The organism is Brevibacillus laterosporus (assembly GCA_007833815.1).
GTDB classification, from domain to species: Bacteria; Bacillota; Bacilli; order Brevibacillales; family Brevibacillaceae; genus Brevibacillus_B; species Brevibacillus_B laterosporus_D.
In genome coordinates this window covers 1030172-1142500 of sequence record CP033464.1, presented here as the reverse complement: position 1 = coordinate 1142500, position 112329 = coordinate 1030172, and the positions used below count along the sequence as shown (strand labels likewise).

At 40.6% G+C, this 112329-nt stretch carries 142 protein-coding genes and 3 pseudogenes (1 of these 145 running past the window's edge); 13 read left to right on the top strand and 132 right to left on the bottom strand.

Annotated elements, in window-relative coordinates; genetic code table 11:
- The 22 genes from lysS to EEL30_06710 all read right to left on the bottom strand — a co-directional run.
- Nucleotides 1–76: the beginning of a lysine--tRNA ligase gene (gene lysS / locus EEL30_06815; protein ID QDX92107.1), read on the bottom strand. Its footprint begins 1457 nt before the window's first position; only the first 76 of its 1533 coding nucleotides appear in the window; the start codon lies at nucleotides 74–76; the stop codon falls past the left edge of the window.
- 92 nt (nucleotides 77–168) lie between these two features.
- A complete protein-coding gene (gene greA, locus EEL30_06810) occupies nucleotides 169–645 on the bottom strand; it encodes a transcription elongation factor GreA (GenBank protein QDX92106.1) in 477 nt (158 codons plus the stop codon).
- 217 nt (nucleotides 646–862) lie between these two features.
- Nucleotides 863–1891, bottom strand: a complete 1029-nt coding sequence (gene dusB, locus EEL30_06805) for a tRNA dihydrouridine synthase DusB (protein QDX92105.1) — start codon at nucleotides 1889–1891, stop codon at nucleotides 863–865.
- A gap of 33 nt (nucleotides 1892–1924) precedes the next feature.
- A complete protein-coding gene (locus EEL30_06800; GenBank protein QDX92104.1) occupies nucleotides 1925–2146 on the bottom strand; it encodes an XRE family transcriptional regulator in 222 nt (73 codons plus the stop codon).
- On the bottom strand, nucleotides 2098–2628 hold the full coding sequence (gene folK, locus EEL30_06795) for a 2-amino-4-hydroxy-6-hydroxymethyldihydropteridine diphosphokinase (GenBank protein QDX92103.1): 531 nt from the start codon (nucleotides 2626–2628) through the stop codon (nucleotides 2098–2100). The genes EEL30_06800 and folK overlap by 49 nt, the downstream gene beginning before the upstream one ends.
- 1 nt (nucleotide 2629) lies before the next feature.
- Nucleotides 2630–2995, bottom strand: coding sequence for a dihydroneopterin aldolase (folB, locus tag EEL30_06790; GenBank protein QDX92102.1), 366 nt, complete (start codon nucleotides 2993–2995; stop codon nucleotides 2630–2632).
- On the bottom strand, nucleotides 2988–3851 hold the full coding sequence (folP, locus tag EEL30_06785) for a dihydropteroate synthase (protein ID QDX92101.1): 864 nt from the start codon (nucleotides 3849–3851) through the stop codon (nucleotides 2988–2990). The genes folB and folP overlap by 8 nt, the downstream gene beginning before the upstream one ends.
- A 42-nt stretch (nucleotides 3852–3893) precedes the next feature.
- Nucleotides 3894–4739 (bottom strand): 4-amino-4-deoxychorismate lyase, encoded by an 846-nt coding sequence (gene pabC, locus EEL30_06780; protein ID QDX92100.1) that lies wholly within the window; start codon nucleotides 4737–4739, stop codon nucleotides 3894–3896.
- 169 nt (nucleotides 4740–4908) lie between these two features.
- On the bottom strand, nucleotides 4909–5499 hold the full coding sequence (gene pabA / locus EEL30_06775) for an aminodeoxychorismate/anthranilate synthase component II (protein ID QDX92099.1): 591 nt from the start codon (nucleotides 5497–5499) through the stop codon (nucleotides 4909–4911).
- Nucleotides 5496–6974 (bottom strand): aminodeoxychorismate synthase component I, encoded by a 1479-nt coding sequence (gene pabB, locus EEL30_06770; GenBank protein ID QDX95692.1) that lies wholly within the window; start codon nucleotides 6972–6974, stop codon nucleotides 5496–5498. The genes pabA and pabB overlap by 4 nt, the downstream gene beginning before the upstream one ends.
- Before the next feature lie 271 nt (nucleotides 6975–7245).
- A complete protein-coding gene (cysK, locus tag EEL30_06765) occupies nucleotides 7246–8178 on the bottom strand; it encodes a cysteine synthase A (GenBank protein ID QDX92098.1) in 933 nt (310 codons plus the stop codon).
- 77 nt (nucleotides 8179–8255) lie between these two features.
- The gene (locus EEL30_06760) at nucleotides 8256–9149 is read right to left on the bottom strand and encodes a peptidylprolyl isomerase (protein ID QDX92097.1); all 894 of its coding nucleotides are present in this window, start codon (nucleotides 9147–9149) and stop codon (nucleotides 8256–8258) included.
- Between the two features lie 120 nt (nucleotides 9150–9269).
- Nucleotides 9270–10148 (bottom strand): Hsp33 family molecular chaperone HslO, encoded by an 879-nt coding sequence (gene hslO, locus EEL30_06755; protein QDX92096.1) that lies wholly within the window; start codon nucleotides 10146–10148, stop codon nucleotides 9270–9272.
- Nucleotides 10149–10307: 159 nt separating this feature from the next.
- On the bottom strand, nucleotides 10308–10625 hold the full coding sequence (locus EEL30_06750; GenBank protein ID QDX92095.1) for a transcriptional regulator: 318 nt from the start codon (nucleotides 10623–10625) through the stop codon (nucleotides 10308–10310).
- A 336-nt stretch (nucleotides 10626–10961) separates the two neighbouring features.
- The gene (locus tag EEL30_06745; protein ID QDX92094.1) at nucleotides 10962–11900 is read right to left on the bottom strand and encodes an RNA polymerase sigma factor RpoD/SigA; all 939 of its coding nucleotides are present in this window, start codon (nucleotides 11898–11900) and stop codon (nucleotides 10962–10964) included.
- A 761-nt stretch (nucleotides 11901–12661) separates the two neighbouring features.
- On the bottom strand, nucleotides 12662–12946 hold the full coding sequence (locus EEL30_06740) for a transposase (GenBank protein QDX92093.1): 285 nt from the start codon (nucleotides 12944–12946) through the stop codon (nucleotides 12662–12664).
- Nucleotides 12912–13271, bottom strand: a complete 360-nt coding sequence (locus EEL30_06735; protein ID QDX92092.1) for a hypothetical protein — start codon at nucleotides 13269–13271, stop codon at nucleotides 12912–12914. The genes EEL30_06740 and EEL30_06735 overlap by 35 nt, the downstream gene beginning before the upstream one ends.
- Before the next feature lie 75 nt (nucleotides 13272–13346).
- The gene (locus EEL30_06730; GenBank protein QDX92091.1) at nucleotides 13347–13922 is read right to left on the bottom strand and encodes a hypothetical protein; all 576 of its coding nucleotides are present in this window, start codon (nucleotides 13920–13922) and stop codon (nucleotides 13347–13349) included.
- A gap of 32 nt (nucleotides 13923–13954) precedes the next feature.
- Nucleotides 13955–14371 (bottom strand): hypothetical protein, encoded by a 417-nt coding sequence (locus EEL30_06725; protein QDX92090.1) that lies wholly within the window; start codon nucleotides 14369–14371, stop codon nucleotides 13955–13957.
- 155 nt (nucleotides 14372–14526) lie between these two features.
- Entirely contained in the window at nucleotides 14527–14937 is a 411-nt protein-coding gene (locus EEL30_06720) for a hypothetical protein (GenBank protein ID QDX92089.1), read from the bottom strand.
- Nucleotides 14938–15099: 162 nt separating this feature from the next.
- The gene (locus EEL30_06715; GenBank protein ID QDX92088.1) at nucleotides 15100–15300 is read right to left on the bottom strand and encodes a hypothetical protein; all 201 of its coding nucleotides are present in this window, start codon (nucleotides 15298–15300) and stop codon (nucleotides 15100–15102) included.
- A 195-nt stretch (nucleotides 15301–15495) separates the two neighbouring features.
- Nucleotides 15496–15834 carry a YolD-like family protein gene (locus tag EEL30_06710; GenBank protein QDX92087.1) on the bottom strand — a complete coding sequence of 113 codons (339 nt, stop codon included), beginning with the start codon at nucleotides 15832–15834 and terminating at the stop codon, nucleotides 15496–15498.
- Between the two features lie 187 nt (nucleotides 15835–16021).
- Between EEL30_06710 and EEL30_06705 the strand changes: the two genes are divergently transcribed.
- Together EEL30_06705 and EEL30_06700 are read left to right on the top strand one after the other, a co-directional pair.
- Nucleotides 16022–16846, top strand: coding sequence for a hypothetical protein (locus tag EEL30_06705; GenBank protein ID QDX92086.1), 825 nt, complete (start codon nucleotides 16022–16024; stop codon nucleotides 16844–16846).
- A gap of 622 nt (nucleotides 16847–17468) precedes the next feature.
- Nucleotides 17469–19082, top strand: coding sequence for a hypothetical protein (locus EEL30_06700; GenBank protein ID QDX92085.1), 1614 nt, complete (start codon nucleotides 17469–17471; stop codon nucleotides 19080–19082).
- Between the two features lie 145 nt (nucleotides 19083–19227).
- Here EEL30_06700 and EEL30_06695 read toward each other — a convergent pair whose 3' ends face one another.
- The 34 genes and pseudogenes from EEL30_06695 to EEL30_06530 all read right to left on the bottom strand — a co-directional run bounded on the left by EEL30_06695 (nucleotide 19228) and on the right by EEL30_06530 (nucleotide 45246).
- Complete coding sequence (locus EEL30_06695; GenBank protein ID QDX92084.1) at nucleotides 19228–19851, bottom strand: mannosyl-glycoprotein endo-beta-N-acetylglucosamidase; 624 nt, start codon at nucleotides 19849–19851, stop codon at nucleotides 19228–19230.
- Nucleotides 19848–20093 (bottom strand): hypothetical protein, encoded by a 246-nt coding sequence (locus tag EEL30_06690; protein ID QDX92083.1) that lies wholly within the window; start codon nucleotides 20091–20093, stop codon nucleotides 19848–19850. The genes EEL30_06695 and EEL30_06690 overlap by 4 nt, the downstream gene beginning before the upstream one ends.
- Nucleotides 20090–20560, bottom strand: coding sequence for a holin (locus tag EEL30_06685; protein QDX92082.1), 471 nt, complete (start codon nucleotides 20558–20560; stop codon nucleotides 20090–20092). The genes EEL30_06690 and EEL30_06685 overlap by 4 nt, the downstream gene beginning before the upstream one ends.
- A gap of 279 nt (nucleotides 20561–20839) precedes the next feature.
- On the bottom strand, nucleotides 20840–21589 hold the full coding sequence (locus EEL30_06680) for a hypothetical protein (protein QDX92081.1): 750 nt from the start codon (nucleotides 21587–21589) through the stop codon (nucleotides 20840–20842).
- Nucleotides 21590–21603: 14 nt separating this feature from the next.
- Nucleotides 21604–22122, bottom strand: coding sequence for a hypothetical protein (locus EEL30_06675; protein QDX92080.1), 519 nt, complete (start codon nucleotides 22120–22122; stop codon nucleotides 21604–21606).
- Between the two features lie 125 nt (nucleotides 22123–22247).
- Nucleotides 22248–22346: pseudogene (locus tag EEL30_06670) on the bottom strand (phage tail protein).
- Nucleotides 22347–22980: 634 nt separating this feature from the next.
- Nucleotides 22981–23643 (bottom strand): DUF2612 domain-containing protein, encoded by a 663-nt coding sequence (locus tag EEL30_06665; GenBank protein QDX92079.1) that lies wholly within the window; start codon nucleotides 23641–23643, stop codon nucleotides 22981–22983.
- Between the two features lie 15 nt (nucleotides 23644–23658).
- Nucleotides 23659–24834, bottom strand: a complete 1176-nt coding sequence (locus EEL30_06660; protein QDX92078.1) for a hypothetical protein — start codon at nucleotides 24832–24834, stop codon at nucleotides 23659–23661.
- Nucleotides 24835–24852: 18 nt separating this feature from the next.
- On the bottom strand, nucleotides 24853–25200 hold the full coding sequence (locus EEL30_06655; GenBank protein ID QDX92077.1) for a hypothetical protein: 348 nt from the start codon (nucleotides 25198–25200) through the stop codon (nucleotides 24853–24855).
- On the bottom strand, nucleotides 25197–25796 hold the full coding sequence (locus EEL30_06650) for a hypothetical protein (protein QDX92076.1): 600 nt from the start codon (nucleotides 25794–25796) through the stop codon (nucleotides 25197–25199). Before EEL30_06650 ends, EEL30_06655 begins: the two co-directional genes overlap by 4 nt.
- A 4-nt stretch (nucleotides 25797–25800) precedes the next feature.
- A complete protein-coding gene (locus EEL30_06645) occupies nucleotides 25801–27288 on the bottom strand; it encodes a hypothetical protein (GenBank protein ID QDX92075.1) in 1488 nt (495 codons plus the stop codon).
- Nucleotides 27289–27362: 74 nt separating this feature from the next.
- A complete protein-coding gene (locus EEL30_06640; GenBank protein QDX92074.1) occupies nucleotides 27363–28010 on the bottom strand; it encodes a hypothetical protein in 648 nt (215 codons plus the stop codon).
- A gap of 322 nt (nucleotides 28011–28332) precedes the next feature.
- Nucleotides 28333–28545, bottom strand: a complete 213-nt coding sequence (locus EEL30_06635; protein QDX92073.1) for a hypothetical protein — start codon at nucleotides 28543–28545, stop codon at nucleotides 28333–28335.
- 133 nt (nucleotides 28546–28678) lie between these two features.
- Nucleotides 28679–29251, bottom strand: coding sequence for a hypothetical protein (locus EEL30_06630; GenBank protein ID QDX92072.1), 573 nt, complete (start codon nucleotides 29249–29251; stop codon nucleotides 28679–28681).
- Nucleotides 29252–29262: 11 nt separating this feature from the next.
- A complete protein-coding gene (locus EEL30_06625; protein QDX92071.1) occupies nucleotides 29263–31122 on the bottom strand; it encodes a hypothetical protein in 1860 nt (619 codons plus the stop codon).
- On the bottom strand, nucleotides 31119–31298 hold the full coding sequence (locus tag EEL30_06620) for a 4-alpha-glucanotransferase (protein QDX92070.1): 180 nt from the start codon (nucleotides 31296–31298) through the stop codon (nucleotides 31119–31121). The genes EEL30_06625 and EEL30_06620 overlap by 4 nt, the downstream gene beginning before the upstream one ends.
- 5 nt (nucleotides 31299–31303) lie before the next feature.
- Nucleotides 31304–31774 carry a hypothetical protein gene (locus EEL30_06615; protein QDX92069.1) on the bottom strand — a complete coding sequence of 157 codons (471 nt, stop codon included), beginning with the start codon at nucleotides 31772–31774 and terminating at the stop codon, nucleotides 31304–31306.
- Nucleotides 31775–31838: 64 nt separating this feature from the next.
- The gene (locus EEL30_06610) at nucleotides 31839–32276 is read right to left on the bottom strand and encodes a DUF3277 family protein (GenBank protein QDX92068.1); all 438 of its coding nucleotides are present in this window, start codon (nucleotides 32274–32276) and stop codon (nucleotides 31839–31841) included.
- A 17-nt stretch (nucleotides 32277–32293) separates the two neighbouring features.
- Complete coding sequence (locus EEL30_06605) at nucleotides 32294–33394, bottom strand: DUF3383 family protein (protein ID QDX92067.1); 1101 nt, start codon at nucleotides 33392–33394, stop codon at nucleotides 32294–32296.
- A gap of 18 nt (nucleotides 33395–33412) precedes the next feature.
- Nucleotides 33413–33952, bottom strand: a complete 540-nt coding sequence (locus EEL30_06600; GenBank protein QDX92066.1) for a hypothetical protein — start codon at nucleotides 33950–33952, stop codon at nucleotides 33413–33415.
- On the bottom strand, nucleotides 33953–34303 hold the full coding sequence (locus EEL30_06595; GenBank protein ID QDX92065.1) for a hypothetical protein: 351 nt from the start codon (nucleotides 34301–34303) through the stop codon (nucleotides 33953–33955).
- A gap of 6 nt (nucleotides 34304–34309) precedes the next feature.
- Nucleotides 34310–34888 (bottom strand): hypothetical protein, encoded by a 579-nt coding sequence (locus tag EEL30_06590; GenBank protein ID QDX92064.1) that lies wholly within the window; start codon nucleotides 34886–34888, stop codon nucleotides 34310–34312.
- 14 nt (nucleotides 34889–34902) lie between these two features.
- On the bottom strand, nucleotides 34903–35394 hold the full coding sequence (locus tag EEL30_06585) for a DUF4054 domain-containing protein (protein QDX95691.1): 492 nt from the start codon (nucleotides 35392–35394) through the stop codon (nucleotides 34903–34905).
- A gap of 21 nt (nucleotides 35395–35415) precedes the next feature.
- Entirely contained in the window at nucleotides 35416–35682 is a 267-nt protein-coding gene (locus EEL30_06580) for a hypothetical protein (GenBank protein ID QDX92063.1), read from the bottom strand.
- Between the two features lie 13 nt (nucleotides 35683–35695).
- On the bottom strand, nucleotides 35696–36712 hold the full coding sequence (locus tag EEL30_06575; protein ID QDX92062.1) for a DUF2184 domain-containing protein: 1017 nt from the start codon (nucleotides 36710–36712) through the stop codon (nucleotides 35696–35698).
- 20 nt (nucleotides 36713–36732) lie between these two features.
- Nucleotides 36733–37248, bottom strand: coding sequence for a hypothetical protein (locus EEL30_06570; GenBank protein ID QDX92061.1), 516 nt, complete (start codon nucleotides 37246–37248; stop codon nucleotides 36733–36735).
- A gap of 27 nt (nucleotides 37249–37275) precedes the next feature.
- Nucleotides 37276–38520 carry a DUF2213 domain-containing protein gene (locus EEL30_06565; protein ID QDX92060.1) on the bottom strand — a complete coding sequence of 415 codons (1245 nt, stop codon included), beginning with the start codon at nucleotides 38518–38520 and terminating at the stop codon, nucleotides 37276–37278.
- A gap of 91 nt (nucleotides 38521–38611) precedes the next feature.
- Nucleotides 38612–39448 (bottom strand): phage head morphogenesis protein, encoded by an 837-nt coding sequence (locus EEL30_06560; protein ID QDX92059.1) that lies wholly within the window; start codon nucleotides 39446–39448, stop codon nucleotides 38612–38614.
- Complete coding sequence (locus EEL30_06555) at nucleotides 39318–40880, bottom strand: DUF1073 domain-containing protein (protein QDX92058.1); 1563 nt, start codon at nucleotides 40878–40880, stop codon at nucleotides 39318–39320. The genes EEL30_06560 and EEL30_06555 overlap by 131 nt, the downstream gene beginning before the upstream one ends.
- Nucleotides 40881–41096: 216 nt before the next feature.
- Nucleotides 41097–42326, bottom strand: a complete 1230-nt coding sequence (locus tag EEL30_06550) for a PBSX family phage terminase large subunit (GenBank protein ID QDX92057.1) — start codon at nucleotides 42324–42326, stop codon at nucleotides 41097–41099.
- Nucleotides 42326–43147 (bottom strand): terminase, encoded by an 822-nt coding sequence (locus EEL30_06545; protein QDX92056.1) that lies wholly within the window; start codon nucleotides 43145–43147, stop codon nucleotides 42326–42328. Before EEL30_06545 ends, EEL30_06550 begins: the two co-directional genes overlap by 1 nt.
- 36 nt (nucleotides 43148–43183) lie before the next feature.
- Nucleotides 43184–43417, bottom strand: a complete 234-nt coding sequence (locus EEL30_06540) for a hypothetical protein (GenBank protein ID QDX92055.1) — start codon at nucleotides 43415–43417, stop codon at nucleotides 43184–43186.
- Nucleotides 43418–43591: 174 nt separating this feature from the next.
- Nucleotides 43592–43789 (bottom strand): hypothetical protein, encoded by a 198-nt coding sequence (locus tag EEL30_06535; protein QDX92054.1) that lies wholly within the window; start codon nucleotides 43787–43789, stop codon nucleotides 43592–43594.
- Nucleotides 43790–43872: 83 nt separating this feature from the next.
- The gene (locus EEL30_06530) at nucleotides 43873–45246 is read right to left on the bottom strand and encodes a chromosome partitioning protein ParB (protein QDX92053.1); all 1374 of its coding nucleotides are present in this window, start codon (nucleotides 45244–45246) and stop codon (nucleotides 43873–43875) included.
- A 202-nt stretch (nucleotides 45247–45448) separates the two neighbouring features.
- On the opposite strand from EEL30_06530, the gene EEL30_06525 reads away from it, so the two are divergent.
- Nucleotides 45449–46048 (top strand): hypothetical protein, encoded by a 600-nt coding sequence (locus EEL30_06525; protein ID QDX92052.1) that lies wholly within the window; start codon nucleotides 45449–45451, stop codon nucleotides 46046–46048.
- Between the two features lie 35 nt (nucleotides 46049–46083).
- On the opposite strand, the gene EEL30_06520 is transcribed toward EEL30_06525, so the two are convergent.
- The 29 genes and pseudogenes from EEL30_06520 to EEL30_06380 form a co-directional block, all read right to left on the bottom strand.
- Nucleotides 46084–46881 (bottom strand): hypothetical protein, encoded by a 798-nt coding sequence (locus EEL30_06520; GenBank protein ID QDX92051.1) that lies wholly within the window; start codon nucleotides 46879–46881, stop codon nucleotides 46084–46086.
- A 139-nt stretch (nucleotides 46882–47020) separates the two neighbouring features.
- Nucleotides 47021–47323 (bottom strand): hypothetical protein, encoded by a 303-nt coding sequence (locus EEL30_06515; protein ID QDX92050.1) that lies wholly within the window; start codon nucleotides 47321–47323, stop codon nucleotides 47021–47023.
- 619 nt (nucleotides 47324–47942) lie between these two features.
- On the bottom strand, nucleotides 47943–48332 hold the full coding sequence (locus tag EEL30_06510; GenBank protein QDX92049.1) for an ArpU family transcriptional regulator: 390 nt from the start codon (nucleotides 48330–48332) through the stop codon (nucleotides 47943–47945).
- Between the two features lie 119 nt (nucleotides 48333–48451).
- On the bottom strand, nucleotides 48452–48676 hold the full coding sequence (locus EEL30_06505) for a hypothetical protein (protein ID QDX92048.1): 225 nt from the start codon (nucleotides 48674–48676) through the stop codon (nucleotides 48452–48454).
- On the bottom strand, nucleotides 48660–48914 hold the full coding sequence (locus EEL30_06500; protein ID QDX92047.1) for a hypothetical protein: 255 nt from the start codon (nucleotides 48912–48914) through the stop codon (nucleotides 48660–48662). The genes EEL30_06505 and EEL30_06500 overlap by 17 nt, the downstream gene beginning before the upstream one ends.
- Nucleotides 48911–49150 carry a hypothetical protein gene (locus tag EEL30_06495; protein ID QDX92046.1) on the bottom strand — a complete coding sequence of 80 codons (240 nt, stop codon included), beginning with the start codon at nucleotides 49148–49150 and terminating at the stop codon, nucleotides 48911–48913. The genes EEL30_06500 and EEL30_06495 overlap by 4 nt, the downstream gene beginning before the upstream one ends.
- Nucleotides 49151–49192: 42 nt before the next feature.
- Entirely contained in the window at nucleotides 49193–49453 is a 261-nt protein-coding gene (locus EEL30_06490; GenBank protein QDX92045.1) for a hypothetical protein, read from the bottom strand.
- A gap of 22 nt (nucleotides 49454–49475) precedes the next feature.
- A complete protein-coding gene (locus EEL30_06485; protein QDX92044.1) occupies nucleotides 49476–49889 on the bottom strand; it encodes a hypothetical protein in 414 nt (137 codons plus the stop codon).
- Between the two features lie 250 nt (nucleotides 49890–50139).
- Nucleotides 50140–50948: pseudogene (locus EEL30_06480) on the bottom strand (DNA adenine methylase).
- 13 nt (nucleotides 50949–50961) lie between these two features.
- On the bottom strand, nucleotides 50962–52497 hold the full coding sequence (locus EEL30_06475; GenBank protein ID QDX92043.1) for a DNA cytosine methyltransferase: 1536 nt from the start codon (nucleotides 52495–52497) through the stop codon (nucleotides 50962–50964).
- 375 nt (nucleotides 52498–52872) lie between these two features.
- The gene (locus EEL30_06470; GenBank protein ID QDX92042.1) at nucleotides 52873–53238 is read right to left on the bottom strand and encodes a hypothetical protein; all 366 of its coding nucleotides are present in this window, start codon (nucleotides 53236–53238) and stop codon (nucleotides 52873–52875) included.
- The gene (locus EEL30_06465; GenBank protein ID QDX92041.1) at nucleotides 53207–53416 is read right to left on the bottom strand and encodes a hypothetical protein; all 210 of its coding nucleotides are present in this window, start codon (nucleotides 53414–53416) and stop codon (nucleotides 53207–53209) included. The genes EEL30_06470 and EEL30_06465 overlap by 32 nt, the downstream gene beginning before the upstream one ends.
- Nucleotides 53417–53827: 411 nt before the next feature.
- Nucleotides 53828–54154 (bottom strand): annotated as a pseudogene (locus EEL30_06460) (ORF6N domain-containing protein).
- A gap of 12 nt (nucleotides 54155–54166) precedes the next feature.
- On the bottom strand, nucleotides 54167–54436 hold the full coding sequence (locus EEL30_06455) for a hypothetical protein (GenBank protein QDX92040.1): 270 nt from the start codon (nucleotides 54434–54436) through the stop codon (nucleotides 54167–54169).
- Nucleotides 54429–55232, bottom strand: coding sequence for an ATP-binding protein (locus EEL30_06450; GenBank protein ID QDX92039.1), 804 nt, complete (start codon nucleotides 55230–55232; stop codon nucleotides 54429–54431). Before EEL30_06450 ends, EEL30_06455 begins: the two co-directional genes overlap by 8 nt.
- Nucleotides 55117–56178 (bottom strand): hypothetical protein, encoded by a 1062-nt coding sequence (locus tag EEL30_06445; protein QDX92038.1) that lies wholly within the window; start codon nucleotides 56176–56178, stop codon nucleotides 55117–55119. Before EEL30_06445 ends, EEL30_06450 begins: the two co-directional genes overlap by 116 nt.
- A 19-nt stretch (nucleotides 56179–56197) precedes the next feature.
- Nucleotides 56198–56545 (bottom strand): HNH endonuclease, encoded by a 348-nt coding sequence (locus EEL30_06440; GenBank protein QDX92037.1) that lies wholly within the window; start codon nucleotides 56543–56545, stop codon nucleotides 56198–56200.
- 13 nt (nucleotides 56546–56558) lie between these two features.
- Complete coding sequence (locus EEL30_06435) at nucleotides 56559–56963, bottom strand: single-stranded DNA-binding protein (protein QDX92036.1); 405 nt, start codon at nucleotides 56961–56963, stop codon at nucleotides 56559–56561.
- Between the two features lies 1 nt (nucleotide 56964).
- The gene (locus EEL30_06430; GenBank protein ID QDX92035.1) at nucleotides 56965–57570 is read right to left on the bottom strand and encodes a hypothetical protein; all 606 of its coding nucleotides are present in this window, start codon (nucleotides 57568–57570) and stop codon (nucleotides 56965–56967) included.
- A 10-nt stretch (nucleotides 57571–57580) separates the two neighbouring features.
- A complete protein-coding gene (locus EEL30_06425; GenBank protein ID QDX92034.1) occupies nucleotides 57581–58066 on the bottom strand; it encodes a siphovirus Gp157 family protein in 486 nt (161 codons plus the stop codon).
- Complete coding sequence (locus tag EEL30_06420) at nucleotides 58063–58320, bottom strand: hypothetical protein (GenBank protein QDX92033.1); 258 nt, start codon at nucleotides 58318–58320, stop codon at nucleotides 58063–58065. The genes EEL30_06425 and EEL30_06420 overlap by 4 nt, the downstream gene beginning before the upstream one ends.
- A complete protein-coding gene (locus EEL30_06415) occupies nucleotides 58304–58555 on the bottom strand; it encodes a hypothetical protein (GenBank protein ID QDX92032.1) in 252 nt (83 codons plus the stop codon). The genes EEL30_06420 and EEL30_06415 overlap by 17 nt, the downstream gene beginning before the upstream one ends.
- A 91-nt stretch (nucleotides 58556–58646) precedes the next feature.
- Nucleotides 58647–59354, bottom strand: coding sequence for a hypothetical protein (locus EEL30_06410; protein QDX92031.1), 708 nt, complete (start codon nucleotides 59352–59354; stop codon nucleotides 58647–58649).
- A gap of 25 nt (nucleotides 59355–59379) precedes the next feature.
- Nucleotides 59380–59748, bottom strand: coding sequence for a replication terminator protein (locus EEL30_06405; protein QDX92030.1), 369 nt, complete (start codon nucleotides 59746–59748; stop codon nucleotides 59380–59382).
- Between the two features lie 223 nt (nucleotides 59749–59971).
- The gene (locus EEL30_06400; GenBank protein ID QDX92029.1) at nucleotides 59972–60241 is read right to left on the bottom strand and encodes a hypothetical protein; all 270 of its coding nucleotides are present in this window, start codon (nucleotides 60239–60241) and stop codon (nucleotides 59972–59974) included.
- Complete coding sequence (locus tag EEL30_06395) at nucleotides 60238–60435, bottom strand: hypothetical protein (GenBank protein ID QDX95690.1); 198 nt, start codon at nucleotides 60433–60435, stop codon at nucleotides 60238–60240. The genes EEL30_06400 and EEL30_06395 overlap by 4 nt, the downstream gene beginning before the upstream one ends.
- A gap of 22 nt (nucleotides 60436–60457) precedes the next feature.
- Nucleotides 60458–60706, bottom strand: coding sequence for an XRE family transcriptional regulator (locus EEL30_06390; protein QDX92028.1), 249 nt, complete (start codon nucleotides 60704–60706; stop codon nucleotides 60458–60460).
- Between the two features lie 133 nt (nucleotides 60707–60839).
- On the bottom strand, nucleotides 60840–61070 hold the full coding sequence (locus EEL30_06385) for a DNA-binding protein (GenBank protein QDX92027.1): 231 nt from the start codon (nucleotides 61068–61070) through the stop codon (nucleotides 60840–60842).
- Nucleotides 61071–61081: 11 nt separating this feature from the next.
- Entirely contained in the window at nucleotides 61082–61291 is a 210-nt protein-coding gene (locus EEL30_06380; GenBank protein ID QDX92026.1) for an XRE family transcriptional regulator, read from the bottom strand.
- 143 nt (nucleotides 61292–61434) lie between these two features.
- Here EEL30_06380 and EEL30_06375 point away from each other — a divergent pair, with 143 nt between their 5' ends.
- Together EEL30_06375 and EEL30_06370 are read left to right on the top strand one after the other, a co-directional pair.
- A complete protein-coding gene (locus EEL30_06375) occupies nucleotides 61435–61671 on the top strand; it encodes an XRE family transcriptional regulator (protein ID QDX92025.1) in 237 nt (78 codons plus the stop codon).
- Nucleotides 61672–61699: 28 nt separating this feature from the next.
- Nucleotides 61700–61924, top strand: a complete 225-nt coding sequence (locus tag EEL30_06370) for a hypothetical protein (protein QDX92024.1) — start codon at nucleotides 61700–61702, stop codon at nucleotides 61922–61924.
- A 53-nt stretch (nucleotides 61925–61977) separates the two neighbouring features.
- Here EEL30_06370 and EEL30_06365 read toward each other — a convergent pair whose 3' ends face one another.
- Nucleotides 61978–62217 (bottom strand): helix-turn-helix domain-containing protein, encoded by a 240-nt coding sequence (locus tag EEL30_06365; protein QDX92023.1) that lies wholly within the window; start codon nucleotides 62215–62217, stop codon nucleotides 61978–61980.
- 135 nt (nucleotides 62218–62352) lie between these two features.
- Between EEL30_06365 and EEL30_06360 the strand changes: the two genes are divergently transcribed.
- Nucleotides 62353–62736, top strand: a complete 384-nt coding sequence (locus EEL30_06360) for an XRE family transcriptional regulator (GenBank protein QDX92022.1) — start codon at nucleotides 62353–62355, stop codon at nucleotides 62734–62736.
- Between the two features lie 418 nt (nucleotides 62737–63154).
- On the opposite strand, the gene EEL30_06355 is transcribed toward EEL30_06360, so the two are convergent.
- The 3 genes from EEL30_06355 to EEL30_06345 all read right to left on the bottom strand — a co-directional run bounded on the left by EEL30_06355 (nucleotide 63155) and on the right by EEL30_06345 (nucleotide 64832).
- Complete coding sequence (locus tag EEL30_06355) at nucleotides 63155–63523, bottom strand: hypothetical protein (protein QDX92021.1); 369 nt, start codon at nucleotides 63521–63523, stop codon at nucleotides 63155–63157.
- A 135-nt stretch (nucleotides 63524–63658) separates the two neighbouring features.
- Nucleotides 63659–64171, bottom strand: a complete 513-nt coding sequence (locus EEL30_06350) for an accessory regulator AgrB (GenBank protein ID QDX92020.1) — start codon at nucleotides 64169–64171, stop codon at nucleotides 63659–63661.
- Nucleotides 64164–64832: a hypothetical protein gene (locus EEL30_06345; protein QDX92019.1), complete on the bottom strand. Its 669-nt coding sequence runs from the start codon at nucleotides 64830–64832 to the stop codon at nucleotides 64164–64166. Before EEL30_06345 ends, EEL30_06350 begins: the two co-directional genes overlap by 8 nt.
- A gap of 271 nt (nucleotides 64833–65103) precedes the next feature.
- On the opposite strand from EEL30_06345, the gene EEL30_06340 reads away from it, so the two are divergent.
- Nucleotides 65104–66261, top strand: coding sequence for a site-specific integrase (locus EEL30_06340; protein ID QDX92018.1), 1158 nt, complete (start codon nucleotides 65104–65106; stop codon nucleotides 66259–66261).
- A 320-nt stretch (nucleotides 66262–66581) separates the two neighbouring features.
- Here the strand turns inward: EEL30_06340 and EEL30_06335 are convergent, their stop codons facing one another.
- The 18 genes from EEL30_06335 to EEL30_06250 form a co-directional block, all read right to left on the bottom strand.
- Nucleotides 66582–67424 (bottom strand): hypothetical protein, encoded by an 843-nt coding sequence (locus tag EEL30_06335; GenBank protein ID QDX92017.1) that lies wholly within the window; start codon nucleotides 67422–67424, stop codon nucleotides 66582–66584.
- Nucleotides 67421–68326 (bottom strand): hypothetical protein, encoded by a 906-nt coding sequence (locus EEL30_06330; GenBank protein ID QDX92016.1) that lies wholly within the window; start codon nucleotides 68324–68326, stop codon nucleotides 67421–67423. Before EEL30_06330 ends, EEL30_06335 begins: the two co-directional genes overlap by 4 nt.
- Entirely contained in the window at nucleotides 68323–69657 is a 1335-nt protein-coding gene (locus EEL30_06325) for a pilus assembly protein CpaF (protein QDX95689.1), read from the bottom strand. The genes EEL30_06330 and EEL30_06325 overlap by 4 nt, the downstream gene beginning before the upstream one ends.
- Nucleotides 69658–69680: 23 nt before the next feature.
- Nucleotides 69681–70817 (bottom strand): hypothetical protein, encoded by a 1137-nt coding sequence (locus EEL30_06320; GenBank protein ID QDX92015.1) that lies wholly within the window; start codon nucleotides 70815–70817, stop codon nucleotides 69681–69683.
- Nucleotides 70814–71605 carry a flagellar biosynthesis protein FlgA gene (locus EEL30_06315; GenBank protein QDX92014.1) on the bottom strand — a complete coding sequence of 264 codons (792 nt, stop codon included), beginning with the start codon at nucleotides 71603–71605 and terminating at the stop codon, nucleotides 70814–70816. The genes EEL30_06320 and EEL30_06315 overlap by 4 nt, the downstream gene beginning before the upstream one ends.
- Before the next feature lie 11 nt (nucleotides 71606–71616).
- Entirely contained in the window at nucleotides 71617–72483 is an 867-nt protein-coding gene (locus EEL30_06310; GenBank protein ID QDX92013.1) for a hypothetical protein, read from the bottom strand.
- Nucleotides 72480–73274 carry a hypothetical protein gene (locus EEL30_06305; GenBank protein QDX92012.1) on the bottom strand — a complete coding sequence of 265 codons (795 nt, stop codon included), beginning with the start codon at nucleotides 73272–73274 and terminating at the stop codon, nucleotides 72480–72482. The genes EEL30_06310 and EEL30_06305 overlap by 4 nt, the downstream gene beginning before the upstream one ends.
- 130 nt (nucleotides 73275–73404) lie before the next feature.
- Entirely contained in the window at nucleotides 73405–73683 is a 279-nt protein-coding gene (locus EEL30_06300; protein ID QDX92011.1) for a hypothetical protein, read from the bottom strand.
- A gap of 106 nt (nucleotides 73684–73789) precedes the next feature.
- Nucleotides 73790–74434 (bottom strand): hypothetical protein, encoded by a 645-nt coding sequence (locus EEL30_06295; protein QDX92010.1) that lies wholly within the window; start codon nucleotides 74432–74434, stop codon nucleotides 73790–73792.
- Between the two features lie 98 nt (nucleotides 74435–74532).
- The gene (locus EEL30_06290) at nucleotides 74533–75039 is read right to left on the bottom strand and encodes a hypothetical protein (GenBank protein QDX92009.1); all 507 of its coding nucleotides are present in this window, start codon (nucleotides 75037–75039) and stop codon (nucleotides 74533–74535) included.
- A 12-nt stretch (nucleotides 75040–75051) separates the two neighbouring features.
- Nucleotides 75052–75468, bottom strand: coding sequence for a pilus assembly protein (locus EEL30_06285; GenBank protein QDX92008.1), 417 nt, complete (start codon nucleotides 75466–75468; stop codon nucleotides 75052–75054).
- A complete protein-coding gene (locus tag EEL30_06280) occupies nucleotides 75461–75943 on the bottom strand; it encodes a prepilin peptidase (GenBank protein QDX92007.1) in 483 nt (160 codons plus the stop codon). Before EEL30_06280 ends, EEL30_06285 begins: the two co-directional genes overlap by 8 nt.
- Nucleotides 75940–76116, bottom strand: a complete 177-nt coding sequence (locus EEL30_06275) for a pilus assembly protein (GenBank protein ID QDX92006.1) — start codon at nucleotides 76114–76116, stop codon at nucleotides 75940–75942. The genes EEL30_06280 and EEL30_06275 overlap by 4 nt, the downstream gene beginning before the upstream one ends.
- 81 nt (nucleotides 76117–76197) lie before the next feature.
- Nucleotides 76198–77103, bottom strand: coding sequence for a type II secretion system F family protein (locus EEL30_06270; protein ID QDX92005.1), 906 nt, complete (start codon nucleotides 77101–77103; stop codon nucleotides 76198–76200).
- A 17-nt stretch (nucleotides 77104–77120) separates the two neighbouring features.
- Entirely contained in the window at nucleotides 77121–78032 is a 912-nt protein-coding gene (locus EEL30_06265) for a hypothetical protein (protein QDX92004.1), read from the bottom strand.
- A gap of 17 nt (nucleotides 78033–78049) precedes the next feature.
- Nucleotides 78050–79546, bottom strand: a complete 1497-nt coding sequence (locus EEL30_06260; protein ID QDX92003.1) for a CpaF family protein — start codon at nucleotides 79544–79546, stop codon at nucleotides 78050–78052.
- Nucleotides 79546–80955 (bottom strand): response regulator, encoded by a 1410-nt coding sequence (locus tag EEL30_06255; protein QDX92002.1) that lies wholly within the window; start codon nucleotides 80953–80955, stop codon nucleotides 79546–79548. The genes EEL30_06260 and EEL30_06255 overlap by 1 nt, the downstream gene beginning before the upstream one ends.
- The gene (locus EEL30_06250) at nucleotides 80956–81699 is read right to left on the bottom strand and encodes a hypothetical protein (protein ID QDX92001.1); all 744 of its coding nucleotides are present in this window, start codon (nucleotides 81697–81699) and stop codon (nucleotides 80956–80958) included.
- Between the two features lie 405 nt (nucleotides 81700–82104).
- On the opposite strand from EEL30_06250, the gene EEL30_06245 reads away from it, so the two are divergent.
- The 4 genes from EEL30_06245 to EEL30_06230 all read left to right on the top strand — a co-directional run bounded on the left by EEL30_06245 (nucleotide 82105) and on the right by EEL30_06230 (nucleotide 84500).
- Entirely contained in the window at nucleotides 82105–82821 is a 717-nt protein-coding gene (locus EEL30_06245) for a glucuronyl hydrolase (protein QDX92000.1), read from the top strand.
- Entirely contained in the window at nucleotides 82811–83455 is a 645-nt protein-coding gene (locus tag EEL30_06240) for a hypothetical protein (protein ID QDX91999.1), read from the top strand. Before EEL30_06245 ends, EEL30_06240 begins: the two co-directional genes overlap by 11 nt.
- 180 nt (nucleotides 83456–83635) lie before the next feature.
- A complete protein-coding gene (locus EEL30_06235) occupies nucleotides 83636–83875 on the top strand; it encodes a hypothetical protein (protein QDX95688.1) in 240 nt (79 codons plus the stop codon).
- On the top strand, nucleotides 83865–84500 hold the full coding sequence (locus tag EEL30_06230) for a hypothetical protein (protein QDX95687.1): 636 nt from the start codon (nucleotides 83865–83867) through the stop codon (nucleotides 84498–84500). The genes EEL30_06235 and EEL30_06230 overlap by 11 nt, the downstream gene beginning before the upstream one ends.
- A 132-nt stretch (nucleotides 84501–84632) precedes the next feature.
- On the opposite strand, the gene EEL30_06225 is transcribed toward EEL30_06230, so the two are convergent.
- The 7 genes from EEL30_06225 to EEL30_06195 form a co-directional block, all read right to left on the bottom strand.
- Nucleotides 84633–85397 carry a type III pantothenate kinase gene (locus EEL30_06225; protein ID QDX91998.1) on the bottom strand — a complete coding sequence of 255 codons (765 nt, stop codon included), beginning with the start codon at nucleotides 85395–85397 and terminating at the stop codon, nucleotides 84633–84635.
- An 18-nt stretch (nucleotides 85398–85415) separates the two neighbouring features.
- Nucleotides 85416–86264: a carboxylating nicotinate-nucleotide diphosphorylase gene (gene nadC / locus EEL30_06220; GenBank protein QDX91997.1), complete on the bottom strand. Its 849-nt coding sequence runs from the start codon at nucleotides 86262–86264 to the stop codon at nucleotides 85416–85418.
- Complete coding sequence (gene nadB, locus EEL30_06215; protein QDX95686.1) at nucleotides 86251–87873, bottom strand: L-aspartate oxidase; 1623 nt, start codon at nucleotides 87871–87873, stop codon at nucleotides 86251–86253. The genes nadC and nadB overlap by 14 nt, the downstream gene beginning before the upstream one ends.
- Nucleotides 87874–88113: 240 nt before the next feature.
- On the bottom strand, nucleotides 88114–89742 hold the full coding sequence (locus tag EEL30_06210) for a hypothetical protein (GenBank protein ID QDX91996.1): 1629 nt from the start codon (nucleotides 89740–89742) through the stop codon (nucleotides 88114–88116).
- 324 nt (nucleotides 89743–90066) lie between these two features.
- Nucleotides 90067–90477, bottom strand: coding sequence for a transcriptional repressor (locus EEL30_06205; protein ID QDX91995.1), 411 nt, complete (start codon nucleotides 90475–90477; stop codon nucleotides 90067–90069).
- Nucleotides 90478–90496: 19 nt separating this feature from the next.
- A complete protein-coding gene (locus EEL30_06200; GenBank protein QDX91994.1) occupies nucleotides 90497–91336 on the bottom strand; it encodes a metal ABC transporter permease in 840 nt (279 codons plus the stop codon).
- Between the two features lie 36 nt (nucleotides 91337–91372).
- Nucleotides 91373–92146, bottom strand: coding sequence for a metal ABC transporter ATP-binding protein (locus EEL30_06195; GenBank protein QDX91993.1), 774 nt, complete (start codon nucleotides 92144–92146; stop codon nucleotides 91373–91375).
- A 174-nt stretch (nucleotides 92147–92320) separates the two neighbouring features.
- On the opposite strand from EEL30_06195, the gene EEL30_06190 reads away from it, so the two are divergent.
- The gene (locus tag EEL30_06190) at nucleotides 92321–92689 is read left to right on the top strand and encodes an ArsR family transcriptional regulator (GenBank protein QDX91992.1); all 369 of its coding nucleotides are present in this window, start codon (nucleotides 92321–92323) and stop codon (nucleotides 92687–92689) included.
- 57 nt (nucleotides 92690–92746) lie between these two features.
- On the opposite strand, the gene EEL30_06185 is transcribed toward EEL30_06190, so the two are convergent.
- A complete protein-coding gene (locus EEL30_06185; protein QDX91991.1) occupies nucleotides 92747–93733 on the bottom strand; it encodes a zinc ABC transporter substrate-binding protein in 987 nt (328 codons plus the stop codon).
- Between the two features lie 208 nt (nucleotides 93734–93941).
- Between EEL30_06185 and EEL30_06180 the strand changes: the two genes are divergently transcribed.
- Entirely contained in the window at nucleotides 93942–94478 is a 537-nt protein-coding gene (locus EEL30_06180) for a hypothetical protein (protein ID QDX91990.1), read from the top strand.
- Nucleotides 94479–94611: 133 nt separating this feature from the next.
- On the opposite strand, the gene nadA is transcribed toward EEL30_06180, so the two are convergent.
- From nadA to spoVT, 17 genes are all read right to left on the bottom strand, one after another.
- A complete protein-coding gene (gene nadA / locus EEL30_06175) occupies nucleotides 94612–95556 on the bottom strand; it encodes a quinolinate synthase NadA (protein ID QDX91989.1) in 945 nt (314 codons plus the stop codon).
- A 102-nt stretch (nucleotides 95557–95658) separates the two neighbouring features.
- Nucleotides 95659–96555 carry an HAD family hydrolase gene (locus EEL30_06170; protein QDX91988.1) on the bottom strand — a complete coding sequence of 299 codons (897 nt, stop codon included), beginning with the start codon at nucleotides 96553–96555 and terminating at the stop codon, nucleotides 95659–95661.
- A 69-nt stretch (nucleotides 96556–96624) separates the two neighbouring features.
- The gene (locus EEL30_06165) at nucleotides 96625–98616 is read right to left on the bottom strand and encodes an ATP-dependent metallopeptidase FtsH/Yme1/Tma family protein (GenBank protein ID QDX91987.1); all 1992 of its coding nucleotides are present in this window, start codon (nucleotides 98614–98616) and stop codon (nucleotides 96625–96627) included.
- An 82-nt stretch (nucleotides 98617–98698) separates the two neighbouring features.
- Nucleotides 98699–99238: a hypoxanthine phosphoribosyltransferase gene (gene hpt, locus EEL30_06160; protein QDX91986.1), complete on the bottom strand. Its 540-nt coding sequence runs from the start codon at nucleotides 99236–99238 to the stop codon at nucleotides 98699–98701.
- A gap of 13 nt (nucleotides 99239–99251) precedes the next feature.
- Complete coding sequence (tilS, locus tag EEL30_06155) at nucleotides 99252–100682, bottom strand: tRNA lysidine(34) synthetase TilS (protein ID QDX91985.1); 1431 nt, start codon at nucleotides 100680–100682, stop codon at nucleotides 99252–99254.
- Nucleotides 100645–101109, bottom strand: coding sequence for a threonine/serine exporter (locus EEL30_06150; protein QDX91984.1), 465 nt, complete (start codon nucleotides 101107–101109; stop codon nucleotides 100645–100647). The genes tilS and EEL30_06150 overlap by 38 nt, the downstream gene beginning before the upstream one ends.
- A gap of 15 nt (nucleotides 101110–101124) precedes the next feature.
- The gene (locus tag EEL30_06145) at nucleotides 101125–101877 is read right to left on the bottom strand and encodes a threonine/serine exporter (protein QDX91983.1); all 753 of its coding nucleotides are present in this window, start codon (nucleotides 101875–101877) and stop codon (nucleotides 101125–101127) included.
- A gap of 13 nt (nucleotides 101878–101890) precedes the next feature.
- Entirely contained in the window at nucleotides 101891–102844 is a 954-nt protein-coding gene (locus tag EEL30_06140; GenBank protein QDX91982.1) for a serine/threonine protein kinase, read from the bottom strand.
- Nucleotides 102804–103586: a VWA domain-containing protein gene (locus tag EEL30_06135; protein ID QDX95685.1), complete on the bottom strand. Its 783-nt coding sequence runs from the start codon at nucleotides 103584–103586 to the stop codon at nucleotides 102804–102806. The genes EEL30_06140 and EEL30_06135 overlap by 41 nt, the downstream gene beginning before the upstream one ends.
- A gap of 53 nt (nucleotides 103587–103639) precedes the next feature.
- Nucleotides 103640–106123 carry a stage II sporulation protein E gene (spoIIE, locus tag EEL30_06130; protein ID QDX91981.1) on the bottom strand — a complete coding sequence of 828 codons (2484 nt, stop codon included), beginning with the start codon at nucleotides 106121–106123 and terminating at the stop codon, nucleotides 103640–103642.
- Between the two features lie 472 nt (nucleotides 106124–106595).
- A complete protein-coding gene (locus EEL30_06125) occupies nucleotides 106596–106907 on the bottom strand; it encodes a septum formation initiator family protein (GenBank protein QDX91980.1) in 312 nt (103 codons plus the stop codon).
- Nucleotides 106908–106933: 26 nt separating this feature from the next.
- Nucleotides 106934–107503, bottom strand: a complete 570-nt coding sequence (yabQ, locus tag EEL30_06120) for a spore cortex biosynthesis protein YabQ (protein ID QDX91979.1) — start codon at nucleotides 107501–107503, stop codon at nucleotides 106934–106936.
- On the bottom strand, nucleotides 107500–107784 hold the full coding sequence (yabP, locus tag EEL30_06115; GenBank protein ID QDX91978.1) for a sporulation protein YabP: 285 nt from the start codon (nucleotides 107782–107784) through the stop codon (nucleotides 107500–107502). The genes yabQ and yabP overlap by 4 nt, the downstream gene beginning before the upstream one ends.
- A gap of 110 nt (nucleotides 107785–107894) precedes the next feature.
- Nucleotides 107895–108188, bottom strand: coding sequence for an RNA-binding S4 domain-containing protein (locus EEL30_06110; GenBank protein ID QDX91977.1), 294 nt, complete (start codon nucleotides 108186–108188; stop codon nucleotides 107895–107897).
- 27 nt (nucleotides 108189–108215) lie between these two features.
- The gene (locus EEL30_06105; protein QDX91976.1) at nucleotides 108216–109682 is read right to left on the bottom strand and encodes a nucleoside triphosphate pyrophosphohydrolase; all 1467 of its coding nucleotides are present in this window, start codon (nucleotides 109680–109682) and stop codon (nucleotides 108216–108218) included.
- A 30-nt stretch (nucleotides 109683–109712) separates the two neighbouring features.
- Nucleotides 109713–111362, bottom strand: a complete 1650-nt coding sequence (locus tag EEL30_06100; GenBank protein ID QDX91975.1) for a polysaccharide biosynthesis protein — start codon at nucleotides 111360–111362, stop codon at nucleotides 109713–109715.
- A gap of 195 nt (nucleotides 111363–111557) precedes the next feature.
- Nucleotides 111558–112097 (bottom strand): stage V sporulation protein T, encoded by a 540-nt coding sequence (gene spoVT, locus EEL30_06095; GenBank protein ID QDX91974.1) that lies wholly within the window; start codon nucleotides 112095–112097, stop codon nucleotides 111558–111560.
- Nucleotides 112098–112329 lie beyond the last annotated feature (232 nt).

Genomic DNA, 112329 nt, shown 5'->3' with positions numbered 1-112329 from the left:
GAACTTGTAGCAATTCGTGTAGCTCTTCTTGTTGCTCAGTTCCTTGCTCTTGTTGTAGGTCTTCTTCTCTTGCCATTCCCTCTTCACTCCTAACAGAACGCTCTGTTAAAGCCCGTTGAATAGGACTAGGGCGTACCATCTAAAGATTGGTACGCCATTAACGCGAGCTTATCGATTAATTTCAAGAACTTCGTATTGAATAACGCCCGCTGGAACGTTTACATCTACTGTAGATCCTTTTGCTTTTCCAAGCAAGGCTTGACCAACAGGAGATTCATTCGAGATTTTATTGTTTAATGGATCGGATTCAGCAGAACCAACGATAGTGTAGTCTACTATGTCACCAAATTCAAGATCTTTTAGACGAACAGTCGAACCAACACTTACCACATTGGTATCAACATCCTCGTTTGTAATAATACGTGCGTTACGCAACATTTTTTCTAGCGTTAGAATGCGCCCTTCAATGAACGCCTGCTCATTTTTAGCTTCTTCATACTCAGAGTTTTCACTAATATCTCCAAAGCTAATTGCTTCTTTAATACGAGCAGCTACTTCTTTACGTTTTACAGTTTTCAAATCTTCTAATTCTTGCTCAAGTTTCGCAAGGCCTTCAGGTGTAAGGATGACTTCTTTTTCAGACATCTTCGTATTCCCCCGTTTATCAATTTTTAATCCCGCTATCAAAAAAGTACACAGGATTATATGTAGATCACCCACTTATTATACTAGGGGTAATCGTTTTCTTTTTGCAATACAGTGGGTCATAGGGAAAGCTGCCAGATCATGATCTGGCAGCTTCAAGTACATAATACGATGAATTATAGGATATGAGAAATACGTTGTCAATGTTTGATTTCCATTATAAGGCAGAGATTTTTACAGCCCCTTCTTTTTCCATCTCCACATCGTCAAATACTCCGCTTTCCACCCAATCAACGTACTCATGTAACAGGCGATGTAATTCTTCTTCTGTTTCAACAGAGTTTATCAGGTTTTTAGTCTGAGTTGCTCCTTTTAACCCTTTCAAGTACCATGCAGCGTGTTTGCGCATCTCCAGTATTCCAACTCTTGGTCCTTTTAATGCAACTAAACGTTGAGCATGTAACAAGCAGATATTTACCTTATCACGAGCAGTTGGTTCACCCAGTAGTTCACCTGTAGTTAAATATTGAATCGTACGATATAACATCCAAGGATTTCCTAGAGCCGCACGGCCAATCATGACCCCATCGCAGCCTGTCATATCCAACATTCTTTTTGCATCTTCTGGTGATGATACGTCACCATTTCCGATTACAGGAATGTTAACTACCTCTTTTACTCGGCGAATCCATTCCCAATCTGCCTGACCCTTGTACATCTGAACACGAGTACGAGCATGAACAGAAACAGCTTTACCACCAGCACGCTCTACCGCTTGCGCATTATCTAACACGTATAAATGTTCCTCGTCCCAACCTAACCGCATTTTAACTGTTACCGGTTTGTCCACAGCATCTACTACTGCTGACACCACTTCATAAATTTTTTCCGGGTCTAGTAACAAACGAGCCCCTGCATCGCAAGTAACAATCTTCGGCACAGGACATCCCATGTTAATATCGATAATATCAGCATTGGTGTTTTGGTCAACATATCGAGCTGCTCCCACCAACGTCTCCTTATCTCCGCCAAAAATTTGAAGACTCAACGGTTTTTCACGATCATCTACGTATAACATATCTAACGTTTTTTTGTTACCATGCATAATCGCCTTATCGCTAACCATCTCAGCACAAACTAGACCAGTACCAAATTCCTTAGCAATCAAACGAAAAGCAGGATTACACACCCCTGCCATTGGTGCTAGGACGACATTATTTTTTAATTCTATGTTTCCGATTTTCATATATAAAACCTCCTTAAGCGAAGGAACTCTGCTTTACTTTTCATTTCCTTTATTTATAGCACATAATTCCTCATATTCAACTTGTAAAGTGTTGGCTATCTTTCGTAACACCAGTTCGGTCGGTGATTTTGTCCCTCTCTCCAGAGTACCCACAAATGACAATGATACACCCATTTCACTGGCTAAATCCTGTTGTGTAAAGCCTTTTAATTTGCGGAACGCTCTGATTCGGCTCCCCAATCTAATGTCCCCCATACCTGTACCCCCTGCGTTTCTATACAATGATGGATTGCTTCTTCTATGGTCAAATCTGTTCCCGGTATAACTCCTTGCCACACCTCTTGAAGAGGAATGAGCACAAAAGCACGATGAACCATCTCTGGATGAGGAATGATCAAGTTCGGTAATTTCATTTGTTCTTCTCCAAAAAGCAATAGATCAATATCAATAATTCGTGGTCCCCACCGTTCATGGCGGACTCTCCCTAGTTTTTGCTCAATCGATAAGGCCGTCTCCAACAACTCTAGGGATGACAAGCTTGTCTTAATATGAATCACCATGTTTAAAAAGGCGGGCTGATCGGTATAACCCACTGGATCTGTCTCATATACAGAAGAAAGACGAGATACCTGAATCGAAGGATGTGCATGCAACTCAGCAATGGCATCTTTGAGCATAGCTTCTCGCTCTCCCTGATTAGATCCAAGGGCAATATATGCTTCTGTAAGATTGCTCATGCTAGTTACTTCCTTTCTTTCTGATCATCTCGATTGCAACTGATTGATAATGTCCAGCAATAGGAGGATCTGGTTTTGTTACTTTTGCTTTGACTTCATCTAAAGGAAACTCACTCAACAAACCATCACAAATCCGCGCTGTCAATTTTTCAACTAACTGATAACGCTCCCCTTCCACGATAGCCTTTACTCTTTCGTAGATATCGGCATAATTAACGGTATACTCTAGCTGATCCGTTTCAGCGGCCTTTTGTAAATCAAGCGATAGCTCCAAATCAACATAGAACCTTTGTCCAAGCTTGGCCTCCTCTTGAAAAACCCCATGATAACCATAAAAAGCCATACCATTAAAATAGATTTTATCCATCGTAACGTGCCCCTTTTTTCATAGCATCCATCATCATTGCTGTTCGTTTTATGGCTTTAACATCGTGCACACGCATGATATGACAGCCTTTTTCAATGCCTAGCGCTACCGTAGCAATTGTACCCTCTAAACGTTCTTCCACAGGTAGGTCGAGCACCTTACCGATCATGGATTTTCGTGAGGTTCCTAGTAAAACAGGGTAGCCAAGAGCCACCAAATCGTCCAATCGACGCATGGTCTCCAAATTTTGTTGTAATGTTTTAGCAAAACCAATACCTGGGTCCAGCACGATCTTCTCTTCTGAAACGCCTGCCGTTAACGCTAGCCGAATAGACTCTTCTATATCCCTTATATAATCAGGGAAGAAATCCTCGTACCCCATCTGCTCACGATTGTGCATCAAGATAATAGGCACGTTCCATTTGGCAGCTACAGCGGCCATCTCTGGGTCTTTTTTAGCTCCCCAGACATCATTAATGATATGAGCCCCTGCCCGTAACGCCTCATCAGCAACGCGAGCTTTATATGTGTCAACAGAGATAGGTACATCTATATCGCGGGAGAGGCGCTCGATAATGGGAATAACTCGTTCTAATTCTTGTTCCGCACTAACAAGCTGGAAACCTGGCCGTGTCGACTCTCCCCCTACATCGATGATATCCGCTCCATCCTTCACAAGCTTCTCAGCATGGCGCATAGCTTCATCCAGTTGATTGTAGCGTCCTCCATCCGAAAAAGAGTCAGGAGTGACGTTAAGAATTCCCATAATTAATGTTCTTTCGTGTAACGGAAGACTATATGTACCACATAACAATGATGTGAATGTAGTCAGAGAATGCTCTTGATCATGCTTCATCTTTTTCGAACTCCTTATTATAATGTGGAAAGCATAACATAATCAGTTGGACAATTCTACCAGTCGCCTGTAGGCCTCATGCAACTCCCGTGTCACCTTTCCATAAACGTACGGAATTTCCGTATTTTCTACAGTCGACACCGGAACAATCTCTTGAATGGAGTTAGTTACGAATATTTCATCTGCTAAAAGTAAATCCTCAAGTGGATAAAAACCTTCCTCCACGGTAAAACCACATTCATGGGATATAGTAATGACAGCATCACGGGTAATTCCTGCTAGCAGACCGGTATCAACGGAAGGCGTGATCACTGTTTTATCCTTCACCCAAAAAATATTACTTACGACCCCTTCACAGATATGGCCTTCCTTTGTCAGAAATAGACCTTCTATATCAGTTGTCTTCCCTACTTCTTGTTTGCCCAAGGAGCTGTTCAGGTAATTGTGAGATTTAAACCGCTGGTGTCCTTCCTGAGTCTGCCTCGGAAAGGAGATCACTTTCAGCCTTTTTGTAACAGGTGGCTGCTCGATGGGGTTTACTGACTTCACAAAAATATAAAGCGATGGTTGCTCATATACCCCACTATGCAAGCCAATCCCTTCAGCTCCCCCGGTAATACTAATCCGTACATAAGCATCCAATAATCTATTCTTCTCTAGAGTAGCCAGCACAGCACGGTGTATCTCGCTCCGATCCCACTTTTGGCGAATACGTAGAGCAGTCATTCCTTGTTCCAGACGCAACATATGCTCGTCCCAAAAAAATGGCTTTCCTTGATAAATCCGAATAGTCTCGAATAAACCAATACCATATAAAAAACCATGATCCATGGCTGAAACTACTGCTTGTTCAGCAGGTACGATCTGATCATTTACAAACACCCACATCTGCTTTATCTCCTAGGTACAACATGTTTATCTCACTTCTACAACACATAAAATCATAGTATCATAACTAAAACTTTCCTCGAAACTTTCTTGCTGTGATTTTGGTTTATTTTGCTTCATAAAAAGCCACCTGCAACAATTTTGCAAGTGGCTCTGAGGTCATGTTTCATTATTTGATAGGTTGAATCTCTTTGGCATAAGCCGTCAAAAAGTTCTTCAACATTTGTTTTCCATATTGGGTAATAATCGATTCAGGATGGAATTGAACACCTTCGATAGGAAGCTCTCTATGACGAATCGCCATGATCTCCCCTTCAGGTGTTCTTGCTGTAATCTCCAGTTCTTCTGGAATCGATTCTTCTTGGATCAGTAACGAATGATAACGAGCAGCTTGGAATGGGGAGGGTATACCTGCAAAAATGGTTTTACCATCATGCAATACCTCCGATGTTTTTCCGTGCATAAGTCTCTCTGCTCGAACAATTTTTCCACCAAACACCTGACCAATTGATTGATGTCCTAGGCATACGCCCAAAATAGGAACCTTACCAGCAAAATAACGGATAACATCCATGCTAATTCCAGCTTCATTCGGTGTGCAAGGTCCTGGAGAAATCATCAAGTAGTCTGGTTTCATGTTCTCGATTTCCTTCAGCGTGATTTTATCGTTACGAAATACTCGTAACTCCTCACCCAGCTCTCCGACATATTGCACTAAATTGTACGTAAAGGAATCATAGTTATCAATCATAATGATCATACTCGGCTCTCCTCTCGGCTCTTCAGCCTCTCATTCTCGAATTCTTCACTCAGCTCAACTGCTTTCCACAAGGCCTCTGCCTTTTTCAACGACTCGTAGTATTCCGCTTCTGGCTTAGAATCAATAACGATACCTGCACCAGCCTGAATATGGCCTACTTGATCTTTAACCACCATCGTGCGGATAGCGATGTTCATTTCCACGTCTCCATTAAAGCCAAACCAACCAACTGATCCCGTATAAACTCCTCGTCTTACCTTTTCCAGTTCTTCAATGATTTCCATGGTGCGTACTTTAGGAGCTCCCGTAATGGTTCCACCTGGAAATGCTGCTTCTACCGCATCGTAGGCATCTTTATCTTCTGCTAGTTTACCTGTGACGTGGGAGACGATGTGCATGACATGGGAGTATTTCTCCACTACCATGAATTCACTAACCTCCACGCTACCATACTGACAGACACGCCCCATGTCATTGCGTTCCAAATCAACCAGCATCACATGTTCTGCTCGTTCCTTCTCATTTGCTAAAAGCTCATTTGCTAACGCTTCATCCTCTGCTGCATCTTTACCACGTGGACGTGTACCAGCAATAGGGCGTGTGCTTACTTGTCCATCTTGAACTTTAATAAGAAGCTCAGGCGAACCCGATACGATCTGGAATTCTGGAAACGGTAGGTACCCCATATATGGGGATGGATTCAATTTGCGTAACGTCGCATACACCTGCTCCGCTGTTACATTAAGCGGGGCACTCTGACGCACAGACAAGTTCACCTGAAACACGTCTCCTGCCGAGATATACTGTTGAATGCGACGAACCGCTTCTTCAAATTCCTGTTGTTCAAAGGACACGGCAATAGGTGTAGTCTGTTTCAGAGGATTTTTTCGCAACTCTTCCCAATCTAGCTGGGCATGCGGTATGCGCTTCTGTTCTAGATGTAGATCATCCATCTGTAGAGCATCAACCCGTTCCTTCAAGGTACGTTCCCACATAAACAGATGCTGACAGGCCACATCATATTCCTCCTGACTAGCGGCTGAGGAAACATGCGTCAGCAACACACACTCACGAGTCATTTGGTCAAAAGCAATCATGTCTTCGTATATCATAACATACAGATCTGGTAGCTGTAAGTCATCATTTGGAAGCTTCTGTAAGGTTGGTTCAAAATATTGATTCATCTCATAGCTTAGATAACCGACTGCTCCCCCAGCAAAGTCCGGTAACTGTTCCAGACGAGGTGCTGAATAATCACTCATTATCTGACGCAAAAAGGCAAGCGGATTATGCGTTTTCGCCTTTTCCACATGAGTAACGGTATGATCTCGCATATATTCAAGCAAAATTTGTCCGCGCTTACTACTGAGGCGTAAAAAGGGATTGAAAGCCAAGTAGCTGTATCTTCCTGTCCGTCCACTTTCCAATAAAGCTACATCTGGACAAATAGGTCGTAGCGCTAATAAGCAGTCCATAGGGTCTAGTTTGTCTTCCCATTCGATTTTATAAGCAACAGGAATACGTTTGTATCCTTTACCGATTTGTATTAGTTCATTATATGAAGGAAATATCACATTTTTCACACTCCCACCGATCTCTAACGCTTATCCTTTGTAATATAACATAGGAAATATGCTTGCACTTCTCGTTTTTATAAGTTATTTTTTCCACACAAAAAGAAGTGGCTCCAGCATCGAGCTGAGCCACTTCCATTCGATTATTTACCTGTAAAAGGCCAAGTTAATCCTAATCTTCAAAATGGTAAAGTGGCGTAGACAAATAACGCTCTCCATTACTTGGAATAATAACAATCACGTTTTTACCTTTACCTAAACGACTTGCTACATCCAGAGCCGCCGCAATTGCTGCACCAGAAGAAATCCCACCTAAGATCCCTTCTTCTTTAGCAACACGACGCGCTGTTTCAAAAGCCGCTTCATTTTCAATAAGAAGAATCTCATCATAGATAGACGTATCTAAGATTTCGGGCACGAATCCAGCACCAATTCCTTGAATCTTGTGAGGTCCTGGCTTCCCACCAGACAAGACAGGGGAGGATTGAGGTTCTACCGCATAAATTTGTACCTCTGGGTATTCCTCTTTTAACACTTGGCCCACACCTGTAATGGTGCCACCTGTACCAATACCAGCAACAAAGGCATCAATGCCGCCGATCTCTTTTCCTTGCTCAAGCAACTCTTTTGCTGTAGTTTCGCGATGTATCTGAGGATTAGCTACATTATTAAATTGTTGTGGGATGAAATAGTCTGGATTCTCGCGAGCAAGTTCTTCTGCTTTACGAATCGCTCCACCCATTCCTTCCGATCCTGGGGTCAAGATTAGTTCCGCTCCATATGCACGTAGCAAATTACGTCTTTCTATACTCATTGTATCTGGCATGACCAGAATAGCACGATATCCCTTTGCCGCAGCAACCATTGCTAATCCGATCCCTGTATTCCCGCTGGTTGGTTCAATAATGGTATCGCCAAGCTTCAATTTACCTTCAGCTTCGGCTGTTTCTATCATAGAAAGTGCAATACGATCTTTTACACTACTTCCCGGGTTAAAGAACTCCAACTTCAAATAGATATCAGCCATGTCTTCCGTTACGACACGATTGAGTTTGACTAATGGCGTATTTCCAATCAGTTCTGTAATAGATTGTGCAACCCGCATGTTTTTGTCCCCCTCAAATAATTACCGAGTAATTTGCTAGGTTTTGTAGGTATTATAACAAATCATATTCATTAGCGTCAACGATATGTTAGGTCTTTCACTTCAACATTTGTGGTTTTGCGTAGACGATTTAAAATTTCATCAAATGATTCTGCTTTAGCAATAGCCATATCCTCAAACACTTTTTCCTTTGACTGCTCAAAGGTTGGAATCATCTCTTCCTTGCGTTCAGTTATACGCAATAGAACGTAGCCATCTTCAACCGGAATAGGAGCGGATACTTCATTTATCTTCATATCTTGAATAGCGAATTGCTCATTTTCTGTTAACGAATCATCCTTTAATATGATTATTCCCATGTCCCCGCCATTTGTAGCCGTTTGAGCATCTACAGAGCGTTCTTTAGCTAACGAGATAAAATCACCGCCCTTAGATAATTCCTGAAATAAGCTTTGGGCTTCTGCTTCTGTTTTCACTAACAATCGATAGAGATGTACCGTCGTTGGTTGAATATAATCCGTTTGATGTTGCTGAAAATATGCACGTAGCTCTTCATCACTGATTTTCACATTCTGCGTAGCCAGCTTTTTCAACAGTAACTGATATCGGACTTCCTGTTCCATTTGAACTGGGGTTTGTCCTAGTCGATCCTGCACCTCACTCGGCATATCACCCTCATGTGGGAAGTGACCTTTTATCCTTTGAATCTCTTCCTGTACTCGCTGATCAGAAACAGTGATATGTAGACGATTTGCCTCTTGGAACACTAGTTGATGATCGATCATACGATCCAACATTTGCTTTCCATAGCGCTCTTTTAATTGTGTGATTAGTGCTTGCTCTGTAACGGTTTCGTCCCCCACCTTGGCGACTGCTGCTAGACCTGCCCCTTTGTACCAAGCACCTGATACGACAGCTAGCAACAAGATGAGCGCACCAATCAAGCTCCACAAAAACCGAACATTACGCATCCATTTCTCTCCATTCATTAAATTCTATATAAATAGGGCAAGAAAAAAACGGTAGATGACGTGTCGTTAGCAATCGCACATATCTCATGCTCCAGTCTCCACCGTTTTGTCTCTTATTCTTTATTTATCCAAATCATTAATGATTTCCTGCAAATCGTTCTGATCAAACTGGTAAAGTTCATTACAGAAATGGCAGTGGACCTCTGCCCCGCCTTCTTCCTTTTGCATGCTCCTTAATTCAGCTTTACCTAAGCTCGCTAATGTACTGCTCACTTTTTCAGCCGAACATCCGCAATTAAAGGTAAGATCGAGCTTGCTATGAATAGTAGGGTTATCCAAGACCCTAGCAATCAATTCCTCTGGTGTAATTCCTTCTGCAATTAATCGTGATACCTGCGGCAATTGACTAATTTTCTCTTCAATTTTCGCAATATCTTCTTCAGGCGTACCTGGGAGTAATTGCAGAATAAATCCACCTGAGCCAAAAATGGAATGATCCTCAGGATTGACCAATACGCCTACAGCAACAGCTGAAGGAGTTTGTTCTGATACTACAAAATAATAACTAAAATCTTCACCAATTTCACCAGATACAATCGGTACACTACCTTGGTACGGTTCACGAAGACCTAAGTCTTTCGTTACATGTAAAAATCCATCTGTACCTACCGCACGGCGAACATCAAGTTTACCAAGTTCATTTAACTCGAAATGAACTTGCGGATTTGTTACATACGCACGTACTTCACCATGAGCATTAGCCTCCGCTAAAATACTACCAATCGGACCTCCGCCATTAATCTTGACTGAAATGCGTTCTTCCCCTTTAAGCATGGCTCCCATCATAGCAGTTACTGTAAGCGTGCGCCCTAAAGCTGCGCTAGCAGTATTCAACATCTCATGACGGTTTCTAATGTCCTCTACAATTCCCGTTGTGCGCGCAGCAAATGCCCGAACGTTACCATTAAAACCTGTTGCTCTTACCAAATAGTCGCTCATACGCGTCCTCCTTGTATGTCTTTCTTTTTCTTTCTGTTTCATTTTTGCCTAGTGTGCTCAGTGCCCATTCCCTTTGTCTTACGGAATCTCTAGTCATTAAATTAACCATTCATACACAACAAAACTCCCGCGTATGAGGCAGGAGTCCTCCAGTCAGTCCTATTTAGAATGTACCCATGATTCGGCCCAAGTTTGCACAGCATCCATAACGGTTTTTAAACCTCTGCCTTTGTCTGTTAACTCGTATTCAATACGTACAGGGGTTTCTGGATAAACATTCCGTGTCAAAACGCCAGCTAGTTCTAACTCCTTAAATCTTTCCGCCAACATCCGATCACTCATACCAGGTATGACTTCAGATATATCTTTAAAGCGCTTAGGCCCGGTCATCAACACACAAATAATTAATCCCGTCCAGCGTTTCCCCAACAATTCAAAAGCGGTCTCCAGCTTTGGACACAATTGGTGATCACTCATCTTTATCACTCCCTTATAGTTATTTTACCATAGCTACTTGACAAAAATAAGTTTTCAGAAGTGGAGGTTCATTTTAAAGTGTAGTTTCCCCGCTTTCCACTAAAAAAATGGGGCACTACTTACATGAATAGTATAAGGCCTTCCTTTCAACAGACAAACCGTTAAAGGTGACAAAGTAAAATAATTTGAATTTTCTTTTAATTTAAGATATAAGCAAATTATATAAGCTTAAGACAAATAGACAATAAAAAGGAGCATGATCATGCTTCTTAGCATGTAGCTCCTTTGACCTCCAATTATGGGGACAATGAATGACTTATCTTCTTTTTACATACTTTAGGAGAGGTATTCCATCAAGTTGCGCGAGCACTTCTGTTTACGCAATCGTTCAATCGTGGTCGCTTCAATTTGACGTATACGCTCGCGAGTAAGACCAAACATCTTTCCTACTTCCTCCAATGTATAAACCTGATCATCGTACAGCCCGAAACGCATCGCTATGATTTCTTGCGAACGTGGACTTAATACAGATAAAGCATCAAAGACCTGGTCCCTTAGATCGACTCGTTCAATCCAGTCCTCTAAAGAGTTCTCTTTGTCATCAACAATTTCGGCGTAGCTTAGCAATTCTTCGTCATCTTCCATGTGGAGTACGACTGGTTGCTCATCGATTGATTCCATTTTTATGCGGAGAGCATACTCGATGGTATCCATTTTCTCTAAAGGAATTTTTAAATAGCTTGCAATCTCATGGCGTTCTGGATTGCGATTTAGCAAATGGGCTAATTGCATCACTTTTTTTTGATAGAGACGAATTTGCTCATGCATGTGTACCGGTATACGAATGAGACGACCTTTGTCACTGATAGCACGTGTGATGGCTTGTGAAATCCACCAATGCGAATAATGATATAAACGGACGCCTCTAGTAATATCAAATTTTTCTATTGCAGTAAATAACCCAATTGTTCCTTCCTGAATGAGATCAAGGAACGGCATTCCCTTTTTTAAATGACGAAGTGCAGTGTTTACGACATAACGAAGATAAGCACGTACTAAAACCTCGCGAGCTTCTAAATCACCATCACGCTGATACCGAATCAAATATTGCATTTCTTCATCTTTATCCAACATAGATGTTGCTGCTACGCCCTCCAAAAACAATAACGCGGAAGTATCTGACCGTAAAGATTTAGGAACAACAATCGACAATTCGTTCTCGACTTCACGCCAACGCCGTGCACAATCTTGGAAAGAGGTGTGACTCATGGTCATGTGCAACCCTCACTTCATCGGAAATAGAAATATTCAGTTATCTCCTGTTGACACATTAATACATATTCTATAACCCTTATGTTAACAGAATATCAGGCAAAAGGTGAACATAATTTTTAAAAGAACTAGAACTTTTTACATATAGTTATTATTCCCTTAATTATGCTATACCATTGCTTGATACATATTACGTACTAATTCTAATATTACTGTACGTAACAGATAACAGTCACAATACTATTTACCGAAAATGTTTTTAGCGAATCATTAGCACGGGCGCAAAGTACCAGTGCATTTTTACCTACGAACTGATCCTCTTCTTATCAGTATACACCAGTTTTACCTTGTATTAGCCCTGTAGTTAAAAACATTTTGAAATAACCCGCTACTAGTATTGACTCTATATACACCTAAAAAGTTGCATTTCTTCTTATATGTAAAATATGGATAAAAAATAAGTGTAAAAATAGTGGAAAATAATTTTTGTAAAGGAACAAAAAAGTGTAAGAAAGTTATAGTTGCCTCGTCTATATCCTTATCCAGCATTTTTGAGAGGCTAGTTAAGTTTTTTGGGGATGAGGATTGGCTTTTGAGCCTTTTCTGGGTTTATTTAAATATAGATTTATTCTTTACGAGGGTAAATCTGTAAAAAGAGGTGTCACTTGAACCTCTCACGGCTGAAGCCATGAGATTCCTAAGTACGGAAACCTAACGGTTTCTAATTGATTAGGCGATCCCCACAGTTCCTGTGGTTAATGCGATTATGCAGTCAATAGTCTTTTGCCTTCGGCAAGAATGTTCAAACTTGCGTTTACGTCTCTGTCCCATTCGCTGTGGCAACTTGGGCACGTCCATTTACGCAAATTCAGGTTTTTAACCTCTTTGTTTTGGTATCCACAGCACGAACAAATCTGAGAGGAAGCAAATGTTTTTCCTACTGCAACGACAGTGCGACCATACCAGGATGCTTTGTATTCAAGCATGGTTCTGAACTGATACCAAGACACTTCGCTAATGGCTTTGGCTAACTTGTGATTCTTCATCAATGTTTGATACCTGCAAATCTTCAATCGCAATGATGTCGTGGTTTTTGACAATATGCGTTGAAATCTTTTGCAAATAGTCTGTTCGTGCATTTGCAATCCGTTCATGGATTCGAGAAACCTTAATCCGTTGCTTATTCCAATTTGAGGAACCTTTCACACGTCTGGAAAGGATGCGTTGTTCACGAATTAGTTTTTGTTCCATATTCCGCAGGAATTTTGGATTTTTAAATACTTCTCCATTGGATAGAATTGCGAAATCTTTAAGTCCAACGTCAATCCCGACTTCTTTGTTCGTTTTCGGCAATTGTTGTACATCTGTTTCCACTAGATTAACTAGCTATCAATCTATCCTACATTTTTTGTTAATCTTTAATCCCTTGATGTTTAAACCACCTTACACTCACCATTTTAATTCTTCCACACTGATGACAGGGAACTCATGCGGTGGTTGAAAAGGAAGAATGGAAGGTTCAGAAGCATAAACGACAACAATTCTTGATGGTCCGACCATTTTCTTTGGAGCTAGAGTATTCGGCTTACCTGCTTGATCAAAAACGGTTACTAGTAATTTTCCACCGGTTACTTCTCTCTCCCGTGATGCTACTATGCTTTTAACAAACAGCTTTTTATCGCGATATTGCAACTCTAGTTTATGATTTCTATGCCACTGTTCAAAGTCAATATAGAGTGTATACATAGCCAAAGATTGTGAAGTAACAGAAGATTTCCCTGGTTGTAACTCTACTGGTCTTACAACATAATCTCCATTCTCTTTCATACTTTCTCCAAACCGAATAAAGGCTTCTGTTTCAATTAAATCAATAATTCCTTCTGTTTTTAGTTCCTTATGAACAGCAAAGGAAGCATTATGATTACCTAATTCAAGCAATGACTTCATCTCTTGCTTTTTTTGCATGATGATATCTGTATCGACTACAACTAGACCAAAAAACAGAAAGAGGAGTAGCGTTGACATCATTAGTAATTTAATTCCCGTATGCTTCCCCCCTATAGATCATAATCCATTACGTTAATTGTTCCTTGTCGTTGTGAATAAATGCTATGCTGATAAAAAGGAAATAGCTTTGATAGAACAGGAGCAGGCAATTCCATTTGTAAAGTAAATTCATCAGCATGACTCCATAAAACCCGATCCTGAGCATGACTTCTCTTAATTAAAAACCTAATATCTGTATCTTTCAACTTATAGGGTTTGTGATTTACTTCTTCCTTTATAAACCGCTTTACAGCCTGAGTAACATCCGTGTCACTTCTACCTCCACGGTTGCTTACAAATTTTGTTGTGGCAAAGCTTAAATCAAGTAATTCATTTTTTAGCTGCATTACAGTATGCACCTGTACAACACCAATTTGAACAAATGCTAAGAGAATGACCGATAATATGGTAGTTATTAGTTGCCCCATTTATCTCACCCCAAAATGAGTGACAATCTCTATAAGACGTGAAAAAAATCTAATGCTAGTTCCCAATACATTGTCCGTTCCCGTAAATAATACGTTTACCGTCATCGGTAATGTGATAACTAGTAAGATCAAAATAGAAATAAGTTTACTCATCATTACCACCTAACATCAAAATATTCGGAGGGTTGTCTACTATAAAAAGCAAAAGAATAATCATCTCTTGTATACTTATTCAGCAATCTAGCTACGCGGGACGGCCTTATTTGCAAATGTAGTTCTATAAATTGCTGCTTCTCTTTTAATACACGCTGATTCATCTGTCTTGGAAAACTTCCTTGAAAATAATCACCGTCCACCGCTTCCCATCCAAGTTGATTCATCTTTTCACTGTAATATCTTTCTACATCTCTATCCAAATATCCAATATCCCGCATATCATCCATGACATCGCTAAAAATACTTCTAGCCAAGGCGTGTTCAATACTAAACAGCTCCAAGGAAGCTGTCATTGAAAATAAAAGGAAAATTGCCAACAGGCAAAAAAGAAATAATTTTAGTTTTATCACCTTATTTACCCACCCATTTAATAAAACGTAAGAACTGTAGCTTGCTTAATTCTTTGGTGATGTCCTTCTGATATTTTTTCAAAAGGATGCATGACCCAAATTGCAGTAGAAATCATACCTGCCGCTGAAACAATAAGTAAAGCCGAAATAAAGTGATTCATTTTAATTACGTGGTGCAGAAGAGTATGAGGTTCCATTTTGCATTTGAAACCTAATTACTTGATTACCAGTATCGTAATTCAGTGAAGAAACAGAATCGTCAATTCGTTTAGAAGCATTCGTGGCAGATGGACTTAATTCGTTACCATAAGACGATACTCCGATACCAAGTACCATTACACAAGCTAGAAAAATAAAAAACATCTTTTTGTTTCATCCCGTTATGTACTTTACGTACCTTGGTGTCAGATCAAAAGCCACTTTTTACATATTTTAGATACCGTTATGTACTTTACGTACCTTTACGTAACTTGAAGTTGGTTTGCAAAATGGTTTGCAATGTTTGCAAAAGAAAAAGTCGTTTCCTAAATTTAAGGAGACGACTTTCCTGATTATAAATTACATATCTACCTTCACTACATCCTCAACAGGTATCCACCAAAAATCCTCATCATTCCTTAACTTGATCTGTTTAAACGTTGAATCAAACTTCTCTACCCATCCCCACGCTGATTCAATTACTCCTCTACCCTCTTTTGTCTCTTTCCACCAGCTAATAGTCAAGGCGTAATCGTACTGACGTGAGTCAGATATCCTGTAGCAAAACTCGGCTAGCTCATCCTCTTCAATGATGGGTTTCTCGATCAGTTTCTTATCCTCGTGATGCTGACGTATCATCTCGGCGTGTTCTGGCAAGATGAATTTTGTTACAAGCGGATCAAGAATTTTGCTAGCCATAAAAACATCTCCTTATATACGAATGTGCGTTCCCATTTTATTAGATAAAGAGGAGATTATGCAATGGTTAGAAATGGTATTCAAAGATCGACCAGCAAAAATAGATGCAATAAACTATTATTTCAATATTTGACATAATTTTCAATTATAAGTATTCTATTCTTAATATAAGAAAAGGAGAAATAATATGAAAAGAATCCTGATTTCTGCTCTTACTGTGTTTCTATCTTTGAGTTTATGTTTTAGCGCTTACGCTGAAACAACTCACCCTGAAAAAGAATTGAAAGAAAGTGAACGAGAAACCCTTATTTCAGACATTGGCTTAGATGAAGAAGAACTGGAAGATATGCCTCCTCACATCTTGCAAGCATTGATTGATCAAGGGGCTAAAAAAATTGGTTCGAAAACGGTTATTCATAAATTTGATGAAGGTCAATCTGAGATGAATAAATCATTGGCCAAAAAGAAGGATGAAGAAGATGATTTTAGCGAAATAGAGTTAAAGGCAAAAGCTTTTGAAGTCAAAAGTGATAGAAGTGGTTATCGAAAATACTATTTATACGGTTATTTCGAGTGGTCAGAACCCCCGATGTGGACGTTAACTGATAAAATGTCAATCGGATACCCTGTAACATCCAAATTCTTTTTGCCTATGACTTCAAAAGGTAAACCAGATGATCATGAAAATCGCTACTGTACTAAACCAGCTTTTAAAAAGAAATGGGAATGCGAAGATTCTTCAAAAGCATCTGATTGGGACCCAGGTATTGGTGTGGCAGCAGAATATGACCTACAAATGGGAAATAGACAACTACACTCTGGATACATTTCTCAATATGTTTACGCTGATAAAAATGAAAGAGGAACGATTAATATTAAATTCCAATATGGGCATAAAATTATAGGTGGTTCCGTATCCGTTTCTTATAGACCCGTGGGGCTTTCCCTTCAACCTGCAACAACTACTCAAGTAGCGGATTTTGGTATAGAGTTTAAGTATCCAGAGCTTTAATTTTTCTGACCTTATTACGAGCTTTTCCGCTAATGTTAGACACTATAAACTATTGATCTAAGGAGAGAGGCTTCTATGATATTACGCGCTTTTCTATACTGGCTACTCACGATGGCAATAATGTTTTTAGTGTTTATAGTTATCGGAAGTATCAAAGGTACTTTTATTGAGCTTATGGTTATATTACTTGCAATCGCGCAAGCGTTCACTATAGCTTTACTAGTAACTCTTTTACGAAAAAATAGATGAGAATCTACATAAATAACCCACGTAGGAACGCAAGCCTTCGGATCGACAGAGCTGATATATGTAAAGTGATTAATAAGCTGTTTAAATAAAATTATCCCTCTAGGGCTTCCTAGAGGGATTTTGCGTATATAAATAATTAAAGGCTCCATCTCGCCTACAAAGTAGCCCACGTAGGAACACAATCCTTTGGATAATCAGGATTGTACTTGGTCCTTCTTAAAATGTAGCAGGAGGACTTTTTGTAAATTTGGTTGCAAAAATACACGAAAATAGGTGAAATGGTTGCGAAGATGATTGTCAAGTCTCTACGAAAATTATGTTTAAACATTTATGGAATAATGTGGTATCTTATTATTAAATGGAGGTGTATAAAATGCAAAATACACTAGATAAGTTAAAAATTGATAATGAATTTCCGATAATTTTTATTGGTTCTGGTATATCAAAACGTTTTTTATTAAATTACCCAGACTGGACAAGTTTACTAGAGAGTTTTTGGTTAGAAATGGGACTTCAGAATTTTTATGGGGAATTAAATAATTTAAGGGATAGCATTGAAAAAGAAAATCCATCTTATAATGTAAAAGAAATTGATTTTTATACAAATATCAAAATGGGTACTCTTATTGAAGAGAAATATAATAAAGCTTTTAATGAAGGTAAAATATCTATAGCAGATTTCACACCTAAAGATGCTTATAAAACTAAAATTCAACCATTAAAAAAAGCAATCGCTTCAAAATTTAGTGAATATCAATTAAAAGATACTATGCTAGAAGAATATAGATTTTTTCAAAAAATGCTATTAAAAGCACAAATCATTTTGACAACAAATTATGATAGTTTTGTAGAGCAGTCTTATAACGAGATTAGTCAATACAAAATAGATAAATATATTGGTCAAAAGGGTTTTTTTAAACAAACCTTAGGTTATGCTGAATTATATAAGTTGCATGGCTCAGTAGATTGCCCTAGTGATATAATTATTTCTGAAAATGATTATAATAATTTCGAAAAAAATTCAGTTTTGATTAGTGCAAAAATCATTTCAATGATGATTCATTCTCCAATCATTTTTATAGGCTATTCCCTTACTGATTTAAACATTAGAAAGATAATAAAGGACTTCACCCGTTCGTTAACTGAAGAAGAAATCATATTACTTGAAGATCGACTTATTTTAATCGAATGGTTAAAAGATGAGAAAAACATAATAGAAGAAGCAATTAACGATAAAGATTTAGGATGTAAAATAAAATTAATTAAAACCGATAATTTCGAAAAAATCTTTAAAACAATAGGAGCCATTGATCAAGGCGTAGCTCCATCTGGTATAAGAAAATATCAACATATTTTAAAAAAACTTATAGTTGATAGAGGAAGAGAAGGAGAACTAAACACCGTTTTAACTTCTACTAGTGATTTGGATTCTTTAGAAGATACTTTAAAAGACAAAAAAATCGCTGTAGCATTAGGTGACTCTACATATATCTATCAAAGTCCTGATATAATCAGTTATTCATTAGATTATATTTCTGAATCAGATATGATGAGTCTTGACATAAAAATGAAATTTGCAGCAACTCAAAATCCTAGATCGAGAATACCAATTTGTAAGTTATTAGATAGTAAATTAATGGAAAAAAGCAATCTTCATCCTTCGGATAAGGAGAAATTGAAACAAAAAATTGGTATAGTAGATAATTTTGATATTCAATTCAACAAGATAAATAAATCAAATGTTATTAATCGGAACGCTAAAACTGTAAAAAAAATAATACAATCAGATAAAAAAAAGGAAAAAATATATGCGACTCTTTCCTACAATATTAAACAATTAGATCTGGAGGAGATTAAAGACTTTATAATTTCTGAACTTAAAGAATTAAAAAGTGATGGAGCTAATACAATTTTAACCGAGCTTCGTCGGCTTATGCTATTATACGATATTTTAAAAAACACAAAGGGAGCAACGCCTAACCACTAGGTGTGATTGCCATATGCTCCCCTGCTGTTACCTTATATATTATGACCATATTATAATAATGTTCTTCTTTCTAGTCAATCAAATAATAGCCATTTTTTGTATAAAAGTCCATCCAAAAAATGGCTATTATTGTTTTTATAAATATTCACCTATTCTCTGCTTTCTGTCCACTCGCCAATCGCAACTCATCAGCCAATCGCCCGATCCTCACAGCCTTATCCTTCATCCCCATCTGATTGTAAAAAGCCCATTGCCCTTGTAAATGGCTGATAATTTCGTTTGCTACTTCTGGTTTCACTGTTGTTTCCTCCTTGTCATATGTAGCTAGTCCGTACTTTTCGATCAATCCAATAAGTTTACCCGGATAACCAGGATCAGTGGCGTAGCCACCTTTGTGGATTGCGTAGCAAGCCGTCTTATAATCAGCGCCTAACACGCCATGATAGCGTGTAGGCTTGTCTCTCGTACCGTTTAGAATTAGCTTGGAGTGATCTGCAATAGACTCTCCCCAGTTATTATAGGCTCGGAAATTAGCTGTTACGGTCGTCCATTGACCGTTGTAATTCTCCTTTGTAGGCATGGCGCAAACACCTGCTGGACCTGTTCCTTTGATACCAAACAGGTTATTCCCTTGCTTGGTTAATCCACTTTCGCCCCAAGCTGATTCAAGGATTGCCTGAGCAATTGTAAGGGATGCAGGTATCCTCGTTTTCTTCATGTCTGCTACAGCACCAGGTGCAATCTTATCTATAAAATCCTGTGGTTTCATTGCTTGTTCCCTCCGTTGTCCGGTTTTACATAGCTATAAGCTCCCGCAGCCGTTAATCCGACAACCACCGTTGTTAGTAGATTGTTTTTTAATTCCCCAGTTGGCAGAAATACAAAAAGGGCCGAAAACACCATAGCGACCACTGGAGCGTATTTATTCGGAAACCCAAAGCCTTTAGCCACACCAGTAAGCGCCGCAACAATTGCCGCTAATGTAGCAATATCATAGGTCATATCCATCATTTCCCCTCCTTATGCTTTTGGGAACGTTCTGATTTTGCCTTCAGTTCCGAACCTATAAGTCTCATAACAGATACAGGTACTATCCGCCCCCATCCCGCGCGCACCGTATTTGCTGTTACGCTTACCCATGTGTGGTAGGACAAGCCAAATATGACTCCATAAAAAAGGAATCCAGGAGTCTGTAAGGCAGCGTCAAAAAAATTAGCAATGACGGGTAACAAGAAAACGAATAGAGTACGTGGTATCCCTTTCCTGATTCCATAATCAGATGAATAGGTTTTCTCTCTTTTCGATGCACAAACACCTGTAAGCCAATCTGCTCCAATTATTAGACAGAAGAAAAACAATACTTCCCGACGTTCTGCACCGTATAGAATGTCTACCCACGGGAGGACCACGGCTCCTATAAGAGCAGCAATACCGTTTCCTGGTTTGAATAAGGTTTGAATCTCCATTGTTAGCCGCATGTATCATGCCTCCTCACCCCTTGGGGCAAAAATAAAAGAGAGCCGCATAAATGACTCCCCATGAAAAAACGCCTCTCCGATTGGAAAAGGCGTTATTGTGCTAATTCTGGCACTCCGAGCACTTCGAGTTGACGTTTTACATCAGACTTAATTCGAGTTGGTACTTGGGAAAATTCTTTATCTCCTTCAATAATTAGAGTTGCATAGATTACCACAATTGCCATAGAATCACCTCCCTTCAAAAGAGAAAGTAACCAAAATAAAAACGCCTCAATGAGTTTACTTCCCATCGGCGCTTTGGAGTTCTTGTGTTTGTTCGTATAGATCGGTTATGGCAATCATGTTGGTCTTGGTTTTCTCTTCGGTAGTAACTCCTTGTTCAAATGCTTCAGTTACAGCACGCATCGTAGTCAGATTTTCTTTCTTCAACTTTTCAGTCTGATCTTCTAGCATCAGAACTCGTTCTTCTACCGTTTTCGGTTGATACGTAAGGAGACTAACAGAAATCTTTTCTTCCACTCCATCAGTTGAGGCAAGGAGATGAAACGTAACTTTTTCCTCTAAAGTTACAGGCTGAATGGTCAGAACGTTCTCATTAAAACTCACATGATCTGGCGCATTGGCTAGTCTCCATTTAAGGGCGTTAGCAGCAATCTCTTTCCCGTATTGGTCATAAAGGATAGCCGAATACGTTATCGTTTGTACTGTTTCACTTTGCTCTATAAACCATGGGCCGACTAAATCTAATCTAGCAGGCTTGCTTTTCGGTTCTATTAATTTTTGACCGATTAGATCGCACTGAACTGGATCGGTCTCCATCTCCCTCTCTACTCTTTCAGCATGAATCTCAACGGTGTCTTTAACAGCAATCCATGCTAATTCTATGATTTCTTTTTGTGATTTGTTTTTTGCTTGTTCCGAACTAATCATATGTTCTGTTATAAACTCTTTTCCGCTACTAGTAATTGTTCGAAAGGAAACTACATAATCGCTTCCATCCATACGATAATCATGAATATATACTTGCATCCGTTAGTACCTCCTTAGCTTTCCTTCCAGACACCGTTTTCTTTAATCAAGATTCTATCAATACTTTTCCATACCCCGTTGATGTTCACCCAACCTTCTGTACATTCTTTCCATGAGCCGCCTATGTTTACTTTCATATTTGGAAACGCAGGACCTATTTTCACATACCAATAGTTTCCTTGCGGGCCATTTTCGGGGTACGACCCATCTTCTTCAACTACATCCCCAATATATGAACCTTTTTCATAATAAGATATGTAGGATGTCGTCCGGTCTTGATGGATAATTTTTTCTGTATACCAATATTGGAAAAAAAGAGTTGTATTAGTATTGATCACATATACTTGACCATACTGTCCTGGTTTTAAGGTTATAAAATCTCCGGTTCCTCTGAATTGTCCGGTCGAAGGGTCAAACGCAAAACTTTTGTATCCCGCCAAATCACCGACGGATTCGTATCTATATCCAAATTGAAGAGGATCATATTTGTAGACAGGGGAAGCGTAGTATTTTTTGTATAAAAATTTCGCCATACCTAAACCTCCTATACCTTGTACTTAATCCAAATATCACCGTTGTCCCCACCTGTGGGATCGTTCGTGGAGAGAATAATGTTACGCACCTGTTTTGTTGTATAGCTGGTGTTGTTTTGGGCTGTAAGAGGACCTGTCATTGTTCCACCAGTTCGCGGTACTGAGGCATTTTTGGCATTTGTTTCAGCCTTATCTGCTTTAGCTTGTGCTCCTGCAGGTGTTTCAGCTCCGATTTGCGCTGCCGTTACTTTGTGTGGGTTGGAAAAGTTTTTTAAGTGTGTTTCAAAATTACTGCTAGTTTCTGCAACTTTTTCGTCCACATATTGCTTAGGGGAGGCTTGCAAAGCTTGTGTAGGATTGCCGGACAAAATCAGCGGACCTGTCATAGTCCCTCCAGCTAGCGGGAGAAACAACGTATCAGGAATATTTGCAACGACCTGACTAGCAGTTCCTACCGCTACATTCAACTGGAACTCTCGCGAAAACGGACCAGTCGAAAAAGGTGGGATGTAATCACCTTTCGTACCTGCATTTGAGTAGGCATACATGATCTCGCCCAAGTCTGGGTCTTTTGCAAATATGCCAATCTCGCAAGAATACGTTGTTTGCGTGATCTTGTTATTTTGGAACACAGCCTTTATATGAGCAGTGCTTCCCGTTCTTGCAAAAGAACTGATTGATACATAATCAATTGGCTGTACCAGGTCAGTTAAAATAGATGGATCGCCTGTGTAGGACCCTGAACCAATCCTCATACGTGTGTAGGTGATTGCTGTTCCCGTCTGTGACTTGGCATATAGCTCTTTACCACGTTGCGTAATTGTCATCACTGGGTAGATTGCCATTCGATTTCCTCCTTTACAGTGCCTCAGAACTAATTGTTGTCTTATCTTTATTTGTTACAAGTAACCCTTGATAGTCCATTCGATTTGCTTGCGATAGCCACCAATCTTCTGGCATTTCTGAATCAATGGTTACTACGTCCGTACCTGTCACACACATACCAATGTAATCCATCCGGTCAAGTTCGGACTCAAAAGCGATGTTAAGTCGGACGCCAGACGGCTTTGGGATAATATATCCTACAGTAACCAGTAAGACGCTTTGCAGTCCCAGTTCTCCTCGAATACTCGCCTTCATGGTCATGTCTTGGTTGTCGTATAGTCTCAGTCGCGCGTCAGGGAAAAGGTCGTCCCATAACTCGTAAATTTGCGGTATGGTACCGTCCCATTGGTTTTGTGCTATCTTAGCCTTTAGTGCCACTCGATAGATCGAGTCATCCATTGTCGGTGATGTACCATCAGCCAATTGAAAAGGCAGGTACCGTGACCTGCCCACCAAATCCCCCACGGTATTCAACTGCACCCCTACTGCTTTTTCGATCGTGAAAGCTTCAGGTATCTGATTTGCCACGGTAACAACTGCGTCCCCTTTTTCAAGCACCGCGGTTAGCCAGCGAACGTACTTGTCTTTGCCCCAATGTTGTGAAGTGATCAAATCTAAGTATTGCTTAATTGCCATTCTCTGCCCACCCTCTTACGCTGTGACTTTGACAGTGACATTCGCCTTTGATCCGCGCACTGCCTCATAAAACAGCAACGAAATATCCGAGGACGCTTGCGGATCACCCAGCCTCGCAGCTGTCAAACTTGTAATAGAAAAGGACGGACTCGTTAAAACTCTATTCGCCTGTAAAGCTGCTCCCCATAAGCTGGATAAAACAAGACTACTGTTGCCCAGTGCCACACTATTAATGAAGTCTGCAATATAGCTAGCGATATCATCTGCAGTTTGAGTAGTAAAGCCATTCAGTCTCTTAACCTGTACGACAACAGCTATATCCACATAAGTTGGACGATAAAAACGAATAGGGGTCGTCTCTCCAAAACGATCTTCAATATTCATAGTCGTTGTCCCATTCGTATAGCATCCCGGTGTCTTTCTGTTAAAAATGGTCTGTGCAATGTCCGCGTCATCTCCACCCTCCACAACTGCAGTAATCGAATGCGGAGGATGCCCCAGTTCGTTTGTCATGCCTGTGTCATTTTCATATACGTCATACCTCGTGACGCCGCTTACTGCTGCAATGCCCCCTTTTATTCCTTCCAATACTGTCCGACTAGGATTGGCCGTACTGATCGCTTGACGAGACCGTAGTTGTGGATCTAATTCGGTATATTTTCCTGGGACGGCTGCCTCCGGATTAGTTACACCCGTCCAACCTAGCGTCGGAGTAACAATACCTGTAATCGTGTTAGCCTCTGCTTGGATCGGGCCTATTGTCTGGCAAGTTGCAATCGTGGAATACGTACCGCCTGTTCCTATCGTTACCGAAGGCAGAGACCAGTTGTGCCCTGCATCTGAAACGATTCCGTTCGAGATAATTGCTCCAGGTGTGCCAGTTAGAGTGACGGGAGCTTTTGAATAGGTGTTCCGTAAACGTTTGATTCCGTTGAGTCCGACTACTACATCCAAGCCTGCTCCGATTGCTGTAGCTGGCCCCCTACTGTTATAGACAGCTTGGCAGGTTAGATAGGAGTCATAGAGCATGCTGGAAAAAACAGAGATGAACTGGTAGTCTTGACTATCGTTTCCCAGATACATGTCCTGTCCAAAAATCCCTTTTGCCTGATTCACCAGTTCATCTCGGATATCTGCGTAGAAAGGCATGTGATAGCCTGTTTCATCAATGTACGGTGCAAAGTAGGCCATATTTCTCTTTCGCCTCCTTTAGAAAGTAATGGATATGGGAATGGTTTCTCCGAATGTTGTCTCTACATTGCATTGAAAAAAGTAAGTCCGATTATCATAGGTGCTTTGGAAGTTGGTGATCTGCGATACATGGGGTGTTTCAATGATCCGCGCTTGCACCAAAAGGTCGACCGCCTGCAAGTTATCTGGATGCCCACTTGCGCCGAGGATATTTTGGAAAAGCGGAAGCCCATCGTCAAGTTGCTCCCACCATTCCTCCATGAGGAGTTTTAATCGCGTATAGATCGCTTGTCCTACAGCAGCCGCTTTAGATAGAAACGGTCTGCCCATGCTGTAGTCACCGCCGACCATTTCTCTGTATTTCATGTGTCCACTCTCCCTCCTCCGTCGATCCACTCGTCATATCTTTCCTGTGTAGTGATATTCACACCGTTTACCCGTACGGTAGGGGAAACAAGATCAATAACACCGGGCTTCATCCGGATGAACTGGCTCCTGTCCTCATCACGCAACTCGACATGGTTCTGAGAAAAGTCTTTCAGTTTTCTTGGCTGTGACCATAGACCAGGAATACATATTGCATCAGACAAGTCGTGCCGTCGCTTTTCTATCTGGTTTTGTAGCTTTCCAAGCGTAAACCAAGCATCGATACACATATCAGAAAAGACAACTAGGCACTCGTCATCTTCTTTGATCGGAAAGGTAAGAACATACCCGCCGCCCCGTGGAAAAACAACGGGAACATCCAACAGAGGGTCGATCTTTGTCCAGATATATTGCAAGTCTTCTTGCTGCACATGCTCACGTAACGCAATTTGAACCTCTGCTGTCTGTGTCTCATGATCAAACTTTTTAATAATGCCAGGAACGCTAACCCGCATGGTACTGAAAATCTTATCAACCAAAGTATTGTAGAATTCGATTTCATTTTCCTTTACACGTTCGTTAACAGAAACCCCCACATAATCACCTCCAAGGATTTGAACTAGTAGATGCCATTAACCCTGGCATAACCCCACCAGCTTGAGATACACAGTCGCATTCTGTATACCATGCATCACCCTGTGTATCTCCATAAAAGCGCATACCAATGATGCGATAGATGCCAGCAGCATCCAGTCCTCGTGGCATCTGACCAAATTGGTATGTCTGCTCTTGGATCAAGCTGTTGTTAATTCGGACAAGCGAATTTATTTTCAATCGTGGGTTAAGTAAACATTTAAAATTCACCCCAAAATCATTCTGCATTGGGGTTCCGATTAACCCTGAATCCGGAGACAAGTCGACGATTTCGTTTGGCGGATAATCCTGAGCTGTAATAACATTCACTTTTCCATCTTCAAGATAAAACGTCGCCGAGTTCGATTGGGCAAGCTGTCTGAGATAGTCTTTCGCCAGCCCAAAAAATACTTTTCCACGTGTGAGCTGGGCTGACTGCAAATTGCCTGAGATTGTCCCAAGTTTCGCAGGAATTTTGGCTCTATCTGTAACTGCACTGATTTGAGTACGGGCAGTTTGGCCCTTGGCAACAGAAAAAGTAACATACCCTGAATTTAAAAACCTATCACCATCTATGGAATTTAGTGTTAGCTTGTATGATACCCCGTCTTCTTTACCTCGAACGGCTTGTACGACATCACCGCGAAAAATTAAGCCGTACTGTTCCCCCTCATAGCCAGCTTCTACAATTACGGTATCCCCTTCGTTAATAATTTGGTTTTCCGTTTCGGCATTTAAGTTGTATATGGTCACGGTTGAAAAGTTCGGCTGTGGTGTCAGTGTTTTACGAATATCAAACATACATCGCAACTGTGAGACATCCAGAGCGGCTCCCTTCGCACTTGATACCAGTACGCGGTATCGCCGTCCATATAAGACATTTCCGTTTTTTTGACTGTTTGCAACTATGCCGTAGTTTGTGGAAGGAAGGGATATGTCGTTAATTTGATTTGCTGATGATGGACTTCCTCCAAATCCACTTGGTGAGTTGCTACCTGACGCAACAGAGGACGTTCCTGGCCATGTATTTGGTACGCCTCCGCCCACGTACTTCTGGTAAATCTTCAACCGTCGCTCATAGTCCGATTGTGGTATTTTTTCTCCTACATACCATTTGGAGAATTGCAGAAAGTTACCTTTTGCTGCATCCCATTTTTGTTTGATCACTGCAACGGCAACAGCAACAGCAAATTGGTCGTGACTAAGCACCAAATTTGTCTGTTCTTGCAGTGTACGTGGCCACTCAAGACGAAATCGGTTTGCCTGTGCAATAAAAGTGGCGCTATGCCATCGCGGTTGCACTTGCCCAGGACCGAGAGAGTTTCCTTGATCTCCCGTTTTATTTGTAAAATTTGTTTCAGCTTCGAGAGTAGCCAGTACAATGTTAACGTCTACTCCCTGCATTTGCGCTTCCTTGACTCCTAAATTGTAGATACGTTGGGCGGCTGCATTCAAAGTACTCACATCCTCCTGAGAGCAAATAAAAAGCACCCCAATGAGGAGTGCTTTAGCAAAACTGATATAGATTGTCATTTTTTCGTGATTTTAACGTCTGTATGATCTTTTCCGTCATACAATCTGATTTTTACATTTTCCATAAAGGTTGGAGTATAAATGTGGAATACTACATTGATATACTGTTCTGTTTCAGGAGCTACCTTTACATTTCCAACAATCGCACCATTGGAACGATCTTTGATGTATTCAGCATTTAATGCTAGAACATGTAATTCATTACCTTCAGCCAGCACATGTGGTACTAAGTTAAAACTTTCTTTACTTATTTCTTGTGTTTGCTTACTCGAATTATAAACGACCACTGGAACAATCCATTCAATGTATGTGTTTTGGTTAAATGCGCTTGGCTGAACTCCATTATTTACCGACGGTTGATTAATTTCGGCGTAAAAATTTGTCGTAAAACCGTAATCTACCAATTTTGGATCTAGTTTCAGAATTTTAACCTTGTTGCTTTCCATATAATTTCTCGCATCATTGAAATTTTTAATAAGGCCTTTATTGAAAAGATATTCAATGAAGTCAACTGGCTTTTTAATATTAGTTGGGATTTGAATATTGTAATTTGTGCTCGGAATGGTTGCCGCATAAGAGACATTTGCACTATTGGATACAAAAAAGACTAATACTGCCAAGAAAAATATTAGTTTCGTTTTCATTTAAGCACCACCAAATTGCTTATTTAACTCCTTTTTATTGCTATAATCTCGCATTGCAAATCGGGCATCGCGGTTTACTACCAAATATCCATAACAGAAGATAGATAGTAGAAATGATACCGAACGAAATAAGGCCAGAGAATATAAACCAAATTAAACTAAATTTATTTCTCCTATATATTGGCGCTACTTTCCTTGCGCAATACTTGCAGTTCTTCATCGTTTATCCCCAGCTTGATTATTGTTTATCAGTATATTAACACATGTACTCCTCGTTCTATTGTCGAACAATGTCGATTGTAGCAAATATTTTGAATAAGTTTTAAAAAACATCATCACTCCAAACTACCAAGTGGTCTTTCCCCAGCGAGTCAAATGTGGGGGCTGAGTTATCTCCATTAGCAGAAACAACTACAGCACTTCCTATCTTTAGATATCCATGCGACTCTAATAGATTTGCGGTCGGATATTCACCAGGTAATAGTGGAAGGGCATCAACTAGAAGTTTCCCAGTTTCATGATCAGTGATCGACATGAACCAGTATCCCCCTGGAGAGTTGTAAGTTAATGCGAAATCCAGCGTAATGTTTGCTGACCCGATAGGTAGGGTACAGGAAAAATCCTGATTTCGCTCAGGTACGATTGGTAATATTACGGTTGCCAAATAATCACCGCCCAAACAATTTATCCCTACTTTGAACAATGACGCTTTTATTCTTATCGACAGGCTCTTTTTTACCTTGTTTAGCTCGATCAGTTACAGCCGGCTTACTACTAATCTTTACCGTGCGTACTTGCGCTACGATGATTTCACGCATAGTTACCGTGCAACGAAGTCCTGACAGTGTAGTAAAATCGTCAGGTGCTGTAAGTTCTTCGATCAACATATTTTGGTAAAGACCTAGACGTGTGTGAATCTGCAAAGGTACACGCAATGCTTGAAGTTCCTGCAACACCTTGAATGCGTGAACAGATCGACTCCAACTCCCCGTAAATTGCCCAGGTATTAGACCTTCCGCTACGTCAGACATACCTACTTCCATTGTCAGTTCCTTTGGCTGGAGATAAGCATGGTCGGTCAGCGCAGCTCCTGTCTGCACGGGATGCTGGGTGATGTTCAGTCGGCTAGTATGTGTTGAGCGCAAAAAAGCATCGAAGAACCAGCCGCCGATATTCGTCTTGAGGTAAACAAGCGATGCAATAGGCCGGGAACTAAGATCCAGTATCGGACTTACAGGCACAGTTTCACCTCCTAAAATGGGTTGCGCATGCTACGAAAATTATTATTCCATTGATTGTTGACTTCTTGTGCCGCTACTTTCGGCTCCGTGCTATTGATATAAAAAACTGGCTTATTCTCGTTTTTGATAGTAGTCTGCGATGTAGCATTCGCTGTATACATGTAACTGTTTGCATAGGCTCCAGCAGACATCCCCTGGTAATACTGCATTATGTCAGGATTCATCGTTGCGGTTAGGAGATTAAATCCTGTTTTCAAATCTTGACTGAATCCACGCATCCCTTTTACCATTTCGGATTCATTCAGCGCTTTCTTAAACGACGGTTCAAGGTTCCTGGGCAAATTGTTTACACTCGACTCTAGTTTAGCGTCTTGAGTCGAAGGCATTTGACTCTTCAAATCTCGAAGTGCATCTGCAGGTTTCATTCTCCCTAACCCGATAGGCCTTTTTTCGTGCGGGTCATCGCCAAGGAACTCTTTATTTGCTTCCTCTTGTAGCTCGTCATCCCCGGTTAAAAACGCTCTGGCTGATTTTAGAGAATAAGTTACTGCTTGTAACGTGTCATTTATTTTGTCGAGAATGTACTTCAGCGTGTTCTCTAAAAAATCGCCAAGCCATTGGAACACTTCCTTGGTTTCCTCTAACCCATAGAGTTTTTCAACAAACTTCGAGACCGCTACGTAACCTTCTGAAATTTCTTTCCCCAGTTTTATGAAAGACTCTTCAAGACCGGATAGCTTTCCTTCCTTATTCAAGTCCTCGAAAACCTTTGTAACCCACGAGCTGTAATCTTTTATGATTGTTTTGGCAGTTGAAAAGTTTGTTTCTATGCCTTGTTTGAAGTTTCTTAACGATCCATTTTCTTCAAACTTGTTGTACAGTCGAACAAGCCACTCCCATGTCTTCTTTACGCCTGCCCCCGCTTTACGCATGCCAGAATCGAACTCATCCCAAAATTGTTTGATAACACCGTTATCTTTCAGCAGTTTATAGATGCTTTGAAGCTTTTTCCAAAACGGTTCAAAGGCACTTTCTCCGCCTTCGAGATAGGTGTAAAAATCGTCGAGAAGCAACAGAATCCCTGTCAGAATGCTGAATATGATGCCAAATGGACCCATCCGTAAAATAACAGACAGTCCTAACAACGCGGCACCTATTATTTTGAGCGAACGAGGTATATGCTCACCCAACTTAGAGAACATCTTGAAGACATCTCGTCCGCCTTTGTAGAAAGCAATACCTAGCCTTGCGATCCAACTTAGAAACTGCGCGATATTCTTCGTCCATTTCGGCATGCTTTTCGTAATCGAGTTATTAAACGATCGCATCCCGTTTTTGATATTTAAAATAGGGCCTTCTAAATACTTGAACAGATAAAATCCGATCCATTGGAGCGCATAAGTTGACTCCAACCGCAGTCTCTGAAACTCAAACTGAACGGAACGGATCGTCTTCATCTGATTTTGAAATTCGGGAGGGGGCTTCATTTCGCTGATTGTTGAACGCAATTGTTTGAAATCACTCAGCAGTTCTGGACTGAGGTAAAGGTCTTCAATCGTAGCGCCCATAACTTTCAGGGTGCTGTTAAGCTCCTCTGCTGTATCTTTTGAAATCCACATTTTGCGGGCGAACTTCTCGTTTTCCAAGTCAGCTTTAGCCAGACTGCCCAGAAAGGTGGCGATACCGGCGTTTGCGGCAGCTAAAGTACCAACTACAGCAGTTCCCGCCAGCCCAAAGCGTTTGATAGTTGATCCAGCAAAGCTTTTAACACCCTGTTCAGCCGTTTGAATTATTTTCGTCGCTTCATTGAAAGAGTTTTTATCAACCGACATCCCTAGTGAAACTAAATACTCTTTGATAACATCGATCAACCTAGCACCCCCCCTTCCTGTAATTTGGCAGCCTCTTGCGCCCTTCGCGTGTTTTCTGCCTTAACTTCCATAATTTCATGGGCGTCTAGCAAATCATCGATGTCGAACACGTCCTCTACGACATCTCGATGTGTCCAAAGACCACCAAGGACAGGGGCAAAAAGAAACTCATCCACATTGATTAATCTTGCTGGGATGAAACCAATCCCTTCACTAGACCCCCGAGACCGCTCCCTTGAAAAAAACTTGTCATGTTAAATGTAAGGGCATGTATTGTAAGTGCCATAACTGTTACTGTGTCATCTTCAAGGTTTTCTACCCCGAATGTTCCATTTGCATGTAATACAGGGGCAAGTCCTCCCGGTAGCGACTCATAGCAAACGCTCAAAGCTTTCTCTTGTATATAGTCAAAGTCTTTTTCTGAGAGGTTAGTCAGTTGTTCCAACACACCTGAGATATCGATGTCATCTGCCAACTTGGCTTCATCTACTGACTTGGCTTTTACATTCGACTTAATTGCTGCCGTGAACATCGGAGCAATCAACGCTGTCAGCCTGATAATCATGAACGATCCAACTTTTGCTGGAAACTTCCGTATTTGAAACTTGCGATCCCCGACCTCTACGTATTTATGCTTCACGATTGGTTGCATGTAGGTTCCTCCTCTTATTAAAAAAGAGCCCTTCTAGGCTCCTTACTTGATTATTGGTGAATGCTTATGTCACGTTCTGGTCAATATCTGCCGCCATTAGTACCCATGAAACTTGTTGACCCTGTGCCTGAAATTGCTTGTCTGGCAGTTTCTGAAATGATACCCCAATAGATCTAATTAACTCCTGCATCGTAGACGCACGGACCGTTATTTTTATGCCTGCCCACTCTGAAGCGGGAGCTTGTGATAGGTAGTTGTATAGTTTCAAGAGCCACTTATTTAAATCGGAGGTTTGTTGCACAGAAATCGTATGACTGCCGTTTCGCCCCTCGATTTTTGAAATCATAATCGTGCCGTCAGCAGCAACATCATGGGTCGTCCGTTCTTGCGCCATCGCAGTAGAGATGCTTCCTAGTCCCGCGCCCGTTGCTACATATTGACCGACAGATGCGTGCGAAATAACCATCGCTACGTCAGCAAAACTATACGTCGTGTATGACATTTACTCTTTCTCCTCTCCTAGCGATTGACCGTTACATTGACGACAACATGCTCAATTGCTCCTGCCATCTTAACCGGTACATAGATCGGCGGAGCTTTTCGTGCATCTCGTTCGTCCTGTGTTTGATCTGCAATCCTTTCAGCCAGTACCATGTATCCTTTCGACAGCGTATCCCCTCGTTCCAAAGTGAGGACGGGAGCCGCTTTCCACACTCCTGGTGCAATCGCTCCTCGCATCACAGACTTGTCGCACTGCTCAGAAATGGCACTAATCAGCAGTGCCATACCATCTTCTGTTTGTGGAATTTTTCCTGTACCTACTAGGGCATTGGTTGCTCCGATTTGAATTTCTGCTTGGAGCATATCCAAATTTAAAACCTCGTCAAAATGCACACCACTTGCCATTTTTCCTTGCACAAGCAACTTATACTTGGCTCCGTAGGCTGTATATACATTTCCGTTCAAAGCGAGTATTTTCTGTACTTCTGTTGTGGAAAGAGGCTCTGGTGAGACTCCGACTTCGGTTTTATAAGCCAACGTGTAAGCTGAATTTGCTCCACCGGTATTAGCCCCCATTGAATATCCCATCGCGGCGGCCGCTGCATGTGGCGTGGTGCTGTATTGTCCCCATGTACGTTTATAAGCCTTGTTTTTCAGCGTTTCCATGATGTTTCCGGTTGTACCTGCTTTTACTGCTTCATCATTGGTTGTGTAGAAGTACACAGACTCCGGTTTCATGGCTTCCACTTCTGATGCTACCGCCTCGATTTCTTCGGAAGTAGCATCTACTACGTAGCAGGCATACCAATCATTGTTTGCTGCACGGCATGCTTTTATTGCATCGGCTACTGTTTCTGTATCGTCCCAGCGTCCAACGACCAATTTTGATGGAGTAGGAGATTGACTGTAGTAAAGTTTGGCCGCTGCATATTCTGGGTCTGACTCTTTCCAACCATCGTCACTCATATCAGGCAAACTTGAATAAATTTTTACACGGTCTGAAGCAGTAATCGCCTTTGATTTTCCCACAATCAGACCAATATTAAACGTTCCGGCACTTTGCGCCATGGGCGACACTATGACATTCACTTTTACGATATCATCAAGAGACTGAGCCAAGAAAAACACCTACCTTTCTTATCTATTTGGGATAACCTGCACATCTGCAGATTGAATGTATTTGACTGTAGAACTGCGTACCACTTTTTCATTAAACCTCGCTGTTAACGTAGAGCGTTCCCACCATTGTCCGCTGAATAGTTCCGGCAAACGAAAAGGAGAAGGAGTATTCGTGACTAAATGCAACGGGGAAAAAAGCAATGGGCTTCTGTACAGACCTGCGCGTACCTTATCCGCATCTTCATAGCTACTCGGACCGTAAAATGTCCATGAAACTTGAATGACGCGGGTATAGCTGGAAATGTGATCTGCTGTGGTCTCACTGGTCTTGTTGTAAGACAACTCCACTTGTTCTGTCATAGGGTCGCTGGCAAACGAGACAAGAATAAACCCAACATTCTCGTCACGCTTCCAAGCTGGAGCGCCGTCTGCTGGGTATCCAATACGAACACGCTTTTGACTTTCTTTCTTGTCAGGGTCGAGTCCGAGGTTCTTAATTGTGCACTGCCAAAAGATATCTTCTATCTCAGCCAGTGTGAGAGCTGTATCTGCTGCCATCTAATCACCTGCCATCCTTTGCCCAATCGCTTTGAAGTACCCATAATCCCCATAAGGAAATACTTGCTTTACTCTGTACAACTCTTTGCGCCATTCTAACTGATCCGACGTGCCCTGCTCACGGGTTGTAAACAGTTCATGGGTAGAGTAGAAACACATCAGTCCTGTTACACGGTCGCCTTCTGGCAGTTGTTCCAGCGTCTTTGCATCCGCAACGGTTACGATGCCGGTCATTGTTATTGATGCGTCGGAGGATACCGACCGTCCTGCTATCCATTCTCCTGATTTGCGATGAACGGTAAACGACTGGGCAAAATCAGGATCTGTAATCACTTCACTGACATCGATCATCTACGATCATCCTTTCACAACATAGGTGATAGCTTTGCGGATCTCGCCCGTATCAATGAGCGGCTTGTCGCTGCCTTTTCTCTCTTCTGTGATCGGAGAGTTAGGCGGCCATCCGTTTTCAGGGTTAGTAAACCATTCTCGGGCAAAGTTTTGTCCCATTAAGCCTGCTTTGTGTAACTCTGGTTCAGGGTCTCCACCGTCCAGAGCTACTTCAGAAACCTTTCTCAATTGGTTTGATAAGGCTTCCTTGTTATGCTCAATAGCCGGTTCGAGGACAGGACGTGGAGGCGAACGCCAAAGGGGTGACCCATGTGTTTGTATCCACATCTGATAAGCTTTGCTGTATGTCATTTCACCGCTTTCCACCTTAGGGTTCATTTCATCACGCATCGCCTTTTGACGGATGCCGTGGGTGTGAGCATACAGCAGTTGCGCATTTGTGATAGGTTGACCTTGTTCCTCCGGGCGCTCGCCACCTTCAGGGATACCCACATACACCTGCTTTTTTGCTAAACCGTCCAAGATTTTTTTAAGCTCGTCAGTTTTGTCTACCCCTGTCGTAACTTTGGCAAAGGCGCTAAACACATGACATCACCTCTTTAATAGACATACATGCCGCCTTTTCCAACTAAACGCCCAATCGTTGCAAGCTGTTGTCCATAAATCGTAAGCTTCCATGCAGCCCATCCGTCTAGGTCCTGAGCAATCACGGAGTAGTCCGTACTTACGGACACATCGCCAGCCGACTTTGAGGTAGCTAGCCCCCGTGTTTGTCCTGCTTTTAAGACACCCGCTGCTCCGCTGTTTGGATCTGCTATACCCTGCATGTACAACGTGCAGAAGTGAGCAACAAACCACCCCGTTGCAACAGTCCAGTAGGAATGCCATCTTGCTTGTTTGATACACTCGTTTGCGAGGTCAATATACATTTGTATGATCATTTGTGGTATTACATAGTTCCCCTCCGCATTTGCTCCAAACTGCGGATAAACTGCGATGAAGTCCTCGAAACTAAAAGGGGGATTGCTCCCCGTCCTGATGTTAGAAGCAACCCCTATGACTCCTGGTGCACTCATGCTGCCACCTGTCATTGACATATGCGCTCACCTTCTTTATTGTTGTTGGCCATCTTCTGCGGCCGCCTCAGCTTCCGCTTTTTTCTCCGAAGCCTTCTTTGCTTTGCTTCCTGTTTCTGCTACTTTTTCATCCTGCTTATTTTCCACCAATGTGACGTCTTCGTTTTGACTGGCAAGTTTAAACATCAAGGATCTGGATACCCAATCCGGAACATCAGCAAAGCTTTGCGACTGAACCACCACAGCAGGTTCTTGCCCTGCTGGGTGATCAAATTGAAACGACTTTTTCGAGAAAATACGCATATCAAACGCCTCCTTAAATGCCGTCGCCGTAACGAGCGCATTGGGTGTATAAGAATTTGACCTGACCGATTTGAGCAGCATAGGCAGTCAAGTATGCCATCTCAGTTACTTGCGATTGAGTCATAACTCGGCTGAGCGGTACTGTTAGATCGAAGTTTACACGGTCCTCGTCATTTACATAGGCAACCATTCTATCTGTGCCACCGGTACCCGCACCAGAACACCAACGCGATGGGGCAATCGTAAGATCAATCCCTTGGTTTTTGCCGATGTTGTTATCAAGCAAAAATTGCAGGATAGAAATGTTTCCAGCCTCGCTTACTTTCGTGCCGACAAGGTACGCGTATTGCTGTGGTGGAATAAGAATATGGTTTGCCATACCCGTTAAATCGTACTCAGACGCCGCCCACGTATCTGTAATGATTGCGTTAATGTCTGCAAGGATTTCATCCGGTGTTTTTTTGTTCCATTTGGTTTGCCCAGATACACCAGCGGCGACAGCAGATGCCGTAATGTCAGGGCTATTGATAAGACCGTATACGCCTGCACGTGGAAAGCCAGTGTATACGATGTTGTCGATAGACTTGTTATAGTTCAAACGAATACCTTTATCCAGAATGTCATCTAGGCTTCGACCGATGTTCTGTAGTTTTTGCTGATCGACAAACGGAACCTTCAAGATATTCGCAAAGTTAAACACCTTGTAAACGTCTTTGGTTGTATTTGCTTGCATGACTGGGATATCGTTGGTTTCGCCTCCGATAATACCGTCTTCATTTCCGCCAGTGGTAGCGTAGTCAACGAATTGGTTTGAAGTGAAATCAACCCATCCACCGCCAGTCTTGGATACGATATCGCGCATCCAAGTTACACTGCTTAACGGTTCTAAAAGTCGTGGGTCACGCTTTTCAAGTTCCCCGACTAGAAACGCCATACCGGAGCCGATTGCTGCGTCGTTCATCGTCATTGATGGTCCAAGCCCATCGATAGTGTGCACTTTTCTTGCTAAAGGTGCTTTAGGTGCTGTCATGGTATATTTGTCCCCCTTACTTACGGATTGATCCGTGAAAGAATTGTGATTTCAGCGACCTTATTCGTGTCGATCTTACCTGTTTTCCATTTGACTCCTGTGATCTTTACTGTGTTCGTTCCGTCCTCGGCTGCTTCAAATCCTCCAATCACACCATTTGGGACTGACGGGTTTGCTTTAATACGAACAAACACATCTCCGCCGGCAGACGGCTTTCCTACATTGCAGATAACTGTCACAGAACCACGTTCGAGAATATCGCATGGCTGTCCTGGTCTATAAAAGCCTTGATCCCCAAAGTAGTCCGTGCTTTGCTTGACTTCGCGCACTGCCACACCTGCAAATGCTTCTGCTGTACCATATGATCCGAATTTGGAGTAGGTATTGTCACTATTCAGTACAACAGCCGCTCCAAACGTAATATCTTCCTTATCAGTTGATCTAACTAAACGATTTGTGATAATAGCATCCGCACTTCGAGAGACACTTCCGGCATACCCTAGATTAAGAGATTTTCCAACTACGCCACCTGGCATTGATCATCCATCCTTTCATTCGCTCTATTACGAGCGATCCTTGTAATGGGGATTGTATTTTCTTGCGATATCACGACCAAGCTGAGAGTAATCACTCTTAGGCTTGTTGTCAGTAGCTGTCTTTCTACGACCTTTATTAATGTTTGCGTAAGCATTCTTGGCTGGTTTTCTCTTGATACTAGCGATTGCAGCATCGGTAGCTCGCTTTCTCTCAGCAGGGTCGGGAATAGCAGCAATAATAGGTTTGATTACTTTCAGGGCTTGAATCTTATAAGCGTTGTCTCCCGTCAAAGCGCTTTGTGGTCGGTCTTCTGGGTCAGAAACAGGACCTTCCTCGTCCATGTGCTCAACAGGGATGGTGTGGCTTTCCTCTTCATCATCTGCCACCTCTTGTTCATCGGAATCTTCAAGTTCAGCAATAGCATTGTCAATTAGGCTCTCTGGCTTAGGCTCTTCATCTTTTGCTTGTGTGAGCTGCATAACCATATCTGTAAGTTTGGCTACTTGTTCAGTTAGGGCTTGAAAGGCAGGATCTTGATTGTCAGTAGCTGTCTCTTTTTTTGTTTCATCAGGATCGTTGTCCTCTGATTCCCTTTCCTCGACAAGTGCATCCACCGCTTCCTTAATCTCTTCTGGCTCGGCATCGGTAGCAAATTGTTTCAAGCCGATTGCAGCCAGCAAGTCAGTGACGCGTGATTTTGTTTTTCTCGGTAATGTAATTTTGTTTGCCATACTTGTATCTCCTTTCGATTTCGGTTTGATATTCACAAGCGTTTGGGAATTTGAATCTTGTATTGCAACGCGATCACCAGCTCGGCCGCTTTTCACAACAGCGACATGGTTTCCGCAAATTTCCCTTTGTTGATAGGTTCCGTCTTCCATTTCCTCATACGTACAATCGTAGCCACATGAAACCTCTCGTTTACCATCCTGAATCTCGTTTATGAGTGTTTGATCATAGACGACCAAGTCTGCAAGTAAAAGATCACTGTTTTCGCCAGAGCCTTGTCGGACGTTCTGTATAACTCCTTTTGTGTACCGGGTCGCGTTATCTGGCGTTACAGCTTCATGAGGATGCTCGCCTGTCAGGACTTTGCCTTCGAAACTAGCGATAGCCCCCGGACTGAATACGTCATCCGGGCTTCGATACACTTTCACAATCTTGCCTTTTTGATCGATAGCGCCGATTTCTTCTGCTAGGTATTCGTACCAACCTGTCCTTGCTATTGGAACGTTATGACAGATCAGGAATCCCTCTGGTGTAGCCGTCATATTCGGGCTAAAGCGCGAACCGTAATACGCTCTTCTAATTGTTCTCACCCCCTCTCAGGCAATAAAAAAGAAGCCTACTGTTTGGCTTCGTTTAAGCAATCTTTTCAAATTGTTTGCGTGTCATACGCTGAATACGTCCACCGTAGTACACCTTTACCGGCCAACTAATTAGATTCAGGTCAATCACAGGTTCGGCATAACAACGGCAATTAAAAATCTCGCCAGCATGATAATGTCCAAATGTCCGAGTCTCGCCGTCCAGCTTTTCAGGGCTAGGTGGATCATTCCACTTGACAATCACGCCATCCATAAGCCTATGAGAACCACGAACACGGGAATCCTCGCTCGTGCGCCAGATGTACCAGTCAGCTCCTACAAACTCGCAGCGCGCTTGAGTCAACGCTGTTGAGGTTTTACTTACTTCTGTACGAGCTATAAGGTTTGCCTTTGCTTTAGATTCCTCAGGAAAGAACTCCTTGATTTGCAGAGCAATTTCGCTAGACCTTGTACCTTTTATAGCCTCTCGCAAAACGTGCTCATTCACCTGTTTTGCAATGTCGATAGGTAGTGACTTGATTACTTCAGCATTACGTTCGGCTTGAAGACGCACAGCAGCTCCTATCGGCCCACGCATTTCTTTCTGGAGAGCTTGAAAGATCAGACGTCCCTTGCTATTCGTTTTTGCGGCCTGCCGCCACGTTCGCCCTGCATCGCTAAAGAGATGCGTAACCATTTTCATAGCTGAAGCTTCAGCATATTCCAGAAACAGAGGATTATATGTGAAGTCTTTAATTCTATTAGCTATTTCTGAGGCGTCTTCTAAATCGGTCAAGGACTCTCCTAAACTTTTCAGAACCGCTTGTATCGCCTTGCGGTAAGTCTGCTCTATACGGCGTTTGGGTGCCCAAAGCGTACTCGTCTTCGCCACAGTCTAAATCACCGCCAAATCCGAACTCGCCTTGATGAGTGGTGTCGTCAGCATTTTCAATATCATCATCAGTGATGTTGGTGAACATGCCCGTTGTCTCGCTCATCTGCTTTAGTTCCTTCAGTGCTGTTTTCTGGTCGATAATACCCGCCTGAAATACATTGATGATCGATGTTGTTTTCTTGTCTACCAGTTCGGCTACGTCTTTATCGTTTGGTGTTCTGATCGGATCGAATGTGTAGTCGATATCATCAGGTATAGCTCCAAACTCTGACATGCACATAATCGGCAGTAGCTTGTCGAGGATCGGACCAAGAGTTGATTCTTGTTGCTGTTGCACTACCTCATAGTAGTTTTGCATGTCGCTTTCCCCGGTAGCATTCATTCCAGCGGGAGCACGACCAAACAGCTTTGTGACAGGTATCTGGCACGCACCTGCGACATCTAGCATAAAGCTTTCATAGATGTCATTCAGCCCTGTGAAAGTGTATTGGTGCGTTTGGAAATCATCATTTTTCCCGATCACATTCAACCCCATATTACTCATCAGCCAGTTTTGAATCTGAATAGTGTTATAGACATCGTTTTGCAGTCTTTCGTCTCCAATTGCGAGCATTGCTCCTAAATCTTCGCTTTTCATTACGCGGAGATTCGCAAGAAAAACAAGCTGCGCAATATTCCAACTAGTGTTATCCCTTTTTTTCAGCTCGTCAAACACGACCTCCACTTCGGAAGCGCCCCAGTAGACTTCCGCCAGCTTCTCCCAGTACGGCAGCTCTCGCCCAATGAAACGGACAATGCGACTGTGATGAACATTCATAGTCTGTCCACCGTCAATAGTCACTTGATAGGACTCCGGTAGTCCGAACTCAGGATCATCGATATCATCTACCAATTCTGGACTTGGATATACCCCAGACCATCGATCTAGGATCATGAGGCCCTTGAACGAACCAGGCATGATCATATCAAAATCCAGCGGTTGATGCAGGATGTCATCGTGTCCCTCAATCATGATCAAGCCAACAGCGCCACCGTATAACCGCCCCCATTTCAACCCCGTCAGTATCTTTTGTCTGACTCGGCGAACACGCCACAGCTTATCAATCTTTCTGATCTCGTCAGGAGGAAGTTGGGTCGTGATCGTGATCCAGTTTCGCGTCATGTCTTCGGGGATAGTGTCGATGATCTTCCGTATGATCCAGTGTTCTCTGTAAAGGGTGTTCATGAGCTGGTAATTCTGAGTAAGCCTGGTCAGCGTATAGTCAGTACCTTCCATGAGGTTAGGCGTTCCGCTACCTAGACGGGCAAGTACATTGGAAAAAGCATCCGTTGTCAGACCCTTTGGCAACTTAGCTTCAGGTTTCTTCTGTTTCTGTATTGCAGGTGGTTGTCTTGCATCCCTTGTAGATTTTCTTTTACGTCTGCTCATATGCGCTCCTCCTTCCTTCCAAATCTCTCTATCAAAGTCTAGATATTATCAATTACTAGGAGCAGTTCTGTAGTTGCTTTAACGATTTCTGACATAGCCTCAAGATCTCGGGGGCATTCTGCAAGGTCTGCCTGTTTTTCAATCTGTGTGCAAATCTTTATAGCCGCATCGTGTGCAGCTTTACGTAATTCCTCTGTCATAACTTCATATCCTTTTCTACCCTAGTAGGCGTCTAGGCTTGATGATTGTTTTTATAAAGTATCGTCCAGCATCCATACAGTGATCCGCATGCTTTAACGGCTGCTCAACTCCGCGCATGACCGCCTTTTCATCCCATACATAGCTTGATACTTCTTTTAAGAAGTTCGGACAACGCTCTCGATGAACCTTGAACTTTCGCTTGTTTATCATAGTCGATGTCATCCGAATACCTTCCAAAACCTCGTTATCTGCATCTTTGATCCGAAACCCTCGATTTCGTAGTGTTGTCTTAAAAGCTGAAGCAGATGGATCGATAATTACGTATATCGGATAATCCGATCCAATAAACTTTTGCAGATCATCCGCATATTCAGAGTTTTCCTTTTGCTTCCCTTCTTTTCTCCCATCGTAATAGTATTCATCCAATACCCACACCGTATCGCCGTCATCCCAACAATCTAGGAAGACAGTAGGATTCTGGCTACCGTAGTCAATTGAGATATAGCGCTGGGCCAGACTCTTGAATCCTGGTATTATGTCGTCATCAGTGAATGTGTTCAGACTCTTGTCCCACATATCATAAATCGCACCCTGAGCGACAACCCACTTGCCCTCGATCATGCGTAAATACCAAAAACCTGTGAAAGCACCACGGATAAACGTTTTGTATTCTTCATCCAGATTCGGATTATCGTCAAGCTCAAAGTGATACACCTTGACCATGCCACTCTTGAGTTTTTTCTCATCAGTGATGTACTCGGTGTAAAGATAATGATATGGATGATCCGGGTTAGTTGTGGCATATAGCTTCGCGCCTTTAACCGACAACCTGTTGAGCAGTTGCTTGAAAAACTTCTCCGGCATCAATGTCAGCTCATCACAATAAGCTCCTGCTAATGTCTTACCACGAAGGTACTTCTCTGATCCCTCGTCCTTTGCCCCAATAACTTTAATCTTTCGGTCAAACATCTGGATAAGACCTGTTTGATGATTGTACCTATAATTAGCAGACCCAACAGTATCAAACAAATCCTGTAGAACGTTATCGTAGATAGTTTCTTTCGATACGCCCGTAATGACCAATAATCCTTTTGGTCCGTTTTTGATATAATTGATCCATTTTGGAATCATACCAACCGTTTTACCGCTACGGACAGAGCCTTCCAAGATGTTTATTCTGGCATCTTTCTCAATTGGGTTTAATATAAACCGTGTTATCTTTTCACCAAATAATTGAAATTCCATCAAGCATCACCTTGAAGAGCTGCAGCACTTTTTGCAATGACTTCAGCAAGCTGATCAAGACCGCTTTTACCGCCTTCGTCATCATTGGGACCCTTAGCAATGGTCAACTTGTGTTTCATTTCAACAGCTCGGAGTTTCTTATCAGTGACTCGTGTGAGAGCTTCCTGCAGGTGGAGGATATCTTCTATCGCTCGATACTCAGTCTCTTCGATTTTGGTCGTGACCAACTCGTCACGTGAAAGAACAATTGTCTTGGTCCCACCCGACTTATCATCGTGTACTTGCACAGGTTCCTTGATAGTGACTCTCTCCTGAAGGACACGACGCTGTTTATCAGTAAGGCCTTTTTCCAGCTTAGCAATCTTGAACATGATTTCACGTTCCCTCCAGGAGTAGAGGGTAATAGATTGGTTCACCTGCTCCAATGGTTCAAGATTGACTCTTGCCACAACGTCCTGTTGCTCGGGTGTAAGAGCATCCATCCAAAGAGTTTGATACTCTCCCGTCTTTACTGCATTGGTGTTTTGAGATGGAGCGCCACCGCCAACATTACCCTTAGCGTTCTTATTACCCTTTGGTGCACCATGCCCCACACCATTCTTATTACCTTTGGGCGCTCCCTTTCTTTTGGTAACGTTACTATTGCCATTGGTAACGTTACTATTGAGTTTTTCATCCCATTTGTCTTGATTTTTCCACTTACGTATCTGCGAATCACTTACACCAAGCTGCTCGGCAATCTGCTTTAACAGTATGGTTCCGTTACTTTCCAAGTATATTTTTTCTGCTAGTTTACGATTGGGACTACGAGCTCGTGCCATTACATATCACCCACCCCCATTTACTTGTGTTTGTTTCTATATTTCATTTTTCTGCAATTCGATATCTAGTTCTATGAGCTTCTTCAAGTCATCAACTGTCTTTATCTCAATGTGACCTGATTGGAAGTCTTTCACCCATTTGCCAATGGCGGCTTTCACAACTTTTCTGTATTGAGCTTTTGACTCCAAGATGTTCTCTATAATCTCTATTTCGTGTTGTAAAAGTAGTTCTTCTTTATTGGATTCAAAGCGTTCGCATGTTGTTTGCATTGTGACACCCTCGGCTTTCTTGTATTATGAAGACGAGATAGTGGCTATTGCATTCCGTGGCCACGGGTTTCCACTATCTCAGCCGGGGATGACTCGGTTGCATCGGGGGACGTTCGCGCGTCTCCCTTTTGCTTTTTTATCCAATAAAAATACCGAGGTTTTGGCCTCGGCTCTCTATCGCAGATATCCAGTTACAGTAACAAGTTTGGGTTTCATATTGTACTTTTTAGCTATACTCTTTGACTTCTCATTTACTGCAACAATGTATGGCCGTATCTTCTCCAACGCTTCCTCCCTGCTTACCTGATTCGTTTTATATAAAACTCTGTAGCCCTCAGCTTGTTCCTTTAGAACCAATACCTCTTCATTCATAACTATCACCTTTCTCTTTCGTTTTTTTGCTGAGACGATGATATAACATGAACGTAGTCGAATCGAGAGCAATTCGGAAATCTTTACGCTAATTTTTCGAGCAAACTATCCTCTATATCTACACTACCTAATTCTGATGTAATATCTCGCGGATTCCCTTTGTAAAATACTAGAACGTTCTGGTGACACTTGCCTAACTTCCTACTAGCAGCAAACTGCCTTCCAGCCCGTAATGCCACTGTACCAACAACGTTTATCAATATTCCTTCGTTGTAGTATTGCATTCCAGCATCTATAAACGCCTGGATCGTGTGAGATACAAAGTTCCGATAGATTCCCTTTCTATCCCTGATATCTCCTACAACAAAACAAGCAAATCGGTTATCCTTTAACATCGACACAGCGTTTAAAATGATCTCTCTGTATGATCTCAGGAAATCATCATAGTTCATGTTCGAGATATCTGCGGGATTATCCGAATATACTTCCAAGTCAGCATATGGAGGGCAACTGAATATCAGATCTGCTTTAGCTTGTTCCACTAGCTGATTTATGTTCCTAGAATCTCCAACAATCCACTCTGGAACTTCTTGCAATATGCCTCTAGTAATCATCTCGTTAGCCTGCTTTATATTTGATTCTATTTGCTCCGGTCGCAGGTCTATGCCAGTATACTGATAACCCAGGTATGATGCTACAACCCCTCTGACTGATCCGCCTGCAAATGGGTCTAAAATTTGACCTGAGTTTGGGCAAAACCAGCGATAGATTAACTCACAAAGCACTGGATCGAAAATACTTGTACCGCCACCACACTGTTCCATAGCTTTACGCATATATTCCGATTGATTTCCCAAATTGTAAATAAGGTTGCTGTCTCTTCCCTCTTTACTTTCCATCCCTAAACTTAACCATTGCCTTTTCCTGTCCTGCCAGTATCCTTGCCTTGTATCTAATACAGAAAAGGGAGGGATTAAGAACTTATCGAATAATGTTTTTCTCTCTCCTTCTGAAGAATCCAAGTCATTACTTAAATCCGTGTAATCATTGCTATAGTCTTTTAATAACTCGTCTATTTCCTCAGAATCAAATCCTGTTAATTCCATATTGAAATCACTAGCCGCTAATTCTTCTATCAAAAGTGATAGCTTTTCTTCGTCCCAATCTCCGCTAATTTTATTCATTGCTATATTGAGAGCCTTTTCTTTTTGCTCATCAAGATCAACAACGGAAACCTCTACTTCTCTTCGTCCCTGCTCGTTGACTAAGATTTTATAGCGTTGGTGGCCTCCTACTAGATTCCCTGTTCGCTGATTCCACACTAAAGGCTCCACATAGCCGAAATCCTCAATGGAGCGCTTTAACTTCTCGTATTCCGCATCCCCTGGTTGTAGATCGACACGCGGATTATATGGAGCTGGGTTAATTTTATCGATGGGTAACAATCGAATATCCAATGTATGTCCTCCTTGATGTAAAAAGCATCGATTAATGAATAATTGCTCGTTTTCCCGCTTATATACGGTTTTTCACATGACAAAAAGCCTATCCGAAAACGAATAGGTTTGACTTCAATTTATATTACACATACATAGAGAAATTTACCATTTACCATGTTATACTTGAAAAAATTGGTTATATATGGAGGATGGGTCCTATATGAAAGTAAGATCAGTTGGTTTTTTTTCTCTTATTCTTTTAGGTCTTCTTCAATTCTTTGTAGCTTCTTCACCTATAGAAGAGCCTACCGTTGGAACAGGTGCACCTCCTGAATATTTATCTATACAAGACTTAGATAATATTACGTTTAAGGACGACAACAGCAAAACAAAGACCATAAAAATACCAATCAAATCTATACCAGAGTTTAATGAGATTTACTCAGAATTAGAAGACGATAACCTAAAAAGAATGGAACTATTTGCTACCCGTGGAATCATCCTCTCAGAAGATAAGGATACAACCTATCTACTCCTAAGATATCAATGTGGAACTAAACTATGTAACGCAGCTCTAATAAAAAAGGAACACGAAAAAATTACAACAACCCCTGTTATCCCAGAATCCCAAATTTATGTAGAACACAAATTTTCACCAAATAAAAAGATATTAGCATTATCTTTTATTGCCGATCTTCGAAATGACTATCAGGAATATGCTGTGTATCTTATAGATACTTCTACGCTAAAAAAACGTAAGACAATCTCCTTGATACAACAAACTCCTGATTTAAATAAAATCATACGTGAAAACTCATAAAATTTTAGAGGGGCATGGATGGCCCCTCTTTTTAATTAGAAATATGAATAATAGGACAATGAACCATAGCCAAAGTCAGAAATATCATATCTCTTTCCTACATAATTGCCATAACCATCTTTAATTAAGCTGCGGCGTAATTTTTGATTAGCGCTCTCTGAAATATAGTCTAAAATGACACTTAAACGATCTTGGTCTGGTAATCGTTCCCCATTATGAGTCTTGCGATATTCGTCTTCTAGTTCTCTTATTTTTAGTAACATAGGTCGCTCATCTAAAAACCTGTAGGTTTGTACCATATGATCAAACATAAAAGCTAGACCTTGAGTTGTAATGAGACCGAACCTTTCGCAATGATCTTCTGCACGTCCAACATAACGCATACCAGCATCTTCTTGGTACTTTTGATTGTTTCTACTTCTACCCATGTCCTGAAAAGGAATTTTCCAATCTTGTACTACTCCACCGCCTCGCAAGGAAATACTCGTTCCCCAACTGACTTGATCCTCTTTTCTATAGTCAAAAACTACTTTCTTTAGTATGGCCGCCTTTTCTTTACCAAAAATAGATGTAAACTCTGATTCATGATATTTAATATAATTTTGAAGGACAGGTTGTAGAGTTTCTTGGCCAAAGTTAAACTGAAGAATCCCGAAAGAAAGTCCTTGCCGATCAAAATTACCAGTCACAGTAGAAAAACCATCGTGTCCCTCAAAAAAACCAGTGTGTACTAAAAGGTCCCTGACTAATGAACTTGCAATTGCCATTACTTCACGCCCTTTATCATATTTTGGTAGCAAAAAAGCCCACCATACAGGGAGTGAGTTAGTCATGACCTCACCAAGGCAGTTCCCTGTGTGCTGAGCATAAAAAGGTTATCCGTTATTTCGAGTAACCTATTTATTAGTAGTTTGATTTCCAAGTATGTATCCCACCATGATGTAAAAGAAAAAAGCACCTTTTCGGGTGCTTTTAAATGTGCTTATTTAGGTATTCAATACCGTAAGAATTAATTTCAACATGGTCCCACCATATCATAGCTACTCGATTACCATAAACAGGGTGAGTCTTTCCCCCCGTTGTGATAACTTCACCACGGAAGTCAACCAAACGCTTTTCTTTCAAATTAGACAACGCATGAGCAGCTTCGTATTTCCGCTCTAATGGGTTTGGTTCTTCAATGTTCTTTAGTGTGTGCTCTGTTGGAAAAGATGCTCCATTGTACTGAGCCTCTTTTATTGCCTCCAAGATTTCTATTTCCAATTTAGAAAGCATATTATTCCCCCTCTCTGTTTCCATTTTGAGGGAGATCATCTATCTTGTCTACTATAAAACCCCACTTACTTCGGCAGGGGCAACCGCCGCGATCCACTCCTTTAGCCGCTACGGTCACGGTTGCCCAGGAGGAGGGTGTGAGTTGCGAGACTCTATTCTACTGCCTCACAACCAGGAGTGGAGTATTCGTGATGAGTGTCACGGGACAGAGGGCAAGTGGCTATTAACCTTGCTTGCAAGATACTCCTCTGTCCGATGTATCCCATTTATATATTGCGGTCTACAAACTCCGAGAGGGGCCAAGCTTGTTCAACCGCTATCAGGTTAAACAAAAAGAAAGAAGAAAGGTCTATCATTTCCCCGCTACAACCGTCGCAGACTAGCGCGTTCAGACTCAGAATGCCCCCTCTCGTTTGGCAAACATTCCTCAACATCCATAAATTGCTCGAGTACGTCGTTGATAAGGGATAGGCGCTTCTCCCAAGGACACATGTTCGTGTTCTTAATACAAGAGTACCGATTTCGCCCTATAAAAACGTATAGCATTTTATCCCCATTTTTATCCATGTTTTTGTCCTGCTTTTTGTCGGGTTTTTGTCGAGGGAATAAAAAACGACACTCAAATGATTCCGAGTGCCGTAGCAATTTGAGAGATTGCCTCTCGCTTTTTGATGTAGTATTGATCCTTTGTTAGACCTAAATCTAAGTATACATTTATGTCATTTACTTGCGTCGGACTGAGGTATTTTTCCTCAATGATTTTCCGTTCTATTTCGTCCAGCGAATACTTCAAGGCTCTCTCAATTTGTTGCGCCTTCAAAGTGTTTTTCGTCTCTGTTTGATGCAGACGTGGAAACAGTTGCTCAATCCCGCTTTCGGCCTGCTCTTTCTTATTCTGTACAGCCACACGTAACGCTTTGAAGTTTTTTAACTCCTTAGCTACTGTTCTCCTAACTGCTTTTTCGTCTATAGGTGGAAACATGGCTAGTTGCTCATGCATTGTGTTCATCAATCATTCCCCCTCATCAGCGCTCATGGTATAATAGTTTTGCGAACACATATTCCACGGCTCCCGTTGAGGGGGCTTTTTTATTTAGATATAAGGCGTAATATCCACGCCTTTGGCTTTCATTCTACTTCCTCCATCTTCTCAGCTGCCAAACCAACCTCGTACATTATCGTCCCTTCCGTGCCTTCTATTACCCAATCGTCGCAATAGTGATCATGCTCTGTCATTACTACTCCTAGTTGGCTATATGCGCCATCTATGAACGCATCTTTCCAGCATCCACCGCCAATTAACCAATGACTGCAAGTCCAACAGTTTTTCTCTTGATCAATCTCTCTGCTCATTGGCTTCCTCCTCTATCTTTTCAACCGACTCATTTGCAAACTCCGGTTCCAAATAGACGCCTCCACTTGGAAATTCAAATTCCAATTGCTCACTATCATCATAATCAGACCAGATGAATTTCCTTTGGAATATTCCTATATCTCCTTTTTTAATAGTGTGGTTGAACTGATCGTCTTCGATGTCTGTTACTCTCATTTTTCGAATAGCCCGAACCTTGTCTCCCTCTTTTAGATTCATTTCGCATCCCTCTTTATTCGCTTCAGTTTCTCCTGAAGTATCTTTTTCTTAACTTGTTCAGCGTGATCGGGGCAAACATCACATTTGACCCAAAGTCTAACAGCACATTCCCTGCACATTTTTTTATCACACGTTTCCGTCAATTCTTGAAAATCTACACTCGTTACGACCCCTGTACTTGTTGCATAATCGCATAGACTTGTATGCTCACGTTTATTGCAAACTTCGCAAAGCAATGTTCTTCCCTCCCATTTACAAAGCGTGTGCCGTGTTAATAATTAGAAACCGCCATGTACTATGACCTCTCCTGTGAGTTTGTTTATTTCTACATACACATAGTTTTCAGACAAAGTTTGCACTGTTTCATGCGTAATTTCTTCATTACAATGAGGGCATTTTTCCAAACGGAAATCTGTAACTTCCCATCCAACCCATTTCTTTTTCTCGATCTGTTCATCAAACTCATAAAAAACACCATTGCACACCTTGCATTGCATCTCTTTAGCTGATAAAGAAAGAGTTCCTCCTATGTCTTTCATTGTTTATTCCCCCGTTGTTCGGTCATTGTGCTTCCTCCTTCAAATGGTTGCTTGTCAGAAAAGCTCCAAGAGACATAGCTGGATTCTGATAGATGTTACCGATGACTTCCACTTTCGGCAATTTCCCGTCTTCCATCCAGATTCTGCATTGATCAAACGGTTTATAGTTAGCTTTACTCGGAATGTACATGACTGATGTCACTACTTCTTGATCGATAAAATGTTGACTGAAACCACCTTGTATAAGTACTCGTACAAAATCTCCCTCATAAATCTCCTTGCCGTTCTTGTCGTGGAGTCCGGTGTATTGCATAATTTCAAACCGATCCATTTCTAAAAACTGCATTAATGAATACTCAACATCAATCTTGATCAATTCCCAACCATTCATATATTCATCTTCTTTGTCCCAAGCACGAAACTTTATCTCTCGCATTCTAGCGCCTCCTATTTTTGTCCCAAATGATAGAGATATGCTCTATCAAAAGGAGTGATATATTATGCAAAAATCGTTTTATCATCTCATGCCGTGTAGCCGATCTGCTAGGCTAATTCGAAAGTTTCGACGACACGGCATAGTGTTTGATGTAGAAGCTATCCGGAACAGCGATCATGTACGGTTTGTGTTTCCTGATCTACCTGTACGGCAGTATCATGTCGTGCATTTGGTGTTTGGTAAGGTTGGATCACCCTATATCGAAGATGTTCATTTGCCCGTCATAAAAATTCATTAACAATAACTCTTCAGCAAAACAATTATCTCCGTTGACCACTTGTTTGTAGCTTTCGAATTTTTCAACTCTCCAATCAGGATAGATCTCAAGTAGTAAAGGATCATCGTAATAACTAACAATTGCTTTCCCTTTTATATTTTTCAACAAATTTGCTAGATCACGATGGTCCTGCTCAGTAAACTCTCCTGCATAAAACTTTTCCCTGCCTATATAGGGAGGGTCAATGTAAAACAAAGTTTCAGGAGTATCATATTTTTCAATAATTGAACGAAAGTCATCATGCTCAATCATTACGCCTTGTATTCTAGTAGAGAACTCTCTTATTCTTTCTGAAGCACTCAGATAACCTACTGCTGGATTTTGAGTAGACTTCGTACTATGTCTCCAGCCTGTTTTTTCTGTACCAGGTCCATTTCCTTTTGCTATTCCTGCTCTGTTTAGGTAAAAAAAGCGTACAGCTTGCTCGAATGGATCCATTGGCATTTCTTCATGTTTCCATCGTTCATATAATTGCCGACTGTATGGCAATGATTTACACGCATCGATTAATCGTTCTGTTTGTTCTCTGGCCACAAGTAGAAAGTTAACTAACAAACCATCAATGTCGTTATAAACTTCATGTGCTACTTGTGGCTTTTGAGCAATTACATGTGCAGCTCCCCCGAATGGCTCTACATATCTTTTGTGGTGAGGCATTCTACTGATAATCTGGTGAGCAACTTTTCCTTTTCCCCGAACCATATCAAAGGTGATTTAGCCATCAATCCCCACTCCTTACATTGAAAAACTCATCTGACCAACAGCTTGTTGCTTGTATCGCTCGAACTTTAACTCTTTACCCGACCCAGCGCACAGCTCTGGCAAATTGGCTTTTACCAAATGTTTTGCAAACGGCGGTGGCACTGAATTACCGCAACGTGCCACCTGTGGTTTCTTCTTCTGTTTCTCACCGTTTATGTCTCTATCTATGATGTATTCTGCTGGAAAACCTTGTGCGGCAAATAATTCATGCGGTTCTAGCATTCTCATACCGATGTCTACTATCTGGTAGTCTTGTCCGTGTACTGTTACTAATCCGAATCGATCCTTTGTTGTAACTGTATGAAGTGGCTCAATGCAGGCTTGCCCTGTATTAGAACCATAAAACTTAGTAAGAAACGCCGTGACAATACTCGCTTTATTTACTGTTGTTACCGTACCTAACGGCTGGTTCAACGGATGTCCGATAGAGCTTTTAAACTGTTGTGCGACAAAGGCAGTCACAAGAGCATAACGATTTGAAGTATCCAGCGTTAATATTGGTCTATCTAACGTTTGCCCTCTGGCTTCATGTGATGCTGTCTCTGTATGATATTGAGCTAGGAACGCAGTTACCAAGGCGAAATGACCGCCCTTCACCTCAGCACATATAGTGCGCATGGGTTGTTCAACTGACATGTTTCTCTGGTTACTCCCATTCGCGTGTTCTGTGATAAAGCCAGCCTGCTCACCGACGATGAAAGGTTGCTCGGACTCTATCACATAACGTTGAACCCCTTTTGCTATCCTCCGTAGGGTTTTATCCGCAAGTGGGCGAACTGCTCTTAAACCATATTTTTCTTTAATCTCTTCACAAGTGTCGAAAATACTTGGGCAAGGAATTGACCAATCAATGACTTCAGCAGCCATTCTCCAAGGCTTCAATCTGCCTGCTTGTACTTCTAAACTTTGTGGATCACCATGAGTTGGCTTAGGCCATACAATCGGACGCTCATCACAACGGGCTATCATAAAAAATCTTTTTCGAATCGTAGGCGCCCCGTAATCGCAAGCTCTAAGCTCTCGCCACTCAACCTGGTATCCTTGTCGTTTCAACGCATTAACGAATGAGTTAAACGTGTGCCCTTTCTTTTTCGGGTCTGGTTTGCCGCCTTTGACCAGTGGCCCCCATGTTTTGAACTCTTCTACGTTCTCAAGCATGATTACCCGTGGTTTGACTGTGGCTGCCCAACGTAGTGCAACCCACGCCAGCCCTCTAATGCTTTTTTCTTTTGGCTTTCCACCCTTGGCCTTACTAAAGTGTTTGCAATCTGGACTTAACCAGCAGAGCGCTACAGGTCGTCCTTTTACTGCTTCTACAGGGTTAACGTCCCAAACTGATTCGCAATAATGTTCTGTATCTGGATGATTTACCTGGTGCATGGCTATAGCATCCTCATCATGATTGATAGCAATATCAACGCTCTGTCCAGTTGCCAGCTCTATTCCGGTCGAAGCACCACCGCCACCCGCAAAGTTATCGACTATGATTTCCCTAAGAGCAGCCCCCATCAATCCCCACTCGCTTTCTCCGCCCACTCTCTCAACGCCTGAGCATCGTCTATCTCAACCCATGTAAAGCCGTAGCTATTTTTCATAGGTATCCATCTCCTCACGAATCACTTTTTTCTGCCAATCCAACTGTTCTTTGTTCAATGATTGTTGAACCTTTTGATTGTCCTGTGTATTCATCTGAGATCGCTCCCCTATTTTTTTATTTATTGGATGCTCTACCGCCGCCTATTTTGTAGTTGTTTACTGTGGCGTTTGTACTGCTGTTCTTTGCCCATTCGCTTATATGTTTTGGTACATGAATAAATGGTTTGCCTTTCTTATGGGCTTTGCTCTGGTCAAGCTTGTGTTCGCTCATGCTCTCCCTCCGTTTGCTCACTCTTGATTTAACAGATGTGGATTTTCGTAGAAATTGCCGATGATTTCGAAAGTAGTATTTAGCTCTTCCACCATAGTTGTGTACCTCCCAATGCCGTACACAATAAATTCGTTATATCTGTATTGGACTTTTCCAATAAGCCGTCTAGGCCTAGTTTGCGTATAGCTTTTCCCTTTAACGATATCTCCTTCATAAATCTCCTTGCCGTTGCGGTCTCTGAGTCCGGTGTATTGCATGTAAACAGGTTTCTCTGTTTCAAAGTGAGAAAATCGGAACCCCATCATGTCATCGAACTGTTCGAAATTACTAAATGACATTACTCTGCTTACGTCATCCCAAGCCCTGAACTTTATCTCTCGCATCTAGTGCCTCCCATCTAGCTTGAACCTCTGCCAAGCCCTTCTGATAATCTGTAAGACTGCCCTCTAGGATTCTTTTGGAGTAGTCATACTGCACGTTTTTGATATCCTCTTCTAACTCATGTACGTATTTTTTAAAGTAGTTAATTTGTATAGCTAATACTGCTTTATCGTCGTTCATCTTTTATGCTCCTTTGATGTCATACAAGAAACTCATTTGACTGTTTGCATCCTCAATTTCTCGTAAAAGTTCTCCCTGTGGGGACCAGCGTTGTAGATATTCTTTCGCTTTATCAAACTCTTTTGCTGGTGTATTACGATAGGAGTTGATATTGAAATAGCCGTGGTAACTTTTCCATGCTGCGCTAAATAACTTGTTGTTTAGTTGCTTATAAGCAGGACTGCTTTTGCCTCCTAGAATTTCTACTACACGGCGTTTGCACAAAGTATTCAGAACTTGCTGTTGGCTGTAATCTACTGTTTTGGTTTGTTCTAAATGGAGTACACGGTTTTCGATCTCCTGAGTTTTCTTGTCGAGGAAGAAAATTGCTTGAACCTCAGGGCTTAATCCAAGGTTTGAAACTTGTGCTACCACTCGGTAGTAATCATCTACTAGCATTTCGTAAGCTTCCCATGCTTCGTCTGTGTTAAGAGATTTCGCATGTAGCCATGCACCTTTCTCAGTCCATAGGTATAGGATTGGTGCAAATTTGAGGTTCCCCGAAATTTCCGTAGAAGCTTTAAACTGCTTTAATTCCTCCCCTTGAAGTACAAAGTAATGTTTGCCAACTTTGTATCGACCCTCATTCTTTTGAAAGTTGTCATGGATATGTTTTACATCTGCTCCATAAACTTCTGCTAATTGGTTCGTAGTAAGTACACGTTTACCTTGGCGTTCGATTACTTGTAATTGATTCATGCTTGATTCCTCCTAAACAGCCTGATTTAGTGAAGGCTCATATTTTTCTAATCGTTGTTTAAGCTCTTTAATCTGTTCTTCCAATTGACTTTGAATCTCTAGGACTGTCAGGAACTCATTGATTCGTTGTTGCCCAGCTTCTTGCTGTTTGACCATAAATTCAAATGCATCTCGTTCGTTTATGAGGCGTTGGAGATCAAAAAGTGAGATTATATCTAGCTGACCCTGAAAAATTCTTGCTCTTAAATCATTGATATCTTCTTTAGAAAATCGTTTAAACATTTGTTAAAACCTCCGCATCTCGTGTTCTATAGTTCAATCCTTCACCTTCTAAGGTAGCCCGGTAGTCTGCTGTCATTTGGTACAACCTAGAACCTGTAGCTTCGTCAATGACGCACATATCCTTAAAAGTACGTTCTGATGAAACCAATATGGGCAATTTGTTTAAATAACGATAGTTAACGATTGCGAATAACTGCTCAATCTGGAAATCCGTAGGTTTTTCTCTCCCTTTGAATAAGTCATCTAAAAATAGCACCCTAACCGTTTGTAACCGTCTAATCTTCGTATCCAGAAGATCAAAGTCATTCTTCAACTCATTAAATCCTTCAACCCATGGGAAGTAGATAACAGGTATACCTTTCTTAATCAGGTTGTTTGAAATTGCCATGAGAAGGTGAGTCTTTCCTGAACCTGGCCTACCTAATAGGGCTATGCTATTTTTCCGTTCCTTTTCGATTTCTTCAAAATTCCTAAAATATGTGGCTGAGATATCGAATGCTTCCCGTACTACGTTTGGCATTCCATCCACGCTAAAGTTTTTAAAACCAAGCTTTCGGAACTCTTCAGTAATTTGACTGGATTTGAACATACGCTCTATTCTCTTGTTTTTCTGACATTCGCACTCTTTCCAAACCTCGTATTTTAGAGAACGATCCTTCTCTATCCCAAAGGCATATTCCTCATATGACATCGTCCCCCCAAGATCCTTGCACTTTGGGCACTGGTGTTGAATTTGTGTTGAGGTGGGCGAAACGTTCCGTGTTGCTTGTGCCTTTTTTTGCAATTCCTGAAACATCTGATTGAAATTTCGTCCTACCCTTTCCATTTTTCCCCTCCTGTTTGGAGTTCTGTAGTCTAATCATTCCTTGTCTTGCTTCAGGCTCGCTTGTGTTGCTGATAATACCGAATGCGTACTCGGCAGGCTTATGACCGTAGTTCATGATGTATGTAGATAGTGCATAGGTTACGATCGCCTGATTTGCTTCTGCTGATTGTTTTGCATTAGTAGCCTGTTTAACTAGCCTTTCCCATAGTCTTTTCAGGACACCGTTTGCTATCTTTCCAGATTTTCTTTGAAGTCTCACCAGATCGAAGTATTCAACAAACAAACGATTAGGTAATTCAATCCGGTTGATGAGCTGTTGCGAGTCAACAAAAGAGGTAATGTCTTCTCGACTCCGACAAGATTCTTTTATATGTTTTACTTGTTGTTTATCTTGTTGTTTAACTGATGTTCTATTAGCGTTGTTCGGTGCGCTGTTCGGTGCGTTTTTACCTGCGTTGTTCGGTGCGTTGTTCGTATCTTCTTCATCGCCCGAAACGCTTGGTACAACGCCGTTTTCAGGTTCGTTAGGTGCGTTATCAGGTGCGTTAGCACTTGCGTTGTTCGGTGCGTTGTTCGGTGCGTTAATTTTTGAGTAGTTTTCTAGCTGCTGAAACCCGTCATAATTTACAATTGTGATTAGTGAAGCTTTGTTGCCTTTGTATTTTATCTGCTCCATTTTGATTAGATGGTCGCTTGATAATCTGTCTAGTGAAGTCCTAATCTGCTGGTAGCTCCATCCCGTTACATCAGGTAATTTTCTAACTGAAACAATGAACTGCCCTCTCTGACAATCGGTGGACGCTTTGTAATTCGCTCCTTTTACCAAGTAGCTATAAAGCGCCTCATCTATAAAGTGTTCGAAGGTTATACGGGGGATGACCACGAAGCCCGCCCCGTATTTATCTGTTGTGTCCATCCTTCGTGCTCCCCTCTTGTTACGATGCCCCCTGATACAACGGAAGCAATACTTTCTCTCGATAATCCCGAAACGCTTGACGCCCTTCTTTCGTTTGGTGCGCCTTCCAATGGCATGTCCCTTTTTGGGCAACAGGTCCGCAAGCTAAAGCAATGTTATGCGCCTCTCCAGTGCCTCCCTCGCTTTTAAAAAGAATGTGGTGTGCTTGTAACCATGTTGTCTTACCACAAAGCACGCAACGCCCTTGGTCTCGTTTCATTACTTCGTCATAGACCTCCGGGGAAATTCTTCCCCGGTCTCCACGCTTTTTCGTTCTTCGCTTGAAATTCGGCTTTTGTACAGCTCTTACTTCATCAAACAATCCCATGCTTATCACCATCCTAGAAAGGTAAGTCATCATCTGTAATATTGATTGGTTTGTTACTAGCGAAAGGGTCATCGAATGATCGCCCATTGCTTTGTTGAGCTTGTCCATCTTTACTGCTTAGGAACTGTACATTTTCTGCTACAACCTCAGTGACAAATCGTTTTTTACCATCCTGATCATCATAGCTACGAACCTGCAAACGCCCCTCTAACGCGCATTTTTTCCCTTTTGATAGATAATTAGCGCATAGGTCCGCAAGCTGTCTCCAAACCACGATATTGATGAAATCTGCTTCGTTCTGCCCGTTCTGAACACGACGATTAACCGCCAATGTGAATGTAGCAACTGGGACTCCATTTGTGGTATATTTCAGCTCAACATCACGAGCAAGATTCCCAATGAGAATGACTCTATTCAAATCATGCAACCCCCTTTTCTTTCATCTTTTCTGTTAGGAACCTCTCAATTTGTTCATCCGTGTTTCCTTTTGAAAGTTCCGATCTATACCAATCATCAAATCCATCTAACGATCCAGCAAGCAACTGCCATTTTGCTTTTAAAGTAGCTTCTTTACTGTTGCTAACATTTGGTTGAGCTTTTGGTTGAGACTTCGGTTTTTCCTTTTCATCCAATTCAGCAGAACTTACTTTGTCTGGGTCTTCTCCTGTAGGAATTGCAAAGGTTCTTAGTAGCAGATACTTGTAGGCATATGTCATAGCCTTACCTACGCCTTTATCTTGTGTATCTACCCCTGTTCCACTTGAAACAGCTTCTATGCTGTCCCCTGTATCGACATCAATAATCTGATACCGTACATTTACTGTGGTAAGTTGATCCACTTTGAAATGTTCTTGATGGACGGGAATTATCACAAGCCCATGTTTCCGCATTGCTTGTCCTACAGCAGACGTTACCTTCTCTTCTGAGATAGCCTTATATTTCGTCGTTTTAAACTCCACTTTGTCGTCTTTCTGGAGATAAGACACATCATTCATGACAGCGAGAATCTTTTTATATACGCTCATGTTCCCACTCCTATCTGATCTGTAAGGAAGTACCCTGCACAAGTGTTACGCCTGGTATTTCCTCACCTGATTTCAAACGTTCTGACATCGACTTCTTATCAAGGATCGGCGGTGGCGTTACCCAAAACATTTGCGGAATATCACTTTCGTTTACAATCTGCACCGAACCTGGATTTTTTCTAAGCGAGATAGTGAATATCGGCGTTTTGACCTTTTGTAATCCAGCAAATTCTAATTGCTCTTTAAGATAACGTTTCAAGCCTTCTTGCTTCGTTTCTAGGCGCTTTCTACGTTCAGTAAGGCGAGCCTCTTCGAGCTTAATCATGTCAGCCTCAGCCGAAATATTACGCACCATTTTAGCGATGTTATCAGCCTTTGTTTCGATAGCATCCTCTAAGGATTGGAGAGTGTCGCCTAATAGTTCTGTTTGCGTCTCATCATCCATTATGATTTGTGCAACTTCAGCATAAGCACCAGCTAGATCATACAACCTCACAGCCCAGCACCTCCGTAGAGCTTAATCACTTGGTCAAAGCGTTTTTTCAGATCCACTAGGTATTCAAAATTTTGTTCTCCCGAAAACTCTTCCCAAGATAAAAGTAGGTATTTTAAATCCTCGTTTATGCTTTCTACCTTCTCCCGTAGCTCATCCCCAGGTTCATTAAAGGTTTTAATGCCATGAAGGAGATACCCTTGCCGATCTGGTTCAACACGTTCTACAAACTCTGGAAAATCAAGCAATGTTGGCATGGCGTTTGCCCTCCTCGTTGATAGTTGCATTTACAGGAGCTAATCCATTTAAGAAATCCCTAAGCTTTACGATCTCTTCCCAATCACGAAGAGTAACGGTTTGTTTTGGTGTCCAGCCAGTTTTTGCATTACATTCAGAGACTTCTTCTATTTCTAAAGTGCCATTAGTTTTATAAGAAACCATTCGATCAAACATTCCTCCGAGCAGTTCATTTGAAACGATTTCTTTGCTCATTTGCTTGTCCAACCTCCAATTATTTGTTATGGTAGAGGTACAATTTTTTGTTTCGGGGTCCCCTGTTGGTAGCAGGGGATTTTTTATTTTTTTAAGCAATAATTACTACTTTTTGGGTTTCTATTTGTTCTTGTAAGTGTTCTGCTAAAAAGTCTTTGATATTTCTCATGGCTTCTAACTTCCATGCCCCTCCATCAGCTTCAAACAAAGCGCAACTTGGTCCGGATTTCATACGGAAGATAAAATCGCTCTCCGGTTGCTCAACTTCAACAAAAGTACGGTATGGTTTAAGTGACACTGGATTCGGCACTTTTACATTCGCTACAGTAGCGACACCTGTTTTAGCTACCACAGCTTGAGAAACTCCATCATCACCAACGGTGTTTACACTTTCCTCTTTGATATTGCCGACAACCTTTAACATAATGTCTCGATCCTCATTAGCCACAAAGCAAGATTGTAATTTGATGTTAAAATTTTCTGGATCATACCAATTGTCGAATCTAAATTGAGGAGTCATTGCATCTGCACAAATCAGAAAGTTTCTTTGATAATCTCGATTAAATGTAGTGAAGCACTGTACCTCTGTTGGTGAAACAACATGAACCATCATTTCTTTATCCCCATCAAAATTTGATTTGATGTATTCAATTAAGCCTGACAAACTGTTTACCTGGATTTTAGTCGGAACCGACGCCATCACATGGTGTAGCTTCTGGGTGGAATAGACTTGTCCACCAACATCTTCAATTTTTACGTTCCCTAAACCAATTAAATATTCCAGTGCATTTTTCAACATTCAAAACACTCCTCTATATCAATTTTTATTTAAAACTAACCACGTTATCTGAAATCACATTCCCTTTATCATCAGCAATTTCTCCATCAGGCGTTATGTAGGTTTGCCCTTTCATACCTGATTTCAATTCGGCTCCAATGACGTGTCCGTTGTTGTCATAGTCCATGATTAACTTAGTTTCTATAGGTTTTGCAGGAATCAGGGTTGATTTGGTTTGCACCTGTACAGCAGCAATGTCTCGTTTTTCATCAGCTTTTATAGCCACTGTGATAGAAAGCTTTCTGACCTTATTAGCATCAGTATTGGGATCAGCGATATTAGCAAGAACTTTTGATAACTCAATACGAAAAGCTTCTGCTACAGCCCCTTCTGCAAAATCATCTAAACTGATCATGAATATTCCTCCTTGTTTATAAATAGCTATTTTGATATCCTTATGAGTAGTTAAATGTATTAAGATGCCGTCTGTTGAGAGCAGGCGGTTTTTTCTTTTATCTGGCTTTCCAACTCCCTCACGTATGCTCTCATAGCTTCATGAGCTATTGCATCGCTTTTGCTTTTCATCATTTCAAGTTGCGCCTTTCTTAATTTCCTTTCTAAGGTCGCCAACGTCATAGTCACTCACCCTTTCCTTCATAGTGATTCAGAAAATCCTTTGCATGTTGTATGCTGATCCACATGCGTTCAAGCTCTGTGTACTTTTTAAAATCCAAGTCGTAACCTTGACGAAAGATATCCATGATAGATGATGTTGCAATACAAACTTCTCGATATGGTATGTTTGTACTCAGATGCGTTTTATCTGATAAAATCTTGGAACTACATTTTTTGTTGTCTTCAAGGAATTTGCTAACTGCTTCATCCAGTTCAGGAAATTGAATGTTCACGCCATTACCTCCTTATTTAAGATTTGTTTAGCTTGTTCTACCTGACGTGCAACTTTGATATCCGATACCTTTCTCGCAATAATCTCTTGCTTTTTTGCATCAATGATTTTTCCATCTCTTAGACTAATCTCCGAAAGATCAAGCATCCCATTTACAATGTGATATAGCTCCTCTTCATCCAGACCATCCAGCATTTCTTTCACCCTCTCACCTCCTTTACACCATTACTGATAGAACGTTTTGCATGATGGACATCCCATCCATTCCACAGAAGAACGCTACAGCCACCTCCTTCGCTCCTGTGGCTTCTATCCACGCTAGTCCCGTTTGGAAATCCAACGTTTTCTTATCTGTCTCCAGCTTGCTTATGCAACTTCTTGAACGATTGAGCTTTTCGGCTAATTGTTCTTGGCTTAACCCTGCTCTTTCTCTGCAAGCGTGCAGTATCGCTCCGAACTTCTTCACTTTTCTCTCTCCTTCTTCAAACTTGTTCCAATTTGTTCCAAATAAGAACAGCCAAATTTGATAAATAGTTTTACAATTAAAGTGTGTTCATCTTTCATGCTTTCCCTCAGGCTGCTCACCTGGGGGAATTTTTCTAGGCTGTGACTTTTAGTCCGTATGTCTTTTCGGCCCAAATTGCTAATTCATATTTTGGAACTCTCAAAACTGATTTCTTTTTAGTTCCGATATTAATCACTGGGAAATCAGTTCTTCTAGCCAGTTCATACGCGTAGTTTCTGCCCACTCTAAGAACCTTCGCAACGTCACTTATTTTTAATAATGGCGGCAGACTTTCGAATGATGGGTAATCGTTTTGTTTGCTCATTTTTTCAACTCCTATGCTGGTTGTTTGGATTCTTCATAAAGATCATTTAAAGTAACTCCAAGGGCTGTAGCTAATAGAAACCCTTGCCTTATATTTGGAAGATACTTTTCATTTTCAAAGTCACTAATCGTGGTTTGAGGTATATTTGTTTTTTTGGACAAGTCTATTTGAGAGTAGTTACTTAACTTTCTGTACTTACGTAGTGACTTACCAAAACTCATGTACTCACCTCCTAACGTAATTTCGTTAATCATTATACTAAACCAACTTTTTGTATTAGTCAACGTAATTCCGTTAATTCTCTTCAAAAAAATTTGATATGCTATTTTTACCGACTTATCGTTAAAGGAAATAGGTGAAACTGATGACGTTTAATGAAAAGATTACAAATAGAATTCTTTATTTCTGTGATATAAAAGGAATGAGTGTTAATAAGCTCGCAACACTTTCAGGGGTTACTCAATCAACGATTGATAGCATCATTAAAGGCAAGAGCAAAAGCCCTAGTTTATTAACCCTCAAAAAGATATGTGTTGGATTAGATATAACATTGAAAGAATTTCTTGATTCTCCTGAGTTCGAAGAAATTGATGATGAATAATCGACTTTAATTTAAAGGGTGAATTCTAATGAATGAAAAGCTTCTTAAACAAATCCTTGAAGAACTCACAACCATTAAGTCAACGATGGCTACCAAAGATGATGTAAACGAGATTAAACAAAAACTTGATACCATCTATACACAAGTTGCTCACAACACTGAGCAAGAAGCTAATTTAAACGAGGCTACTAGTAAAATTGAAGCTCTTGAAACGGATATTAAGCTGATTAAGCGTGTTTTAACTAATCAATAGCCGTCTTACTGGCGGCTCACCTCTCCTTGCTCTGCTCGTCCATGTAATCACTATTATGCTGATTGTTTTCTGCTCATATTTCGAGCGTTTTCATTAAAAAAAATATATTCAATTGGTTTTTTTAATACTTTTGAAATACGGTAAGCAACAGGTAGGGATGGCAATGCATATCCCCGCTCTATGTTAGATAGCATTGCTCTAGATAAATCAGCTCTTTTAGCTAACTCACCTTGCGTCAAATTTAATCCTAGACGCGTTTTAATTAAATTTTCTAAGGGTATAAGTTTTTTCATGTTCAACCTCCTTTAGCTCGTTTAATGAACTTTACAATGCTAGTATACGTTCAAATTATGAGCGTGTCAACAACTTTCCGTTCAATTATTGAACGTTTATTAAATGAGCGTTTTTGTGTATAATCAAGTCAAGAAATGAGCGTGATATCGATGGTTTTTAAAAAACGTTTAAAAGAATTAAGAGCAGAAAAAATGATAACACAAGAAGAATTAGCTAGAGCTTTAGACATACCCGAGTCCACAATCAGAAGATTAGAATCATCAGATCAAAGTTTGCCAAGGCATGAACGATTAGAAAAAATAGCTGATTTCTTTAATGTTTCTGTTGACTACTTATTAGGAAGAACTAATGAAAAATGCAGTACAGATATAACTGATCCATTTATCTCTGCCATTAATGACCCGACTCTTTCTGAAGAAGACAAAAATATTATCAATCTAATCCGTAACCTACCTCCAAATAAAAAGCATTTAGTAAAAGAGCTTCTAGAAGCCTTTAAATCAGAGATAGATAATTAGAAAGCCATCCTTTTTAAGATGAAAGGATGGCTTTTAATTTTTCTTTATACGTTTTTGCTAACTGTTTCTTATTCGTTAGAATATCCTTAATTATTTCAACATCTTTTGTAGTAAAAAGTATTTTTACTTTTCTGGTTTTATCCATAACACGCACCTCCAGTAGAAAATAAAATCGCTATATTCTTGCTCTTACAGATAGAACGCTGAGTAATGATTCGTAATTTTAATTTATTTAAAGTGATAATGAATGAATTTTTATTTCTTTAAAAAATGTACCATCTAAAAAGTTAGTTTTTTGTCGAATCTTGCGATTGTTAAGTGTCAATAGACCCCTAGGTCAATTTAACTTTACTTTTGCATTATCCTGATGTATAATACCCCACTTAAAACATTGAATAAAAGACACAAAAAAACCACCTTATTTAGGTGGCCTTTTCGGTAAGTCTTTTAAAAATTGTTTATACTTGATCCGAGATGCAGTTGTATGCATTCCGTTTGGAAAGTGGACGCCGATCCCATATGGACTAACATCTACACTTTCTATATTTTTAAGATTTGTGACATTCGTTGAGTCTAAGTTTGTGAATCCGTATTTTTCAAGACAAATGAACATACCTTCCAACGAGTTCACAGGTAAGAATAACCCTTTATTCGTATTGTATGCAATGGTTGTATCGTTATACCGATTAACGAAATTAAAGTCATCTATTGAGAGTTCTACATACGCTGATCTATCGCTTCTATTCCCTGACGGCGTTATTCCAAAAAACTTTGGCGAATTCCCCATAGCTCTACTCTTACTTTCTTAATTCTTTAGGTACAACTGGGCTACCGATTGTAACTTTGGCAAGCTTTGTATAAACCTTACCCAAAGTGCCTAATCCCTTTGAAATTGTTTTCGCGAACTGTTTATTCATTGTCCTCACCTCCTTTTAGGGAGTAATAATAATGATTGTGCAAAAAAAGATAGAGCCACAATATGCGACGAGATAATAAAGTTGGATAGGACTATAATCAATGAAATTCCTTTTAGTAAATAAACTCTTTTCTGGGGGATTACCTCTCCCTCGAAGCTACCATTTGGTGCGAAAAATAGCACCATAAAAACGTTTAATATATTAGTAACACTCGTATAATCTTGCATTGGAACATGAGGAATCAATGATATGATCGCTGTTGTCAAAATAAAGCATGTAGTTAATGATTTTGCATGATACCCCTTTGAAAAAATACGTAGAGCAATAAAACTCACCATTGAAATAATCGTGTCAACAAATTCATTTGTTAAGTAACCGATCAATAAAGAAAAAGATAATACTAGTAAATAATTAAGGGTAATGGACAATGAATAAGATAAAACATCCACACTCTCTTTTTTATCGGGATTGGCGTCATGAATCTTAACCGCAAGAGAATAAGATAGTTTTTCAATCATTGGTCATTTCCTTTTTTTCGAGCAACTTGAAAAGGATAATTAAATAGATTATAAAAACAGGAACTAGCCAAGTTGGATTCCCATTAAATGAAATCATCCAATTTGTTACAAATAAAATTGTTGTTGAAGATAGAAATACCATTGTAATTATTAGGAATTTTAAAGGCGTCATTTTAGTTTTTATGTGCACGTCGTGTGGGGGCACCATAATAAATGAAAACCCATGATTATACCTATAAATTAACCAAGCTATAAGAAAAACAAATAGATGAGTCGCGACTTGTATTAGATAAGTTCCCAGATTTGTTAGAGCTTGTCCATCAGCAAACGATACTACCCCTGTCCAGAGCATAACTACGTAAGTACTGTATTGCACGATGTTAAAGCCTAGATACCCTACAGTCGCTATTACAATACTGTCAAATAACTTAACCGTTAACATATATCTAAAAAATAAAATAATTATCGTATATTGCAACCAACTGTCAACACTCGGAATATCGAGTACTACCCTATTTAGGTATGATATTAATGATGCTGTGATTGATATGATTAAAAACTCTTTTTTCCATGCTAGAGGGAAGCGAAATACCTTGAACGCCAGAACTAAAATCGCCAGAATATCAATACTTCCTAAAGTTATGTACATGAAAGTGTCCATTCATATTACCTCAATCTATCAGTAGTAAAATCTCTCTTATAACTTTTCTCCTTTCATTCAGTATCTTTTTTCACTTCATTAACATTTTACTCTTCATTCTCTTTTTTTCTACCACAGATTCTTAAATTTTTATAATCATCTAAGTTTTACTGTATAATATTTTTTAAGACGCATGGATTACATATATTTAGCGATTCATTTCCATCGTTTGTATGAATTGGTTTGCAAAATTTTCTATATGAATTTTAGTCTAGTGTAAGGGGGAAGAACGATGAAAGGGCATGTTAGAAAACGTGGAGACAAATGGTGCTTTGTGGTCGAATTGCCACGAGATGAAATTACGGGAAAACGAAAGCAAAAGTGGTTTTCCGGTTACAATACAAAAAAAGAAGCTCAACAGGCTATGACCCAAAAACTGCATGAGCTTCAAACTGGCCTTACAGTTGATGCTAGTGATATGACAATTAGCCAATACATGGATTATTGGCTTGAAAACTACGCGAAGACTTCCACCAGGCACACCACACACAATGTATATGAGAATCGCGTAAAACGTTACATTACACCAAGGATTGGCAGGATTAAGTTAAAAGACTTAAAAGCTATGCATTTACAAAAGATGTATGGAGATTTATTAAAAGACGGTGCCATGTATCGTGAAGGTGGAGTATCTCCTATTACGATACGTCACATTCACGGGTTAATACATAAAGCATTACAAAATGCCGAACGCTGGCAAATGATTACTCGTAACGTTGCTCGATTAGTAGAGTTGCCACGTGTTGAGAAGAAAGAAACGCTTGTCTTAACAAGAGAACAGGTCCAATCATTAGTTGAAAGCGTAAAAGGAAAAGAAATGTGCATACCTGTATTGCTATCTGTAACAACCGGGATGCGCTATGCAGAAGTTTTTGGGTTAGCGTGGAAAGATATTGATTTCGAGAAAAAAATTATACATGTAAAACAACAGCTTGTAAGAACACGAGGAGAATATCGTTTAACTGCCCCAAAAACAAAAAGTAGCGAGAGAATAATTTCTTTGTCCGAAAGCCTTATTACTCCTTTAAAACAGCATAAAGCTGAACAAGCTCAAAGAAAATTATTGTATGGACCTACTTTTAATGTAGATGGACTCGTATGTTGTCGTCCTGAGGATGGATTGCCTTACTCCGCAACACCTGTCCGCCGAAAGCTTAGAAAGATTTTAGAAGAGGCTGGTTTACCTGATATCCGTATCCATGATCTACGACACACAGTAGCGACACTTCTGCTTGAAACTGGTGTACATCCTAAAATTGTTTCCGAATTGTTAGGTCACGCTAACATAGGAATCACTTTAGACCGATATAGCCACGTTAGTATGACCATGCAACAGGAAGCAATTGCATCTCTTGAAAATGCTATTTTCCCTCCCAAAAACGCACTTTAGTGCAATAAAGGTTTGCATTTTGTTTGCAAAAGGCGGTATAGCGCCGCCTAAAGTGTTGTTAAATCAACGTTTTTACCCTATATAAGTAAAATAAAAAACATCTTAGACATATACAACACTCCTCGCTTTTATTTATAGGCTTTATTTAGATAGGGTATTTACTGGAATTGCATTGTCGATCCATTTGACTGTTTTATCACGCAAACCATCCTTTTTTACTACAGCTTCATTTAAAGAGCCCATGGAACTCACAATGATTCCTAGTGTAAAAATAATGCAGCATAATACTGCAAAAAACTTGCTCACATCCCCCCCCTCCCTTACACCAAATATTTGTTTAGAATCTCACTTAAAAACTTGTACCATGGAAACATAGCTACGATCAGGCCTATGTAAAACGCCGGATAAACAATCAGGCTATAAGCCATACCTAAGGATTTAATCCTTTGGCGTTGACGAAACATTCTGCGGTTATCCACAGTCACCTCAAGACGATGCATGGTTTGTGATAGAAGGGTCGCAGGCATCTGTTCTAAAGTACGCATATTGGAAACCAGAATAATTGCATCTTCCACACCTAGATCACGCTTAAACTGCTCAAGTGCGGTCACTTTGTCCCTATTCCATTCTGATAAAGATGGTAGATATCGTTTTAAATGCTTGGTAGGCCTTGCTGCCTTTACCATTGCAGAATAAGCGGGGACATTATTCTCCAATAAGGCTATGTATCTGTTAGTAAATCGGGCAATATCCTGACTAAGCATGTCTTCTCGATGGGAAGCCCACCATTTCAAAAGAACATAAGGTATAAAGTAGGCAATTGTCGGAATTACGAATATCCAGAATAGAGAGAGCGCTGATGAAAAAAATATAATCTTTGCTACTACCAGCACTAAAAAGATGGCTAGACCTCCAAAGTATTGCATGGCTATCCATTCTGACTTACCCCAGCCCAATAGATGTCCAGCTTTTTGTAAAAGCTCGTCCCACTTCTCACCGTTTTCCTCTTCTAGCGTTCCTCTCCACCGATTCCATAATGTTTGAGATAGATATCTTGGCTTAATACGAACATTTTTTGTCATGACGAGTAGAACGGCTAAAAAACTGATAAAAAGTAAAATAGTAGTACCAAGTAAATAAAGATGGGACAAATAAGGTATCATGAACCACTCCTCCGCCCCCAAATAAATGCTAACAGAATTGAAAAAGACCAAGTCATCATTGCTAAAGAAAGCAGTGATTGTCCATCAGCTGTAAAGAAATATAGTCGATAAGAATCTTCTAAAAGTATTTGATTATAAGGAATTAACAGAAGACAAATCATAATAACAACAATCAAACTAATCCAAATGGCATGAATTTCACTCCGGCGTTCATTCATTTGATCTTGCTGAACAAACATTTCATTTGTTAAGCGATTAAGGGCAGTTTGAATATCTTCTGTCTCACCTTCCAATCCACTCATAATATATGTTGCAAAATCTTCTGCCCAAGAATGATTTAATCTCTCAGCAAACTGTTCTAAAGCAAGATGAAAACGACTTCCGTCTGCTAACTTATTGTTCAATACAATTAATTCTGATTGAAGATCTTTTGGGCATTCATAAATCATTTCTCGAAAAGCTAACATGATATTCTTATGTCCGCTATAATACCGAGCAAAGAGGTCAATAAATACCGCAAAGGATTTAATTTTCCGATTAATTCTTACCATATAAGCAGCATAAAGAAATAACCAAGGCATTAAAAAAAATAGTAGAAATAATGATAACGAAACTACTATATTTTTAGTAAGTAATCCTAATGAAAATCCCACGACTGAACCAATTAAGGAAAGTAGTGTAAATATCTCTGGACTATAAACTCCGACTACGTCACACCACAAAGCAACTCTGGTGTACATATATCGAGTGTTTTTATCATTCATGAAAAGCTCACGCAATTTCCACAAAGCTTTTGGATAAATAACCTGTTTTCTCAACCAACTTTTGTAGACCAGAATCCCAAGAGAATAAAAACCAATTATGAAGCAGAGTAGCATGGGTAAAAGGAGTAAGTAATTCATAGAACACACCCCTTTTCAATCAATCCCAATTCTTGCAAAACCTCCAGATCAGCTTGTCCCATTAGACACATATACTCGGCTAACTGCCTACTGATTTTACTTCCTGTCCACTCATATTCGCCCGCAGCTACGTTGAATGTAACTAAAGGAATAGATTCAACTCTGCTCATTTTCTCATTCCAATTACTGGTATAGATAGCATCAATGTATCTGTGTCCCGTATTACGGAATTTTAAGGAGTTAATGAAATTAACTGCTCGGCTAATTCTTTCTTGAGTTAATTCGACGCTCCTCCCCCCATATTGGAAGACCAAATCTGTTAAATCATGAAGAGCTTTATCTGGGAATCGTTCATGCAAGGCTGCAATCGTAGCATCTGTTCCTCGAATTCCTGCATTGACAAAATGATACGCTTCTAAAGGTTCACGAATCTCGCCTATTAGTACCGTATTCGCTGTTGTTCGATATATATCTTTAAAACAACTTTCCAAGTTGATGCCAATCTCTTCTACATTTTGTAGTTCTATAACCTCTCCCGGCCAGATATCAGCAAATCGCATCTCATGTTCACTTTCATAGATAGTAATATAGTCCTCATGCGGATTTTTAAGTTTTAGCATCGAAATTAATAAAGTTGTTTTTCCCGCAGCCATTGGACCAATAACCAATACATTGGCTCGCCCATATACTTGTTGCTCAAGCAACATCTGAACCTTTTTATCAAATGTTGGCTGAGACTGTTGTCTTAGCTCATCAAGAGAAAATGAAGTAGTAGTAAACCTACGAAGTATAATGGTTGGTTTTCTAGTATATGGATATGTAAACATCGTTAATCGAGCTTTTAACTTTTTCAAATATCCGCTTAGCCTTGGTCTTTTTTCATGGAAAATTAAACCTGATGCATTTGTTAACTTTTGTTGCAACACCTGTACATCATCCCAAGTAGGTACATAAGGTAGGAATTTTTTACTCCCTCTTTCCAGATAAGCAACCGGTTTCTCTGCTGTAATTCTTACCTCTTCTACGAGGGGAGATAGATGTAGAACTACATCGAGAATTCCCCAGCCGTATGTAGAATAAACGAGCCCCTCATAACTGCTACAAAAGGGCAAGATTTCTTCCCTCACAGGACGGTGTAAGATTTCTTCAAAATAATGCTGTAGGCGCAGAATCAAATCACGTTGGCTTTCTCGATCCCCTTGTTCTACTAACATCAACTTTTGTTGAATTTCAAGACTTTCTTCTTTCGAATTTCCATAATGATTTAAATAATCTCTTGCTGCTTGTTTAACATCATCTATAGTCTTAATTTTCTCAGCTCGTTGAGTCATTTGTTTCCCTTTATGTTGCTCATTCATTTGGCTATACCTCGGTCTTTTGTGCAAACAATTGGCATAGGGAAACTATTTAAGCTTTGAATATATGCCTTAGGTGGAAATAACTCATTAATCATTACACTTCTACTCATGCTGGACTGATGTATTCTAGATGCCTCTATTCTAGTAATTGTTGCTTCAACTGGAATATGGACCAGATTCTTCATGTGAGCTTTGCTCATCTCTGCTTCTGAGTAGGGAGATGCAACCAACCCGACAGACAGGTTGGTTATATCTATTTCATCCAGTATTTTTTTGACATATTGTAGGCTAAACATATCTGGGCGACTGAATATGTAAACATAATCCGACTGTTTACTAATCTGTTTAGATAATTCTAGTTGTAATAACGGATTGCCAAAATCTATAAATAATACGTCAAAGGTGATTTGTAGGGTATTCAATAAGGTTATAACTTCGTGATTCTTCCACTTACTAGTAGCATTGGAATAATAGAGATTATTTAAAGATGATACCTTTTGAAATGCAACTAGCCAGTCTCTGCCTAGTATGGGACTAGCCCCACTAAGGTCAGGACGAAATCTTGCAAGATTTTTACTTTTTAAAGAAAAGAAATCACTTATATCCGGCTTTGCATTATTCATGTCTAATACTCCAATACTTACTTCGGGATTTTTTTTGGCTAACCATTGAGGGTAATTTAAACAAAATGTAGTAACTCCTGCTCCACCTGAGCTCATCATGGTATAAATTTTTCCCTTTTCCACTGTGTGATTTTCTCTAGCCGCTACATCTTCGGAAGATTTCAGTAGAAGACGCAATTCGTCTTTAATACTGAAATGAGATAAACCTGAGGGTAACATATACAAATGAGACAAGCCTTTTATTTGAATAATTTCTTCTATCATTTTCTGGTCTCTATTCAAAGGTATGATAAAGTTTGGAACATCTATGGGTAATCGACTTAAAACAATCGGAAGCCACTCCCACACAGGATTTGAAAAAGCCTCTGAAAACACTAGACAAAAGTCTGGTTGGTATTCAAGAAAATATCCGGAAAATTCATCTATATTTTCTGCGCAAATATATTCATATTCTTCTGGCACAAAAATTCTTGCGATAGATTTCATTGGATAACATACTAGTCCTCTCAATATCCCTTCCCCCCTTTCAACATTTCACGGCCAATCTGGATCGTTCCATATTGCAAAGCTTCGATTAAGATCAAGTACTGTTGATCTGTTAAATTAAAACCAACAAACGCAGCAACAGCAGAAGGTTGTGCTCGATAATCCCAATATCTTTTTTCCATTTCGTCTAACGGAGTAGTTTGGGAACCATGAAAAAAAGTTTTTGTCATATTGCCTGCATCAGGAAGAATTTGTGGCTGAATGGTGTAAATCTCAAAACCATTACTATCCTTTACAGTCACAAGTTGACTTGTAAAAAGGAGATCTGCGGATATACTTTTCATTGGAAAGTGAGTAGGCTTTGGTAAAATTTCTAATTCAGCGGTTGTTTTATATCTAAGCCAAACTTTTACATGATCTCCCTTTCGCATTTCAGTAACAGGTATCATAGCCGTAATAGGCAATTCATACCTTGCTTTACCTGGCTCAGGAAGTAAATATCCATCTCGTAATTTTTGGATAAGAATTTGCTCACCCGAATAAATAGTTTGAACACTTTGCTTTCCCAAAACTTCCTCCATAGATTGAATCGCCCCTAGTTGAATTTCGTCCACTTGCTCTTGTTCAATGATAATATCTGCTCGCGAAATCGGTTGAAATGGTTCCAACTGTTTCCCCTGAGCAACCTTAATAACTGGGGCATACATTGTTTCATGTACTAATTTATTAATATATTTCGTAGCAGCATAGAAGCATCCTAAAGCTAACAGAAAGGATGCTATGCATATTAGCAATAACGTTTTTTTCTTCATACACTTACTCCTTAGTTATATAAAGGCTCAAACAAATCACCTTGCTCCCTAAACAGCTCACAAAAAAATCTTCCCTGTAACTGTGCTTGAATCACTTTATCGTCACACATTTTGGATATAAAACAATTGATTTTGCTGGGTTTACCATTTTTGTTCCAAAGTGATAATGTTGCCTCTATTTGCTTATGTAGGGCATATTTATTCATCGTATCGTTCCAGCGATTCAATATATATTTGCATTTTTGAGAAATATCATGCCAAAACACAGGTGGTTCCTCTGTACATATAAGTTGTGCTAAACGCGAGATATTTGTATCAAGAATAATCCAAACCTCGTCAGCCCACTGCATCAGAAGTTCAATACCTTCTTCTCTCCAAAAGGAAGATAAATCTACTAGAAGTAAACTGCTCTGCTTTTGAAGAGTAAATAAATTAGATAGCATATCCATCTCTATTTTTTCTGTTTTTCTTTCTATCGAAGTATCTACAGGGATAAGTAATTTCCCATTTTCTAAGTGTGTTGCCTGATTAGATGATCTATTCTTGGTGGGGGTGTTTTGAGAGAAACACTTCTTTGCCTCCATGTCTAGTGCAGTGTAATAGTAAGAAGGTCTAAGGGGATGTTCGCATAAAGTAGTTTTACGATTTTGGCTAGCTAACCAAGCATAATTACCTGCAATAAAACTAGAGCCTGCTGAAGGATATAAACTAATAATAGCAATCACTTTTGACGTTACTTCTACCTCATCTAACAAAGGAGACTGTACTAATTTTTGTTTAAGCTGAAACCATTGTTTTTCTTCAGTTTGACTACGAGTAAACTCTTTTTTCTCTAAATCTCTAAATATTTTGAGAAATTGTTGTGCATCACTATTCATTGAATCTCTCTTGAGAAGACTTCCTCTAATGAATCATTATCATCTTCTTCATTCTGGTCTTTTCGATCTTTTGCTTCTACATAATTAAGGAATTTTGATACCATATCATCAATTTCAAGTTGATTACGATAGTAATAAAAAATTTTACGAATACGTTCTCTTTCTGTTCTATTTAATACTGGCTTCATTCGCTCAATCTGGTCAATGAGCCTACTTAGTTGTACGTTATTGGGCCTGCCCCTTCTAATTGGTCTTTGATAATACGCTTGTTGATATTCATCAAAAGCAAGAGGATTTTCAAGGAGCCATGACTCAACTAACGCCTCAATATCTTTAAAATTCCGAATACCCAGTTTATCTAAATAGTGAAAATACATCACTTTGGTTCGATTCCCTTTGGATTGCCATTTTTTCATATACTCGTTTGAGTTAGTAAGTACCTGGGTTACATATTTGATTAATTCCTGTTTATTTCTAACCTCATACATTCCTATCGTTCTACGTACAATTGAAAATAAAACGGAATGAAAACCTGAACTTCTATTACTGCTAGTCCATTTTCTCTCATACCAATCCTCCACAGCTTGGTCAAAATCCTTTCGACAATGAACTAATTGTAATTTTTGCAAATGCTGATAAAAAAAGTCTGAATCATGCTCCGCCACCACCTCTTCTTGGTAATCAGCAAACACATAATCAATAAATTTACTCTTTAGTTCTTCCTTCTCCAGTAAACTGCAGATTTGCTCATAACAACGTTCGACTAGTTCTAACGAATCACTTGCTAACATAGTTATTAACCCTCCTATAATAGTTAAAATATTTTGGCTATATTTTGTATGATTATAAGAGACACGTCAACATAAACTAAGCAATTACTACCACCTCTTACTGAAATTGCAAGAGGCGGTAGTAGGAAAATTACTGAATCAAAAGATACAGTTCTTCTCCCGTTGGCAATAGAAAGGCGATTCTTCCATTGCGAATTATGACGGTTGGAGCACCCTCCATCATGATTGACCCGTCATTGACAACCATGTACTTTCCAAATTGATGTACTGACTCAATTGGAAAGGTCCCTTTTGGCATTCCCTCCACTGAAAGGTATGTGCCCGGTCTGTGCTTCTGATAACGGACTTGATGACCAATCAGCATGTCCACTGTCAAAGCATGCGTCGTGTGAGCAATTACCGTTGCCATAGCAACCCTCCTTCTCACCAACAGATTAACGGCCGTTTCATACGCTTATAAGCTCATGAAACTATCTTTACGGTATAAAAAGACAGAGGTTATTCGCAAATATTTCTTAAAAATGCTTTTGTTTTGGAAAAATGCCCTCCTCGTCCCATAACCTCGGCTCAGCTAATTCCGGGTATATCTCAGTAATTAAATCAAAAGGAGAAAAATACAAAGTGTCTACTAGGATTTTCAACCTGTATGTACGTAGAATCTGGTAAGCTCGTTCTGTCTTCCCAAAAATTCTCGGAAGTTCAAGGATACTCGTAATCTTTATAAGCTCTTCACACATGTAGACAAAACAGACTTTAGACCGCTCTTCTCCTAATACACTCTGAAAATAATGCATCGGGAAATGTCGACGACTACCATTCAAAACCTCTTGGTACACCCAAATTGCCTTTTGTTTCTCTGATAATTTCGGCAAATAGGGATAAGCATAGTCGATAATATAGTACACATCTGTTGTTTTTGCTTCGATTGGAGGCTGAATGAATTCAATAATTAAATGTAGTTTTAACTTTTTAATATCATGTAAAGAGAGTTGATTTTTGGCTTGCTCAGGTGTCCACTTCTTTACTTCCTCCACTGCATATCGTATGATTAGTTGAATTTTTTTCTTTCTAAACTGGTTATCTTCAAACTCATAGGGAGAAAAACGTTTTTGTGTTCCTTCCAAAATTTTTTTATATTTCGTGATAATTAAAGAAGGCATGCCGATACACTCCTTACTTCCGAATCGGGATTTACCTAAAATTACCACGCAAAATTAGGACAAAAATATCAAAAATGTTCTATTTTTATCAAATTATTCTATTTTTTTATTTCAGCCTGAGACGTTCTTCGAAAACGAAATTCACGTTCCTCAAATATCATGTATATTTTCTTTTTCATCTCAATTGCTACATAGTATATTCCTTGTGTGTATAAAGAAGGTTTCTCTCCCTTTTGATGCGTTATATTAATATCCCTAGCTGTCTGATTCAGCCCTGTTTTATTTAAACGATAGAGAATTTCTGCTTCTTCTCTTGCTCCTCGAATAATATTCGCTTTTTTTCTTCTAGCCTCTTCCGTTGTAGCTATTAATGAAACACGCACCTCTTTTGTTTCTGGATCGACCTTGGTCCATTGCCCAGCTGTTCGTGCTCCCTTGACGATAACATCCGCCGTTTGTTGTATTCTCATTTGTGTCAGATCAGCTTGTTGCATCAACAACACCATAGATAACAATAAACAAAGGCAGATAAGAAAAAAGAGCGAGGTAAGCAAAATACTTCCTCGCTCTTCTACTATGATTCTTTTCAAGGAGACATTAGTCATTATGCATCAGCCTCAATTTCTTGCATTTTCAATCATCATCGAATAAGATTCTTCTACCGTATAGGACTTTCCCGATCCTAGAAGAGGGAATGTAAGACTTACCCTTGCTTCCACATGATTTCCTTGTAACCAGCCACCTCTTACTATCAGTTCAATCTGCTTATGTTCGAAATAAAGAGCCTGCTCTAACTCCTTTTCGGCATACCTTTTTGCCATATAGGTAGCTAGACCATAATTAGGTTGCACACAAGCAAATCTCCCCGCCTCATATGATGCAGCTAAAGCCTTTTGTTTTTGATACATAATACTAAATTGATCACACCCATAAATAAATAAAAACCAGAGAAGAGGAAAAACCAAAACATACTCTATAATTTGACTACCTCGCTGATTTCTTACATATACAAACCATCTATGTCTATCAAACATAGGTTTTCACTAAATAGATAATGTATGCTAATAAGAGACTGATAGCGTATGGCAAAGGTAACGCTGATTTTCCTACCTCTGGTAACCATAAATCACCATGAGCAAGCCACACACCTGCACTGCTCTTCAAATGATGATAGGTCAAGCTAATACGTGAGGGATAAACCAATAGAAAGCAAATACTTACCACTAGTGAACAACAAAAAATCCAATAAGTAGTAGATGGAGATGTATAGCTACCTACCAGCATGAGCAATTTTTGATCGCCCATTCCCATACCCTTTACTAGTACAGGTAACAGTGTTAGTAAAAATCCCGTCCCTACACCTACTATCATCTGCCCTATTTCTCCAATCGCTCCTCTTAGTAGACCGGCTATACATAATGTTACACCAACAAGCCAATTAGGGACTCTCCGGTACCGCCCATCATAATAAGCAGCTGTAGCCAATACTGGAATAAGTACTAAGCTCATTTACTTATTTTCTCTTGCAATTCTTTTAATTTCTGGTCTTCTGTTGTACGTAGTTCTACCAGGGTAGGGATGAGGAATATTAAAATTACCGCTACAATGATGACCATCTCTACGATTGTTACAGCATCTTCTTCTTTCCAAAAACGCTTAGCATAATGCACTATATCATTCATATTTCCAGCCCCCTTCTCATACTTTTACTTTCACAAAAGATAGAGAGCCCCCGCAAATATATTTTTGAATAAGGAATTTTTTTACAGCTGATTTTGTATGCCTATAAAAGATGGTCCTAATACCAGAAACATCAGGGGGACCCCCATAAGCAGAATTACTAGGGGTAGCAATCTGACACTCATTCGATTTACTTCATCTGTCATCTGGTCCTCTTCTTTTCGCAATTGTTCTTCAATATGCATACGCAATAAATGGGCAATGCTAGTTCCTTTGGTCAGCGCCTCTTGTATGTCTGTCACAATTGATAAAAAAGAGTCCAAATCCCAACGTAGAGCTAACTCCTCCAAGGCCTTTCGCCAATTTCCATAACGCTTTTGCTCAACTTCTAAACAAGCAATTTCTTGTCCAAGTCGTTTGGGGTACCTGCTTGCAGCCTTATTCATTGCCGAATGCACAGGCATACCTGCTTCGACAAGAGCTAACACAATACTAAAAAAAATAGGGATTTGTGTTTCCATCTCCTTTTTCGCACGTTTGTCATACCAGTTGATAATAAGGTTAGGAGAAAAATATAACAAAAGGGAGGTGATTAGCCCGATTTTATGAAAAATATCTATCTCCCCATCTCGCAGATACTGACAGCCTAGAAGTATCACTGCCCCTCCCAAAAATAAGGCCCCCATCGCTTTTAAGACGAACCATTCCTCTACTTTTGTCTTCCAACGCAAGCGATGAAGCTGCCTTTCCATACGTAACAAATCAAATCCCAATCTCTTTGCCAAAGCTTCCATACGTGCAGGTTCCGTCACCCAATATATGATATGTTGGCCGCTCGAAAACAAGCTTATCCCATTCTTCTCTCTCTGTTTTTCTAAAATAATTCTAGTAGATAAATTCTTTTTTTCACCCAAATCAACTACATATAAAAAAGGAAAGGCTATCATGATTAACACAATCCCCATCCATATACTTGCTAAAAGGGCCATCGTCTCCCTCCTCTCCCTTACCCTTCTTGTCTTCCTACTGACATGGCTAGATAACGAATAAATTCTCCCCCAGCAATGATTAATAAAAAGCACGCCAGCGTTGCAAAGCGACCACTCAGGCTCTCCGTTAATGGTGTAAAGTGATTAGGATTATTCACATATAAGATTCCAACAAAGAAGAAAGGCATCGCACTTAGCAAATTGACTTGAGCTAAAACTTGAGACAAAGCTGATACCTGTCTTCTTTTCGATTGTTTTCTACGAATTACAGAGGAAACAGCAATATCTAGTGTTTGAGCCATATCGCCACCTAATTCTCGTTGTACCTGTATAATCGTCGCTACATATTCAATATCTGTTGACCCAGTTTTTATATACAACCATTTCATTGCATCCTCTAATACAATTTGACCACGTAACTTTTCGACAACCATTTCATATTCCTGTGCAATACTTTTGTCAATTAATCTGCTGGTAGCCACTTGTTCAAAAGCATGAATATAGGAAGGATTCGTACGCATGGAGCTAGCAATAATTCGAAGTGCCTTCTGATTCCCTTCTTCAAAACGCTCTCTTTTTTTATTTCGCCAAACTGCCAACCAACGATGTACAACTAAAAACCCAAAAAACCAAAAAGGTAAAGAAAGCCACCAAGAATCTAAAACATATAAACTTAGTACATAAAAAGATAAGCCCGTAATAAAGCAATAGAATACATATCTTCTAATACCGATGTCTAAACGCGCTTGTTTCAGTCTCTCTTCCATACGGATTTTCCAATGTTTTCGATTTTGATGCATTTCTGTAATAATCATATGAGTTGATCTATTTTCAGTTTTTAGACTCAAAAAGTCGGCAGGTAGCATTATTCTCAACAGGAGCCCACCTGAGAGTAAAGCTACACAACGAGCCATCCACTCATTTAACATTGCCCCCTCCTCCTTTGTTACACTTTAATGGGCTCCGTAAAGAACATCTCATTTATCTCCTCTTCTCTTATTCCTTTCGCTTTCCAACGCCTTATCAAGCTTTCTGGTCTATGTCCTGTCCATCTATATTGACCGACAACCTTACCTTCTTTCACTCCTAGTGGTTCATAGACGTAAATATCCTGAAGATATACTCGATTAGGTATCACCTGCTTGACCGACAACATGCTTCTAATTTTATCTTCATCTGATTCTCCAGTTCCTATGACCTCTGTAATGGAGACAACCTTCCTGCTACCATCTTCTTCAAAACGTTTAACTTGCACGATCAGATCAAGAGCCGAACCAACCATCAAATTTCTTTCTAGGGAGCTATAGGATTCTTCTGCCTTCCCAAACAAAATGGGTAAAGTAGAATCAATCAAAGCCCGTGGAGAATTAGCATGAGCGGTGCTCCAGCTACCTGGGTGGTCTGTATTCATCGCCCAAACGATGTCGATAATCTCTCCTCCACGAGTCTCTCCTACAATGATGACATCTGGGCGTTTGCGCAAAGAAAGCCTGACACAATCACGTATGGAAAAACCTCCTTTTCCCTCATGATTAGCTGGCTTTGTTAAAAATCGACGAACAAAAGGATGCTGTAACTTTAATTCCAAGACATCTTCAATTGTAATAACACTAATATGTGGAGAGATAAATTGGGAAATAAGATTAAGAAGGTGAGTCTTTCCTGAGCCGGTACCCCCACTCACCATTCCAGAAGCCCTTGCTATTCCCACGGCATACTCCAAAAAAGACAGCATAGGTTTACAGATTGAACCATACTGCAAATAATCTTTTTGAGATAGAAGATCACGGTGCTTTCGAATAGTAAGCATATGTCCATCTGGTGAAATAGAGCGATGGGTAGCCGTAAGCCTTGACCCATCGGGAAGTTGTGTATGTAATTCAGCTTTGGATTCATTAAATTCCCGACCCATAGTAGCTGCGATTTGCTCTATTAAGCGCAACAACTGCTCCTCATCAAAGAAATATTTCTCAGGCAAACGTTCCAGTCTTCCTATACTTTTGCGCTCTACTACTACATCACTAAATTTTTGTACAATCACCTCTGTAATGTCTTGATCTTCAAGTAACTCATCCAGATGTCCCCACCCAATTAATTCGTGTAAAATCCGGTGCACCTCAACTTCCAGCTGATGGGTTGGCAGTGGTGCTTGCCGTTCTACCAATCGTCTTAAATCCTCCCTCACTTCCTCTATCAAGATAGGGGAACCTTTCTCTTCCCACAATCGTTTTCCATAAGACTCAACAATTTGTCCTTTTACATGAGTCTCCTCTTCTCGGGATAAAAACCGTTCCTTTTCTACGTACTTACTGGTACTCTCCTGAACAACATGGCCTACCTTACTATGTAGGTTTGAAAAATCATGAGCCTGACGCTTTAAATCAGATATTCCTAATCGCTTTTGTACCTCTGTTCCTAATAGCGTTTTTCGCGAAAAACTCATCATAGACCCCCTTTGCCAAACCAATTAAATAAACTTGTCTTTTTCCTTTTTTGTGTAGGGTAATCATCAGGTTGGTCTTCTTTTTGTGAAGGGGGAATAAGCACTTGTCCCAATTTTTCAATGGCAAGTTTGGCTTGAGACCTAGACGAGGTTAGCATGAGTGGAATTCCTGTATTAATCGATTTTTTCACTTCATCATCATCAGGAACTGTTAGTAATGTCTTACTTGGATGTAGTTGAAAATATGCTTTCATTTCTTCTAATGAAAACATCTCACGCTTCTGCAAACGATTCATGCAGATTTGAATTTTTTGTTCTGGGTACTCAGCTTCACGCAATAATTTTAAGACACGCTGAATATTTTCAATTGCATCTACCACTGGACTCCCTACCATCACCACTCGTTCAGCAAAAAATAATGCTTGAATAGTTGCGTCCGTAGTATCTGGCGCCGTATCAATTAAAACCACATTGTATACGCTTTGTTTGATCGTCTCTAGAATGACGTACAAATGATAATCCTTAATGTCAAAACTTTGCCGTATGTCTCTTGGTGAAGTAAGTACATGTAGACCCGATTCAGGGTGTACTACGATATAACGTTCAATTTCTTCTGGACGAAGTGGCATTGAAGCCGCATACTCCTGCCATTCCTCATGACTAATGAAGTCAGGATCTCGTCCATCTCTCTGCACTACTTGAATTAATCTCTCTTGTATTTCCTGAACCCACGTAAAAAGATTCGGAGTACGAGGCAAATTTAGTGAAGTAGCAAATGTACCCAAATCCAAGTTAAAATCAATGGCGAGCACCTTATTCTTTTCTCCTTCTAAAGGCTGAAGTGAGTAATAGATCGCTAATTCCCGTGATAAAAATGTTTTACCTACCCCTCCCTTTGGTCCATACACAGTAATGAGATGTTGGTGATGTGCTTGGGTCAAACCAGGAACCGATAGATTGGGGGATGTGTTTTCAGAAGCTTGCGTGAAATGTTCCTTGGGTGTATTCATCCGTTGAAAATTCATAGGGGGTAATAATCCTGAAGAGGAAATTTGCTTAGCAACCATCTCAATCATAGAAGAGGAAACTGGCTTTTGTAATACGAATGTACCCAGATTTCTTAAAAAAGGTTCCCATTGCATATCATGTAAATCACAGGCAACCAAACAAGTAATAGTAGGAAAGTAAAATCGGATTTGATGGCATAATAAACCAAGCTCCATTTCTTGAAAAGCTCCTACCAATACTATATCTGGTTGTTCTGTCTGCAATGAGTAGAATATCTCTTTATAATCTGCTATCACTCCACATACTTTCACATAGTTACTCTCTACTAGTTGCCCTGCTAGCTCCTTTATGCATTGCTGATCCGCATCGACAAGTAACATTCGCTTCGACCGAACATGCATTTATCTTCCTCCTTCTTCTTCCGTATCCATCCATCTTTTCTTGGTTTTCATCAGTGCTGCCGCAAATTGAGTGTCTCCTACTCCTGCCGTTTGATCCTTGTTATACCCTGCTTTTCCTAAATGTAACTTGCCATAATGCAAAGCATGGGTGAGCAATCTCGCTTCGTGAAGTTTTAAAGAAATCGTCACTGCCCTCAGGTTTGAACCATCTCCATCCATGCCGCGTTGCACACCAACAACGGGCATTGCCTTTAATAAAAGTCCAGTATGTGCCCCCTCTGCATTCTCAAAAGAGGCATACAAATGAACACGCTCCCCTTCCTGTAACTGTGCTGATATACCAGTGATGTTATCAACGGGAATCGTCACTGCTGTCTGATTAGGCTCTTTATTTTGAATCTGAATTTCTTCTGTGCTTGTTGTTGGAATATCCCCTATTAGCAAAGGGACACCTGCCTTTACATGCCGAATCACTGGCATACCAATTATATTTCTTACCTCTTTCCAAGGGATTAAGCCGGGTACCCCTACCGAGCTACTAAAAAACCGATTTCCCATTTCTAAAGTTCCCTTTTCAATATGATCAAGCGAAAGGGGAGCCCCGATTTCTAGCTCGCTCTGCTCTTTCACCTTGATGTAATAAAATATCTCAGGTCGCACTGCCTGGTAACTTAGGAAACCGCATGTAATTGCCAGCAATGTTATAACAAGCAAACGAATGTAACTGATACGAAAGCCTCTCATTACATCTCCCCCCTTCTTTCATACCATCTGATAGAGGAAGCATACTCTTGCTTTTTAGGACAAAAAAAGCCATGGAGACATATTGGTACCCCTAAACCGACACAAAAAGTCCTCATTTTTACGAAAGGGGACTTCTCAACACTCTGAGATCTTTTGCTTAGATTTTTTTGAAGATAATTAAACCAAAAGATGACTAAGCTACCCAATAGCTCTGTTGCTAGACCTTCCTTATATTTGGATTGTAAAGCATCACACAAAAATAATTAATTTTAATTATATAAATTTTATGAATATTATTATTTTAATTTTATTTGAAATTTTACCTTAATTTAACTTGAAATATTTAGAAAATAATAATATTCTATACAGAGTTTATTCAAAACATTTCCAAAAGGAGTGCTCTCAATGAAAAAAATCATCTCTTCTCTTATTGTTGCAGTAATGTTAACAAGTGGTGTTACAGGAGCTTATGCATTACCTAATCAAGTTATAGAAGCTAAACAGGTAGTAGTAAATGAAGATTTTGAAACTATTACATTTGAAAAAGATGAAGTCGTAACAACTATTACTCTTAATAAGCAAACCCAGACATATAATATTACTGTAATAGATAAAGAAACAGAGGAGGCACTACTTGAACTAAAAGATAGCTCTGCTGACGAGGTAATGTCCCAATTACAAAAAGAGAGTAATGGAAGACAAAAAAGAGCTGTTTTTCTTATCCCATTAGCTTGGGGAGCCGCTGAAATCGCTGCATTTGTAGCTGGTGGTGTTGCTGCTGTTACAGCTGGCCTTTATGTAGGGGAAGAGTTGGATAAACAAAGGAAAAAAGATAGGGATTTTTATTTAAGTACAAAGCAAGAAATCGAAGATGCTGCTGATGACATCCCTAAAAAATTGAAAAAGAAAGATGACAAATACTCTGTAGATTTAGGGAAATTTACTGATAAAGTAAAAAATAAAGGCTGGCTAAAAGATCCTAAAACAGGCTGGTTTCTTGAAAAAACTAAGGGAACTGGGGGAGATAAAGTCGGACATAAAGGTGATGTGTGGAAACTGAATGATAGCGATGGAAATAGAATTGCTTCTTTGACGAAAGAAGGGAAAATTGTTGGAAAGTAAGGTTTTTGTGACGTTTCAAGAATACATTTCACATTATTGTATTGATATCAATTATCTTAAGAAGGGTTGCGATCTACCTCAGCATTGGGATAATGATAATCTATTTATTGATAAGTGGAGTGAGTTCGATAAGCAATATTCCCAAAAAATGTATAGGCTTGACCGCTTTCCTACATTAATTCAAGATTGGGAAAAGCATCGTCAATTAGTGGTTTTTTTTGACAAACGTAAGGAACCGGAAGAGCAATGTGACTATTTAGAAATTGAACGTAAATTTTTACGTGTTATCAAAAACTTATGGACTTGCTCTCGTATTTTCGTTGAAAGTAGTATTCACTACGACAATATTTTCCCTAAATGGGCGAATCAAAACAAAGTGAAGGAACTGCAAAAGAAATTCAATGCTAATAACATTGAAATAATTGAAGGAGTTGAATGGGAAGAACTTGAATTTTTACTAATATTAAATTTTCGTAATTATATTTCAACTTGTCTTTCCTTTGTAGATTTGAATCTCATTATTTGGCCTGGTGACTTCGCTTGCCCTACATATTTGAGAGATGAAGCTAATAGGGAACTACTAGAAAAAATTTGCAATGTTGAAGGGTTATATCTCTACCCTTTGACATCATAAAATTGAATCGCTCTGGCATAATGTCGGGCGGTTTTTCTATGCATACAATTGTAACACTCTACCTGTTAAAAATCCTTAAGTTAAAAGGATGATTTATTGATGAAAAAGCCACAGGAACATACCCCATGGCTTTAGAAAAAACTCTTACATATCCCGTTAGCTTGGGGAGCTGCTGATGCAATCCCTAAAAAACTAAAAAAGAAAAATGACGATTACTCTGTAGATTTAGATAAATTTACTGATAAAGTAAAAGGAAAAACAAGTACATATAAAGATCAAAAAACAGGCTGGACTATTGAAAAAACTAGGGGAACTGGTGGCGATAAAGACGGACATAAAGGAGATGTATGGAAATTGAATAATGACAAGGGTAAGAGAATTGCTTCTTTATCGAAAGAGGGGAAAATTGTTGGAAAGTAAGAGTTTTGTAACGTTCCAAGACTACATTTCACATTATACCATTGACATGGATTATCTAAAACAGGGTTGTGATCGACCTGAACATTGGGATAAGGATATTCTATTTGTTGATAAGTGGGATGAGTTTGATAAGCAATATACCAATAAAATGTATAGAATCAACCGTTTTCCTACATTAATTCAAAATTGGGATAAGTATAATCAAGCAGAGATTTTCTATGAGAAGGACAGGGAAATTAAAGAGCAACGAGACTATTTAGATATTGAACGCAAATTTTTAAATGTTTTTAGAAATTTATGGACTTGCTCTCGCACTTTCGTGGAAAGTAGCATTTCATATGACAACATATTCCCCGAAAATATTGATCAGAACAAACTCAAAGAACTACAAGAGAAATTCCATGGAACAATCATTGAAGTTTCTGAATTGGAAGATCTTGAATTCTTACTCAAATTGAATCTTCGTGATTATATTTCAACTTGCCTTTACTTTGTAGATTTGAATCTCATTATATGGCCTGGTGACTTCGCTTGCCCTACATATTTGAGAGATGAAGCTAATAGGGAACTACTAGAAAAAATTTGTAATGTTGAAGGAGTATATCTCTGCCCTTTGACATCATAAAATTGAACCGCTCTGGCTTACTGTGTACTGCACCCCAATTGTTAGACACACCAAACAATTGGAGGTGCAGTTTTTCTATACATATTGATAAAAAAGCCACAGGAACATACCCCATGGCTTTAGAAAAAACTCTTACACATTCCGCTCATAAATCAATCGTAAGCCCTTCATCGTCAAATGCTGATCGACCACATCGATGCAATCTGTCTCCTTCGTAATAAGCGGAGCAAGACCACCTGTTGCAACTACCGTTGGCTGACTATTGCACTCCTGCTTCATTCTCCTAACAATGCCCTCTACTTGTCCGATAAAACCGTAAAAAATACCCGATTGCATGGAGGCTATTGTGTTTCTTCCAATCACAGTAGCAGGCTTGGCAATCTCAATACGTGGTAGCTTAGCGGCACGCGTAAAGAGCGCCTCTGTTGATATACCGATACCTGGAGCGATTGCGCCTCCCCAGTACTGGTTCTTGTCATCTACATAACAGAAGGTAGTAGCCGTACCGAAGTCAACAAGTAACAAAGGCGCTCCATACTCATGAATCGCTGCAACAGCGTTGACAATCCGATCGGCTCCCACTTCCCTGGGATATTCTGCTTTTATATTCAGTCCAGTTTTAATACCTGGTCCAATCAATAACGGCTTCCTAGCAAAATATTTTTCACACATGCTTTCCACAGCTTTATTTAACGGTGGCACAACAGAAGAAATAATAATCCCCGTCACGTCTTCTAGAGTGAGCTGTACGCTTTGAAATAAGTTGAGTAAAAGCATACCATACTCGTCTTCCGTCTTATTACGGTCACTCGCAATACGCCAGTGATAGACTAGCCGTTCTCCTTGATACATCCCGAGCACAATATTGGTATTACCTATATCCATTACGAGTAGCATGGGTAGTTCCTCTTTTCTCTATCTTTTCCGTTGATTTAAATCTAAGCTAATATCTAAAGAAGTAACGGAATGTGTGAGTCCACCCACCGAAATCACATCCACGCCAGTTTCGGCAATAGCGCTCACCGTCTCCAATGTAACACCACCAGATGCTTCAATGATTGCCTTCCCTTGAATGATTTGAACTGCTTCTCTCATCATTTCGCATGACATATTATCCAGCATGATAATATCCGCTCCTGCTGACAATGCTTCATGTACTTGCTCTAGTGATTCAGCTTCTACTTCTATTTTCATTGTGTGAGGAATGGCTTCACGCGCCTTCATCACTGCTTCTTTTATCCCACCTGCACCTTTACTATGATTGTCCTTGATCATCACAGCATCATACAGGGCAAATCGGTGGTTATGTCCGCCACCCACTCGCACTGCGTATTTTTCTAATAATCGTAGGCCCGGTGTTGTTTTACGTGTATCCACCACTCTCGCCTTTGTATGTTTAATCTCATTCACAAAGAGCTGGGTACGTGTAGCAATCCCTGAAAGACGCTGCAACAAATTAAGTGCTAACCGCTCACCCACTAAAATTGCTTGTACCGAGCCAGCTACTTCGGCAATAACGTCTCCTTTTTTTACCTGACTACCCTCTGACACCCGTCTCTGAAAGTCCAACTCATGATCCACAGTATGAAAAACCTGCTCGGCAATATCCAAGCCAGCGATAATACCTGATTCCTTGGCATACAAGATTCCCAATCCCTTTTCATCGGCTGAAATTGTTGTCATTGTTGTGATATCACCATGGCCAACATCTTCAAATAACCATTCTTCTATTTTCCGCTTTAATTCCCGTTTATTCCATAACATATAGTGTTTCACTCTCCTCTTGTAGCCCTGAGTTGATACTTTGCGTAATATGCTTGTGCCATTTTTCTTCATTTAGCTCTGGATAATCGACACGATAATGGCCTCCACGGCTTTCTGTTCGTGCCAACGCTGCTCTTGTGGTAAGGATGGCTGTTGTAAGCAGATTTTTCAGTTCAAAGGCTTCACGTTTTATCGTATGAGTTGATAAAATCGCCTGCATGCTCTCAAGCTCTTGCAACGCTTCTTGCAATCCTTTTGCCTCACGCTTCACGCCAACTTTACGCAACAAGATTTTTTGTAATTGCAAACGCATTTTTTTCAAGTTAAAAGATTTACCGGTATAAAGCGATGATTCACTGAGCGAAACCGATTGCATAACTGGTGGTAAACTTCGTAAACGCTCTACGATGCGATGACCAAAGACAATTGCTTCTGACAACGAATTACTAGCTAAACGATTAGCACCATGTACACCGGTACAAGAAGCTTCTCCGCATGCAAATAGCCTCGGTACATTTGTCTCGCCATGTAAATCAGTCTTTACGCCGCCCATCATATAGTGGCAAGCAGGTGCAACTGGTATCCAGTCGGCTACCATATCCAACCCATACGCCAAACAGAATTCGTAGATGGTTGGGAATCGATGTTTAATCAGCTCTTCAGACTCATGCGTAATATCGAGATAAACAAAGGTAGACTTCGTTTTCTCCATCTCAGATACGATTGCTCGTGCCACAATATCTCTCGGAGCCAATTCTTGTTGCGGATGATACTTGTCCATAAAGCGCTCACCAAAAGAATTGCGCAGATAAGCCCCTTCTCCTCGAACAGCCTCCGAGATTAAAAAACGAGGAGCGTCTGGGTAGCATAGCGCTGTAGGATGGAATTGAATGAATTCCATATCCTTTACTTCTGCCCCAGCCCGATATGCCATTGCTACTCCGTCCCCCGTTGCAATCTCAGGATTGGTGGTGTAGCGGTATAGCTGACCCGCGCCCCCTGTGGCCAAAATAGTTGCATGAGAGCGAATGACAAACATTTCTCCATCCGGTTTAAGGGCTAATACTCCCACACATTCTCCTTGTTGTGTGAGAATATCTATGGCGAAATGCTCTTCTAATAGTGTAATGTTCGCTGTTTCTGCTGCCTTTTTAGCTAATGCTCGGACAATCTCAGCCCCGGTAGCGTCTCCCTGCGCATGCAAAATACGCCGTTCGCTATGTGCACCTTCTCGGGTTAATTCATATTCTCCATTGCTATCCTTATCAAATTGAGTCCCGTAGGATATTAGTTCTTGTAAACGCTGAGGACCTTCATGCACCAGTACATCTACTGCTTCATAGGTACAAATTCCGGCTCCTGCCAGCATGGTATCTTGTCGGTGTAATGCGGGAGAATCATTCTGAGCGGTAACCGCTGCAATGCCCCCTTGAGCCCAGCGAGTGTTGCTATCCTGCAAACCCTTTTTACTGATAAGTACTACCTTTGCTCTTTTGCTCGCCTCTAACGCTGTATACAAGCCTGCGATTCCACAACCAACTACAATCACATCTGTATACATGTTTTGTAAATGATCGGTCTGGTAGTTCAGTACATGTCTCGGGAACATCACACATAACCCTCTCCCTGATTCTCTACTTTTTTTCCTCATCATTATAGCAAAAGCCTATCAGGAGAAGAAGCCGATAATCGTAGTAGAAAAAGGTTGAGCTGTATTCAGACGAGAGAAAGACGAAAAAACGGCAAAAACCCAAAGGTTTCTGCCGCTTCTCTGTCCAATCTATCCAATTCCCATCAACAAATATTCATCAGCTCATTCAAAAGGGGCTCGATAGCTAAAAATGAAACTTTATTTACGTAATTCTAGTGCTTCATTTGTAAGTTCAAGCTTGCCATTTTTCAGTGTCCATGTTGTTTTTGCCAAACCTAAGCGATCAGCATGGTATGCACCAGAAATGCTTTGTACAGCTTGAAGCTCTAATACACCATTCTTATCTACATCAACCGGAGTCAATACGGATAGACCATCAGCCCATCCAGCCGTCTCTTGTAATAGTTTGCCGTTGTTATCATATATTTTTGATTCTACATACTCTTTTTTGTTTTTACTTACATCCAGAGTTTCCTTTTTACCAGTAGCTTTATTCGAAATTTCTACCTTAAAGTCAGCTTTAAATGCCACATCATATTCTACACCTTTGTTCAACAGCTCTTGATCAGCTAAAGGAACAATTTTGTTATCAGAGAACGTCAGCAAGCTAAAAGTAGATAGACCACCACTACCACCTGTTGGTGCGCTTACCAAAATGTCTTTATGCTTATCAGTATTAAATGAACCAATGTACAGCGTAGCGTCATCAAAACCAGCGTTTTCTTTTCCTACTGTACCCATGGTTAGAGCTTTCGTTTTACCATCCTTCACAGCCACCGTTAGCTCCGTAACAAAGTGGTCCTTTTCACCCTCTTGCTTATGACCGATCAAAATTATTTCGTCGCGTACTCCATCACCGTTTACATCAGCATATTTAGAATCAATAATGTAGTTATTTTCTTTTGTCGTAAGCGCTGCTTCTGTAAATTTCTCGCCTGGTACATAGTTAGGTGCGATTGAGAAATTGTCATGGTCAAAAGCTGTTACTTCTGTTTTTTCTAGCTTCAATTGACCTTGTTCAATTTTCCACGTTGTTGTTGCGATAGCAATGCTGTCAGCATGGTAGCTACCCCAAATTTTTTGTGTTCCTACCAAAGCAAGACCACCATCTGCTTGTTCTACTACTTCTAAAGAGCCTAATCCATCCTGTGCGCCCTCAACTGCTTTTAACAGTTTTCCTTTTGCATCATAAATTCCGTTTTTGATATATTCAGCTTTATTTTCACTGATATCCACCGTTGTTTTTTCTTTCGTAGCTTTGTTTGTAATTTCCGCTTTGAATCCATCTTTAAACTGAATGTCGAAGTCAACACCTGCATTCAGTTTCTCTTGGTCAACCATTGCGGCACCTTTTCCATCTTTAAAGGATAACAAGCTATATGTAGAAGTGCCACCGCTTCCGCCATCTTCCATTTTAACCAATATATCCTGAGTACCATCTTTATCGAAATCGCCTACTGTTAGCTTTGGTTCATAACCGCTATTCTGTTTTCCAACCGATGCTTGTGTGAATTTCATTGTTTTACCATCTTGCAAAACAACCATGATATCACTCATGAAAATATCTTCTTTCTTTTCTTTCGTACCAATCAATGTTACTCCATCTGCAACACCATCGCCTGTCACATCAGCTTGCGTGTAATCAATTACGTAGCTGTTTGGCTTTACTTGCAAATCCTTGAGGGAGAAAGGGGCTCCTACTTCAAAGGCTTGCAAAGCTTTTTGTGTATCCAAAGCGAATACTGGTACATTCGCTACTGCTCCAACTCCTGCAAATACTCCGCCACAAAGTGCTACGCTTGTTACTACTTTTACTAATGTTTTCATGTATCATGACCTCCATCATTTAAGTTAATAGGATAATTTCCTTTGTTATTGTTAGTAGTTGTTTTCTTGTTGTCTTAATCATACACTCCAAAAAATGCTAAGTAGTTACAAAAGGTTTACAGTTTATTTTCTTCTTAAAAATCAGGTATTTATAAATGAGACGTACTTTTGTTAACATTCGTTACATCCCACAGCATCAGTATCCCCTCCTAATATAAACCAATATTTGGATGATGAATCTCTTCTACAGTCAAAAAGGGCAAAATAAAAAGCACCTGATAAGGTAGGTGCCTTCTCACATAAATGATATTGAATGACTATAAGCTAATTACATTCTTTACAGGTTCCGTATACTTCAAACTTATGGCCTGTTACCACAAATTCCTCAGAAATCTCGGGAATTACAGCCATCGGGCAGTTCGGCAAAGATTTCGTCTTACCGCATACTGTACAAATAACATGGTGATGATGTCCATGTGTAGAGCATGAGAGCCTAAACTTCCCTTCTCCGTCTAATTCTGTCTCTTCCAAAATTCCTAGTTTTACGAAGGTAGAAATATTCCGGTAGACTGTATCAAAGCTTAAACTCGGATAATTATCCTTCATCCGACCCATGATATCTCGCGCGGACAAATATCGTTTCTCCTCAGCACAAATGCGCAACATCTCTTCACGTTTACCCGTATATTTAAATCCTTTGTCTTTTAACAACTGGAGCGCTTGTTCCAAATTCAACTGCAATCCCCTCCTTCACTTAACGTAAGATTGCCCGTAAGCGTTTGAGACCCAACACAATCATTAAAATGAAGACGGCTACCAACACGATAGTACCACCTGAAGCCCAATTGAGCATATACGCAAAGTATAAACCTGCTAAAACAGAGATTTCGGCAAACAGAATCGAGTAGAAAATAGCCTGTCGAAAGCTCTTAGCAATTTGCAAGCTGGCTGCTACCGGAATGGTAATCAACGCAGAAATCAACAAGACACCAACGATTCGCATGGATGCGGCAATTGTTAGAGCCACTAGAACCATGAACCACAAATTAATACTGCGTCGAGCTACACCTGATACACGCGCAAATTCTTCATCAAATGAAACTGCGAATAATTCTTTATATAAGAGGATAACCGTTCCTAGAACTACAGTAGCTACCCCAATTAAGGCGTATAAATCCTCAATGGTTACGGTCACGATCTTCCCGAACAAGTAAGAGTATAAATCTTGGTTGAATCCGTCGGCAATACTGACTAAGACTGTAAATAACCCGAGACCAGTAGACAAAATGATCGGTATCGCCAAGTCCTGATATGAACGATATACCTTACGTAATCGCTCAATAAAAAGTGACCCAATCACTGAGAATAACATTCCAAAAAATAAAGGATTAATTGCGCTAAAGAAAGCTACCTTTTTCGATAAAAGCATCCCTGCTGCTACTCCCGAAAGCGTCACATGGGAAAGTCCATCCGCCATCATAGACAAGCGGCGAACAATTAAGAACGTCCCCAAGATCGGGCAAACCAATCCGATCAGCAGTCCTGAAAACAAGGTATATCGTAAAAACTCATAATTCCACCAATCGGCTAGCATTCTTTCTTGTCCTTCTTTCTTCCGCCAGGTGGCAGATTAATGATGATGGGTTAAAAGCCGAACGCTTTCTCCATACATCGATTGAAAAATTTGCTCCTGATTATGTTCAAACTCTTCTGCTGTGCCATGAAAGTGTAAACGACGTTGCAGACAAGCTACTTTATTTACCCATTCAATCATGACTCCGACATCATGGCTCACGATCATCATCGTCATTCCTGTATCCTCTTTGAGCGAGCGCAGGAGCTGATAAAATTGCTCAATGGATTCCTGATCTACCCCTACAGTTGGCTCATCTAGTATCAATAGCTCTGGCTCCGCTACCAAAGCACGAGCTATAAACACTCGTTGTAGCTGCCCACCGGAAAGATTGCTAATGCGTTCATTCTCCTTAGCAGACAAACCAACACGCTTAATAACATCAGACACCTGCTGATGGTGAACAGAAGACAAACGACGAAATATACCTACTTTGCCAACGAGACCTGACGCCACTACCTCACGTACAGTCGCCGGAAACCCGCTTGCTCCATGGGCTGCTTGTTGAGCAACATAGCCAATCTTCGTCCAGTCTTTAAATTTTTGCATCGGCTGACCAAAAAGTTTGATTTCTCCTTTTGTAGGTAAAATCAAACCCAAAATTAATTTCATTAGCGTTGATTTACCCGAACCATTCGGACCAACAATCCCTACAAAATCGCCCTTTTCCATCGAAAAATCTATATCTTCCAGCACCGTTTTTCCATCTTCATAACGAAAAGAGACGGATTTCAGAGAAACTACGCTCGTATGATTTTTTGCACTGTGCATATAATCAACTTCCTAACTGTGGCATAATCGTAATAATTCTTATTTAATATTATCATGGTACTATGAAATGGGCAGGGACTCAAGGCTTTCACTCGTCTCTTTGTCTCTTTAATCTCCCATCCTTGTGAAGTAGCTTTTCGTTTTCTATAATAAAGAAAGGAAGAGGTGATCACTTTGGCTTATGAAGATCAAACGGAAAAAGACGTATGTGAGATAGAATGTGTCGAAGTCGAGAAAGTGAATCAATTAAAACCGAGAATAACAGAGGCAGATGGAGTAGCCCCTTTGTTCAAGGCCTTAGCTGATGATACACGCTCCAAAATTATTTATGCCCTCTCCCTTGAAGATGAGCTCTGCGTATGTGATGTTGCAGCCGTTATCGGTATTAGCATGGCGACCGCTTCTCATCATCTCCGACTACTACGGAATATGGGCTTGGCTAAATATCGTAAAGTAGGGAAAATGGTGTACTACTCTTTGGATGACGATCATGTTCGGATGTTGATAAACGCAGGAGTTGAACATGCGAATGAACACAAATAATTGTATAGTAGAAGGAAACCGCCGCCCCAACCAAGGAGCGGCGATTTTTTTCAAACGTTATTTTAGGGCCTGACGCAATACTTCCAGGTTATCACGCATAATGGAAATGTAGTCTTTGCCTGCTGTTTGTTCTTCTGTCGTTAATCCTTCTAAAGGATTTAATACCGCTGTTTGTGCTTTCGTTTCACGTGCGATTACTTCCGCTACTTTTGGAGAGGCCAATGTTTCGAACATTACATATTTAATATTTTTTTGTTTTACCTTCTCCACTAAGTTCTTTAGCTCAGCAGGTGATGGCTCGTTATCAGGAGAAACACCAGAAATCGCAATCTGCTCAAGTCCATAACGAGAAGCTAGATACGTAAATGCCTTATGAGAGACTAGAATCTCCTTCTTAGATGATTGACCTACCATTGTTTTAAAATCCTGATCCAGTTTTTTCAAATCATCTACTAGCACTTTATAATTTTGCTCAAACTGTTCCTTGTGTGCTTGATCTGCCTTAACAAACGCATCCTTCACCTGAGCGGCTTGCTTCTCTAGCATCGTAGGATCAAGCCATACATGCGGGTCAAACTCCCCGTGATCGTGGTCGTGTCCGGCTGATTCGCCTTCATGACCAGTTTCTCCTTCATGATGGTGGTCATCTTCGTCTTCGTCTGAGGTTAGAAGGGTAAGTCCTTCCGTAGTATTTACGGCAAGTAAGTTCTCCTGATTCAGACTCTTCACAGCTTTCTCTACCCATGCCTCCAAACCGCCACCATTATAAATAAGCACATTTGCCTTAGAAATGGCCACCATATCCTGAGCAGTCGGTTCATAATCATGCGGCTCAACGCCAGCAGGTACAACATTCTTAATAGAAACGTACTCCCCACCAATTCGGTCTGCTACATAATACAATGGATATATAGTTGTATAAACAGAGAGCTTTCCACTCTCTTGTACTGGACTTGCTATATTAGTATTTCCACACCCACTTACAAATAAAGCCATACTTGCTATACCTAAAATAACTCCCCAACTTTTCACGAACCGTAACATATAGTCCTCCTCCAAGCGTTTCTCTGTCTGTATTTGTGTTATTATATCCTTGCTACTTTATATAATTCGTAATCATTCCTATTTGCCTCTCTCATTATACTTATATGCGGGCGGTTTGTAAACAAGAATCATTACGATTTAATAACATCATCTACAGCCCTGCGAATGGCTTATGTTATAATCAAAGGAAAATAAGGGGGTAATTTACGTGAAAACGGCAAAACTACTGTCCATCTCACTCCTTGGTATCGCATTACTCACGGGATGCGCCAATGGCAGTTCAACAGGAACACAGCAAACTCCAACCTCTCAAGCTACAACCCAAGAACAGGCAACTGAAGCGCCCCATACGGCACATGCACCTAATGGCGATTTACAGGAATTAACCACCTCTATCTCCACTCTTCCGACTTTTCTAGATACGGTCCATCCAAACATTAAAGATGTATACCGCATTGCTGCGGATCACAATGACTTACTTCAATCAATTCCCTGCTACTGTGGCTGTGGAGAATCTGCTGGACATCAACATAACGGAAACTGTTTTATAAAAGAAGTGAAGGAAGATGGTTCTGTTACATGGGACGATCACGGTACACGTTGCAAGGCATGTATGGATATCGCCGTCATCTCTGCTAAAATGATGCAAGAAGGTAAAACAAAACTAGAAATTCGTACACATATCGACGAGAATTTTAGCAAGGGCTATGCCGACCCAACTCCTACGCCTATGCCTACTGCTTAATCACACAAATATGATAATCGTACCTATCAGGTGAAAATTGAAACAATACTTCCCAATAGTTCAAAAAAGTCTACGCTCATCCGGCGCAGACTTTTCTTTATCTTTACGTATATCATTTATTTATCGATTTGAATCAACCTGGGGCTACTTCTAGCATGCGTTCTAACGAAGCCCGTGCTGCATTTGCCACATGTTCTGGCACATAGATTTGCGGTTTTAAGGTCTCTAACGCTTCTACACACTTTTTCAATGTATTTACTTTCATATTTGGACAGACCAAATACTTGGAAGCATAATAAAAATGTTTATTTGGACTATCCTTTTCTAACATATAACGTGTTCCATCTTCTGTACCAATTATAAATTCTTTTTTGCTAGATTCTTTACAGAACTTCAGTATTCCAGTAGTGGAACCTACATAGTCAGCCAATGCAACAACTTCTGGACGACATTCGGGGTGCACTACCACTAGCGCTTCTGGGTATTCTGCCTTCATCAGCATGATATCCTGCACAGATAACTGATCATGTGTGTTACAGTACCCTTCCCAAATAATCATTTTTTTGCTTGTGAATTGTGACACATAATGCCCCAGATTTTTGTCAGGAACCCAAATAATCTCGTCACTATCTACTGACTCGATTACCCTCTGAGCATTGGAGGATGTACAGCAGATATGCGTTTCTGCCTTTACATCTGCTGAGGTGTTGATGTAAGCTACCACTTTTGCATTGGGGTGTTGAGCTTTTACTTTGCGCAAACCTTCTACGTTAACCATATCTGCCATCGGGCAACCAGCTCGTTCATCAGGAATGATAACCGTTTTGTTTGGATTGAGAATTTTTGCACTTTCACCCATAAAATGAACGCCACAAAATAAAATAACATCTGCTTCTGTTTCTTTTGCCTTTTGTGCTAGTCCAAAGGAATCCCCAATAAAATCAGCTACTTCCTGAATCTCTGGACGTTGGTAAAAATGAGCTAAAATAATAGCATTACGTTCTTTTTTTAGCTGTAACAATCGCTCTCTTAATTCGGCATTGCGTTGCTCTTTCTTTTGTAGAGCTAAAGCTTCCATACCCTTAACCCCCTGCTAGGTGATGTAAACGATTTCGGCGCTATTGTACTGTCTCAAACGACTATTTGTCAATTAGCAAGGGGTAGGCCAACTGTAAAACGCTTACTTATTAGGTAGCATATATTCCCGAATAAAGCATGCCACTCCATCTTCACAATGGTGTTTCGCCATATATTTCGCAAGTTTTTTAACTTCATCCTCGGCATTTTCCATTACAACTGGATGCCCGACATGTGACAAGATCTCAAAATCATTCATTGCATCCCCGAATGCAGCAATTTCCGATGCAGGTATGCTCCATTTGTCCATAAAGGTTTGCAATCCGACCCATTTACTTAACCCAAGCGGAATCACTTCCATATTAAATGGTCCAGAACTAGTTAGACTCACCTTTCCAACAAACTCTGTCGTCTGTTCGCGTAGCCACTCCAACACGCTTGTATCCTTATGCCAGAAGAACATCTTGCTAATCACAAATTCTCCAGAAGCAATTTTGCCTAAAAGCTCATCTTTAGGCAGAAACTTTGCTAATTCGTTATAAGAAAATTGACGGTTAGCAAATTCACGTTTTGTATGCTCTAAGGTAATTCCCTCTGTTACGAAAGGCTCTGAGAAGAGCATCTCTCTAATGCGCTCTTTATCTTCCTCTACCATCCAACGATTACTGTTTTGATCGTGCACCTCATAATAAACGTCTTGCAGTCTTCCTTTTTCTACAAGAGCAATAATAACTTCTTTCGGTAATTCAGCATATTTTAATAAAGTGCCATCCTCAGTAAACAAAGCAGCTCCATTACTACACACATAACCATCAAAAGGATAGTAGTCTGATGCGATACGGGCAGAAACAAATGGTCTCCCTGTAGATAGAAGAAGCTTTACCCCTTGCTGTTGTAATTCTTCGCATGCTTTCCATGTTTCTCGGGACATTTTTGCTTCTCCATTTAACAATGTTCCATCCATATCAAACGCTACGATTTTACAATTTGCTACACTCATGCTGATCCCCCCACTGTTGTGATAGACAAAATCTAATCGAGAAAAAAATAAGAGCACCATCCGGCGCTCTTATTTCGGTTCTTGATTATCAGGATGGTCAAGTGTTTCATCCGTTTTTGTAACTTCTGGTTTTGGCTCTTGCGTCAGTTTATCAATGGTTACTTGATTAACTGCTTCTTCAGGCTTGGATTGAATGTTTACTACTACATCATCTTCTCCAGGCTCTTTATCCAGCTTGCCGTTTTCAACGATCTGTTTGATCTGTTCGGCATCAAGTGTTTCCACGCGAAGCAGGGTTTGTGCAATTGCTTCTAACTGATCTCCATATTGAATCAACAAGTCTTTACAACGTTGATATTGTTCATTAATGATCCGTTGCATTTCTTGGTCAATTTCGTAAGCGATTTGTTCAGAGTAATTACGCTCATGTCCAAAGTCGCGTCCCAAGAATACTTGACCTTGAGATTGACCGAATTGCATTGGCCCCAAATTACTCATACCATATTCGGTAATCATGCTACGCGCAATTGCTGTAGCACGTTGGAAGTCGTTATGAGCTCCAGTTGAGATGTCACCCAGAACCAACTCTTCCGCAACACGTCCACCAAGCAGACCCACAATTTTGTCTTCCAGATCTTTTTTTGTAGCAAAGAAGCGATCTTCTTTTGGCAACATAATAGTATAACCGCCTGCTTGCCCACGTGGGATAATGGTTACTTTGTGTACCATATCTGCACGTTTTAGATGGAAACCAACGATAGTATGACCTGCTTCGTGATAAGCTACAAGACGACGTTCGTCTTCGCTTACGACACGAGACTTCTTAGCAGGACCAGCAATGACACGATCAATCGCCTCATCTACTTCTAACATGTTGATTTGCTTCTTATTTTTACGAGCTGTAAGCAATGCTGCTTCATTTAACAGGTTCTCAAGATCAGCACCTGTAAAGCCTGGGGTACGGCGAGCAATGATATCCAAATTCAGGTCTTCGCCTAATGGTTTATTGCGTGCATGTACCTTCAGCACTGCCTCACGACCACGTACGTCAGGGCGATCTACCGTTACTTGACGGTCAAAACGTCCAGGACGCAACAAAGCTGGGTCAAGAATGTCAGGTCTATTAGTTGCTGCAATCATAATAATTCCTTCATTTGCCCCGAAACCATCCATCTCAACAAGCAATTGGTTTAGCGTTTGTTCACGTTCATCGTGACCTCCACCAAGACCAGCACCACGTTGACGACCAACGGCATCAATTTCGTCAATGAAAATGATACACGGAGCATTTTTCTTTGCATTCTCAAATAAATCACGTACACGTGATGCCCCAACCCCGACAAACATCTCAACGAAGTCAGAACCTGAAATGCTAAAGAATGGCACGCCTGCTTCACCAGCAACGGCACGTGCAAGCAATGTTTTACCTGTACCTGGAGGACCTACTAACAGTACCCCTTTAGGGATGCGGGCACCTACAGCAGCGAATTTGCGTGGGTCTTTTAAGAATTCTACGACCTCTACAAGCTCTGCTTTCTCCTCATCAGCACCAGCTACATCTTCAAATGTAACTTTTTTCTTTTCGTCGTTATATAACTTCGCCTTGCTCTTACCGAAGTTCATAACTCGACTTCCGCCACCCTGTGCCTGATTTAACAGGAAGAAGAACAAGATAAAGATGATCACGAAAGGAATGATAGAAGTTAGGAATGTTAGCCAGATACTATTACCCTCTGCTGGTTTATATTCCACTTTAGCAATCTTCTTAGCATCAATCTTATCATTGATCAGTTTAACCAGTTGTTCATCATAAATCGGTGCATTGGTATAGAATGATTCCTTACCGGTTGGGGCCTGTTTGAGCTTACCCTCTACCCGATATGTACCTCCCTCAACGCGGAGAGATGCCTCCTCAATATTGTCTTGATTGAGGTTATTACGTAGCTCCTGATAAGAAATTGGAGCCATCTTATCGGTTCCGGAGAGGACAAAATTCACAATCCCTACCGTGACAAGGAAAATCAGTAAATAAAAACCTGTATTCCGAAAAAAACGATTCATTGCTTACCTCCTCTCACGAAAAAAGACACTTCCATTATTTTAGCATAGAGTAAAACCCATTCACAACCTTGCTAGCTCTCGACTATTTCGAATAAATTTCAGGTTTTAAAACACCGATATAAGGAAGATTGCGATAGGTCTCAGCATAATCAAGACCGTAACCAACCACAAACTCATCAGGAATAGTAAAACCACTGTAATCAGGAGTAATATTTACATTACGACGCTCTGGTTTATTTAGAAGCGTAACTACTTTTACGGATGCAGCATGACGTTGTTTTAATAGCTCTACCAAATGGCTTAACGTCAAACCACTATCCATAATATCCTCCACAATCAGGACATGACGATTTTGTACAGTTGCATCCAAATCTTTTAGAATACGTACAACTCCAGAGGACTCCGTACTGTTTCCATAGCTGGATACCGCCATAAAATCCATCTCGCATTTGATATCCATCTCACGAAGAAGATCTGCCATGAAGACGATGGCACCTTTTAAGATACAAATAACCAAAGGATTCTTATCACGATACTCATCTGCTAAGATTTTGCCCAGTTCTTTTACCTTTTGATCAATTTCTTCCTTCGAAAGCATAATTTCTTTTATATCATTATTCATATGTAACCTCCTGCTACTCTTCTCTGAAATCCGCCTGCATGATAACAAAAGCATGGGATTTCTCGTGTATCATCGCATGCGTCGACCGCTTTACACCAGGTATCCAAATGATTTGATCCCCGGCTACTAGAATAGGGATTCGATCACGCCTGCTTTTTGGTACTTTTTCATCAATAAATAGCTCCTTTATCTTTTTGCTGTAAATATGATTAGCCTTTCCGAGTTGAATACGGTCACCCGGCATCCTGCTGCGAATGATGCATTCACCTGCTAAAGCATCGGCGTCACATACAGCAATATAAGGAGATAAAGATAACAGATTAGGTAAATCAGATAAGGAATCATACCGTTTTGTATGTATAAACATTCCCGCCTCTTCTATCCATGTCGTGCCAGGTATGGCGATAGGGTAAGAATACGGCTGGGACAAATCTTGAGCAGTTGCTTTTTGCCTACGAAAACATACCTGCTCATAGACCCTCTGTACAAAAATATGAGAGGGCAAATGTAGTACTGCAGAAGGATTCCCCTCGAAAATGATACGCAAAACGGCCTCCACATGTTGCAGAGACCACTCCGTTTCAGTTGCGAGATAACTTAATATTAGAGGAATCATTCTCCTTTGTAAAGCAAGGTCAAAAGTTTTTAAGCACTTCCTATCTAGGATAATTTCATCAGGCTCTTTCCTTACTATTATCCTATTAAGCGCCTCTTGACTCAGCTTTTGCAGGTAGTCGTCATCCACTCTGGCCATCTCCGCCAACTGAAGCACGTGTTCTCTGTATCTGAGGTTGACTTGTTGTAAGTGGGGTGTTACTTCGTGCCGCAATAAATTGCGTTTGTACTTTCGTGAATCATTGCTACTATCGTGTCGTGGTTGCAACTGATACGCTTCACAGTAGGCTTCTAGCTCCTCGCGAAAAACATGAAGAAGTGGACGAACCAACTCGATTTGCTCTGTCTGTAACCACCTGCGATACGGCATACCGGTAAACCCATGTAAACTGGTACCCCTCACCATGCGAAACAAAATAGTCTCCACTTGATCATCAGCATGATGGGCAAGCGCCACTTTACTGGCCCCTACTTCTCTTGCCACTTGTTGATAGTATTGATACCGTAGTTCACGACTTGCAACTTGAGGTCCCTGACCAGTTTCCCTCATTTTATCAGGCACGCTTTCATAAAAGGAGTAGCACTTAACTCCTAATGTATGACACAAGTCCTCCACGTATGCGGCATCTTGGTCAGACTCTTCTCCGCGAAAGCCATGATTCAAGTGAACAGCGTACAAGTTCCAACCATACTGATATTGTTCATTCATTTTGCTTAAGATATGCAACAGCGCTGTAGAATCTACTCCGCCGGAAACTCCTACCACAATCGATTCATGTGGCAAAAGCAGCTTATCCTGCTCCATTCGCTTTTGTACTTTTTCGTACATAACGCGCCACGATTCCTTTCCATAGAGAGAAGATGGAGAGGCCAAGTATTAAACCAGAAGCGATAGCCCCGGCTAACATCATTGTCTTAACCCCAAGCGTAATTCCTTCCAAGTAGTCAGCTTTAATAAACGCTAACATCGATTTATAAGCAGTCGAACCTGGAACTAATGGAATGATTCCCGCAATACTAAAATTAGTAGAAGGAACACGCATCTTCACTGAAAGAATTCGGCTGCTCAGCGAGATAAACGTCCCCGCTGCAAAAGATGAAAGAGTAAGCTCCGCTCCAAACACCGGTAGCAATTTATAGATATACCATCCCATCATTCCAATTAAACCTGCAAAAAGAATGGTACGTTTTGGTGCATTAAACAACATAGCATAGGCAATGGTAATGATAAAACTCAACAGCATACCCAGCAACATATGCCTGATCCCCTCCTATAATGACAAGACAGATGCGGCCGCAACGGCTACCGCTAAGGCAGTTAATCCTGCCTCGACTCCTCTCGCCATCCCGGCAACCAAATCCCCTGCCATTAAATCACGCACGGAGTTCGTCAAAGCTACTCCCGGAAACAAGGGAATCATCGCTCCTATAATCATAACACCAAGATGCAGATAATTGGGAAAAAGCCACGAGGCAATCAGCGTAAACATTCCTCCTAAAAAAGAGGCAGATAATTCGGCAAAAAAGGGTATTTTAAGAAAGCGATACAAGTAATTGGCACTGGCAAAGACGATTGCCCCTGCAATGGCACTGGGGAAAAAATCAAGAAAAGTCCCACCAATCAAAACAGCAAAAGAGCCGCTGCCTAAACCAGCCGCTACATTTAACACACGATCCGAAAATTGGAAGCGTATGCTCTGGATCTCTTCCAATTGGATATGCGCTTCGTCCAAGGTAATCTCCCCCGACACAAAGTGACGGGATACCTGATTGACCAACGTTACCTTGTTTAAATTAATCGTTCGGTCACGCATTCGAGTCATACGGGTACGATCCACACCGTTATTATCTTTAAAGGAAAAAATAATGCTGGTTGTTGTCACGGAACTATGGACGCTTTTCATACCTGCAGCCTGTGCAATATGAGTCATCGTCTCTTCCACACGATATGTTTCCGCTCCATTACGAATCATAATCTCTCCAGCTAATAGGCACGTCTCCATCACATAATTATTCGACGTCATGCAGAATGATCCCTCACATCCATACATAATACAACGAGCCAGCAAGCAAAAGCATAGAGGCAACAAAGATTCCCCCAATAATTTTGCTTCCTATTCCCTCCCCTGTCTTCTTGGTTACTCTTACCCTCGTCTCTGATTTTTGTCGAAACGCTTGCAAGAAGTCAGCTTTCATCTGAGCAGCGGTTGAATATTTCCCATCCAATGCTTTAACCAATATGGGGCGGTAAGGAGCTAACAATTCGTTGTCCCGTATTATATCATAAAGCTTTTGAACATGTCGCCCTGATACGGGGAGAGTTATCCATTTCTCCTTATCAGTGGTTAGCCTGATCATCATGACCGCTAACGAAAACAGATCGTATGCAACATCAGCCTTACGATCCCCTGCCTGCCAATTGGCGCGATCATACTCTTCTGTAAATTGACGAACGGCATGGCCTGACTTAGTTACCCCACCAAAATCAATGAGGCATACCTGCTTGCCAGCTTGTACAACAATAATGTTCTCTGGCTTTAGATCGCCAAATACATAACCTAACTCATGAATAATTTGTAAATGGGACAGTATTTGCGTGCATAACAAAGTAAGCCACTCTTTGCCTACTCTATTCAAACTATGGTCCAACCGTTCTCCTTCAATATATTCCATTGCATAAAAGGCGTATACCTTACCTTTTAAGATCATGTCATCTACATCATATATGTTTGGTCCAATCTTTTGGTTATGAGATTGTAAACTTTTTAGCACGTTTGCTTCCATTAATAAATCAATGGAATCAGCACCCATCTTAATCGCTACCTTTTTGCCTTCATGAAGAACTAGGTAGACGACACCATTGGCTCCTCTACCTAGTTCTTTTACCACTGAATATGTTTGATGGTGCCATTTTCCTGTAAAATAATGGGGAGCATCGGGTAACAAGGAATTAGAATACATGGTCTTGCAAATAACCGTCATCTTCTTCATTCGCTTTTCTGCTCGTACGGTAGCGATCCGCTAAAGGTTTAGGTAGCTCCACGTGTTCAAACAAGGCAATTGCTTCCGTAATAGCAGGTCCGGTCGGAGTTATCCCGCTCATGGTTAAACCTGCCGTCAATTGATAAGCCTTTTCTACTTGATCCGTCCAGGGAATGCGCACTTCAAGATGCTTTTCTTTCCCAGGAAATGAGCAAACGGCCATTCTACTACTTCCGCTGCGGGAACGTAAGCTAATGCTAAAATCATAGATGGCTTGCTGTACTGCTGCCATTTTATTTTTCATGGAAGCGGACGTATCGACAATCATGACCACTTCTAGAGCACTTTGTTCGCCCAATTCATCTACCATACCTGCCACCTGCATTCGTTTTTCAGGAGCAAGTCCATCTAATTCAGCATCACCTAGAATTTGCTTTAATTCTTTGTTCACCACATGTTGAATGGTTCTGGTCATCGCTTTTCGCGTTAACATTTGGACAGTTTGGGCTAACTGTGCAGGATAAACGATGTCGCTTAGTCCTCCTCCCGCTTGTGCCATTTCACGGATTTCCTGTTCTCCTTTCTCACCCAATTCGTTCTTATCTACCACTCCAATCACATTTACTGTGATGCCTTGTTCTCTGGCCAAGGTTGCAGCCGCAATCGGGCTAATTCCTACATTGGAGCAACCATCTGTAACAACCAAAATCTGACGAAGCGTCGCTGGTTTTGCCATACAGGTACCTCCCATTTCTTCGGTAGCATTTTTTACCAGTATGGGCGCAGGAGGTGAAAAACATACCTTTAACTTACCACTCGTGGCCGCTCCATCTTCTCCATTCCAGATACCTGTATAGCTGACCATTGTGGTACAAATCGATCAATCCGAGTGACTAAAACCGTCATGTCGTCTACGATTTCTCCACTATGTTCTCGAATGACTCTTTCTAATAACAAGTCAGAGATTTCTTGAGGATCCTCTGTTTGAAGCTGTGAGATTAATCGCTTCATCCACACCGGTCTATTTTCGATGTGACGTGGAGCCTCAAAAATTCCATCTGACATCATAATTAATAAATCACCTGCCTTTAGATTTCTTGTCACAATGTCCACTTCAATCTCATCTAAAATGCCAACCGGTAAATTATTGGCCGATACCGTAAATACCTCATTTCCACGTTTAATAAACGAAGGGGTGGAACCAATTTTGATAAACCGCGTCATCGCAGTCTGCAAATCGATTACGGCCAAATCCACGGTTGCAAACATTTCATCAGATGAACGTAATGACAATACGGAATTTACTGTTTTAATGGACAGCTTTTCATCCAGCCCTGATTTTAAGAGCTGTTGCAACATATCCAATGCTGATTGACTTTCGATATAAGCGCGCTCCCCATTCCCCATTCCATCACTGATCGCCACGGCCACCTTTCCATTTCCCAAATCCATTGTTTTAAAGCTGTCACCCGATAATAGTTTGCCATCCTTGGCGGCCCCCGCAACTCCAATTTCAATTTCATACGTTTTAGCAGAGGCAAGACACATTTTGCAATGTTGATCCTTAAAGGCTTCACATTGTCGCTCCTTAACAATAATGTTCTCGCCCAAAATTTCTGTAAGCATCGGAGCCACAATCTTGGCGCACTCATCGCGCCCATAGCAGCTCGGCTGACTGATTTCTATATCCACCTTCCCTTCTTCTAAGCTATGAATATCTACACGCCTTACAGATAAGCCTAAACCCTCCAGAGCTCGTGATACCTGCTTCTCCTGTAGGCTCAGCGCAACTCCTTCCCGTTGAATTTCCCGAGCAAAATCGCTCATGACCCGCGACACTCCAGATAATTGATCTGCAACAAGCTTGCGACTGTCTTGGATTTGTTTTTTCAATTGATTATGTTCAATCATCCGGTGGTACTCTTGCTCCATATGTTGGATTACCTTTTCTGTTTTCACGCATTTCTTCTCCCACTCCTTTGGTATGACTGCTCCTTGCATCGTCCCATGTTCGGATACGGTAATGAGCATGCTCCTCATCGCATCGTAAGTCACTTGAGTGTCCCGCTCCCAGCACTGTTCCTTTTTCCAGCATAGTTGGCACGTCCCCTCCGTCACTTTACTTAAATAAAGATCTACTTCCTCTTCCTCAACTCCTTTTTCCGTCTCGGCTGTTTGAGCAAATGAATGGGATAGCTGGATAAATAAATCAGAAAACTGCTGAATCTTACCTGCCGTCATGTCGCGTATACGCCGCATATATTCCTGATGGGATTGTATATGTTCTGAGGTCCCCGGAATAAAACTAGCCACCTTTTTCCATATAGAAGCTGGCGTTAGCAGAAATAAGAAGGCGGCAATGGAGGTCTCCACTAAAGATAGATATAATCCACTTTGGGCACCACCATAGATTCCCAAAATCGAAGTTCCGATTGCAAGTCCTGCTACTACACCAATTTTCCCTCCCTCTTTTAATAACCCGGCTAATAATCCTGCGAAGGCTAACAAGCTTATTTGTTGCAAGGCACTCACATCAGCTAAACTGAGAATAAGTCCGGTAGCCACCCCCACTGCGGCCCCGACCGTTCCTCCCCCAACAAAAGCAAATAATAATAGAAGATAACGGGACAAGATATGTTCCATAGAAACTCCTTGTATCACCCAGCCTACGGTTCCCGTCATTAAAGAAGCCAATAAAATTACTAGACATATAATTTCTTCTGTTTTTAAGGGTTCAAATGGTTTATTTATGTGAATGATAGATAATGACTGAATAAAGATAAGTGTCAGAACAAAACTGAGAATAGCCTCCACACCAATCATGGTCACGCTGTAGGTGTTTACCTGATTGAGAATCACCTTACATAATAGATGGCTAGCAAATACGGTACCTACTACCATAAAAGGTGTATACGAAAAATCTTTTCGTTTCCATTTCTCCGAGATACGGCACACACCAACAGCAAGTACGATACTAAGCAATGTCTGCATTCCTAGAGGTATTGAGTGGGCTAATGAGCCTACCAACATTCCCAATGCACTGAAGAGTAACGTTTCTCGTCGGAGAAAGTACATCACAATGAAATAAGGAACTACAAATGGGGATAATTCGTCTAGAATAAGGGCTCGTCCTAATAAAAAACCCATAGTCAGTGTAAGGATATGCCATTTTTTCAGGAAGGTAGCAATTCGATCGCCGAAGCTCCCCATCGTCTGAGATACTTGATTAGAAAGTTGTTGGGTAAAAAGATTAGCATTTGGAGAAACCACTTGGCTTTTATTGAACATATACCAGCACCACCCGTTTTGAGTTTTGTGTACCCAATTATACGAATGGATTGTTGTAAATTTTGTCAAACGATAGAGGCATATTCCTAAAATCGTCCGACAAATTTAAACGTATCTCGTTTGTTTATGTGATGGTTCATGGATTTATGCCCAAGATGGCTACATTTGATTAAAGTACCTGTCGAGGAATGGATATAAGAAATCTAGACTTGTAGATAATAGAGGGTTGAGCTTTTGTTCAAATCAGTTTTTCTAAGTTCGCTTTTAACTTTATCACTTTAAATCACAGAAGTGTTGAGACAAAAAAAACCGACGTCTTGCGTTCAACGTCGGCCATCAGGTGATTCGCGCTCGGCGAAACGGGCTTATTATATTATATTCGCCATTCATTTAAAATGACCTTCCTGTTTTTAAAATCAATTGCACGTTTTTGAAAAATTATTTTCATTTATTTTTGCGAGGTCCAAATGTTTTAATTATCAGGGATCAAAAAGATGATCTCGCCCGGCTTGGACATAAAATTATTTTTGCGTGCAAGCTCTGCGATGTATTCTGGATCATCCAATCGTTTCATCTTCTTGGTTAGCTCTTCTTGTTGATCTTTCTTTTGTGCCAAATCCTTCTGTAGCGCTTTTACCTGCTCTTCTGTCTCAGCAATAACGGAGCTTTGAAGATAAGCAGTATAGCCCGTCCAGATCAAGAAGCAAAATACGAAGAACATAATAAAGCGAAGTCTTCGCTTACGACCTAGATTATTCGATTGAGAGGGACGTTCCTTGGCCATGTCTGCTCTCCACCTTTGCTACCTTTCTACTGTTTGTTTTCCTTGGTTAACCATTTCTTCAGCGCTTCCTTTGCTCCTGCCACTTTGCCCCGAATACTTTTCCACAAGTTACGACCCCATGGAACAAATGGTGACAATGGCCACGAAATGATTCGCCAAATGAACAATCCTATCTTTGCAATAAGAGTAAAAAGGAATACAAGAATAATCCAGATAAAATGAAAAATTATCTCTACCGGTTTAATCAATAGCACATCAATAATTTTAACACTGATCTGAAATATCCATATACTCCATTTTAGCACAGTTAACAAAAATCTGATATAAACCTTACTACCTAGTAGGAAATAGAGCCATGCTCCTATAACAATGCCTAGATAGATCGGGAATCTCACTACCCCATCATTAACCAATACCAACACATAAAAAACAATTCCCACACTACTTAACCAAAATAACATATCTAATATAAAAACGAGCCAAAGTGGGAAGCGGCCTTTGCCTTTTATGACATGGTACGTATCAAACCCCATCCCCATAAAAATTCCACACAGGGACATGAACGCCATAGTCTGGAACTGAATACTGATACTCACTTAAATAATTTGCCGAAAAATCCTTTCGAGCGATCTCCGGCCTGCCCCTGTTCTATATACCCCATGTCATGAACGAAACCTTCGATGGCCACTTCTCCGGTTTCAAGACTCAGGTTTTTCATATGAAGATTCTGGCCGCGTATAGTAAGAAAGCCACCTTCTGTCTCTAACAGAAACTCCTCACTATCAAAGCTGTCTACCTTTTTTACCCCGGATATAGCCAAACTACGCCGATTGATCATGACAACTTCGTGGCGAGGCCGTTTATTTTGTTCAATCATATAAAAACCCTCCTTATCTTGGTGGTCTGGAGTACGATCCAAAACGCTGGGAACAAAATGTTCCTCTTTGTACCAAGATATGGAGGGGGATGTCCTTTTAGAACTATTGCTTACGCTCTTAGATATTCATCTTCTTCTTTTTCATCACGTGGCACAGGCACTTCACCAATAACGGTGTAAAGCGAAGCCGCTTCATCTTTACGCGCATTTTCTTTAATCTCTTCCACTTTTACCGTAACGATCTTTTGGCCAAAGCGAATTGAGATAGAATCGCCCACTTTTACATTACTGGATGCTTTTGCAGTACGTTCATTAATTTCGACACGTCCCTGATCACAAACATCTTTAGCTAAGGTGCGTCGTTTAATCAAGCGAGATACCTTTAGAAATTTATCAAGACGCATAATAATTCCTCCTCTATGTAGCTTTATCTATTCTTTAGTTTTGGCTTCATTCCAATAACGATCCATCTCTTCTAAAGTTGTGTCAGCAAAATGCTTGTTACTCTCATGCAGTTTTTGTTCAATATAGGTAAATCTACGCTTAAATTTAAGGTTAGTCAGCGCTAAAGCCTGTTCAGGGTCAATCTTCATAAATCGAGCTAGATTGATTACAGCAAAGAGTAAATCTCCCAGCTCTCCTGTTTGTTCTTCTGGAGTTGCCTGCTGTAGCTCCTCATACTCTTCCTCAATCTTGGCATACACATCTTTCACTTCGTCCCAATCGAAACCTACCTCCGCTGCCTTCTTTTGAATTTTGACAGCTGCTAAAATCGCAGGCAAATCCTTTGGTAGAGATGCCAGCAAGGAAGAATCCTCGGATACCTGCCCTTTCTCTGCTTTTTCTTGGGCTTTAATTTGTTCCCAATTCACAACCACTGCATCCGCGTCAGCTACTTCCGATTCACCAAACACATGCGGATGACGTCGAATCATCTTAGCCGTCAGAGTCGATATGATATCTTCAATCGTGAAATAACCTTCCTCTGAAGCAATTTGCGCATGAAGCATGATCTGTAGGAGCACATCTCCTAATTCTTCGCAAAGCGCATCCACATCATCCTCGTCGATCGCTTCTACCGTTTCATAAGCTTCTTCCAGCAAATAACGGCGCAGACTTTGATGAGTCTGCTTACGATCCCACGGGCATCCTTCTGGTCCACGTAAAGTAGCAATCACGTCTTTTAAATAAGAGAATTGACGTTGCTTAACAGACTCTTCTGTAGCAGGTGGTACATAGATTAAGCTCAAGTTACCTAAATGCTCAACCCGGTCTAAATCATACAATGGTAGACGCTCTACAATCTCTCTACCTTCTATCCCAACCGCAGTCGCAACCACTACTTCGTATTCGTCAGGGAGCACTTCCATTAAGGTAAGCTTCGCGTCAGAGGCAGACATTTGATCATATACTTGTGCAATAACCGTATGTAGACCTGGATTTACTTGATCTGCTTTCATACTTGTAGCATCCAACAGTGCAAAACCTTCAATTGGATCAATCGCCAAGCGAGCGAACAGTGGGTCCAAAAAGCTTTGTCCACCTAGCACTTCTACCTCTACTTGCTCCTCTACTGCATGACTTAGTAGCAATTGTACCGTCCGCTCTGCTACTAAAGGATGTCCGGGAACTGCATAGGTTACTTCACCTTCTTTTTTAACCTTGGACAACAGATGCTGAACAATCTCTTGATATACTTGTTCAAATGAATCGTTTTTTTCATAGATAGTATCAAAGGACGTATAAGTAAGCCCTTCATCAACCAATTGATCCAATACAGGATGATCAGCCGTACGCACATACAAGTGGTTCGTCTGTTTTAAACGTTTATACATACCTAGAGGCATTTGATCTAGATTACCTGCCCCAAGTCCCACGACATAAATGGTATTCACCATGTAGGGAATCCTCCGTTCCTTTGTCCCTGACTATTTTCGAATCTGCAAGAGCTTATACCGCTCCAAAAGCGAGATTAATCTCTTTCCTTTTGGCAAATACAATAATTCTTCACGCTTGATGCCTCCTGTATATAACAGTGAAAGCATATACACGACTAACCCCACTGTAACCGCTGAAGTACCCACGATCGTTTGACCTAAACGCTCGCTGTCAATCAGCGACCCCACAATCAAATTCATCAAGCCTTGGACGATTAAGACCATAATAGACATGAGAGCCACACTTATTAACGGTTTAGCCAACATTTCTTTTACGTTAAAGGAAAGCCCCAGATAGTGGCGAATAGACCTCATGTTTAATGCCATTGACGTCACATAGGCGAATACAGTAGCTACTGCCGCACCCTGTATGCCCCATAAAGGCGTCAGAGCAAGATTAGCCAATAATTTTACCCCTACACCAATCATCAAGTGTCTGGCTGGTAATTTAACATGTCCTAATCCTTGCAAGATGCCAGAGGTAGCGATACTTAATGTCGCAAACACAATGACAAAAGCTTGAATAGCAAGTGACCACGTTCCTTTATCATTTCCGTACACCATAATATTTACTGGTTCGGCTAACAAAGCTAGTCCGATAGAGGCTGGCAAACCAAGCATCAAGGTTAAGCGTAAGGCCATGTCAGTACGATTGAGGATCATTTTGTCCTGTTTTTGTGCTACAGCCTCGCTGATAGCTGGTACTAAAGCCAACGATAGTGATGTGGCAAAAAACGTACCAAATTGAATCAGTGGCTGTCCACGATCATAGATTCCTTTTAATTCCTTCGCTAAATCAAGTTCATATCCGTTCCATTGAAGCAAATTAGAAACGGTCACCGAATCAATTAATGGAATCATCGGCAAAACCAATGCACCTATACAAATGGGAATCGCATAATGTAAGATGCTGATCAATACTTGCTTGTTTGTTACTGTATCTGTAAGCTGTTGAGCACGCAATGTTTTGCGATACCCTCTACGACGATGATAACGTCTAGATTTGCGATAATAATAGAATAGAACTAAAAAGGCTGCCAAAGCACCAGGAAAAGCAGCAAATACTGCTCCTGTACCGGCTAGATAAGCATCCTGATAGGCACTCATCATCCAGTAGGCAGAGACCAAAATAACGATAACGCGAATAATCTGTTCGACTACCTGTGAAACTCCTGTAGGTACCATGTCTTGTTGCCCCTGAAAATATCCACGCAAAATGGACACTAACGGAACTAATGGTAACGACCACGCTACTGCTCGTAGCGGTAATGTCAGCTGTTCATCGCCCATAATTCGGGCTAGTGCAGGAGCCCCTAGATACAAAAGGAAAAAAAAGAATACTCCTAGTATTCCTAGTGAAACACTGGCTACACGGAAAGCTTTACGTGCACCTAGATGGTCCTCGACTGCTAATCGTTCTGAGACGATTTTGGAAATAGCGATAGGAAAACCTGCTGTTGCCAAAATCAATAAGGCTGTGTACAGCGGATATACCTGCATATACACATATAACCCAACATCACCTGTAATATTTTGATAAGGTATGCGATAGATCGCTCCCAGAACCTTGGAAAGCAAGCCGGCAATACCCAGAATAGCAGCACCTTTGACGAAATGATTTGCACTTCTCTCTCCTGCCATACAGTATCTATTTCTCCTCTTACAAAAAAGTCTTCGTTCAGAAACTTTGTCCATTATACCACACAGAGGAAGTGAGTAATCAAGGGGGGTGAGGCGTTCGTCGTTCCTGTTTTACTAACACTTAGTAGAGAAAGTCAAAAAAAACAAGCCTCTTGTGTAAGGCTTGTTTTTTGGAGATTCGTTATTTATTCGCTATTATTGTTCCATTTGTTTCGCTAAGAATCCAGCAGCTGTTTCTGCCATTTTCATCTCTAATTCGCCCATTTTTGCTTCTGCTTTGTTGAGGAGAATTACCGCACCAATAGGGTCTCCACCCGCAACGATTGGAGCCACTACGTAAGAAGAGTACTGCTCTGGCATATCTCGACATACTTCATATTGACCCGAATTTTTTTCTACCTTGCTCTTACGCTCTTCCAATGATTTTTCTACTAGACTACCAATCGGTTTTTCCAAGTATTCTTTCTTGGAAGCACCGGCTACTGCAATGACCGTATCTCGATCGGAAATAATGACAATATGATTTAAGCTTTCGTATAAAGAGTCAGCATATTCCTTAGCAAAATCAGCCAATTCCCCAATTGGAGAATATTTTTTAAGGATTACTTCCCCATCACGATCGACAAAAATCTCAAGTGGATCCCCCTCACGAATACGAAGTGTGCGACGGATTTCCTTCGGGATTACGACCCGTCCGAGGTCGTCTATACGACGAACAATTCCAGTTGCCTTCATAATCTTGTTGCCTCGCTTTCTTGAGAAGATTGATATAGTGGGTTTTTGAGGATTTACTCCTATGTTTTCCTATCTTCTCGCTTTTTACTAATTCTTTTCTTTGTAATTGTTACCAGTAAAGCTTGCTGTGTACTCTCCCCCGGGCGGTAGCGAGTGATAATAGTATTTGCCTTGGGAAGAAGAATATGCGATCAAAACAAAATTAAACCAACCCTTTTTATTCCAAGCTACC

Bases quoted from the DNA above. Each gene is read 5' to 3' on its own strand.
- EEL30_06575 (QDX92062.1), bottom strand. From the start codon at position 36,712: ATGACAGCACCTAAAGCACCTTTAGCAAGAAAAGTGCACACTATCGAT.
- EEL30_06135 (QDX95685.1), bottom strand. From the start codon at position 103,586: ATGGGAGGTACCTGTATGGCAAAACCAGCGACGCTTCGTCAGATTTTG.
- EEL30_06345 (QDX92019.1), bottom strand. From the start codon at position 64,832: ATGGACACTTTCATGTACATAACTTTAGGAAGTATTGATATTCTGGCG.
- EEL30_06485 (QDX92044.1), bottom strand. From the start codon at position 49,889: ATGCGAGAGATAAAGTTTCGTGCTTGGGACAAAGAAGATGAATATATG.
- EEL30_06290 (QDX92009.1), bottom strand. From the start codon at position 75,039: ATGACTAATGTCTCCTTGAAAAGAATCATAGTAGAAGAGCGAGGAAGT.
- nadA (QDX91989.1), bottom strand. From the start codon at position 95,556: ATGGAAGCTTTAGCTCTACAAAAGAAAGAGCAACGCAATGCCGAATTA.
- EEL30_06280 (QDX92007.1), bottom strand. From the start codon at position 75,943: ATGAGCTTAGTACTTATTCCAGTATTGGCTACAGCTGCTTATTATGAT.
- EEL30_06595 (QDX92065.1), bottom strand. From the start codon at position 34,303: ATGATCGATGTCAGTGAAGTGATTACAGATCCTGATTTTGCCCAGTCG.
- EEL30_06125 (QDX91980.1), bottom strand. From the start codon at position 106,907: ATGGCCAAGGAACGTCCCTCTCAATCGAATAATCTAGGTCGTAAGCGA.
- EEL30_06685 (QDX92082.1), bottom strand. From the start codon at position 20,560: ATGCGGCTAACAATGGAGATTCAAACCTTATTCAAACCAGGAAACGGT.
- EEL30_06750 (QDX92095.1), bottom strand. From the start codon at position 10,625: ATGAGTGATCACCAATTGTGTCCAAAGCTGGAGACCGCTTTTGAATTG.
- EEL30_06550 (QDX92057.1), bottom strand. From the start codon at position 42,326: ATGGAATTTCAATTATTTGGTGAAAAGATAACACGGTTTATATTAAAC.
- EEL30_06225 (QDX91998.1), bottom strand. From the start codon at position 85,397: ATGCTACTCGTAATGGATATAGGTAATACCAATATTGTGCTCGGGATG.
- EEL30_06245 (QDX92000.1), top strand. From the start codon at position 82,105: ATGAAAAAAATCATCTCTTCTCTTATTGTTGCAGTAATGTTAACAAGT.
- EEL30_06580 (QDX92063.1), bottom strand. From the start codon at position 35,682: ATGCGTATTTTCTCGAAAAAGTCGTTTCAATTTGATCACCCAGCAGGG.
- EEL30_06710 (QDX92087.1), bottom strand. From the start codon at position 15,834: ATGGCTAGCAAAATTCTTGATCCGCTTGTAACAAAATTCATCTTGCCA.
- nadB (QDX95686.1), bottom strand. From the start codon at position 87,873: ATGTTCCCGAGACATGTACTGAACTACCAGACCGATCATTTACAAAAC.
- EEL30_06695 (QDX92084.1), bottom strand. From the start codon at position 19,851: ATGAAACCACAGGATTTTATAGATAAGATTGCACCTGGTGCTGTAGCA.
- EEL30_06585 (QDX95691.1), bottom strand. From the start codon at position 35,394: ATGACAGGTGGCAGCATGAGTGCACCAGGAGTCATAGGGGTTGCTTCT.
- EEL30_06500 (QDX92047.1), bottom strand. From the start codon at position 48,914: ATGAATCTAAAAGAGGGAGACAAGGTTCGGGCTATTCGAAAAATGAGA.
- EEL30_06210 (QDX91996.1), bottom strand. From the start codon at position 89,742: ATGAAAACATTAGTAAAAGTAGTAACAAGCGTAGCACTTTGTGGCGGA.
- EEL30_06465 (QDX92041.1), bottom strand. From the start codon at position 53,416: ATGAACGACGATAAAGCAGTATTAGCTATACAAATTAACTACTTTAAA.
- EEL30_06725 (QDX92090.1), bottom strand. From the start codon at position 14,371: ATGGGGCAACTAATAACTACCATATTATCGGTCATTCTCTTAGCATTT.
- EEL30_06395 (QDX95690.1), bottom strand. From the start codon at position 60,435: ATGCTGGATGGTCTGGATGAAGAGGAGCTATATCACATTGTAAATGGG.
- EEL30_06105 (QDX91976.1), bottom strand. From the start codon at position 109,682: ATGGTGAATACCATTTATGTCGTGGGACTTGGGGCAGGTAATCTAGAT.
- EEL30_06360 (QDX92022.1), top strand. From the start codon at position 62,353: ATGAGCGTGATATCGATGGTTTTTAAAAAACGTTTAAAAGAATTAAGA.
- EEL30_06380 (QDX92026.1), bottom strand. From the start codon at position 61,291: ATGAGTTTTGGTAAGTCACTACGTAAGTACAGAAAGTTAAGTAACTAC.
- folB (QDX92102.1), bottom strand. From the start codon at position 2,995: ATGGATAAAATCTATTTTAATGGTATGGCTTTTTATGGTTATCATGGG.
- EEL30_06350 (QDX92020.1), bottom strand. From the start codon at position 64,171: ATGATTGAAAAACTATCTTATTCTCTTGCGGTTAAGATTCATGACGCC.
- folK (QDX92103.1), bottom strand. From the start codon at position 2,628: ATGAGCAATCTTACAGAAGCATATATTGCCCTTGGATCTAATCAGGGA.
- folP (QDX92101.1), bottom strand. From the start codon at position 3,851: ATGAAGCATGATCAAGAGCATTCTCTGACTACATTCACATCATTGTTA.
- EEL30_06535 (QDX92054.1), bottom strand. From the start codon at position 43,789: ATGAATGAAGAGGTATTGGTTCTAAAGGAACAAGCTGAGGGCTACAGA.
- EEL30_06200 (QDX91994.1), bottom strand. From the start codon at position 91,336: ATGCTAGCCGATTGGTGGAATTATGAGTTTTTACGATATACCTTGTTT.
- EEL30_06475 (QDX92043.1), bottom strand. From the start codon at position 52,497: ATGGGGGCTGCTCTTAGGGAAATCATAGTCGATAACTTTGCGGGTGGC.
- EEL30_06455 (QDX92040.1), bottom strand. From the start codon at position 54,436: ATGTTTAAACGATTTTCTAAAGAAGATATCAATGATTTAAGAGCAAGA.
- EEL30_06690 (QDX92083.1), bottom strand. From the start codon at position 20,093: ATGATGGATATGACCTATGATATTGCTACATTAGCGGCAATTGTTGCG.
- EEL30_06760 (QDX92097.1), bottom strand. From the start codon at position 9,149: ATGCGTAATGTTCGGTTTTTGTGGAGCTTGATTGGTGCGCTCATCTTG.
- EEL30_06195 (QDX91993.1), bottom strand. From the start codon at position 92,146: ATGCACAGTGCAAAAAATCATACGAGCGTAGTTTCTCTGAAATCCGTC.
- EEL30_06250 (QDX92001.1), bottom strand. From the start codon at position 81,699: ATGAGAGGCTTTCGTATCAGTTACATTCGTTTGCTTGTTATAACATTG.
- EEL30_06745 (QDX92094.1), bottom strand. From the start codon at position 11,900: ATGACCATGAGTCACACCTCTTTCCAAGATTGTGCACGGCGTTGGCGT.
- EEL30_06520 (QDX92051.1), bottom strand. From the start codon at position 46,881: ATGACTAACTCACTCCCTGTATGGTGGGCTTTTTTGCTACCAAAATAT.
- EEL30_06700 (QDX92085.1), top strand. From the start codon at position 17,469: ATGCAAAATACACTAGATAAGTTAAAAATTGATAATGAATTTCCGATA.
- EEL30_06440 (QDX92037.1), bottom strand. From the start codon at position 56,545: ATGGGATTGTTTGATGAAGTAAGAGCTGTACAAAAGCCGAATTTCAAG.
- EEL30_06715 (QDX92088.1), bottom strand. From the start codon at position 15,300: ATGTTTTTTATTTTTCTAGCTTGTGTAATGGTACTTGGTATCGGAGTA.
- EEL30_06405 (QDX92030.1), bottom strand. From the start codon at position 59,748: ATGATCAGTTTAGATGATTTTGCAGAAGGGGCTGTAGCAGAAGCTTTT.
- EEL30_06355 (QDX92021.1), bottom strand. From the start codon at position 63,523: ATGGGGAATTCGCCAAAGTTTTTTGGAATAACGCCGTCAGGGAATAGA.
- spoVT (QDX91974.1), bottom strand. From the start codon at position 112,097: ATGAAGGCAACTGGAATTGTTCGTCGTATAGACGACCTCGGACGGGTC.
- EEL30_06545 (QDX92056.1), bottom strand. From the start codon at position 43,147: ATGGCACGAGCTCGTAGTCCCAATCGTAAACTAGCAGAAAAAATATAC.
- EEL30_06555 (QDX92058.1), bottom strand. From the start codon at position 40,880: ATGAGCAGACGTAAAAGAAAATCTACAAGGGATGCAAGACAACCACCT.
- tilS (QDX91985.1), bottom strand. From the start codon at position 100,682: ATGTACGAAAAAGTACAAAAGCGAATGGAGCAGGATAAGCTGCTTTTG.
- EEL30_06305 (QDX92012.1), bottom strand. From the start codon at position 73,274: ATGTTAGCAAGTGATTCGTTAGAACTAGTCGAACGTTGTTATGAGCAA.
- yabP (QDX91978.1), bottom strand. From the start codon at position 107,784: ATGATTGAACAAAATAAACGGCCTCGCCACGAAGTTGTCATGATCAAT.
- hpt (QDX91986.1), bottom strand. From the start codon at position 99,238: ATGAATAATGATATAAAAGAAATTATGCTTTCGAAGGAAGAAATTGAT.
- EEL30_06565 (QDX92060.1), bottom strand. From the start codon at position 38,520: ATGACGGCTACACCAGAGGGATTCCTGATCTGTCATAACGTTCCAATA.
- EEL30_06655 (QDX92077.1), bottom strand. From the start codon at position 25,200: ATGAAATACAGAGAAATGGTCGGCGGTGACTACAGCATGGGCAGACCG.
- EEL30_06300 (QDX92011.1), bottom strand. From the start codon at position 73,683: ATGGCAACGGTAATTGCTCACACGACGCATGCTTTGACAGTGGACATG.
- pabA (QDX92099.1), bottom strand. From the start codon at position 5,499: ATGATCATTATGATTGATAACTATGATTCCTTTACGTACAATTTAGTG.
- EEL30_06525 (QDX92052.1), top strand. From the start codon at position 45,449: ATGAAAGTAAGATCAGTTGGTTTTTTTTCTCTTATTCTTTTAGGTCTT.
- EEL30_06100 (QDX91975.1), bottom strand. From the start codon at position 111,362: ATGGCAGGAGAGAGAAGTGCAAATCATTTCGTCAAAGGTGCTGCTATT.
- nadC (QDX91997.1), bottom strand. From the start codon at position 86,264: ATGTTATGGAATAAACGGGAATTAAAGCGGAAAATAGAAGAATGGTTA.
- EEL30_06445 (QDX92038.1), bottom strand. From the start codon at position 56,178: ATGGACACAACAGATAAATACGGGGCGGGCTTCGTGGTCATCCCCCGT.
- EEL30_06540 (QDX92055.1), bottom strand. From the start codon at position 43,417: ATGCAAACAACATGCGAACGCTTTGAATCCAATAAAGAAGAACTACTT.
- EEL30_06505 (QDX92048.1), bottom strand. From the start codon at position 48,676: ATGAGCAGAGAGATTGATCAAGAGAAAAACTGTTGGACTTGCAGTCAT.
- EEL30_06635 (QDX92073.1), bottom strand. From the start codon at position 28,545: ATGTCGATCACTGATCATGAAACTGGGAAACTTCTAGTTGATGCCCTT.
- EEL30_06680 (QDX92081.1), bottom strand. From the start codon at position 21,589: ATGCAAGTATATATTCATGATTATCGTATGGATGGAAGCGATTATGTA.
- EEL30_06430 (QDX92035.1), bottom strand. From the start codon at position 57,570: ATGAGCGTATATAAAAAGATTCTCGCTGTCATGAATGATGTGTCTTAT.
- EEL30_06275 (QDX92006.1), bottom strand. From the start codon at position 76,116: ATGAATGATATAGTGCATTATGCTAAGCGTTTTTGGAAAGAAGAAGAT.
- EEL30_06570 (QDX92061.1), bottom strand. From the start codon at position 37,248: ATGCCAGGTGGCGTAGTTGGAAAATCTCTTAATCTAGGGTATGCCGGA.
- EEL30_06470 (QDX92042.1), bottom strand. From the start codon at position 53,238: ATGCGAGAGATAAAGTTCAGGGCTTGGGATGACGTAAGCAGAGTAATG.
- EEL30_06410 (QDX92031.1), bottom strand. From the start codon at position 59,354: ATGTTGAAAAATGCACTGGAATATTTAATTGGTTTAGGGAACGTAAAA.
- EEL30_06340 (QDX92018.1), top strand. From the start codon at position 65,104: ATGAAAGGGCATGTTAGAAAACGTGGAGACAAATGGTGCTTTGTGGTC.
- EEL30_06255 (QDX92002.1), bottom strand. From the start codon at position 80,955: ATGCATGTTCGGTCGAAGCGAATGTTACTTGTCGATGCGGATCAGCAA.
- EEL30_06615 (QDX92069.1), bottom strand. From the start codon at position 31,774: ATGCAACCAATCGTGAAGCATAAATACGTAGAGGTCGGGGATCGCAAG.
- EEL30_06490 (QDX92045.1), bottom strand. From the start codon at position 49,453: ATGAAAGACATAGGAGGAACTCTTTCTTTATCAGCTAAAGAGATGCAA.
- EEL30_06600 (QDX92066.1), bottom strand. From the start codon at position 33,952: ATGGCAGCAGATACAGCTCTCACACTGGCTGAGATAGAAGATATCTTT.
- EEL30_06665 (QDX92079.1), bottom strand. From the start codon at position 23,643: ATGGCAATTAAGCAATACTTAGATTTGATCACTTCACAACATTGGGGC.
- EEL30_06660 (QDX92078.1), bottom strand. From the start codon at position 24,834: ATGGCCTACTTTGCACCGTACATTGATGAAACAGGCTATCACATGCCT.
- EEL30_06185 (QDX91991.1), bottom strand. From the start codon at position 93,733: ATGTTACGGTTCGTGAAAAGTTGGGGAGTTATTTTAGGTATAGCAAGT.
- cysK (QDX92098.1), bottom strand. From the start codon at position 8,178: ATGCGGGTTGCACAATCTATTACAGAACTGATTGGAAATACGCCATTA.
- EEL30_06270 (QDX92005.1), bottom strand. From the start codon at position 77,103: ATGGCCCTTTTAGCAAGTATATGGATGGGGATTGTGTTAATCATGATA.
- EEL30_06265 (QDX92004.1), bottom strand. From the start codon at position 78,032: ATGTTAAATGAGTGGATGGCTCGTTGTGTAGCTTTACTCTCAGGTGGG.
- EEL30_06140 (QDX91982.1), bottom strand. From the start codon at position 102,844: ATGAAGAAGATGACGGTTATTTGCAAGACCATGTATTCTAATTCCTTG.
- EEL30_06285 (QDX92008.1), bottom strand. From the start codon at position 75,468: ATGTTTGATAGACATAGATGGTTTGTATATGTAAGAAATCAGCGAGGT.
- EEL30_06110 (QDX91977.1), bottom strand. From the start codon at position 108,188: ATGCGTCTTGATAAATTTCTAAAGGTATCTCGCTTGATTAAACGACGC.
- EEL30_06365 (QDX92023.1), bottom strand. From the start codon at position 62,217: ATGAAAAAACTTATACCCTTAGAAAATTTAATTAAAACGCGTCTAGGA.
- EEL30_06315 (QDX92014.1), bottom strand. From the start codon at position 71,605: ATGAAGAAAAAAACGTTATTGCTAATATGCATAGCATCCTTTCTGTTA.
- EEL30_06330 (QDX92016.1), bottom strand. From the start codon at position 68,326: ATGAATTACTTACTCCTTTTACCCATGCTACTCTGCTTCATAATTGGT.
- EEL30_06705 (QDX92086.1), top strand. From the start codon at position 16,022: ATGAAAAGAATCCTGATTTCTGCTCTTACTGTGTTTCTATCTTTGAGT.
- EEL30_06640 (QDX92074.1), bottom strand. From the start codon at position 28,010: ATGAAAACGAAACTAATATTTTTCTTGGCAGTATTAGTCTTTTTTGTA.
- EEL30_06800 (QDX92104.1), bottom strand. From the start codon at position 2,146: ATGGGGGACATTAGATTGGGGAGCCGAATCAGAGCGTTCCGCAAATTA.
- EEL30_06510 (QDX92049.1), bottom strand. From the start codon at position 48,332: ATGAACACAATGCATGAGCAACTAGCCATGTTTCCACCTATAGACGAA.
- EEL30_06145 (QDX91983.1), bottom strand. From the start codon at position 101,877: ATGACGTCGAATAATTATGTGATGGAGACGTGCCTATTAGCTGGAGAG.
- EEL30_06420 (QDX92033.1), bottom strand. From the start codon at position 58,320: ATGCCAACATTGCTTGATTTTCCAGAGTTTGTAGAACGTGTTGAACCA.
- EEL30_06325 (QDX95689.1), bottom strand. From the start codon at position 69,657: ATGACTCAACGAGCTGAGAAAATTAAGACTATAGATGATGTTAAACAA.
- pabB (QDX95692.1), bottom strand. From the start codon at position 6,974: ATGGACTGCTTATTAGCGCTACGACCTATTTGTCCAGATGTAGCTTTA.
- EEL30_06375 (QDX92025.1), top strand. From the start codon at position 61,435: ATGACGTTTAATGAAAAGATTACAAATAGAATTCTTTATTTCTGTGAT.
- pabC (QDX92100.1), bottom strand. From the start codon at position 4,739: ATGTGGGTGTTTGTAAATGATCAGATCGTACCTGCTGAACAAGCAGTA.
- EEL30_06335 (QDX92017.1), bottom strand. From the start codon at position 67,424: ATGATACCTTATTTGTCCCATCTTTATTTACTTGGTACTACTATTTTA.
- EEL30_06515 (QDX92050.1), bottom strand. From the start codon at position 47,323: ATGCTTTCTAAATTGGAAATAGAAATCTTGGAGGCAATAAAAGAGGCT.
- spoIIE (QDX91981.1), bottom strand. From the start codon at position 106,123: ATGTTCAATAAAAGCCAAGTGGTTTCTCCAAATGCTAATCTTTTTACC.
- EEL30_06170 (QDX91988.1), bottom strand. From the start codon at position 96,555: ATGAGTGTAGCAAATTGTAAAATCGTAGCGTTTGATATGGATGGAACA.
- EEL30_06370 (QDX92024.1), top strand. From the start codon at position 61,700: ATGAATGAAAAGCTTCTTAAACAAATCCTTGAAGAACTCACAACCATT.
- EEL30_06415 (QDX92032.1), bottom strand. From the start codon at position 58,555: ATGAGCAAAGAAATCGTTTCAAATGAACTGCTCGGAGGAATGTTTGAT.
- hslO (QDX92096.1), bottom strand. From the start codon at position 10,148: ATGAGCGACTATTTGGTAAGAGCAACAGGTTTTAATGGTAACGTTCGG.
- EEL30_06150 (QDX91984.1), bottom strand. From the start codon at position 101,109: ATGTTGCTGGGTATGCTGTTGAGTTTTATCATTACCATTGCCTATGCT.
- EEL30_06260 (QDX92003.1), bottom strand. From the start codon at position 79,546: ATGAGTTTTTCGCGAAAAACGCTATTAGGAACAGAGGTACAAAAGCGA.
- EEL30_06385 (QDX92027.1), bottom strand. From the start codon at position 61,070: ATGAGCAAACAAAACGATTACCCATCATTCGAAAGTCTGCCGCCATTA.
- EEL30_06310 (QDX92013.1), bottom strand. From the start codon at position 72,483: ATGAATAGTGATGCACAACAATTTCTCAAAATATTTAGAGATTTAGAG.
- EEL30_06730 (QDX92091.1), bottom strand. From the start codon at position 13,922: ATGTCAACGCTACTCCTCTTTCTGTTTTTTGGTCTAGTTGTAGTCGAT.
- EEL30_06675 (QDX92080.1), bottom strand. From the start codon at position 22,122: ATGGCGAAATTTTTATACAAAAAATACTACGCTTCCCCTGTCTACAAA.
- dusB (QDX92105.1), bottom strand. From the start codon at position 1,891: ATGAAAATCGGAAACATAGAATTAAAAAATAATGTCGTCCTAGCACCA.
- EEL30_06295 (QDX92010.1), bottom strand. From the start codon at position 74,434: ATGCCTTCTTTAATTATCACGAAATATAAAAAAATTTTGGAAGGAACA.
- greA (QDX92106.1), bottom strand. From the start codon at position 645: ATGTCTGAAAAAGAAGTCATCCTTACACCTGAAGGCCTTGCGAAACTT.
- EEL30_06165 (QDX91987.1), bottom strand. From the start codon at position 98,616: ATGAATCGTTTTTTTCGGAATACAGGTTTTTATTTACTGATTTTCCTT.
- EEL30_06610 (QDX92068.1), bottom strand. From the start codon at position 32,276: ATGTCATACACGACGTATAGTTTTGCTGACGTAGCGATGGTTATTTCG.
- EEL30_06450 (QDX92039.1), bottom strand. From the start codon at position 55,232: ATGTTTCAGGAATTGCAAAAAAAGGCACAAGCAACACGGAACGTTTCG.